The 115,343-nt window shown below is 51.8% G+C and carries 94 protein-coding genes, 9 tRNA genes, 1 other RNA gene, 3 pseudogenes and 1 riboswitch (1 of these 108 running past the window's edge); of the genes and pseudogenes, 20 read left to right on the top strand and 87 right to left on the bottom strand.

The window, feature by feature from the left end; genetic code table 11:
* Window positions 1–794, top strand: partial view of a hypothetical protein gene (locus C173_RS16025; RefSeq protein ID WP_235191911.1) — the 3' portion only. 229 nt of this gene lie to the left of the window's left edge; only the last 794 of its 1,023 coding nucleotides appear in the window; its start codon lies beyond the left edge, outside the window; the stop codon is at window positions 792–794.
* Window positions 795–912: 118 nt separating this feature from the next.
* On the opposite strand, the gene C173_RS16020 is transcribed toward C173_RS16025, so the two are convergent.
* Window positions 913–1,818 carry an AraC family transcriptional regulator gene (locus C173_RS16020; protein WP_036726336.1) on the bottom strand — a complete coding sequence of 302 codons (906 nt, stop codon included), beginning with the start codon at window positions 1,816–1,818 and terminating at the stop codon, window positions 913–915.
* A 135-nt stretch (window positions 1,819–1,953) separates the two neighbouring features.
* Window positions 1,954–4,923, bottom strand: coding sequence for an S-layer homology domain-containing protein (locus tag C173_RS32905; protein ID WP_051478091.1), 2,970 nt, complete (start codon window positions 4,921–4,923; stop codon window positions 1,954–1,956).
* Between the two features lie 384 nt (window positions 4,924–5,307).
* Here C173_RS32905 and C173_RS16010 point away from each other — a divergent pair, with 384 nt between their 5' ends.
* The gene (locus tag C173_RS16010; RefSeq protein ID WP_036726335.1) at window positions 5,308–5,703 is read left to right on the top strand and encodes a hypothetical protein; all 396 of its coding nucleotides are present in this window, start codon (window positions 5,308–5,310) and stop codon (window positions 5,701–5,703) included.
* 102 nt (window positions 5,704–5,805) lie between these two features.
* On the opposite strand, the gene C173_RS16005 is transcribed toward C173_RS16010, so the two are convergent.
* From C173_RS16005 to C173_RS15995, 3 genes are all read right to left on the bottom strand, one after another.
* Complete coding sequence (locus C173_RS16005) at window positions 5,806–7,092, bottom strand: glycoside hydrolase family 18 protein (protein WP_036726365.1); 1,287 nt, start codon at window positions 7,090–7,092, stop codon at window positions 5,806–5,808.
* Between the two features lie 157 nt (window positions 7,093–7,249).
* Window positions 7,250–10,066: a glycoside hydrolase family 3 C-terminal domain-containing protein gene (locus C173_RS16000; protein WP_442792643.1), complete on the bottom strand. Its 2,817-nt coding sequence runs from the start codon at window positions 10,064–10,066 to the stop codon at window positions 7,250–7,252.
* Between the two features lie 281 nt (window positions 10,067–10,347).
* A complete protein-coding gene (locus tag C173_RS15995; protein WP_036726332.1) occupies window positions 10,348–10,539 on the bottom strand; it encodes a hypothetical protein in 192 nt (63 codons plus the stop codon).
* A 193-nt stretch (window positions 10,540–10,732) separates the two neighbouring features.
* Between C173_RS15995 and C173_RS15990 the strand changes: the two genes are divergently transcribed.
* Both C173_RS15990 and C173_RS15985 read left to right on the top strand, forming a co-directional pair.
* Complete coding sequence (locus C173_RS15990) at window positions 10,733–12,043, top strand: putative DNA modification/repair radical SAM protein (RefSeq protein WP_235191910.1); 1,311 nt, start codon at window positions 10,733–10,735, stop codon at window positions 12,041–12,043.
* Complete coding sequence (locus tag C173_RS15985; RefSeq protein ID WP_081751196.1) at window positions 12,043–12,912, top strand: TIGR03915 family putative DNA repair protein; 870 nt, start codon at window positions 12,043–12,045, stop codon at window positions 12,910–12,912. Before C173_RS15990 ends, C173_RS15985 begins: the two co-directional genes overlap by 1 nt.
* A gap of 65 nt (window positions 12,913–12,977) precedes the next feature.
* Here the strand turns inward: C173_RS15985 and C173_RS15980 are convergent, their stop codons facing one another.
* The 5 genes from C173_RS15980 to C173_RS15960 all read right to left on the bottom strand — a co-directional run bounded on the left by C173_RS15980 (window position 12,978) and on the right by C173_RS15960 (window position 23,538).
* Window positions 12,978–15,362: a phosphoketolase family protein gene (locus C173_RS15980; protein WP_036726330.1), complete on the bottom strand. Its 2,385-nt coding sequence runs from the start codon at window positions 15,360–15,362 to the stop codon at window positions 12,978–12,980.
* Between the two features lie 276 nt (window positions 15,363–15,638).
* Window positions 15,639–16,361, bottom strand: coding sequence for a GntR family transcriptional regulator (locus C173_RS15975; protein WP_036726328.1), 723 nt, complete (start codon window positions 16,359–16,361; stop codon window positions 15,639–15,641).
* 92 nt (window positions 16,362–16,453) lie between these two features.
* On the bottom strand, window positions 16,454–17,596 hold the full coding sequence (locus C173_RS15970) for a response regulator (protein WP_036726327.1): 1,143 nt from the start codon (window positions 17,594–17,596) through the stop codon (window positions 16,454–16,456).
* Window positions 17,597–17,706: 110 nt separating this feature from the next.
* The gene (locus C173_RS32900; RefSeq protein ID WP_051478090.1) at window positions 17,707–22,266 is read right to left on the bottom strand and encodes an S-layer homology domain-containing protein; all 4,560 of its coding nucleotides are present in this window, start codon (window positions 22,264–22,266) and stop codon (window positions 17,707–17,709) included.
* A 339-nt stretch (window positions 22,267–22,605) separates the two neighbouring features.
* On the bottom strand, window positions 22,606–23,538 hold the full coding sequence (locus C173_RS15960; protein WP_036726325.1) for a GNAT family N-acetyltransferase: 933 nt from the start codon (window positions 23,536–23,538) through the stop codon (window positions 22,606–22,608).
* Between the two features lie 253 nt (window positions 23,539–23,791).
* Between C173_RS15960 and C173_RS15955 the strand changes: the two genes are divergently transcribed.
* The gene (locus C173_RS15955) at window positions 23,792–26,173 is read left to right on the top strand and encodes a GH36-type glycosyl hydrolase domain-containing protein (protein ID WP_036726324.1); all 2,382 of its coding nucleotides are present in this window, start codon (window positions 23,792–23,794) and stop codon (window positions 26,171–26,173) included.
* Window positions 26,174–26,259: 86 nt separating this feature from the next.
* Here C173_RS15955 and C173_RS15950 read toward each other — a convergent pair whose 3' ends face one another.
* The 5 genes from C173_RS15950 to C173_RS15930 all read right to left on the bottom strand — a co-directional run bounded on the left by C173_RS15950 (window position 26,260) and on the right by C173_RS15930 (window position 31,973).
* Window positions 26,260–26,670: a hypothetical protein gene (locus tag C173_RS15950; RefSeq protein ID WP_036726322.1), complete on the bottom strand. Its 411-nt coding sequence runs from the start codon at window positions 26,668–26,670 to the stop codon at window positions 26,260–26,262.
* The gene (locus C173_RS32895) at window positions 26,663–27,112 is read right to left on the bottom strand and encodes a LytTR family DNA-binding domain-containing protein (RefSeq protein ID WP_051478089.1); all 450 of its coding nucleotides are present in this window, start codon (window positions 27,110–27,112) and stop codon (window positions 26,663–26,665) included. Before C173_RS32895 ends, C173_RS15950 begins: the two co-directional genes overlap by 8 nt.
* 172 nt (window positions 27,113–27,284) lie before the next feature.
* The gene (locus C173_RS15940; protein WP_036726321.1) at window positions 27,285–29,894 is read right to left on the bottom strand and encodes a metallophosphoesterase; all 2,610 of its coding nucleotides are present in this window, start codon (window positions 29,892–29,894) and stop codon (window positions 27,285–27,287) included.
* Between the two features lie 3 nt (window positions 29,895–29,897).
* Complete coding sequence (locus C173_RS15935) at window positions 29,898–31,163, bottom strand: class I SAM-dependent methyltransferase (RefSeq protein WP_036726319.1); 1,266 nt, start codon at window positions 31,161–31,163, stop codon at window positions 29,898–29,900.
* Between the two features lie 15 nt (window positions 31,164–31,178).
* On the bottom strand, window positions 31,179–31,973 hold the full coding sequence (locus tag C173_RS15930; RefSeq protein WP_036726318.1) for a nucleotidyltransferase domain-containing protein: 795 nt from the start codon (window positions 31,971–31,973) through the stop codon (window positions 31,179–31,181).
* A gap of 176 nt (window positions 31,974–32,149) precedes the next feature.
* On the opposite strand from C173_RS15930, the gene C173_RS15925 reads away from it, so the two are divergent.
* Window positions 32,150–33,463: a helix-turn-helix transcriptional regulator gene (locus C173_RS15925; protein WP_036726316.1), complete on the top strand. Its 1,314-nt coding sequence runs from the start codon at window positions 32,150–32,152 to the stop codon at window positions 33,461–33,463.
* Complete coding sequence (locus C173_RS15920; RefSeq protein WP_036726314.1) at window positions 33,450–34,256, top strand: WYL domain-containing protein; 807 nt, start codon at window positions 33,450–33,452, stop codon at window positions 34,254–34,256. The genes C173_RS15925 and C173_RS15920 overlap by 14 nt, the downstream gene beginning before the upstream one ends.
* A gap of 24 nt (window positions 34,257–34,280) precedes the next feature.
* Here C173_RS15920 and C173_RS15915 read toward each other — a convergent pair whose 3' ends face one another.
* Window positions 34,281–34,559 carry a DUF6809 family protein gene (locus C173_RS15915; RefSeq protein ID WP_036726312.1) on the bottom strand — a complete coding sequence of 93 codons (279 nt, stop codon included), beginning with the start codon at window positions 34,557–34,559 and terminating at the stop codon, window positions 34,281–34,283.
* 140 nt (window positions 34,560–34,699) lie between these two features.
* On the opposite strand from C173_RS15915, the gene C173_RS15910 reads away from it, so the two are divergent.
* The 3 genes from C173_RS15910 (at window position 34,700) to C173_RS15900 (ending at window position 36,553) form a co-directional block, all read left to right on the top strand.
* A complete protein-coding gene (locus C173_RS15910; protein WP_036726310.1) occupies window positions 34,700–34,927 on the top strand; it encodes a helix-turn-helix domain-containing protein in 228 nt (75 codons plus the stop codon).
* 121 nt (window positions 34,928–35,048) lie between these two features.
* Entirely contained in the window at window positions 35,049–35,369 is a 321-nt protein-coding gene (locus C173_RS15905; protein ID WP_036691332.1) for an ArsR/SmtB family transcription factor, read from the top strand.
* 98 nt (window positions 35,370–35,467) lie between these two features.
* Window positions 35,468–36,553 (top strand): saccharopine dehydrogenase, encoded by a 1,086-nt coding sequence (locus C173_RS15900; protein ID WP_036726308.1) that lies wholly within the window; start codon window positions 35,468–35,470, stop codon window positions 36,551–36,553.
* On the opposite strand, the pseudogene C173_RS33700 reads toward C173_RS15900, so the two are convergent.
* From C173_RS33700 to C173_RS15885, 4 genes and pseudogenes are all read right to left on the bottom strand, one after another.
* A pseudogene (locus tag C173_RS33700) lies at window positions 36,544–36,678 on the bottom strand (M48 metallopeptidase family protein); the annotation flags it as partial. The gene C173_RS15900 and the pseudogene C173_RS33700 overlap by 10 nt on opposite strands.
* A 15-nt stretch (window positions 36,679–36,693) precedes the next feature.
* Window positions 36,694–38,871 carry a pectate lyase family protein gene (locus tag C173_RS15895; protein WP_036726306.1) on the bottom strand — a complete coding sequence of 726 codons (2,178 nt, stop codon included), beginning with the start codon at window positions 38,869–38,871 and terminating at the stop codon, window positions 36,694–36,696.
* Window positions 38,872–39,182: 311 nt separating this feature from the next.
* Window positions 39,183–39,572, bottom strand: a complete 390-nt coding sequence (locus C173_RS15890) for a DUF948 domain-containing protein (protein ID WP_051478088.1) — start codon at window positions 39,570–39,572, stop codon at window positions 39,183–39,185.
* A 63-nt stretch (window positions 39,573–39,635) separates the two neighbouring features.
* Window positions 39,636–40,280 carry a TVP38/TMEM64 family protein gene (locus C173_RS15885; RefSeq protein WP_235191909.1) on the bottom strand — a complete coding sequence of 215 codons (645 nt, stop codon included), beginning with the start codon at window positions 40,278–40,280 and terminating at the stop codon, window positions 39,636–39,638.
* Window positions 40,281–40,517: 237 nt separating this feature from the next.
* Between C173_RS15885 and C173_RS15880 the strand changes: the two genes are divergently transcribed.
* Genes C173_RS15880 through C173_RS15870 form a run of 3 tightly spaced genes read left to right on the top strand, consistent with a single transcriptional unit; the run spans window position 40,518 to window position 43,096 of the window.
* Complete coding sequence (locus C173_RS15880) at window positions 40,518–41,222, top strand: response regulator transcription factor (protein WP_281068278.1); 705 nt, start codon at window positions 40,518–40,520, stop codon at window positions 41,220–41,222.
* Window positions 41,215–42,543, top strand: coding sequence for a HAMP domain-containing sensor histidine kinase (locus C173_RS15875; protein WP_063830917.1), 1,329 nt, complete (start codon window positions 41,215–41,217; stop codon window positions 42,541–42,543). Before C173_RS15880 ends, C173_RS15875 begins: the two co-directional genes overlap by 8 nt.
* 16 nt (window positions 42,544–42,559) lie before the next feature.
* Window positions 42,560–43,096 (top strand): GNAT family N-acetyltransferase, encoded by a 537-nt coding sequence (locus C173_RS15870; RefSeq protein WP_036726302.1) that lies wholly within the window; start codon window positions 42,560–42,562, stop codon window positions 43,094–43,096.
* A 298-nt stretch (window positions 43,097–43,394) separates the two neighbouring features.
* On the opposite strand, the gene C173_RS15860 is transcribed toward C173_RS15870, so the two are convergent.
* The 12 genes from C173_RS15860 to C173_RS15805 form a co-directional block, all read right to left on the bottom strand.
* Window positions 43,395–43,787 carry a type II toxin-antitoxin system death-on-curing family toxin gene (locus tag C173_RS15860; protein WP_036726299.1) on the bottom strand — a complete coding sequence of 131 codons (393 nt, stop codon included), beginning with the start codon at window positions 43,785–43,787 and terminating at the stop codon, window positions 43,395–43,397.
* Between the two features lies 1 nt (window position 43,788).
* A complete protein-coding gene (locus tag C173_RS15855; protein ID WP_036726298.1) occupies window positions 43,789–44,082 on the bottom strand; it encodes an AbrB/MazE/SpoVT family DNA-binding domain-containing protein in 294 nt (97 codons plus the stop codon).
* 153 nt (window positions 44,083–44,235) lie between these two features.
* Window positions 44,236–44,589 carry a nitrous oxide-stimulated promoter family protein gene (locus tag C173_RS15850; RefSeq protein WP_051478087.1) on the bottom strand — a complete coding sequence of 118 codons (354 nt, stop codon included), beginning with the start codon at window positions 44,587–44,589 and terminating at the stop codon, window positions 44,236–44,238.
* A gap of 29 nt (window positions 44,590–44,618) precedes the next feature.
* On the bottom strand, window positions 44,619–44,792 hold the full coding sequence (locus C173_RS15845; protein WP_155991484.1) for a hypothetical protein: 174 nt from the start codon (window positions 44,790–44,792) through the stop codon (window positions 44,619–44,621).
* A gap of 521 nt (window positions 44,793–45,313) precedes the next feature.
* Window positions 45,314–46,261: an adenosine deaminase gene (locus C173_RS15840; RefSeq protein ID WP_155991481.1), complete on the bottom strand. Its 948-nt coding sequence runs from the start codon at window positions 46,259–46,261 to the stop codon at window positions 45,314–45,316.
* A gap of 143 nt (window positions 46,262–46,404) precedes the next feature.
* Entirely contained in the window at window positions 46,405–47,721 is a 1,317-nt protein-coding gene (locus C173_RS15835) for an NAD(P)/FAD-dependent oxidoreductase (RefSeq protein ID WP_036726295.1), read from the bottom strand.
* Window positions 47,722–47,752: 31 nt separating this feature from the next.
* Window positions 47,753–49,060, bottom strand: a complete 1,308-nt coding sequence (locus tag C173_RS15830; RefSeq protein ID WP_051478085.1) for an aminoacetone oxidase family FAD-binding enzyme — start codon at window positions 49,058–49,060, stop codon at window positions 47,753–47,755.
* A 204-nt stretch (window positions 49,061–49,264) separates the two neighbouring features.
* Complete coding sequence (locus tag C173_RS32890; RefSeq protein ID WP_081751194.1) at window positions 49,265–53,800, bottom strand: polysaccharide lyase family 8 super-sandwich domain-containing protein; 4,536 nt, start codon at window positions 53,798–53,800, stop codon at window positions 49,265–49,267.
* 89 nt (window positions 53,801–53,889) lie between these two features.
* Window positions 53,890–54,936 (bottom strand): glycoside hydrolase family 130 protein, encoded by a 1,047-nt coding sequence (locus tag C173_RS15820; protein WP_036726293.1) that lies wholly within the window; start codon window positions 54,934–54,936, stop codon window positions 53,890–53,892.
* Between the two features lie 32 nt (window positions 54,937–54,968).
* Entirely contained in the window at window positions 54,969–56,510 is a 1,542-nt protein-coding gene (locus tag C173_RS15815) for a DUF3502 domain-containing protein (protein WP_036726291.1), read from the bottom strand.
* 38 nt (window positions 56,511–56,548) lie between these two features.
* The gene (locus tag C173_RS15810) at window positions 56,549–57,433 is read right to left on the bottom strand and encodes a carbohydrate ABC transporter permease (RefSeq protein WP_036726289.1); all 885 of its coding nucleotides are present in this window, start codon (window positions 57,431–57,433) and stop codon (window positions 56,549–56,551) included.
* A gap of 10 nt (window positions 57,434–57,443) precedes the next feature.
* Window positions 57,444–58,382 (bottom strand): ABC transporter permease, encoded by a 939-nt coding sequence (locus tag C173_RS15805; protein ID WP_036726287.1) that lies wholly within the window; start codon window positions 58,380–58,382, stop codon window positions 57,444–57,446.
* Between the two features lie 254 nt (window positions 58,383–58,636).
* Here C173_RS15805 and C173_RS15800 point away from each other — a divergent pair, with 254 nt between their 5' ends.
* Window positions 58,637–60,967, top strand: coding sequence for a helix-turn-helix domain-containing protein (locus tag C173_RS15800; protein ID WP_036726286.1), 2,331 nt, complete (start codon window positions 58,637–58,639; stop codon window positions 60,965–60,967).
* A 97-nt stretch (window positions 60,968–61,064) separates the two neighbouring features.
* Here the strand turns inward: C173_RS15800 and C173_RS15795 are convergent, their stop codons facing one another.
* Both C173_RS15795 and C173_RS15790 read right to left on the bottom strand, forming a co-directional pair.
* Window positions 61,065–61,982: a VOC family protein gene (locus tag C173_RS15795; protein ID WP_036726285.1), complete on the bottom strand. Its 918-nt coding sequence runs from the start codon at window positions 61,980–61,982 to the stop codon at window positions 61,065–61,067.
* 136 nt (window positions 61,983–62,118) lie between these two features.
* Window positions 62,119–62,460: a DUF6155 family protein gene (locus tag C173_RS15790; RefSeq protein WP_268748451.1), complete on the bottom strand. Its 342-nt coding sequence runs from the start codon at window positions 62,458–62,460 to the stop codon at window positions 62,119–62,121.
* A gap of 82 nt (window positions 62,461–62,542) precedes the next feature.
* Here C173_RS15790 and C173_RS15785 point away from each other — a divergent pair, with 82 nt between their 5' ends.
* Window positions 62,543–62,863, top strand: a complete 321-nt coding sequence (locus C173_RS15785; protein ID WP_235191907.1) for a helicase — start codon at window positions 62,543–62,545, stop codon at window positions 62,861–62,863.
* Window positions 62,864–62,925: 62 nt separating this feature from the next.
* Here C173_RS15785 and C173_RS15780 read toward each other — a convergent pair.
* Window positions 62,926–63,583 (bottom strand): annotated as a pseudogene (locus tag C173_RS15780) (Rpn family recombination-promoting nuclease/putative transposase).
* Between the two features lie 29 nt (window positions 63,584–63,612).
* Complete coding sequence (locus C173_RS15775; protein WP_036726282.1) at window positions 63,613–64,869, bottom strand: mechanosensitive ion channel family protein; 1,257 nt, start codon at window positions 64,867–64,869, stop codon at window positions 63,613–63,615.
* A 129-nt stretch (window positions 64,870–64,998) separates the two neighbouring features.
* Here C173_RS15775 and C173_RS15770 point away from each other — a divergent pair, with 129 nt between their 5' ends.
* Window positions 64,999–65,565, top strand: a complete 567-nt coding sequence (locus tag C173_RS15770) for a TetR/AcrR family transcriptional regulator (protein WP_036726280.1) — start codon at window positions 64,999–65,001, stop codon at window positions 65,563–65,565.
* A 59-nt stretch (window positions 65,566–65,624) separates the two neighbouring features.
* Complete coding sequence (locus C173_RS15765) at window positions 65,625–67,466, top strand: alpha/beta fold hydrolase (protein WP_036726278.1); 1,842 nt, start codon at window positions 65,625–65,627, stop codon at window positions 67,464–67,466.
* 68 nt (window positions 67,467–67,534) lie between these two features.
* Here C173_RS15765 and C173_RS15760 read toward each other — a convergent pair whose 3' ends face one another.
* The 12 genes and pseudogenes from C173_RS15760 to C173_RS15710 form a co-directional block, all read right to left on the bottom strand.
* Complete coding sequence (locus C173_RS15760) at window positions 67,535–68,320, bottom strand: nucleotidyltransferase domain-containing protein (RefSeq protein WP_036726276.1); 786 nt, start codon at window positions 68,318–68,320, stop codon at window positions 67,535–67,537.
* Window positions 68,321–68,510: 190 nt separating this feature from the next.
* Window positions 68,511–68,930: pseudogene (locus C173_RS33695) on the bottom strand (Rpn family recombination-promoting nuclease/putative transposase); the annotation flags it as partial.
* Window positions 68,931–69,033: 103 nt separating this feature from the next.
* Window positions 69,034–69,398: a transfer-messenger RNA gene (ssrA, locus tag C173_RS33375) on the bottom strand.
* A gap of 203 nt (window positions 69,399–69,601) precedes the next feature.
* Window positions 69,602–70,081, bottom strand: a complete 480-nt coding sequence (gene smpB / locus C173_RS15750; RefSeq protein WP_036690100.1) for an SsrA-binding protein SmpB — start codon at window positions 70,079–70,081, stop codon at window positions 69,602–69,604.
* A gap of 177 nt (window positions 70,082–70,258) precedes the next feature.
* Entirely contained in the window at window positions 70,259–73,228 is a 2,970-nt protein-coding gene (rnr, locus tag C173_RS15745) for a ribonuclease R (protein WP_036726272.1), read from the bottom strand.
* Between the two features lie 231 nt (window positions 73,229–73,459).
* Window positions 73,460–73,693, bottom strand: coding sequence for a preprotein translocase subunit SecG (secG, locus tag C173_RS15740; RefSeq protein WP_036690096.1), 234 nt, complete (start codon window positions 73,691–73,693; stop codon window positions 73,460–73,462).
* A 231-nt stretch (window positions 73,694–73,924) separates the two neighbouring features.
* Window positions 73,925–75,211, bottom strand: coding sequence for a phosphopyruvate hydratase (gene eno, locus C173_RS15735; RefSeq protein WP_036726271.1), 1,287 nt, complete (start codon window positions 75,209–75,211; stop codon window positions 73,925–73,927).
* 57 nt (window positions 75,212–75,268) lie between these two features.
* Window positions 75,269–76,813 carry a 2,3-bisphosphoglycerate-independent phosphoglycerate mutase gene (gpmI, locus tag C173_RS15730; protein ID WP_036726269.1) on the bottom strand — a complete coding sequence of 515 codons (1,545 nt, stop codon included), beginning with the start codon at window positions 76,811–76,813 and terminating at the stop codon, window positions 75,269–75,271.
* A 2-nt stretch (window positions 76,814–76,815) separates the two neighbouring features.
* Window positions 76,816–77,571 carry a triose-phosphate isomerase gene (gene tpiA, locus C173_RS15725; RefSeq protein WP_036726267.1) on the bottom strand — a complete coding sequence of 252 codons (756 nt, stop codon included), beginning with the start codon at window positions 77,569–77,571 and terminating at the stop codon, window positions 76,816–76,818.
* Window positions 77,572–77,598: 27 nt separating this feature from the next.
* Window positions 77,599–78,780 (bottom strand): phosphoglycerate kinase, encoded by a 1,182-nt coding sequence (locus C173_RS15720; protein WP_036726266.1) that lies wholly within the window; start codon window positions 78,778–78,780, stop codon window positions 77,599–77,601.
* Window positions 78,781–78,912: 132 nt separating this feature from the next.
* Window positions 78,913–79,923 (bottom strand): type I glyceraldehyde-3-phosphate dehydrogenase, encoded by a 1,011-nt coding sequence (gene gap, locus C173_RS15715; RefSeq protein WP_036690087.1) that lies wholly within the window; start codon window positions 79,921–79,923, stop codon window positions 78,913–78,915.
* Between the two features lie 116 nt (window positions 79,924–80,039).
* Entirely contained in the window at window positions 80,040–81,092 is a 1,053-nt protein-coding gene (locus C173_RS15710) for a sugar-binding transcriptional regulator (protein ID WP_036726264.1), read from the bottom strand.
* A 292-nt stretch (window positions 81,093–81,384) separates the two neighbouring features.
* On the opposite strand from C173_RS15710, the gene C173_RS15705 reads away from it, so the two are divergent.
* A tRNA-Arg gene (locus C173_RS15705) sits at window positions 81,385–81,459 on the top strand.
* Window positions 81,460–81,652: 193 nt separating this feature from the next.
* The gene (gene clpP, locus C173_RS15700) at window positions 81,653–82,249 is read left to right on the top strand and encodes an ATP-dependent Clp endopeptidase proteolytic subunit ClpP (RefSeq protein WP_036690083.1); all 597 of its coding nucleotides are present in this window, start codon (window positions 81,653–81,655) and stop codon (window positions 82,247–82,249) included.
* A gap of 87 nt (window positions 82,250–82,336) precedes the next feature.
* On the opposite strand, the gene C173_RS15695 is transcribed toward clpP, so the two are convergent.
* From C173_RS15695 to C173_RS15580, 24 genes are all read right to left on the bottom strand, one after another.
* Window positions 82,337–82,975 (bottom strand): GDSL-type esterase/lipase family protein, encoded by a 639-nt coding sequence (locus C173_RS15695; protein ID WP_036726263.1) that lies wholly within the window; start codon window positions 82,973–82,975, stop codon window positions 82,337–82,339.
* A 164-nt stretch (window positions 82,976–83,139) separates the two neighbouring features.
* The gene (locus C173_RS15690) at window positions 83,140–84,237 is read right to left on the bottom strand and encodes a PdaC/SigV domain-containing protein (RefSeq protein ID WP_051478082.1); all 1,098 of its coding nucleotides are present in this window, start codon (window positions 84,235–84,237) and stop codon (window positions 83,140–83,142) included.
* Between the two features lie 372 nt (window positions 84,238–84,609).
* A complete protein-coding gene (locus C173_RS15685; protein WP_036726261.1) occupies window positions 84,610–85,365 on the bottom strand; it encodes an SIMPL domain-containing protein in 756 nt (251 codons plus the stop codon).
* A 94-nt stretch (window positions 85,366–85,459) separates the two neighbouring features.
* Entirely contained in the window at window positions 85,460–86,002 is a 543-nt protein-coding gene (locus C173_RS15680; RefSeq protein WP_036726260.1) for a GNAT family N-acetyltransferase, read from the bottom strand.
* A 76-nt stretch (window positions 86,003–86,078) separates the two neighbouring features.
* A complete protein-coding gene (locus C173_RS15675; RefSeq protein ID WP_036690075.1) occupies window positions 86,079–86,348 on the bottom strand; it encodes an HPr family phosphocarrier protein in 270 nt (89 codons plus the stop codon).
* A gap of 97 nt (window positions 86,349–86,445) precedes the next feature.
* Window positions 86,446–87,375, bottom strand: a complete 930-nt coding sequence (gene whiA / locus C173_RS15670) for a DNA-binding protein WhiA (protein WP_036726258.1) — start codon at window positions 87,373–87,375, stop codon at window positions 86,446–86,448.
* An 18-nt stretch (window positions 87,376–87,393) separates the two neighbouring features.
* Complete coding sequence (locus C173_RS15665; RefSeq protein ID WP_200869550.1) at window positions 87,394–88,335, bottom strand: gluconeogenesis factor YvcK family protein; 942 nt, start codon at window positions 88,333–88,335, stop codon at window positions 87,394–87,396.
* A gap of 57 nt (window positions 88,336–88,392) precedes the next feature.
* The gene (rapZ, locus tag C173_RS15660) at window positions 88,393–89,292 is read right to left on the bottom strand and encodes an RNase adapter RapZ (RefSeq protein WP_036690069.1); all 900 of its coding nucleotides are present in this window, start codon (window positions 89,290–89,292) and stop codon (window positions 88,393–88,395) included.
* Window positions 89,293–89,337: 45 nt separating this feature from the next.
* Window positions 89,338–90,288, bottom strand: a complete 951-nt coding sequence (locus C173_RS15655; protein WP_036690067.1) for an ROK family glucokinase — start codon at window positions 90,286–90,288, stop codon at window positions 89,338–89,340.
* A 201-nt stretch (window positions 90,289–90,489) separates the two neighbouring features.
* Window positions 90,490–91,752: a DUF438 domain-containing protein gene (locus C173_RS15650; RefSeq protein WP_036726256.1), complete on the bottom strand. Its 1,263-nt coding sequence runs from the start codon at window positions 91,750–91,752 to the stop codon at window positions 90,490–90,492.
* Window positions 91,753–91,766: 14 nt separating this feature from the next.
* The gene (locus C173_RS15645) at window positions 91,767–91,994 is read right to left on the bottom strand and encodes a DUF1858 domain-containing protein (protein ID WP_036726255.1); all 228 of its coding nucleotides are present in this window, start codon (window positions 91,992–91,994) and stop codon (window positions 91,767–91,769) included.
* Between the two features lie 215 nt (window positions 91,995–92,209).
* Window positions 92,210–93,901, bottom strand: a complete 1,692-nt coding sequence (gene thiC / locus C173_RS15640; protein ID WP_036726254.1) for a phosphomethylpyrimidine synthase ThiC — start codon at window positions 93,899–93,901, stop codon at window positions 92,210–92,212.
* A gap of 151 nt (window positions 93,902–94,052) precedes the next feature.
* Window positions 94,053–94,159, bottom strand: a riboswitch (TPP riboswitch).
* 49 nt (window positions 94,160–94,208) lie between these two features.
* A complete protein-coding gene (trxB, locus tag C173_RS15635; RefSeq protein WP_036726252.1) occupies window positions 94,209–95,162 on the bottom strand; it encodes a thioredoxin-disulfide reductase in 954 nt (317 codons plus the stop codon).
* 46 nt (window positions 95,163–95,208) lie between these two features.
* Window positions 95,209–96,657 (bottom strand): tetratricopeptide repeat protein, encoded by a 1,449-nt coding sequence (locus C173_RS15630; protein WP_235191906.1) that lies wholly within the window; start codon window positions 96,655–96,657, stop codon window positions 95,209–95,211.
* A gap of 166 nt (window positions 96,658–96,823) precedes the next feature.
* A complete protein-coding gene (locus tag C173_RS15625; RefSeq protein WP_036726251.1) occupies window positions 96,824–97,771 on the bottom strand; it encodes a ribose-phosphate diphosphokinase in 948 nt (315 codons plus the stop codon).
* Between the two features lie 23 nt (window positions 97,772–97,794).
* Window positions 97,795–98,622, bottom strand: coding sequence for a histidinol-phosphatase HisJ (hisJ, locus tag C173_RS15620; RefSeq protein ID WP_036726250.1), 828 nt, complete (start codon window positions 98,620–98,622; stop codon window positions 97,795–97,797).
* A 14-nt stretch (window positions 98,623–98,636) separates the two neighbouring features.
* Entirely contained in the window at window positions 98,637–99,356 is a 720-nt protein-coding gene (hisIE, locus tag C173_RS15615) for a bifunctional phosphoribosyl-AMP cyclohydrolase/phosphoribosyl-ATP diphosphatase HisIE (RefSeq protein WP_036726248.1), read from the bottom strand.
* Window positions 99,353–100,111 carry an imidazole glycerol phosphate synthase subunit HisF gene (gene hisF / locus C173_RS15610; RefSeq protein WP_036726247.1) on the bottom strand — a complete coding sequence of 253 codons (759 nt, stop codon included), beginning with the start codon at window positions 100,109–100,111 and terminating at the stop codon, window positions 99,353–99,355. The genes hisIE and hisF overlap by 4 nt, the downstream gene beginning before the upstream one ends.
* Before the next feature lie 25 nt (window positions 100,112–100,136).
* Window positions 100,137–100,886 carry a 1-(5-phosphoribosyl)-5-[(5-phosphoribosylamino)methylideneamino]imidazole-4-carboxamide isomerase gene (hisA, locus tag C173_RS15605; protein WP_036726245.1) on the bottom strand — a complete coding sequence of 250 codons (750 nt, stop codon included), beginning with the start codon at window positions 100,884–100,886 and terminating at the stop codon, window positions 100,137–100,139.
* A gap of 42 nt (window positions 100,887–100,928) precedes the next feature.
* Complete coding sequence (gene hisH, locus C173_RS15600) at window positions 100,929–101,549, bottom strand: imidazole glycerol phosphate synthase subunit HisH (RefSeq protein ID WP_036726244.1); 621 nt, start codon at window positions 101,547–101,549, stop codon at window positions 100,929–100,931.
* Window position 101,550: 1 nt separating this feature from the next.
* Window positions 101,551–102,162, bottom strand: coding sequence for an imidazoleglycerol-phosphate dehydratase HisB (gene hisB / locus C173_RS15595; protein WP_036726243.1), 612 nt, complete (start codon window positions 102,160–102,162; stop codon window positions 101,551–101,553).
* The gene (gene hisD, locus C173_RS15590; protein ID WP_036726241.1) at window positions 102,149–103,459 is read right to left on the bottom strand and encodes a histidinol dehydrogenase; all 1,311 of its coding nucleotides are present in this window, start codon (window positions 103,457–103,459) and stop codon (window positions 102,149–102,151) included. The genes hisB and hisD overlap by 14 nt, the downstream gene beginning before the upstream one ends.
* A gap of 36 nt (window positions 103,460–103,495) precedes the next feature.
* Window positions 103,496–104,140 (bottom strand): ATP phosphoribosyltransferase, encoded by a 645-nt coding sequence (gene hisG, locus C173_RS15585; RefSeq protein ID WP_036726240.1) that lies wholly within the window; start codon window positions 104,138–104,140, stop codon window positions 103,496–103,498.
* 60 nt (window positions 104,141–104,200) lie between these two features.
* Entirely contained in the window at window positions 104,201–105,418 is a 1,218-nt protein-coding gene (locus C173_RS15580; protein ID WP_036726347.1) for an ATP phosphoribosyltransferase regulatory subunit, read from the bottom strand.
* 269 nt (window positions 105,419–105,687) lie between these two features.
* Here C173_RS15580 and gntK point away from each other — a divergent pair, with 269 nt between their 5' ends.
* Window positions 105,688–107,226 carry a gluconokinase gene (gene gntK / locus C173_RS15575; RefSeq protein ID WP_036726346.1) on the top strand — a complete coding sequence of 513 codons (1,539 nt, stop codon included), beginning with the start codon at window positions 105,688–105,690 and terminating at the stop codon, window positions 107,224–107,226.
* Between the two features lie 92 nt (window positions 107,227–107,318).
* Here gntK and C173_RS15570 read toward each other — a convergent pair whose 3' ends face one another.
* The 15 genes from C173_RS15570 to C173_RS15500 form a co-directional block, all read right to left on the bottom strand.
* A complete protein-coding gene (locus C173_RS15570; RefSeq protein WP_036726238.1) occupies window positions 107,319–108,476 on the bottom strand; it encodes an acyltransferase in 1,158 nt (385 codons plus the stop codon).
* Window positions 108,476–108,967: an acyltransferase gene (locus C173_RS15565; RefSeq protein WP_036726237.1), complete on the bottom strand. Its 492-nt coding sequence runs from the start codon at window positions 108,965–108,967 to the stop codon at window positions 108,476–108,478. Before C173_RS15565 ends, C173_RS15570 begins: the two co-directional genes overlap by 1 nt.
* The gene (gene ppaX / locus C173_RS15560) at window positions 108,964–109,617 is read right to left on the bottom strand and encodes a pyrophosphatase PpaX (RefSeq protein ID WP_036726235.1); all 654 of its coding nucleotides are present in this window, start codon (window positions 109,615–109,617) and stop codon (window positions 108,964–108,966) included. The genes C173_RS15565 and ppaX overlap by 4 nt, the downstream gene beginning before the upstream one ends.
* A gap of 8 nt (window positions 109,618–109,625) precedes the next feature.
* Entirely contained in the window at window positions 109,626–110,657 is a 1,032-nt protein-coding gene (lgt, locus tag C173_RS15555) for a prolipoprotein diacylglyceryl transferase (protein ID WP_036726233.1), read from the bottom strand.
* Between the two features lie 12 nt (window positions 110,658–110,669).
* Window positions 110,670–111,608 (bottom strand): HPr(Ser) kinase/phosphatase, encoded by a 939-nt coding sequence (hprK, locus tag C173_RS15550; RefSeq protein ID WP_036726232.1) that lies wholly within the window; start codon window positions 111,606–111,608, stop codon window positions 110,670–110,672.
* Window positions 111,609–111,839: 231 nt separating this feature from the next.
* Window positions 111,840–112,961: an ABC transporter ATP-binding protein gene (locus C173_RS15545; protein WP_036726231.1), complete on the bottom strand. Its 1,122-nt coding sequence runs from the start codon at window positions 112,959–112,961 to the stop codon at window positions 111,840–111,842.
* Between the two features lie 109 nt (window positions 112,962–113,070).
* Entirely contained in the window at window positions 113,071–114,153 is a 1,083-nt protein-coding gene (locus tag C173_RS15540; RefSeq protein WP_235191905.1) for a PucR family transcriptional regulator, read from the bottom strand.
* 165 nt (window positions 114,154–114,318) lie between these two features.
* A tRNA-Lys gene (locus C173_RS15535) sits at window positions 114,319–114,391 on the bottom strand.
* 11 nt (window positions 114,392–114,402) lie between these two features.
* Window positions 114,403–114,485 (bottom strand) — tRNA-Tyr (locus C173_RS15530).
* Window positions 114,486–114,489: 4 nt separating this feature from the next.
* A tRNA-Phe gene (locus tag C173_RS15525) sits at window positions 114,490–114,565 on the bottom strand.
* A 137-nt stretch (window positions 114,566–114,702) separates the two neighbouring features.
* A tRNA-Asp gene (locus C173_RS15520) sits at window positions 114,703–114,780 on the bottom strand.
* An 18-nt stretch (window positions 114,781–114,798) separates the two neighbouring features.
* Window positions 114,799–114,874 (bottom strand) — tRNA-Thr (locus C173_RS15515).
* A gap of 33 nt (window positions 114,875–114,907) precedes the next feature.
* Window positions 114,908–114,983: transfer RNA gene (locus C173_RS15510), tRNA-Val, on the bottom strand.
* A 9-nt stretch (window positions 114,984–114,992) separates the two neighbouring features.
* Window positions 114,993–115,069 (bottom strand) — tRNA-Met (locus C173_RS15505).
* Window positions 115,070–115,093: 24 nt separating this feature from the next.
* Window positions 115,094–115,185, bottom strand: a tRNA-Ser gene (locus C173_RS15500).
* Window positions 115,186–115,343: the final 158 nt, after the last annotated feature.

Raw genomic sequence — 115,343 nt, 5'->3', positions numbered from 1 at the left:
AGCCGCAGCAGCGCACAGCCGAGAAGCTGGCGATTCTGGAGGATATCCGCCAAGGCAGACTGCCACTTGCGATTAACCTCAGGGTAGCGCCGGAGTGGGGAGTCATTACAGGATATCTGGCCGAGGGGGATGTGCTGCTGTGCCGCAGTTATTTTGACGATGAGACCTTCAGTGAGCTTGAAGCTGATCCTGAGTTCCAGGCTCATACGAGGATAAGCCAAGGGTATCTCCATGTGGATCAATGGCCTTACCGGATTATCAGGCTGGGAGATCAGATGGAGGCCCCGTCTGCACTTGAGAATCTATATGCATCGCTGCGCGTTAAGCTGGAGTCTATGCAGGCTGAGAGCCTGTCCAACAGCAGCTCTTATGCTATAGGATACAAGGCGCTGGAGCTATGGAGAGAGGGACTGCAGGATCACCCTTGGTATGCCGCAGCGGACGAAGAAGCCTTCAGCCGCAGGTTATCCGTCAATCACTTCTGCATGATGGCCCTGGCAGATGCCCGCCGCTGCGCCGCCGCCTACTTACGCGACTCTCTGCCGCTGGTGCATGACCCGCAACAACAGGCTGCCTTGGCGGCGATGACGGAAATCTATGGGGAATTGGCTGCCCTGCTGGATAAATACTATAAGGAGATGTCCGACCCGGCCATACTTCGAACAGCCGGCGCTGCCCCCAGAGCCAGTTGGACGGGCCGGCAGCGTGAGCAGCAGGCAGAGCTGCTGGCGAAGGTTGCTTCGCTGGAGCATCAGGGAGATACTCTGGCTGAAGTGGTGCTGGGCCTAACTTAATAGTGTATTGATGTATAACGGCTCTAGTGCCAGGTTTGGCCTGACGTAGAATTTTTGTGCAACAGACAGCAGCTTAAGCAGAAGCGCCGGATGCTTTTGCTTAAGCTGCTGTCTGAAGTTAGTCTAATTTACGGACCGGCCGCAGCACCGCATACCCGTAACCCTCGGGGAAATGCCGCTGATAATCCTGTTTTTCCTCTTCGTCCCACACATAGCCCATAACCGCAGGATCATAGTTCCAAGCAACTTCCTCAACAATACGCATCACCTGCCCATTATCCTGCAAGTAATCAAATGGCGGATGAAAAAAGACCAGGTACTCCGATTCCGGGATATCCCGGCATTCCATGCCCTCCGGAACCGCCCCGTCGTAGTCAGCCGCGACAAGGATACCATACAGATAGCCTTTGCGCCCCTCCTGATAGAACCAGCCTGCCGTCTGGCCGAGCTGCCCGGGCAGCGTATGGTGCGACATACTCTCCAGGGTTCCAGAGACCTCATCGCAGTCATGCCCATTCTTCCAGAATCCTCCGTAATTGTTAGATCCGATATCGCGGATGCCGATAAACTTATGCGCCGGTAAGAACTCAAGCTTAATCTCCGCTTCCTGTAAATGCACCTGTCTCATTCTATCCCGCTCCCTGATCAGATAATGATAAGGAGAGAACACCTCGGCACGAATGGCCAGCGGAATCGGCTGTGGAGCCTTGCGGTAAGCATGGGGAGTGAGCTTGAAGGCTCTGAGAAAGGCCCGCGTGAACGCCTCCTGAGAGGAAAAGCCGAACTTCACGGCAATATCCAGAATGCGTGCATCCGTGTCCCTAAGCTCCAGTGCCGCCCGGCCAATCCGGCGTTGCCAGACATAATCCCGCAGCGTTATTCCAGTCAGCGCATGAAATTGCCGGGTGCAGTAATACGGCGAATAGCCTAAATGTCTCGACATCTCCAGCAGCGTAGGCGAAACCGCCAGATCCTCCTCCACCCAGTCAATCATGCGCTGGACCATCTCATTCCATTCGTACATTGATGTCCTCCTCCTTTCACTGCTGATTTTAGCAGAGGCCTAGTGTGTAGATATGACTTGAGTTGCACAGTATTAAAGGTCGATCAAAAAGGACACCCGCAGGTGTCCTTTTGATATTTTACTATATTCGCTTCATTATTCGGTCTCTTTGGCTCGGTCTATCACTGTGAAGAAGAAAGGTTCACTCTCTTTCATTAATGGGCCGACTGCTGTCACTTGATATTGTGTATTTGGAGCAAGCTTGACATTCAAGAAGTGACCTTGCTCACCGAGCGTAAAAGCTTCTTCAATTACAACACCATCCTTAGTCTTAAGATAGAAACCTGAGATGCCGGAAATACGAGGAACATAGGCTACTATCACCGCACTATCACTATAAACCACACCAACCACCGTAGGTGTCGGAGTAACTGGTTTGCTGGCTACTACAACCTCAACAGGCTTGCTAGGGAGTTTTTCGTATCCCTTGGCGGTTACATATAGAGTCTCCCCTACAATAGGACGCGGATTTAATGGAACCGAATATTTCCCGCCGTATTCCTGACCGCTGCTCTTTTCCTCTCCAACGATGGTTCCGTCCGCACGTTTGACAACAACGATAGATTCTCCCTCAGCCGTGCCGAAGATTGCCCAATCGTCCTCGTATACTGTTTCCGTTACAACCGGTCGTGCCGTTACAGCAGTAGCAGCTACGACAGTGATAATGGTAGGCTCACTTTTTCTTTTTCCTAAAGTTTGCGCATAGACCATTAGCTTCTCACCAACAGTAAATGGCGTGTCGCCCCATAGGTATAATTGATAAACGCCTCCATAACTGCTGGAATTATGAACAAGTTTGCCATCTTCGCGGGTTATCGTAATTTCACTCGACGAATCTTCCGTTGTACCTCTGATGATTCTGGTATCATTATATACCACGCTAGTCACAACAGGCATCTTCGTCAGTGGCCGCTCAACTGCAGTAACCTCAAAACGCTCAGAGGTCCATCCGTTGTCATCATAAAGAGTCACAAATAATTTGTCTTTGTCCTTCAAAAGCAGGTTAGGATTATAGTCATATAGCCTGAAGCTGAAGAAAGAGTAAAATTCTCCAGAGTGAATATTCAGTTCTTTCCCATCCTCAAGCTCAACCTTAACTTTAAAAGGCTGCGCTAGATACATAATGCTACCGCTCAGATAAGAAACATCTGTGTACACGACTGGTTCAACCTTTGGTTCAGGTGTTTTCTGAACGATGATGATATCAGGCAGAACTAAGTCCTTCCCTGCTTCCACTGTAAATTCCTCTGAATAATAGTTGTATGGAGAGAAAGGGATATATACAAAGTAAGTTCCCGGTACCACGTTGTCAAAAGAAAACTCTCCGTCCTTTACAGTGGTAGCCGAATAAGTTCCCTTTGTATCCTTAGCTCCCCTTAAGTAGAAATGTTTGTTGAAGGCAGGAAACGGCTTGGTCCCTGTATAAGGCTGAATAAATACGCGCCCTGTTACACTTACATTAGCCTTAGGCACAGTAATCGCTCCAGATAGTACAGGGCTTCCACCCTTATATGACAAGGAGTATACCGCCAATTGCTCAGCCTCGCTAATTGCTATCGAAGGGATTGTAAGTTGTACTGTTGCTTTATTATCAAGCAGCGTAACCAGAGTAACCTCTACCTTATGAAACTCGCCATGATTGACCTGTTCGAGAACTGCGAAATCAGCAGCATCTGGTATGCTGTCCAGGTTCCGGTTGAATTGAACTTCAACCATACCATTGGCCGCGGTAATTCCGGTTACAGATAGCGCCGGTACAGGAGTTGACCCGTTCCCACCACCAGTACCCGGATCAGGAGAACCACCGCCACTACCGCCGCCTGGGCCAGGGTTAGAGGAGCCTCCACCCCCGCTGCCAGTTACAGGTGCAGCAGGTTGTTGTTCTTTTGGCAGCTTAGGGTCCGGTACACCTTCCGACAATACAACACTTTTGACTTGGCCTTCGCCGGAAATCTTCAGCTTACTCTTCATTTCCAGCTGATCAATGACAACATTCTTGCTGAAATTCAGAGTAGGGATTACCAGGTTTTCTTGGATAAGCAAATTAGCTATGCTGCCTGAGCGAACATTGAACTCTTTGAGGCTGCCGCCTACAGAAACCTTCTTAAAGACTCCGGCAAGCACCACTGTGCGCTCTGATGAAGATGTCTGGGCAGGAGGAAGCACGGTTACATTCACAAAACCATCGCCGGTAAGATCCTTCTCTTCAATAACCGCGCTGGATAGAATCTGTACGTCCTGCACAACACTTGTACCCTCGGCTACAACTCTCACCGCATGATTCAGCCTATTCACAGATACTGTGTTTAGTTTGCTGTTCCGGATATGAATACTGTTGCTGCCTCCGCCTTCAATACGTGTTACACCGTCTACTTGAACCTGTTCAAGGTAAGCATCCCCATCTGCCACCTCTTTAGCAATGACGAGGTCACCCCGGATATGCATATTGCGGAGCGTGACATTGGAAGCTATAATTCTTACATTATGCTGTACTGTGCTAACTGCAGCCTCGCCAAAAGTACCCGCCTTATCATAGACCACTGTGCTCAGCGCCAGCGCCTTCTTAATGACCACTACAGTCTCGGCACGGGTCATATTGCGCTGCGGTTGGAAGGCTCCAGCCGCATTCTTGCTCATGATCCCCTGATCCAGAAGATACTGAGCGGCGGGTCTGCTCCAGGCAGGGATAAGATTCGCGTCCTGTGCAGAGATGGAGGCCGTTGCTCCTTTACTATCAAAGCCTAATATTCTGGATAGGATAACTGCAGTTTCCTGTCTTGTGATTGGCTTGTCAGGACGGAAGGTATTGTCGCTGAATCCGCTGATATATCCTTGAGCGGTCGCTTTCTGCACTTCTATGTACGCAAAATTCTCCGGCTTCAGATCCTTGAAGCTGATAGCCTTCGTATCCGAATACTTATACGCTCTGTTCACTAGCGCTACAAACTCACCTCTGGATACTTCAGCCCCCGGCCGGAAGGTATGATCGGGATAGCCGGTAATAAGTCCTTGATCCAGCCACTGCTGAATATCGGATTCCGCCCAGTGTCCTTTGATGTCTGCCATTTGTCCGGCATCGGCGTAACTCCGTGCAAATGGTAGAAGAATAAATAATAAGACGATGAAGCAAGTATTTCTGAATGAACGATGGATAGCCAAGAGATTAGGTCACTCCCCAATAGAATTAGAACCGGGACTAAAGTCATGCTTTCTCACTCCAAACCCAGTACTTCTGGGTAATTCTACAAGCATATCCGTTTCCCTTTTTTTCACTGTAAAATATTTCACTACAATTAACCTGAATTCACAATTTGTATATTTTTAGATCATCCCGCCCCCAAAGACAGCCCCGGGTTGTTCAAAAATAATCCGCAGAACTCCATACCCGCACAAGCCGCCCCTCAGGTTCTGAGTAAAATAGAGTAAATAGAACAGTGAGGTGAATGACGAATGGCAAATTCAACAAAGCTCCGCAAGCGGGCACAGCAGCTGAAGGGCCAGCCGGTCTGCATCACTTTGCATAATGGGCGTTCCTATGTAGGGTGGATTACAGACCTGAACCAGGAGGCGGTGATTCTGTCCAGACCCGGCACACGTAAGGGGTCATCCCCGAAACGGAAATCCTCTTCAGCTGCGCGGAAAGCAGAGGTATCCGGTTTCATGCCTCTACTCGGCTCGCTGATGGGCGGGGGAGGCGGGGCAGCCGGTATCGTCGGCGGGGGTCTCGGACGGTTCATGGGCATGTTCGGAATGGTGCAGAAGGCCATGCCGGTGATGAAGATGGGCTACAATATGATCAAGTCAATCCGGCCTTTTCTGGGCGGGCTCAAGGGCTTAATGGGCTAACACTAATATTTTCAAAAAAAACGGATGTGCCGCCATTTCCCAGGGGCACATCCGTTTTGGTGTGGAGCTTCTTACGCCGCCGCTGGCAGCACGGTCTCCGGTCTATTTTTTGACCACCTTGAAGTTATCCGTAAGCAGCAGCCAATTCTGCGGAAAAGGCAGGCCCAGCTTCCAGTAGCTGATGCCCCGCAGCCTGAGCTCCTTGATCAAATCGAACTTGGCCTGAATCGAGCGGGCATCCTCAAACCATACCTTATGCTGCCGCCCCTCGTCATCGGTGTAATTGAAATGCGGCGCCTGGGCTCTATAGTCATATTGAATGGCTGCATTCCTGTTCCTTGCCAGATCAATAGCCGCCTGCGGACTGAGCGCTTTGGCATATTGTCCGCCCGCTACGTAAGGTAACGTCCAATCATAACCGTACAGATTCTGGCCCATCATGATTTTACCGGCAGGCATCTCGCTTGCTGCATAGGTCAGCACCTGACGGACAGGCCCGATGGGCGAGACAGGCATCGCCGGCCCCCCGCTATAGCCCCATTCATACGTCATAATAATGACGAAGTCAGCCACCTCTCCGTGGACCTTATAGTCATGCGCCGTATACCAGGCCCCAACCTGTGACGCGCTGGTCTTGGGGGCAAGGGCGGTGGACAGCAGGAAGCCCTCCTTATGAATGACCTCTGCCGCTTTCCGCAGAAAAGTATTGTACGCTTCACGGTCCTCCGGCCGGAGAAACTCCAGATCAAAGTGGATATCCCGGAAGTTCAGCCGCTTCGCTTCCGCGATGATGTTCTCAAGCAGCCGGTCCTGAACCTCCTGATCATTCAGAATAATGCGCCCGAGCTCCGAGCTGAACTGGGCATCCTCCAGATTCGTCACGACCATCATCAGCGTCACCTGTTGCTCTGCGGCAATGGAGGCGAGGCCGTCCAGGGGCGGCGGGACCAGCGTTCCGTCCCGCTTGATCCGGAAGCTGAACGGTGCGAGATAAGTCAGCTCAGGAGCAGCCTCACGCGCAGCATTCTGCAGCGGCTGGGAGACACTCTCTCCCCGGGGCTCCACATACGCGTTCACTTCCGCCTGCCGCCTCGGTCCAGGGGGAAGGTATAGACGGAGCCCGACTTGTAGCGGCTGATTCAGTGTCAGCCCGTTCACCTCCGCCAGCTCGCTTGCCTTCAGGCCGAACCGCTTAGCGATGCTGTAGAAGCTGTCGCCCGGCTGCACCCAATAATACTGCCCGGCAATCGGGATTACCAGCGCCTGCCCGGCCACCAGGCTTCCCGGCGCAGAGAGCTGATTCGCCTCAGTTATCGTATCAGTGCTTACTCCGTAGGCCTGCGCAATGCCATACAGCGTCTGGCCCGGCTGCACTACATGTATTTGCATACGTTCCTGCCATCCCTTCATAGTAGCCTTTTTATCTCTATTTTATTCGGCGGCCCTGCGGGTATGCGGAATCAGGCGGAACATGTAAATTCTTACATATGCAAAAAAAGACACCCCGGAGGGTGCCTTGCTGCTCATGCTATAAATGATCCTGATGCTATACCTGTTTGAATTCAATCCATTCAACCTGCAGGCCGGGCTTGACGAAGTCCAGCTTCAGCTCATACCGTCCGGCTTCCAGCTCAACCTTGACCAGCTTCTGCCGGATCCACCGGCCCTCCGTTCCGTTCGTCTGAATGGTGGTTACCGCTTGTCCATTCAGGGTCAGGTTACAGGCGCTCTGCGCAAGCTCAGGCTCAGGAGACATGATGCTGACAATAATGCGGTACTGGCCCGCCTCGTCAGCCTGAATGTAGGTCGGCCCGGACACAGCAGGGGTTACCTGAGCGTTCTCACTCAGCACCTGCACCTGCTCAGCCCCGATAGCCGGATCAGCCTTGAACGTATCTACTGCTTCGATAATCTCATGCTTTCTGGAGAATACCGGCGCCTTCATGATGAACTCACAGATATTGATCGCGCAGCGTTGAAGCTCCCCGCGGGTAAGCGTGCCGTTCTCCAGAGATGCAATTGTATTGTCATCGTAAGCATTAACCTCTGCCCCATAATTACTAACGACCATGTACAGATCGTTCTGGGCGCGGACCATCCAGTTCATATTCTTACGGTCTGCCGGCCCTCCGTTCACCACATCGTTCATGATCGCCCACCAGTCGGTCATGACGATCCCCTGGAAGCCCCATTCGCCGCGGAGCAGCGTGGTGTTGAGGTCATAGTTGGAAGCCGCCCAATGCCCGTTCACCGGGTTGTAGGAGGTCATGATCGAATTGGCTCCGCCCTGCTTAACTGCGATTTCGAAGCCCTTCAGGTAGATCTCACGCAGCGCGCGTTCCGATACGACAGCATCGACCTTACTGCGGTGCTTCTCCTGGTTGTTGCAGGCAAAATGCTTCAGCGTCGCATTAGAGCCGCCCTTCATAATTCCGCGTGTACATGCGGCAGCGAAGATTCCTGAGATCAGCGGATCTTCGGAGAAATATTCGAAGTTACGCCCGTTAAGCGGGCTGCGCCGGATATTCAGCCCCGGTCCCAGCAGCGCATCCACCTGGTTGCGCAATAATTCCTGGCCTTCCATAACATACAGTTCTTCCACCAGCTCCGCATTCCATGTAGCGGCCAGCAGGGTTCCAATTGATACCTGTGTTGCCTTAGCTCCACTGTCCATACGGATGCCGGAAGGGCCGTCCGCTGTAGCTGCAACCGGAATGCCGTAGCTGAACAGACTGTCGCTCACGCCCCCGAACGCCGATGCCGTACCCGGAGTTACCAGCGGGCTGCTCATTCCTTCGCCCCGGACAATCGCCGCCAAATCTTGGTCGCTTAGCTGGGCAATGAAGGTGCTCATGCTAACTTTTCCGTCATGGACATCTCTCAGGGTATATCCCTGATTGCCAGTCTGCGGAAGCTGCTGCGGCAGATTGCGTTCAATCCGCTCCGCCAGATCCACCTTGCGCGTTGGCACCTCGGAGGAGACAAGCTCATACGAACCGTCTGCCTTGCGGGCACCCGGCTTCATCCGCATGAAGCTCTCGGTAGGCGCCATGGCCTCTTGCAGCTGTTCCACGACCTTAAGCTCATCCAACACATAGCCTTCTTGTCCATCCAGAAGCACTGCTGATACCGCTTTGACGCTGGTTCCTGCATAGAAGCGGTAGGTTCCGGCTTCCAGCACATAAGCGGAAGCGTGCCCGGTCACTCCGGCGTCATCATAGGAAGCCATGGAATGGAGCGGGAAGCTTACAGTAAGACGCTGAGACTCGCCAGGCTCCAGCAGCTTAGTCTTAGCGAAGGCTGCCAGCGCTTTGGCCGGTTGACCCAGCTGTCCTTGCGGCGCTTCAACATACACCTGCACTACTTCTTTACCGGCATATACTGCTCCCGTATTCGTTACGGTGACGCCGATTTCAATCTGCGGCTCGCCCGCCTGGTTCACCAGCTTCGCTTCCTCCGGCTCCAGCTTGAAGGTCGTGTAAGAGATCCCGTAGCCGAATTCATACTGAACCTTATCGGGACAGAAGGTCTCGAAATAACGGTAGCCCACATAGATATCTTCCTCGTACAGGTTCTTGAACTCATTGCCGTAGTTGCGGGTCGACGGGTAATCCTCAATGGAATAAGCGATGGTGTCCGTCAGCTTGCCGCTTGGCGTAACCTCGCCGGCCAGAACATCGGCGATCGCGTGGCCGCCCTCCATGCCGCCATGCCAGGAATAGATCACTGCAGAGATAGGGTTCACATAAGCGGCGTCATTTACCCAGCTCATATCGATAATGTTGGATACGTTGAGCACCACAATCGTCTGTTCAAAATGAGCCGTAACCGAGACAAGCATCGCCTTCTCATCTTCCGTCAGCCGGTAGCTGCCTGCGGTATCGGCATTATCCTGATCCTCGCCCGCCGTACGTCCAATGACAACAACCGCTTTGGCTGACTGGCTTCTTGCCTGTTTCACCAGCTCGTCCGTAAGCGGCATTTCCTTCTGGTTCCACGGCTCCGCAGCCCATACCTTGCCGCCGTCATCGAACGGATTAAGCCCGATCCAAGCCTCGTAGGCTGCAGCCAGCTCTTCATTCACGCTAATGTTCTTCTTGCTGCGCAGTCCATCCAGCAGATTCGTCGTATATGCAACGTGAACGCTACCGCCCGATCCTGTACCGCTGCGGTAATAGTTCACCTGTATTCTGCCAAAAACAGCGACGCTCTCACCGTTACCCAGCGGAAGCACCTGTCCCTCATTCTTAAGCAGTACCGCACCCTCTGCGGCTACCGTCCGGCTAAATTCTGCAAAACCCTCTAACGGCACTCCAATGTTCTGTGTACTCAATTGGTTTCCTCCTGTATGTTCATTTCCCATGCTGTGGGTTGATTCTATAGATAACGCCCTCCCTGCAGGGAATATACGTTGCCTTGAATCTGTATGGTCCATCATATAGCATATCCTTCTAAGAATATAAGCTCCAGCCAGATTATTCAAGCACCGCTTGCCGGATCGCCGGGATGCACATCTGTCTGCATAAATTTTTCCAGCTAAAAAGACACCTCTAATAAAAAAGACACCTGTGCGGGCGTCTCTCAAGCCTGTTCCTATGCAATCCGCTCCGCCTGAAAGAGATACGGCCGGATCTTCTATTGATTTTATCTGCGGCGGCGGCCCTTCATCATGCGGTTGTACATAATAAGAGCGGCAACGATCATGCCCAGCATGGCTACACTGCCTGCCGATTCCTGCGACATGCCGAACATAAGGCAAATACTTGTCACTAACTGTCTTGTCAGCAGCGCAACCGCAATCAGCATGATGGGCCGCCATATGTTATATCCTCTCACTTCAGCAACACTCCTAACCGGGATTTCAATAACCGTATGATTCCTCATTCCATGAACCATCAGTTTCTATTATAGCACAAGAAGGAATGCGCATACATTTTACAGGCGGCCAAGAAGGGGGGTATACCTTTGACAAGAACGTATGTTCGATATATAATGCTCACATATGAGGGGGATTGAGACCGTGGATGTAATGGAGAAACTAGAGATTCTGACCGCTTCCGCCAAATACGATGTAGCGTGCACTTCAAGCGGTTCCGACCGCAAGGGCCAGGCCGGGGCGCTCGGCAACACCTCCGCGATGGGCATCTGCCACAGCTTCGCGGCGGACGGCCGCTGTATCTCGCTGCTGAAGGTGCTTATGACCAACGGCTGTGTATATGATTGTGCCTATTGCATTAACCGCAAATCTAACCCCATTCGCCGGGCAGCCTTCACCCCTGAAGAGATCGCAGATATCACCATGCAATTCTACCGCCGTAATTATATAGAGGGACTATTTCTTAGCTCAGGCATTATGCGCAATCCGGACTACACCACCGAGCAGCTGATCTCAGCGCTTGAGCTGCTGCGCAATGTCTATCATTTCAACGGTTATATTCATGTAAAAGCCATCCCCGGAGCAGACGAAGCCCTGCTGTCCAGACTTGGCCTGCTCGCCGACCGCATGAGCGTCAACATCGAGCTGCCCTCGCAGGAGAGTCTCGGACGGCTCGCCCCCGATAAGAGCAAGGTATCCATCCTGAAGCCGATGGGGCTAATTACCAGCCGGATCAAGGAGAACCGCTCCGATATCGTCCGGTATAATCATGCGCCCCGCTTCGCTCCGGCCGGACAGAGCACCCAGATGATCGTGGGGGCAACGCCGGATACCGATTACCAGATCCTTAATCTGACGGAAGGCTTATACCGCAAATACGCACTCAAGCGTGTATTTTTCTCGGCCTATACCCCTGTAGTAGAGGATTCCCTCCTGCCCGCTCTAGACACCAAGCCGCCTCTGCTGCGGGAACACCGGCTCTATCAAGCCGATTGGCTCCTGCGCTTCTACGGCTTCAAGGCGAATGAATTATTGGATGAGGCTGTGCCGAACTTCAACCCGCTGCTGGACCCCAAATGCAGCTGGGCCGTTAACCACCGGGAGCAGTTCCCCGTTGAGATCAACCGCGCCCCGTACGAAATGCTGCTGCGTGTACCCGGCATCGGCGTAAGAAGCGCACAGCGGATCGTGAAGGCCAGACGGGCCGGATCGCTCGATTTCCATGCGCTGAAGAAGCTGGGCGTGGTCATCAAGCGTGCCCAGTTCTTCATCACCTGTAAGGATAAGCCGCTGGAGGGGCTGAAGGTAAGCGAGCATACGCTGCTTCGCTCACTCATGTCCGGGGAGCAGCTCGCTCTCCAGCAGCCGCAGGTGGAGCAGCTCACGCTGTTCGACGACTTTAACCTCTCCACCTTGCCCGCCGCCGGGGACTGGAACAGCTTCAACAAGGGAGCGAAGGCCTGATGTTCAAGCCGTCCGCACTGGCGTACACCTATGACGGAAGCTTCGAGGGTCTGCTGTGCTGTGTATTTGAGAGCTATGCCTGGAAGGAGATACCGCTGGCGATTCATGCTGAAGGCGGGGAAATAGGCCTGCTGCTGGAAGCGAAATGGATTGAGACCGACAAAGACAAGGCCGCACGGGTACTGAAGTCCCTGCCGCTGCGGATCAGCCGCGAAGCCGAGGAGTTGGTGCGTCTGGGCTTCTGGAGCTGCGCTCCCGAGAAGGAAATGCTGCTGCTGAACTTCCTGTATCTCGGCTTCAAGCATGGCCGCAAGGTGATGAATATGCTGGCGGATGACACCGTTAACACGCTGATGAAGGCTGTCCAGCAGCTCCGGCATGAAGCGCATCTGTATACGGGCTTCGTCCGCTTCTCCGTATACGGCCCGGTCATGGCCGCAGTGATTGAGCCTCAGGGTTATGTGCTGCCTGTGATCCAGGAGCATTTCTGCGACCGGTTCCAGGGGGAGAGCTTCATGATCTACGATCAGACCCATAGGGCTGCGCTGATTCATGAGCCCGGGCGTGAGGCCATCGTGCCCTTAAGCGGGTGGACCCCGCCCGAACCCGATGAGACAGAGGAAGCGTACCGCCGCTTATGGACTGGCTTCTATCATGCCATCGGCATCAAGGAGCGCCGCAATGACCGGCTGCGTTCCTCGAAGATGCCGAAGCGCTATTGGAAGCACATGGTGGAGATGAACGGCAGTAATGGTGTGCCTGTACTCACCGCGGCGCAGCGGAAGAAGGCATTGCAGCCGGAGGTCCCGGAGACCATAATCCAGCTCCAATCATTGGACAAAAAGAGCGCTCCGCAGCCATCAACATGACTACCTGAGCGCTCCTTAATTGAAGCCTACTATATTATTAATGAAATAACACGATCATCTAGAGCTTAGTTCAAAGCCTTCCATACCCAGCTCTCAACCTCTGGAAGGTCGATGCCTTCTTCACGGATGTACGCGTGATGCTTCTGCACCATGGCGTCCATCTCGTCAGCGATGGCCTGGTATTTGCTTGCTTCCGGCAGGCTCAGGACAGCTTCCTTCGTAAGATCGAAGCGGTCCATCTGGTTCAGTACACGCATATCGAACGGTGTAGTGATATCGCCATTCTCGCGGTAGCCGTGCACATGCAGGTTGTGGTTGTGGCGGTCGAAGAACAGGTCTTTGATCAGGCCTTCATAGCCGTGGAAGGCGAAGATGACCGGTTTATCCTTTGTGAAAAATTGATCAAACTCTTCGTCAGACAAGCCGCGCGGATCGAGCTTCTGGCTTCTCAGCTTCAGCAGATCGACTACGTTAATGTAACGGATCTTCAACTCAGGCAGCTTCTCATGCAGGATCGAGATGGCAGCCAAGGCTTCCATAGTTGGTTCGGTACCCGAAGAAGCGATAACAAGATCCGGCTCTCCGCCTTTGTCGGTGCTGGCCCAGTCAATGATCTTAAGGCCTTTGTCCACCAGCTCCTGAGCTTCGTCAGCCGAGAACCACTGCGGACGCGGATGCTTGGAGGATACGATCAGGTTGATCTTCTGGCGGTCATTCAGGATCTTGTCGAACACAGCCAGCAAGCTGTTCGCATCGGACGGCAGATACTCACGGATAAATTCAGGCTTCTTGTCAGCCAGATGGCCGAGCAGACCCGGATCTTGGTGGGTATAACCGTTATGGTCCTGCTGGAACACTGTCGATGTAGCGATCACGTTCAGGGAAGGAATGTCTTCTCTCCAGGTCTGATCTGTAGCCTTGCGCAGCCACTTGAAGTGCTGGGTGATCATCGAATCGACCACGCGCAGGAAGGCTTCATAGCTGGCGAAGAATCCGTGGCGGCCAGTCAGTACATACCCTTCCAGAATCCCCTCTGCCTGATGCTCCGACAGCTGGGAGTCAATGACACGGCCATAGGGAGCGAGGAATTCATCCTGCGGTTCCTGAATGGCATCCATCCATTGACGCTTGGTCACTTCGAATACTGGTCCCAGACGGTTAGACATAGTCTCATCCGGTCCGAAGATTCTGAAGTTGCGGTTCTCTTCGTTGAGGGTTACAACCTCTTTCAGGTATTTGCCCAGTACGGCCATATCCTGTGCAATTACTTGGCCTGGGGCGGAATTATCGAGAGTATAGTTGCGGAAATTCGGCTTGTGCAGGTCTTTGATCAGTTTGCCGGCATTGGTTACCGGGTTCATGCCCATACGTCTGTCGCCGGTTGGCAGAATTTCCGCCAGATCTGCGTTCAAACGGCCATTCTCATCGAACAGTTCCTCAGGTCTGTAGCTGTTCAGCCATTCAAGCAAGGCTGGTGCATGCTTCATGTTCTTCTGATCGACCGGAATCGGCACCTGGTGGGCACGGAAGGAGCCTTCGTTCGGCACGCCATCCCACGATTTCGGACCGGTCCAGCCTTTAGGGGAGCGGAAGACCAGCATCGGCCATACAGGGCGTGTAGTATCGTTATTTTCACGGGCATTCTTCTGAATGGCGGCAATTCTCTCTACGATTGTATCCAGGACCTTCGCCATTTCCGGGTGCATCAGATCCGGGTTCTCGCCTTCTACGAAGAATGCCTCCCAGCCGTTTCCGGCAAAATATGCGGTTAATTCTTCTCTGCTCATCCGTGACAGAATCGTCGGGTTGCTGATCTTGAAGCCGTTCAAATGCAGAATCGGTAATACAGCACCGTCTGTAATCGGGTTGATGAACCGGTTGGACAGCCAGGAAGCGGCCAGAGGACCGGTCTCTGCTTCGCCGTCACCTACAACGACTGCTGAGATCAGGTCAGGGTTATCCAGAATCGAACCCACGCTGTGCGACAGGGAGTAACCAAGCTCGCCGCCTTCATGAATCGATCCGGGTGTTTCAGGAGCTGCATGGGAGGCAACACCGCCAGGGAAGGAGAACTGCTTGAACAGCTTTTTCAGACCAGGGATGTCCTGAGTGATCTGCGGGTAGATTTCGGTGTAGGTTCCGTCAAGATAAGAGTTCGATACCATCACCTGGCCGCCATGGCCCGGGCCTTCAATATAGAACATGTTGAGATCATATTTAGTGATAACGCGGTTCAGGTGCGCATAGATAAAGTTCTGCCCAGGGATCGTGCCCCAGTGTCCGATCGGCTTCACTTTGACGTCTGCATCCTTCAGCGGTTCTCTTAACAACGGGTTATCCTTCAAATAAAGCTGGCCTACGGAGATGTAGTTCGTTGCACGCCAGTAAGCGTCAAGCTTTGCCAGATACGTTTTGGAGGAATAATCCACCTGTTCGATTGTTAATCCCATGTCTTTCCACTCCCTAAATTTTTCTTTGTAAATTGAATGTATCACTTCTACATTTACATCATACATCGGCATTTCAGAAATTCAATCTTTTTAGAAATTAATACGGTCCAATATTGTGAAATTTTGAACATAGTATGAATTCCTCTGCAAATCACGCACAAAAAAATCTTTATTTTTATAATTATGGATTAATTTGTTATACTAAAAAACGCTAAAAAGACCGGGATTCCGCCCGGCCTGCTATACCTCAGTTATGCTATTTACACCGTCCATCCGTTAATGCACAGATACGAAAGTGTTAAACTTCAGATACTCATAATGGAAGCGCATATGCGAGAATTCGAACGGCGTGCCGTTATCCAGGAAGAAGATCCCCTCCATAATCCCTACGGGTTCATTCTCCTTAAGATGGAGCAGCTCCTGATCATTCAGCAGCGAAGGCCCGGCAAAAATAGACAAAAAAGATTTGGTCACCGCCAGATTGCGCGACTCCTCCAGATAATGAAAAATCGACCCCTCAATAATCGTCTGGTCGAGATTTTGCACAATTTTGATCGGAATATATCCCGTCTCAATCATGAAAGGCGCACCTTCAAACAGGCGCAGACGCACGATCTTATACACGAAATCATGGGGCATCAGGAACAAATCCCGCTGAATCTCCTCCGTGGGCCGGATGACCTCGAAGCTCAGCACCTTGATCTCCGGCTTCTTGCCGTGCATCTGGAAGTTATCCGACACCCCCAGATTAGAGCCTTCGTAATTGAAGATCGAATCGTTCTTTATGTATAACGGATTGATGAAGGTGCCGGAGCCGCGTTTCTTGAAAATAATGCCCGAGCTCTCCATCTTCATCAGCGCACGCTTAATGGTACTGCGGCTAACCTGATACGCCTCGCTGAGACTGCGCTCATCCGGCAGCTTCATATCGGCGTACTGCCCGGCAAAGATCTTCGTTTTGAGGTCAGCAATAATCTGCTTGTAGACAAATTGGGTCATGGGGTTCTCCTTCGCCGGAACTTTGCAGAACGAAATATTCAAGATTAAATATATCATAATTTAGATAGGGCAAAAAGGATGAATCCACGGATTCACCCTTTTTGACGCTTGTTGTCCCAATCCCTATACCATTTGACAATCTCCCGGCTCGGTTTCTCCGCAACCTCTGCTTCCATGACCGTTTCCAGCAATACATACTGTCTTTGCACCAGAAAATGAAAGCCCATTCTATCCGATATTTGCATGTACAATAATTGCGCCTGCTCCTCTAACGGATAGCGGGTGCAGACCTGTTCAATGTGCTTGAAGGCCTGTTCATATTCTGCATTCCCCATATACCAGCGGACCAGATTCAGCTTCAGCCGAATCCACTGCAGCTGGAATCTCTGCCGCTCAAGCTCCGCCCACACATAATCGTACCCCTCCAGATATTCGCTCTTGAACAGCTTCAGGATTCGTTCGTATTCGGGCAGTGTGTCATTCGAGAGCTCTAACCCCGCTTGGATAAAGCGGTCAAACTCATCAACGTCCAGGCAGATTCCATTCAGCTTGAGCAGATAGCCGTCCGCCGTATTTTGCAGGAGAATCCGTTCTCTGCTGAAGGGCTCCAGCATTTTGCGGATATGATACACAGCCGTATATAACTGCGGATAGGCCCTGTTCGGATCAAAATCAGCCCACAGCAATTCAATCAGAGTGGCTTTACTGACCACTTTGCCGCGATGATGCAGCAGGTAAAAGAAGATTTCCTGCGCCTTCGCCGTTCTCCATTGCAGTGACGGAAGCTCCTGACTCCCTTCGTAGATCCGGAAGGCATCGAGCATCAGCATTCTCCAGCTTGTCTGCGCTGACGCTGCCCGGCCTGCCAGGCCAGGCTTCTGCTGAGCATTCAATCTCCGAACTGTAAGCTTCAGACGGTCCGTATGAATCGGCTTAAGCAAATAATCCAGGGCATTCAGCTCAAAAGCCTTGATCGCATACTTATCATATGCCGTTACGAATACAACCTGCAGATCGGGTCTCCGTTCCAGCAGCCTTTCCGCCAGCTCAATCCCGCTCAGCTCCGGTAAATGAATATCGAGAAACACAATATCGGTCTCGGTCTCCTCTACCTTTTGCTGCCCTTGCAGCGGATCGGTATATTTGCCGATAATCTCGAAACAACCAAGCGCATGCAATTGGCGTTCCAAAGCCTTTAGTGCCAATTCTTCATCGTCAATCAGGATTGCTCTCATTCGGATCTCCTTCGCAACTGGAAATCGGTACGGTTTTATAACCATTATACTTCAAATTTAATGATTTAGGGGCTGGAGGAGAAATGATCTCTCCTCCAACCCCTATCCATTTATTCTGTAACCCGTTGTTCCTTCTGTTCACTGTCGATCCGGTACTGATGGTCGATGACAGCCTCCTGGATGTCCAGGTAGGCCCAATGATTCTTGGAGACATCCGGGAATTTCACAGCATCTGCTCCATGGAGCGGGCCGCGGTCAAACATCTGATTAACAATGACTACAGCTTCCGCCCGGGTCAGGTAAGCATTCGGCTTGAAGCTTCCGTCCGGGTAGCCCTTGAGCAGGCCTGCCGACACATTGGCTTCAATTACCGCCTGGGCCCAATGTCCAGTGGTATCGCTGAAGCCCGATTTTCCGTCTGCCGGTACGGCAAGCTTCAGGTAGTTGGCTGCAGCAGCAGCCATCTCTGCTCTCGTAATCGGTGCATTGCCCCGGAATTTCCCGGCCGGATCACCCTTCATCACGCCCTGTGCATTCACAAAGGCAATGGCTGCTGCCGCATAATGGCGGACAGCCACATCCGGGAAGGGAGGAGTGCCTACAGCCGCACTAGCATCATAGCCCAGATTCCGGGCAATCATGAGTGCCATCTGCGAGCGCGTTACCCGTTCGTCCGGCTTGAATTGACCATCCGGGAAGCCAACGATATAGGATACATGTGTAGCAGGCGACTGATTATTGAAGTTGATAATCGTAAAGGTACTGAATTTGCTTACCGAGAATTCCAGTCCAAGCAGTCCCTCTTTATAGGTAACCGCTTTGCCTTTGACAACCTCTTTCGTGCCGTCGGTATGTTCAATGAAAATACCGAGCTGTGCCAGGAATGCATTACGCGCCGCTTCATTCTCAGGCAGCTTCACATCTCTTAACGGCAGGATCAGGGTTACCGCCCTGCTGGACAGGTTCGTCTCAATGGTCATCGGTCTGGCGACCACTTCGATTTTGTTGTCCTTCGCCACTTCGCGGACCACAGCTTCAAGCGTGGCTCTCTTCTCGATTTCACTCCGCTCTGCTGCACTTCTCACCGGCACCAGCCGGAAATAGAAGTCTTGTCCGATGCCTTCCAGCGATTCATTCGGAACACGCACAATTGCATTCTCCGTATAGATTTCCAGTACAATGCCGTTCTCTTTCAGCAATTTGGCGGTTTCCGCCGGAATCTGGACATTCACTTCGCTGACATTGTCCGCCGCATCCGGGATGACTACACGGGCAATGCTTTGTCCCGTCTCTTTCGCCATCTTCACCGCTTCTTCAGCCTTATCCTTGGTGAAGCGGACCAGATCAGTGATCATGCCATTGCTCTGAGTGGTACGCTGTACAGGCACTTTCGTGATGCCAGCTGCATTGGCTCCGCCGATGGCCACATCCACCTGAATCACTTCGGTCTTGGATGTTTCAGGAGCTGCTGGAGCCGGAGCGGAACCTCCGCCTCCGCCTGAAGATACAGGCTCTTGTCTGGTAATGATCATTGTATACGTATTCGTTCCGCCTGCGGAATCCTTGACGGTAACCAGAACTTCATTCTTGCCTACTTTTAGAGGGAGCGCTTTGCTCCATTGACCGTTTGTAACCTCTACCGGAGCTTCACCGGCAATACTGAGTGTTACCACAGCACCAGGATCAAGTGTAACCGGCTTAAATGACATTTCATATACACTGTTCGCTACGGATACATCATAGCTTGCAGTTTCAGGCTTGAACTCAGGCTGCAGTGTGCCGCTCGAAGGATCAAGCGATACGAGCTTCCCGCTTGCGCGGATAACCTGAATTTGGTATTGCCCCAGCTTAACGCCCGGACGCTTCGCATCCACAATATCTACCTGGATGATGTTCAGCCCTTCCTGAAGCGGCAGCTTGCTCCAGTCTCCGTCAGGAACCTCTACACCGTTCAAGCTAACCTTGCGCAGCGTATCGTTATCTCCTGCCGGGGCAAGATTCAGCGCAATAGTCCCCGTCTCATTAGGCACGGTCGCCTGATAGCCGCTTGGTACATCCGGCTGGAAGGCTGGACTCAGCGATACCGGCTTATCCCCTGCCGTTAATCCCAGACCGTTCTCCGGCAGCTTGCCGCCGTCGGCGATATATTTGCCATCCCCGCCTAGGTCAATGCCCGGCTGCAATCCCGTAAGCGGGTTATTCTTGTTGCCGTTCTCCGTAACATTGCCAAGCTCTGGATCGTAGCTCAACATGCCACCGTTATGATCAGCGGGAATTGAAACGATCAGTTCATTGCCGTTAATCTCAAAAGGTGCCTGAAGCGGCACGCCGCCGTAAGTGAATCCGGCCAGATCGGTCAGATCGTTGATCGGCTTATTGAACACCAGCTTGAGCTGCCCCGCTTCGGGATAAGCAGCAACGAGCTGAAGCGGAATCACATTGTTATTCTTCGTGATGCCTGACTGCTCGCCGGCCTGGATCGGCTTCAATTCGTTCAGAACGTTGCCTTCAGCCGTAACATTACCGGCAGCGGGATCGTACCCTACGATCAGCGCATCATCAGGACCAAGCGCTTCCTCCAGAACGACTTCCACTTTGTCGCCCTGTACGGACTTCACAGCAATAACCTTCCGGCCATCAATGGTCAGTCCGGTGAGATCAGCATCAGTCAACGCAGAGCCTACAGGCTGGTTGAACGTCAATACCGCGTGATCCGGCTGGCCTTCGTTTACCGCCACATGGGTCAATTCCAGCTGCGGTACCGTGAACGGCACCAGCTTCGTTTCTGTTCTTACTTCATCGCCGAATGTCTTGGTCGAAGTCACCGCCACATGGTAGGAGCCCGGTGCCAGCGGACCCGGCAGCTTGGTGTCCCACTTATAGACATCATCGGTTACGGTAATCCCTACCTCAAGGTCGAACAGATGCGCATTCGGGTGGACATCCACTTTATACACAGCAGCCGTAACCACCGAATCGAGTGCAGCTTGTCCGGTTACCGGGAGCGGGAAGTCTGCTCCATATACCTCTGTTCCCTTAGCAGGCGTCTGAATTTCCAAGGAATCACCGAACGGTCCGTTAGCAATGAGCGTAAAGTCGGACACTGGCTCTTTCCCGGGTGTCTGAGCCTGGATTGCCGACTCTGCGGCATCATATTCGATTCGAACCACAGGATCATTGGACAGCGGACTGGCCAGGGTCAGAATAATGACACTAGGATCTTGATCAGACACTACAGCATGCGTAACATCGACCAGTCTTCCGTCCAATGTCACTCTGAAGTCATCCGTAGTATCGGTATCATCCGCATTGAACTTGATAGGCTTGTCAAACTTAATAGATACCTGGTTGTTGCTGCCCTCGGTATAGCTTGCGCTATCAGCCACTGGCGGCTGCTTCACCAGTCCGGCAATGGCATCCTCCAGACCCTTACGGGCGGCCTCAACTTCTTCAGGAGACGCATGCTCATCTTCAAGGACAGCGTTGGCAGCATCCGTTGCAGTCTTGAGAACCGCCAGAGAGGCCTTTGTATATTCCTGCGGCTCAAGACCAAGATAGCCCTCTGCTGTCTCGTTGTCCTGCTTCAGCGGGGTTTTGTCCACCAGTGTTATGGTAGTACTGATGCTGGAGTTGGCATCGCCTTCCATACCGCCGTATTCAACGAGGTAAGCATTCACGATGTTATCAATCGGATAATCGTTCCATTTTCCACTTGCAAAAATATGCACTACATGTTCGTAGGTAGAGTCATTCGGCTCTCCTGCATCCCAGTTGTTATGCATGATATGGTTAGTACCAATCCCATAAGTAAGATCCGTCACTGTGGCAGAATCATTCCTCCCACCACTAGCATTGTAACCCTTATAGAAAGGAAGTCCGGATTTGCCTTCGTACTGCAGCTTTCCTTCAGGTCCGGTTACCCAGCGCCAATCACCATAACCGTTATATTTATTGTTCTGCAAGGTGAAGACACGTGTATTGGCCCGTCCGTTGGTTTCTGTACGGGCTACGTCCTTCCCGCCGATCCAGCCAATCCCTTGAGCCTTTTCCGCAATAAAAGCGTTCTCAGCCGGGTCAGTAATTGTCGCTAGATACCCTTTGCGTCCATAGTAGGTCCGCTCCTCGGCCTTCACTCGGGCATCCGTCCATTTGATGCTGTTTTGTGTCACATACTCATAGAAATGTCCATTTTTATTAAAAGCGAGCACAGGCCCCAGACCGAAGGTCAGGCTGCGTTCACCCGGCGAGGTCATCGTAAACTGGGCATTCTCCAGTATCTGCTGGTAGATTTCAACCGGCGCATTGCCTTTTAAGATGTAGGCTCCGTTGCCCCCGCTGGTGGCAACTGTAATTCCAGTGCCGGATGTGGCGAATGTAATCTTGTCACCTGACTTATAACCATTGATTACAACCGTAGCCCCGTCCATCATTTCACCGGAATCTGCAGTGATAAATAGCTCCGGGAAGGTTAGGTTAACAGCTCCGCTATCCGGATTGGTGAAACTCCGGTACTTCTCCGAAGTAAAAATTTGTTCCGTACCGTCATTCTCCGCGACTGCCGCATGAGCCACTGGCCCAAGCACCGCAAAGTTGGCGGTGACCAGCGCAATCGACAAAGAGGCGGCCAGACTTCGGGACCATCCTTTGTTCCATTTCTTCGATATTGTCATCTTTTTGTGTACTCCTCATCTAATGGGACTTTTATGGGATCAGCCGACACTTCCTATTGTTCATAGACCGCTTGCCTGTTACCTGTAAATTCCTCCCTTCCTATGCAGGCGTTCACCAAATCGTACTAACGGGATACCGACAGGTTGTGTATAATAATCTCTTAGTTTCTAATACTATCCGACAGTCCTCTACATTAACTCTACAAATCCCCTTTTTTGTGACAAATATCATTGCATAATTGCGAATCTTCTCCCAATCTTATGTTGCGGTTCATTTGAAAAGTTAAAAAAAGACACCCTAAGGGTGCCCTGGTTGATCCTGCGGATCGCTTATTTCCGTTAATTCACCGGGATATACATCTTCTGAACCTCCTGCACCCCGGGCTTAAACCCGAGATTATAGTACACAGATTCCGCATCATTTCCCTCCATTACATACAATCTCAGCAGCGGATAAGTCCCCTTCAGAGTGGTAAGGGCTCTTTGCAGCATACGTGTAGCCAGTCTTCTCCCACGATAGGCCGGATTAACGCCAATGCTATAGACTGCGGCCACATCATCCTGGAGACACAGCCGGCAATTGGCAATGAGCTGTCCCGTCGCCTTATCGAATACCAGCGTGGAGGCCTGTGTTAATTTCTCATTAGAGTAACTAGGATCAGTAGGCAGGAAATCTTTCATAACCGTTTGCTTCCGCCGGGTTGCATCCAAGCCCTCTCTAAAGCTCTCGAAGTCACAACGGGCAATCTCTTCTGTGAGAATAAACCGCTTGTCCCCGGCCTCATTCTCCTCTACTTCGGGACTTTCAATCCGCAGATCATCCTCCCAGTCCACTTGGAATAGTTCTGTAGGCCGCTGCATCCAGCGGCATCTGAATTCATCCGGCCAGAAGCCTGCCCGCGCGTATAGGTGAACCTGATCCGGCAGAACCTCATAGGTCCGTATCGGTTCCTTCCGGTCAGACCACTGAATCAACAACTTTTTAAGCTGCTTCAATATTCCGAATGAATCGTTAAACGGAGGGATTACAAAGAGATGGTAGATCACATTCGGTGACATCCGAACTCCGCCGATTCTACTCTCCCCCTTGTATATCCAAAAGGCATTCCTGCGCGGATTCGCATAGCTTTCCTCTCTAAAAAAACCGTTATACTCCATGTTATAATAGACGGAGCAATATACTCCCCACTCCTCGGGCTCTGCTCTCCGGATAGTCCATTCACCATTTAAATCGTAGGATATCGTATCTTCAGACCATTGCTTTACACTCATCGTGCACTCCTCCTTATACCTCCAGCCATCCGGCTGCACTCACATAGACCTTCCTTTTGATCTTAACAAGGCCACGTGCCCATTCAAATATAGGAAACTGCTATAAAAAGACTTTACTGTTTGTTTTTTTCTCAAATATAGGGTATATTGTCAGACCGCAACTGTCTTATAATGGAATTGGGCGGGATTCTTCGGTCATTTATGAACGCGCGTTCATAGCCCTGCCTGTCATCTATTATGAGGAGGAATGGTTATGCAATACGGTCATTTTGACGACAAGAACAAAGAGTACCTGATTACGAAGCCGAATACGCCTGCTCCTTGGGCCAACTATCTCGGTTCGCCGGAATACGGTGCGATTATCTCAGGTAACGCCGGGGGCTACAGCTTCGTGAAATCCGGGGCCAACGGACGGCATATCCGCTATCACTTCAACTCCAAGGACGAGCCTGGGCGCTACATTTATGTCAAAGACCTGGAGAACGGGGATTATTGGTCCGGCTCCTGGCAGCCGGTAGGCAAGGATCTGGAGCAATACAAGTCCGTCTGCCATCATGGAACCGGTTACACGAACATCGTCTCAGATTATGACAACATTCATACCGAGTCCTTATACTACGTACCGCTGAACAAGACCTATGAAGTATGGCGCATGAAGATCCGCAATGACGGCACTGCGGCTCGCAAGCTGGCCCTCTTCGGCTTCGCCGAATTCACCAATGACAACAACTATGAGCAAGATACCGTGAACCTGCAATACACGTTGTTTATTTCCCGGACCTACTTCAAGCACGATAAAATTCTTCAAGTCATCAATGAAAACATCGCGGGAGAGCAAACCTGGAGATTCTTCGGTGCGGCCGGAGCAGAGGTGGCCGGTTATGACGGGGACCGCGATACGTTCCTTGGAGATTACCGCAGCTACGGGAATCCGCTCTCCGTGGAGAACGGTCAATGCTCCAATTCGCTGAACTATAATACCAATGCCTGCGGTGCCCTGCAGCTCAATGTGGAGCTGCAGCCGGGAGAAGAGAAGGAAGTCGCCTTCCTGCTGGGACAATATGATGAAGAGGGAGCCTCCGGCATTCTTAGCCACTACCAGGATTTGTCCGTGGTAGACCGGGAGCTTGAAGAGCTGAAGACCTTCTGGCACAGCAAGCTTAACCGCTTCCAGGTGCAGACCCCAAGCAGCAATCTGAACCATATGATCAACACGTGGAATGCTTACCAGTGCTTCATTACCTTCATCTGGTCGCGTGCTGCCTCCTTCCAGTACTCCGGCCTGCGCAACGGGCTCGGCTACCGGGATACGGTGCAGGACATCCAGGGCATTATCCATCTGGACCATGAGATGGCTCTTGAACGCCTGCGGCTGATGATCTCTGCCCAGGTATCCAACGGCGGCGGGCTGCCGTTGGTGAAATTCGACCATAATCCGGGTCATGAAGGAACACCGGACGACCCTGAATATGTACGGGAGACGGGACATCCCCACTACCGGGCCGACGATGCCCTGTGGCTGTTCCCGACGGTTATCAAGTACCTGAATGAGAGCGGGAACTGGGACTTCACGGATGAGGTCATTCCTTATTCAGATCAAGGCGAAGCAACGGTGTATGAGCATCTGCGGCAGGCGCTTCAATTCAGTCTCGACCGGATGGGTGCCCACGGCATGCCGGTTGGACTTCATGCCGACTGGAACGATTGCCTGCGGCTCGGCGCCAAGGGTGAATCACTGTTCGTGGCCTTCCAGCTGTACATGGGCTTCAAGGTTTTCATGGGCATCGCGGAGAACAAGAACAAGCCGGAGGATGCCGCATGGGCGCAAGGTCTGCTGGAGGAGCTGGACGGTAATATCCAGAAGTATGCCTGGGAGAACGACCAGTTCGTCCGCGGCTTCACCGAGGACAACTATACCATCGGCTCGTGGGAGAACGATGAGGGCCGGATCTGGCTCAATCCGCAGAGCTGGTCGGTGCTCAGCGGCGCGGCCCGCCCGGAACAGGCCAAACTCGCCATGGACAAGGTCTATGACAATCTGCGGACCGATTACGGCACGATGCTGTTCTACCCGCCATTCCGCAAATACGGCTTGCCGGTAGCACTCATGGCGCTGTTCAACGCTTCGACCAAGGAGAACGGCGGCATCTTCAGTCAACCGCAGGGCTGGCTCATTCTGGCAGAGACGATGATCGGCAATGGTGAACGCGCGTTCGAGTACTTCCTGAACTGCAGTCCGGCCACCATGAACGACAATGCGGAGGTCCGCAAGCTGGAGCCTTACGTCCACGGCCAATTCGTGGAGTCCAAGGACAGCCCGTATCAGGGCCGGGCCCATGTCCACTGGCTGACCGGCACGGCCTCCACCGTCATGGTCTCACTGGCAGAGGGCATTATGGGCGTTCAGCCGCAGAAGGACGGCCTCCGTCTGGACCCGTGTGTCCCTTCGGACTGGACCGACTTCTCCATGGTGCGCGAATTCCGCGGGAAGAAGCTGAACATCCAGGTAGAGAACAAGCACGGCGTCCAGAAGGGCGTCTCCCGCATCGTCATCAACGGCGAGGAGATCGAAGGCAATCTGATTCCTGTGTCCCGGATGGCGGCAGAGAACGATGTACTGGTTGTGATGGGCTAGCTTCAAGCAGGTCCAAGGAACGGCATAGTGTATATACGAAGAAGGAGAGCTGACCCGGCGGGTGCTCTCCTTCTTTTCATATCATGCTACTTCAAAATCTTATTCAATTCCTCCGCCGACTTCCTGCTGTTCGCTCTGGCATAGAAGTAGAACGCCACCGTATGCAGAATCACGGATAACAGCAGCATTCCTGGCCACCAGGCGCTGATAATCCCGAACATTTCGACAGAGAACAGCCATACCATGCCCATTCCGCCGGCAATACTGAGAAGCGAACCGATCAGAATATTCCACAGCGGCTTCAGCGTAAAGTGATTCCACAGCACATTATACATCACCCCGAAGACTACGGCAGCGATAGCGGCGATACCCGCCAGACGCCACAGATACAACATCTCCACCGGCTGATCCCTGAAGAACACCGTTAACAGCAGCGTGACCCAGAGCGACGTAAGGGTAAATACCTGAAAGAATCCTTGCTTGATCTGATTAGCCATGATAATTCCTCCTAAAATCATTGATATAGTAACGGCTAACAGTGTAGGAATTATTATCTGTCAGCAGGACTTCCACCCGTGCATTGGCGGTTGCCGAGAATTCTTTGATGTAACGGGTATTGATAATAGTCTGGTTATTGATCTTGATGAACCCGGGCGTATCCAGCGCTTCCATCGCGAACTTCAGCCTCGTGTTCAGCAGGTACATCTCTCCGGTAATGAGCCGCACACTGCACATCCGGCCCTCCGCCTCTATGACTGCAACCTTGCCCGCTTCCAGAGTGACCTGGCGGTTATTGCTGGCATTGATGACTGTGATCCGCTTCTCTGCCGCCTGAATCGCTGTCTCAAGATTCTTCCATTGCACCTGTTCCGCCGGATGCGTAACGACCTTGGCCGATCCCCGATCCATACCTGGGTCTGCTTCAAATCTAATCTCCAACTGTCACTGCCTCCTCTCAACACCCATATTATTATCCTAAAAGCATCTTGACTATCAATCTGCGTTTTCTTGCAGAAATCCGGCGTTTTGTTTCATCAGAGCGCTGCCGACAGCCAGCCGGACGCACGAACAAGACTGCCGGGAGCTTCCCGGCAGCCTGCCTGACTATCTTTTATAACCTCGGATCGATCTCCTTCTCCTTCGTCACCTCGAACAACAGGTTCGCGGCAATCTGCTTGTAGGTGCTGTTGTCAGCCGAAATCTCCTCCAGCTTAATCTCCAGCAGCTGCTTACCCAACCGGTACTCGGCAAGAGACGTCCGCAGCTTGGGCACGATGTTCTTCTGCTTCATCAGCTTGGAATACTTGTGCGGGAATCTGTAGTCGTAGCCGTAAATAATGGACAGGTACCCCGGATTGCGGACCTTCAGGTAAGGGACCACTCCCGGTTGCTCTTGCTCCGGCTTGATGACGATGCCTTCCATCTGCTGCTCTACGGTAATTGTGGCGAAGAACGCCTCTGCGCTGCGGTACGCTTCCGGGTCCTTCAGATCCAGCACCAGAATCTCATCATCATTCAGGAAGCGGTATTGCTCCGAGGTCGCCCCTTCAGGCACCCGTTCCTCCCCACTCTCCAGCACTTCCTTCAAGATGGCAAACGGCTTATAGTCCAGCTCCGCATCCCCGGCATACAGCTCCAGCTGCTGCTTATACACCCGGTAAGCTTCATCCCGCTGGTCAAGCCCCACGTAAGAGTCCCGGATGCTGCGGACATGCTTATACGTCTGGTATACATGAGCTCCGTAGCTGGTGTTAAGCGCTTCTTTGGTCAGATGATGCTGGTCCTGCTCGAACCCGCTGGCTTCATATTCCCGGATCAGCTCACCGAGCGATTCCTCGAACCCGTGCTCCCTCAGGAACGCAAGCTCGCTCTCCAGTGCCCGCCCAATCGGCTGGAACTGGCGTTCAATCAGCCCTTCCCCTAGCGCCTTCCAAGGCAAAAGCTCCCCGTCCAGCAGCAGCACACGGATGCCTTGCTCCGCCATATACGTTCCGAACCGCTCCAGCAGCCCTTCGTAAACCGGCGTCAGATCGACAGCTTTGACCTTATAACCGTTGCGGCTAACCGCATAGCAATGCTCTACGTCCCGGTACAGATACACCGTGCAGCGCGATCCCATGTACTTGGGCTGAAGGACCACCTCGTACACCCCGCGTCCGGCAAAATAATCCAATCCCTTGCGCAGCGACTCCAGCTCGCCCGTTGCTTCGTCTTTATCCGCCGGCGACATCGTCCCGGAGATGAAGTTGACCTTATTCTGCGAGGAATAGTGCAGTCTTCGCATGGACTCCGTATCCAGCTCCTGCAGGGAGACCTTGTGCTCCTCGCGGAAGAGAACCGGCAACTCCTCCTGTAATAGAGGCTGCTGGGATTTATGGCTTTTGTAGAACGGCTTGAACGTAATATGGACAGAAGTCAGCCCGTTCCCATGCACCGCTCCTGTGTCGAGATGAAGCTTGTTCTTAATGCGGAACGTCTGTTTGGCAGCAATATGTCCGAACAGATGGAACGGATGGTTCCCCTCCGCCTCCTCCTTCAGGAAGCCGAGCTGCTGCTCGTACGCAGACTCACGGTCCAGCCGGAAGTTGCGCTGATGGCGCAGCGAATTCGTATCCAGCTTCCCGACATACTTATTGCGGCAAGGGGCATGAGTCACATAGAAGGAAGGCCCCCGATTCCCGATATAGCGGTAAAACGGCTTCGCACTCTCCACCAGCACGGAGAATTGACGGAACAGCTCCTCATCTTCCTGTAATACCTGAGTGGAATCGAAATAGGTTCTCAGCAGCTCCGGCTCAGTCCCCTTGATCTCCCCCCGCAGGTACTTGTAAACGAAATTCTCATGGTTACCCATTACGAACAAGAAATGCTCCTGATTGCTATACAAGAACCGGGTGATCTCCCGGGTCTGCTTGCCCTTATCGATCCAGTCGCCCGCCAGGATGATCCGTGTATTCTTCAGCTTATCCGTAGCGCTTAGCTTCCCTTCTTCAATCCGGTAGCCGTAGCTGCGCAGCAGCCCTTGCAGCTCTTGAACACACTCGTGTACGTCCCCGACCACAATGTATTCCTGCTCCTGTGGAAGCACCGCAGCGGCATACGCCTCCCAGTCCTGAATGTACACCCGGTACTCCGGGTTCGGCCGCTTTTCCCCCGTACCTTCTGTACCTTCAACACCTTCCAGCAGAAAATCCTTCGCCCGCACCTTATGAATGCTATGGTAGCCCTCGCGGGACAGCACCGGCAGCACTTCCCGGCGCAGCCGGTTCAGGTGACCCGATATCAGCTTCTTCGAGCGCTCCGAGGCATAATAATCCTCCCGTTTGCGGTAATCGAACAGAATGACCTCCAGATTATACTGGTTCTCCTGAGCAATCGCCCGCACCTTACTGCGGTAATCCTCCGCGAGACCAATCGTATCCATAATGACAAACTCTGCATTAATCGGCCAGGAGGTGACCCGCTTCAGCCGCTCGAACAACAGCGCGAACGTATGCGAGCTGGCCTCCAGCATAACCTGGTCGTATTTATCGTAGTCATAGCCCAAGAGCTCCTGACGGATCAGGTCCGAGGAGAGGTACTGCACATTCGTGCGCAGACCTGTAGTGCTGTCCTCAAGCCTGAGCTGCGGGATCAGAACTTTTTTGGCAAAAGTAGACTTCCCGCACTCCGTCGCTCCCACCAGCATGAATATCGTGTGTACCTTCGTCTGAATGTCCATGGTCTAACCCTCCTGTCTGCGCACAATCGCGCTCTGTGTGGTACGAATGTCGCCTACCCGGTCACCCACGAGCGAGAACTCGGCTTCTACGCCCAGCCCTTGAAGTGTGGCAGTCAGCCACTCTTCGAACGCCGCCTGACCCTTTTCCCACTTGTGATCCTCATGCCGGAAGCCCTCCAGCTGATAGTAAGGATTGAAATCCGCATTCGGCGTAGTCACAATCAGCTGCCCGAAATCAACATGGCGGATGATCTGCCGGATCAGCGCAGCCGCTTCCGTCTCGCTCATATGCTCCACAACCTCAGTCAGTATGATATCCACCTGCTCTCCGTTGTACAGCTCCAGGAAATGCTCCAGCGAGCGGAAGGTGACGATGTTATCGAGCTCCTTGGCCTTTGCCTTCCGGTTCACGACCTCCAGCAGCTCCTCGTTGATGTCCACCGCATAATAAGCGCCTTCAATCTTCCCGGCATACGGAATGGCGTAGAAGCCTTCCCCGCAGCCGATATCCAGAATAGGCTTATCGAACGGAAGCACACCTGAGATGAACGTCCGCCGCTGCATCGCCGTACTGCCATATTCCAGACCGATCGGATACAGCTCCGTTTGCTCGACCGCCGCCTTGTACCGCTTGAACTGCTCCCGGGTCTTCAGGAGATTCCGGGCGAACAGGCTGCGGATATAGAAAGGGGCGTCCATCACGTTCAGACTGCGGATATATTTGTCCAGAATCCGTTCTGAAATATCGATATATTCATCTCCGAAGATCGATAAGAATAAGGACAGCACACTGACCACATGCAGGAGGTGGTATAAGCTTTTATGCGTAGTAATGGTCAGGGAATAGCTCTTATGCGCCTGATGCTCCAGGGTGAACGAATAATCCTTCAGATGCTGCTTGAAGAACCGGATGTAATGCAACCGCTCGACATGAATCATCTGAACGGTAAAAGAGTGCTCATACCCCTCCGCATCCCGCTCATCCCGCGCCTTGAACGGGGTAGAGAAGAACTCATTCACCGCATTCAGCGGGAATAACGGGGTGTTGTAACGGGAGACATTGAGGTACTCGAAGCTCTCACCCTCGTTCTTTTTATAGGAGACCTCATTGTCAGCATCCTTGAAATACACATTATAAGTAGCCTCATCCGAATACCAGCCGTAGGCGATACCCTGGCGGACCGGGCGCAGCTGCATGCCGCTCTGCGGATTCTTGCGGATGATGAAGCTCATCTGCGGGTTCGTTGATCTCAGTTGTACAATAGCCATGATTGTGTTCCTCCTCTACAAATTCAACCCCCATACTTCCTGCAAGGCCTCCCGGAACAGAGCATCAAGCTCCCGGTCCCGATTGTCCGTCTTGGCACTGAGGTATGCCGCCGCTGTCTTCTCCAGCCCTTGCAGCTGCTCCTCCAGATACTCGTTAATCACACTCAGCCGCGGCTCCAGGTCCAGCTCCTCACCCGACTTTTTCCGGGCCAGCAAATGCTGCACGACCTGCCATAGCTCCCCATCCTGCGGGATCAGCCGGTCTACCAGCACATCGAATGCCATCGGCGGCATCTCTCCGTACCGGTGAATCCACTCACAGGCCAGCACCGGGCGCAGCACATAGAAGTACTTCTTGATCTTCACCTGCTCACCCTGGAGGTAATCCCGGTAGTTGCCTTTGGCCATATTCAGGTAATGGTACATACAGGCTTTCGGCGAAAAGGTATACGGTGAAATCCCCCTAAGCTGCTCCGCCACACTGAACTTCTCAGCATACTGGATCGGGGATTGCAGCCACTCCAGCAGCGGCGGGTTGGATTTGTGGAACAGCTTCAGCGCTTTGCGCAGATCCCAGCCGCTAAAATCCAGCATATTGTTAATAGGACGCTCTATGACATCTCGTGCATCCCATATGGATAAATACCACTCCGGCCGATGCACATAGATGAACCGCACATCGTAATCACTGTCCTGTGAGGGGAACCCCCACGCCCGGCTGCCCGATTCACAGGCATAGAGGATCGTCACTTGCTCCTCTTGTTCAATCTGCTTCAATTGCTCATGGATGAGCGTATTGATAGAATTCATGCCATCCCTCCGTTCCAAGTCGGTTTCGCTGGCCTTATCTTCCCTCATTTTGCCAAGGAGGAACAGGGTGAAAGTATGGCGGCAGACAAAAATCTTCCATTTCATGCAACTCTGGTGCTTAATAGAGGTATTAACTATTACAACTCATGAATGCGCTACAGGCTGGAGGTATACATATGGCCAAGGAAAGCTTCGATAAAGAAATACAGTTTCTCCGTATGCTGTCACTAGCCGGGGGAGCTTACAGCAGGCAGCAATTCGCCGAGCGGCTCGGCATTTCCGTACATACCTATGACAAAACGCTGCGCAATCTCAAGGAGATGGTGACCGTCCTGCAGCAGGATCTGACCGCAGAACAAGGCACCGAGCTATCTGAATGGCTCCGCTACAATTACTATGAATCGGCCGATCCGCTGCTCCTGTTCCTGTTCCGGGCGAAATCGCTGAAGGAGACGGAGAGTATCCGGCTGACGCTGCTGTTAACCGCACTTCAGAGCGAGGAACTGACGGCCAAGGAACTGCATGACGGCTGTTGTGACCAGATGCCCGCCGATTCGCCGCTGCCGGACGAGAAGACCATCCGGGGAGACCTGAAATACCTGGAGGAGGTCGGCGTGATTGTAAGAGTGAATGAGAAGCGTCCCTACCGGTACAAGGCAGCCAACGAACTGCTGGACCAGCTTACGGATGACGAGCTGCTCGACCTGTTCGATTATGTAGATGTCATTGCCAATACGCAGATTCCGTCTGTCCAGGGTTACCTCCTGCGTGACACCTTGAAGAAGGCACTGCGGATAAGGGACATTCTCCCCGAAGCCACGGAGACCCACCGGTACAAATACCATTACCATTCACGGATTCTGGATGAGGCTCATCTCTATACGATCCACGGGGCGATCCAGCAGCGGCGGAGAATCAAATTCCTCTATCTGTCGCCCAAAAAAGGCATGAACTACACCTCCCAGAACACCAATCCCCTCTTCGAGCGGGAATCGGCAGGGATTACGGACAGTCTGCTTCCGCTGCGTGTCGTCTACGATCATCAGTATGGGCGCTGGTATCTGATCGGCTATCACAGCCGGACCGGGATTAAGAAATTACGGATGGACGGCCTGACCCAGATTGAAGAGGGCGAGTCTGTAGAAGAAGAGGAGTTTGCGCAGAGACTTCAGCAATTAGAGGCTCTGTTGGAGTATAGCTGGGTAACAGATACCAACCGTGCGGTGAAGGTCGCCGTCAGATTCTATAACCCCAGCCGGTCCGGCGCCAACTTCATCCGGGAGCGGGTCGAGGCGCAGGGGCAGTGGGGAACCATTACGGAGGAGTCCGATACGACCTTCCTGTACGAGATTACTGTGAACGAGATCTTTGAGATCAAGCCGTGGCTGCGGAGCTTCGGCTCTAGCTGCGAGATTCTGGAGCCCCGCTGGCTGCGCAAGCAGTTCATAGAGGAATGGAAGGAGATTAAGAGCTACTATGAATCCCTTTGAGAAAATATTCAACTTCCAGATCATCTCCCGCCTGGAAGAGGCCGGCTCCCTGGCGCTAACCTCACAGGAGCGTTCCTGGCTGAAGACGATGCTGGGGCATCCGGCGGCGGCTGAAGCTTTTTCAACAGAAACCTTACGTAAACTGAACTCCCTGCTGGAGCCTGAAGCTTCTATTGAAGTAGGAGAGATCATCATCGAGAAGGCCCGCAGCAAGGAGCGCCAGGTCTATCATCCGCTGCTCCGCCCCCTGCGCCGCATCATCATGCAGAATCAGGGAATTCAGCTCACGTATGCGATCAAGCATGGCGGGGAACGGACCGACCCATCCGGCTTCCCCCACAAGCTGGAGTACAATATGTATAAGCGGGAGTGGTACTTACAGTGGTACAGCAACCGGCAGCGCTCACTCATGTCCACGAAGCTGCGGAACATTGTGTCTGCCGATCCCGCCCCCATCCCCGCCCACCGTATAGAAGGCCTCAAGGCCCGGATCTCACGTCTTCTAGACGGTCTGAGAGAATCCACCTGTATTCAGGTCATCCCTGTCTACAATGCCGAGCTGTCGCGGATCTTGTCCACGTTCTCCTGCTTCGATAAGTCCGTGGCCTTCGATGAAGCAACCGGGATCTACCGCATCACCGTCCACTACATGAGAGACGACAGCGAGTTCCTGCTCTCCCGCATCCGCTTCCTGGGTCTGCGCGTGAAGATCACTGAGGGCGAGCAGCTGAAGCAGCGTATGCTGAAGTCAGCGGAGATGGCGGTGGGAAGGTATGGGGAGATGGAAGAGTGAGGTCTTTCGATAGGTCGTTATCATTTAAACATGGTGCTCATCAGCCAGCACTTCAATCATCATCATCGTTCCGGCCTTGAACCCGGACACAAATGCAGCCGTCATATCCATTCCCTGCACTTGGGAATACAGTTCCAATAAAGACTCCAGTTCCTCGAACTCGCCCGAGGACAGTTTCTGCCTCCAAGCCTCAAGAGATTCAGTAATCTGCTTGTTAAGCGGGCGGTAATGAGGGTCTTTGGAGATCATATCTTCACCGGGGAATAAACTGCCATGATATAGCGATTCAAGAATATTCGGCATTGGGGCCTCCTTTCTAATATACAAAAAAAATTCGAACTGAAAATGCTCGTCTTACGCATAAGCGTACCGAATAAAAGGCAGTTATGCGATACGCTTATACGTAAAGTCAATAAAATATTCAGGATGAGTGAGGGATTACTATGGGAAAAAGAATAGTGGTAAACATAGCTGATTTAGCTAAAAAGCATAAGATTTCGATGCGGGAGTTGTCTAGACTATCGCATGTCCGCCATGCTGCATTAAGCGAACTGGCCAATGGAAAACGAGAAAGTATTAATTTTAGCCATATCATTAGAATTGCAGAGGCTTTAAATATTCAGGATATACGGGAGATTATTGATTTGGTTGATAGTAAAGAGAACGATTGATATGAAGATTATTGTACAAGCGGAACAGCTATTTTCATATGGCATGAATATTAAATTTGATTTTGGTGGCATGTAAGGCTATAATACGTTTAAACAATTAAACATTATAACGGAGTGAGCCATGAGCGAGTCGATAGGTAATCAACAAGTCATTGATATTTTCGAGAATCTAAGCCCTTATCTTCAAGGTCTGGGAGATCCCGTTCGCCAGCGAATCATATCGCTGCTCATTGACCGAGACAGCATGAACGTATCACAGATTGCAGAGCATGTTCCCATGTCACGCCCTACAGTCTCTCATCACCTGAAAATATTGCGCCAATCCGGGCTGCTGTCGGTTCAGAAAAAAGGGACTGAGATGTATTACAAACTGGAGTTCAACGATGCTATCGAATTGCTCAAACAGCTCGTTCATCTCGTAGAAGTGGAATGTCAGAGCTAGCGCACGCCGCGCTGGTGAACCGCATTCCTTTTCTTCACAGTATTATGTTCAATAGTTTAAACATATAAGTACATAAACCTATAAACGGAGGTTAACAAATGAATAGAAAAAAGGTTCTCATCGCTGGAGGCTATGGTGCTGTAGGGGTACAGATTGCCCGCATTTTGCATGACAGGCACCCTGATCTGGAGTTAGTGCTTGGCGGTCGTTCTGCTGGCAAAGCAGCCCCTTTCCCATCGGACCGGGTGCACACGGTTGTTGTTGATACCCAGGCAGTCGATCCGCTGATTCACGCAGGAGAAAATATAACTTTAATCATTAATGCGGTGAACGATCTGGATGACCGACTACTGGTTGCAGCAGTACGAAGAAAAATTCCACTCATTGATGTCACACGCTGGACAGAAGTGTTTCAGCAAGCGATCCGCACAATAGATCAGGAAGAGCTTCATGCCCCCGTGATTCTCTCTTCCGGATGGATGGCGGGAACGGCCTCCCTGTTTGCAATGATGCTCTCGAAATCGCTTCAGAACGTTGAAGTTAACATCCATGCCTTGTACTCCCTGCGGGATAAGGCCGGCCCGGATTCAGCAGCCTTCATGGACCGGATGAGCATTCCTTTTCATATCACTCAATCCAATACGAGCCGGCTTGTCTATCCCATGACTGACCCGGTTAAAATACAGTTTCCAAATGGATACGCGACGCACTGTTACAGACTGGATACTCCTGATCATGTCACCTTGCCTCGTACCCATCATATCGATTCTGCCAGCTTTCGCATCTCCTTCGATCATAAGGTTTCCACTTATGCACTCGCAGGACTGGTCAAAACCGGAATATGGAAGATGATTAGTGGGGATCGATTCAAGCCTTTCAGACGGAAATTATTGTACAATCCGGGAACCGGGAGTGCTCATCACCTGGTGATTCTGTTGAAAGGCATGGATGCGAAGGGTAACGTAGTGGAACGCAGGATGACTGTCTCCGATCCACTCGGTCAGACCCATATGACTGCGCTTGGCGCTGCGGTGCAGGCCGAAAATTTACTGCTGATGATGTCTACGGATGAGCCGATGGCTCCAGGCATTTATTATCCTGAGCACTTGTTCGATCACCGCATGGACATGGATGCAGTCACTCACTTTTTCACACAATACGGTGTTCAAGTATCTTATTCCTGATCCAGCACTATATTACCAATACGCCGCCAGAAAGAACGGTCATGATTCATGTGGTTAATATGGTACATTTCATGAATCATGACACAATCCATCACTTCCAATGATGCCATCGCCAAGCGATAATGGGGTTGGTAGTTATATTATTCCACCACCAAATAATACAAATTAGCCGTACTATCCTTCGTAATCGTATGCGCACCCGCTGCAAGGGAGACGGTGGCCACACCGTTCGTTATGGGATAGCTTGTCCCATCGACTTTAATCTTCGACCCCTCTGAGTTGAATATCAGTGTTAGCGTTGAGGCCTTGGCTGCGGTGAACTGGATGCGGGTGGCGCTCTCGATCTTCAGACATTGCGTTAAGGTCAGTCCGTTATAGGAGACCGTTCCCTTGCTGGTGGAGAGATTGCCTTGAATGGTAAAGAAGCTGCTCGAAGTTCCTGACACTGTAAAATTGTGAACCGCCGCTCCCTGAGCAGGCGTTGACGTTGGTGCTGCTGTCGGCGCGGGAGTTGTTGTCGGCACCGGAGTCGCTGTTGGCACTGGAGTCGCTGTCGGCACTGGAGTCGCTGTCGGCACCGGAGTTACCGTTGGCACAGGCGTTGCTGCCGGAGTTGGCGATGGACCTCCCGGGTTAGCATTGCCTCCCACAGACACCAAGCCTGAGGTGTAGCTGCGGATCGCTGCCATTAACGGAGCATTGATCGCGTAGGAGGTATCGTCCACGGCGTTATTGAAGCTCCAGCTAAAGTCACCGCCGCCCTGGCGTCCCGCTCCAGCTGTAACTTTCTGATCTACTGCGCTTACGTTATCGACAGCTGCTGCGCTGACACCTGTATCAACCAGCGTATCGAAGTTGTTATATGCTGTTCCGCCGACAAGTGCTTTGTACGAGCCGGGAACGGCTTCGCTTCTCGATGAGGCCAGGTAAGCATCGTGGGAGGCTGCATTGGCTGGAGCCGTTCCGCTGTTGGAGTTCGCATAGATCAGACTCGCCGCACCCGTGATACTGTTGTTGTAGGCTTTGATCATCCCGCCATTCTCCCCGGAGAATGTGCCTTCGCCCTGAGCATCCGTCCCTTGCAGGGAGCTCAGCATCGGATATCTGGCATTACGGAACACATTTCCTTCCACGAAGGCCGAAGCGCCGGTAGTTACGCCCACACCATATTTGGATACGCCGTCATAGAAATTATTATACACATGGACCGAAGCTACTCTGATCCGCGGGTGACGCGAGTCGGAATGATCGAACCAGTTATGATGGAAGGTCACGAAGAATTCTGCAGACTCGCTAAGTCCGACCAGTGATGCTTTTCCGGAATCAAAATAGTGGTTGTACGAGATAGTGATATACGTTGATCCCTTCTTGAGGTCCGTAGAACCGTCCCCCTTGACCTGGTCGGCATCACTTCCCGCTGATCCATAGAAAATATCGTTATTATGCACCCATACATTCGCGTTGCCTGTATCCATCGAAATCCCGTCATCCGGGAACAACATCACGCCCAGGTTCCTTACCTCTACATTTCCGGTATACCTGAGCAGCATTCCCCAGCCGTAGGCAGTCGCATCTTTCCCTATTCCTTCGAGGGTAATGTTCATTTCCGTATAATTGGTTTTGCCTTTGAGCTCAAGATACCCGCTGCTGTTCAACTGTCCGCTCAGATCAGCAGCCTTCACTTGTCCGATGAACCGGATGGCAAGCGGTGTAGTATCATAGCCTTTTTGCCGAAGAGTAAGAATGCCGCCAAGACCAACTCCCGTCTGCACTGTACCCGAACTGCTGACAACAACGGGAAGTGTTACGGTCTGCGCATTCTGAGAGGTGACATACAGCACCTGTGCCCCGCTCTTCAGCGTTCCATTGTCATTATAAGCACCGGAGCCTGTACCATAAGGTGAAGCTGTGGAAAAAGCAAACCCGGACCGGTCATACGGCGCGGCGGCCAGCGTACCTGTCACTGCACTTGCCGTTCCCCCGCCTGACAGTGCGGCTTCCACCTTCATAACATAGCTTCCGGCCGCAAGGCCTACAGCATCTGCTCTCCAGTAGGGGGCATATTTGCGGATCAGCTCATTCGGAAGCTGCTGATACTGGGAATCTGCAGCGCTTGCCGCTTTGACGAATACCTTATAGCCGGATGCATTACTGACAGGTGACCACTCCACGTAGGCAGCTTCATTTCCGCCTCCACTGCCTGTTACCGTAAGTCCTGCAGCGTGTACCACCGCCGTTCCCCACCCGCTGAATAACAGAGTGAGTCCAAGAGAAAACAACAATACTATACTGGTTACCTTCGCAACGATTCTATTCATTGATTTGCCTCCCGATTTAAATTTGTTGCAGAATACATTTGTAACCGCTTGCAATAACCTGTGGAATTTCGGTGTCTGCCCTCCTCTTGTACCGGGTGATCCGAACCCTTGAAGTAGACGGAAATGAACCTGTCGGATACCCCGAGCATAGCAGAAGCCGAATTAGTGCTGAAACAATCATTTGCTCATATCACCTCTAATTATGCACTATTATGAGAAAATGATTATTTTGCAGCGAAATGATACCTGCATACAAAAAGACACCCGCCCGGGGTGCCTTGAACTGACGCTTCTTATCAATGACACAAAGGTCACTGAAACTTCGTATTAACGCGGATCTGGCCGCTTTTACTTTTGACCGCAGCCTTCTCCGGCTCTGGGTTCAAGCTCTGGCCGATGTCGGTAGCATTCTTCTTGAAGGTCTCGGTCACCGTCTGAATAACTTCCCCTACATTGTGAGCAGATTCAAAGATCGGATCAATGGTCTTGATCTTCCCCTTCACATCCCGGGTGACCTGATTCGCCGTGTGAATGAGCTGAGTCGCCTCTCCCGTCAATCCATGTATGGCATTTCTCACCTCGCCCAGCGTCTTGTTGGTCTCCCCGAGCGTGGTCATTCCCTTGCGCAGCGTAAGAATCAAGAACACCGCCAGAGCAATAAAAGCGGCCGCAGCAAAAGCAACACTAAGCTGAATTAACATATGCAACGCCTCCTGTAGTTCCACTCTATGTCCAAGGTACAGACAACATTCCAACAGTTGCGGCTACAGCCCGCTTTTACCACCTTTGAAGGAAGATAATTTGTCAATCAGTTTGTCTTTATAGATTAATCCCAAAATAAAGGCCAGGACGGAGATAGCGGAGATGACGATGGTGGGACCATAATTCTTATCGTAGATATTAGCCCCAATGCTTACGGAGGCCAGCAGCCACGGAAATCTGGCCATGAGCAGGATCGTAAAGAATCTTAAGGGCTTCATCGTCGTCAATCCCGCTGCATAGATGAACATATCCTTGGGAAGTCCGGGAATAATGAAGATAATGAACAGGAACACCGAGAACTTGTTATTATCCATCATTCCTCTCATCCACTTGAACTTGTCCCTCTGAAGCAAACTATCAATGAAAGAACCGCCCAGGAATCTGGTAAAGTAGAAGGCAATCATTGCCCCCAGCAGCATCCCCCCAGTCACGAAGACCGCCCCTAGAGTTGTCCCATAGATGTATCCCCCGGCAATTTGAACGACCTCCCCCGGTATCGGGGCGATTACCGTCTGGAGAATCTGGAAGAGCACCAGCATAACCGGGCCTAATTTCCCCGTTGAGAGGATATAATCGCGGAAGCCGTCCAGCGACATCGTCAGCCGCAGAAGCTCCGGCAGGTATCTGATGAATACTATAATTGTCACAAGGCCCACGCAAGCGAGGAGAACCTTGCTGACCCGCTTTTTGTGTAATAACCAATCCATTTACGAATCCCTCTCTTCACTGGCTTATAATATCTCCAGCTTAGGTGAATATTCTTAAGATCCGGGCATGAACTTCCTTAAGAATTCTTAAGTCGCCTGTCATCCGGTGGTTTACGCGCTATAGACAATCTATAATGGTAGCACAATGAGTGCTCAGGAAGGGAGGGGGATGGAGAAATGATGAATCCTGCCAAGACCATACTTATAGCCGACGACAACCACGAGATTCGTGAGATTGTCCGGGTGCTGCTGGAGAGTGAGCAATACCATGTCGTTGAGGCTGTTGACGGGGAAGATGCCGTGAATAAAGTAGACGATACCATTGACCTGATCATTCTGGACATGATGATGCCCCGGAAGTCGGGAATTAAGGCCTGCGTGGAGATACGTGAGATGACCAGCGCGCCTATCCTATTTCTTACAGCTAAGACTCAAGATTCTGATAAAACCTTGGCCTTCTCGGCCGGAAGTGACGACTACCTGTCCAAGCCCTTCTCCTACACCGAATTGGTGTCCCGGGTGAAGGCCTTGCTTAGGCGGTATTATGTATACAAAGGCAAGGAGGATACCTCCGCCCCCTCAGATGTGATTACCTTCAACGGGCTAAGCGTGAATACTACCGTCAACGAGGTAAGAATGAATGAGAAGGAGCTGACCCTGACCGAAATTGAGTACAAGCTGCTGGCGCTGATGGCCGGCAACCGCAATAAGATTTTCTCGGCACAGAATCTGTATGAGAGTGTGTGGGGCGAGCCTTATTTCTACAGCTGTAATAATACGGTGATGGTTCATATCCGCAATCTGCGGATGAAGCTGGAGAAGGACCCGCAGAATCCTAAATTCATCAAAACCGTCTGGGGAAAGGGGTACCGGATTGAATAACAAGCTGCGGTGGAGCAGGCTGAAACTCAAATTAATCCTGTGCCTGATCGGTTCGTTCCTGGCTTCAGCGGCACTGTTCTTGCTGCTGCAGTCCACAGGCGAAGATCTGCTGGAGCATTACCGGACTAGAAGCTCGTTCATTGACAAGCAAGAACAACAAGCTCTTCCGGCACTTGAGGAATATATCTCCGGGCAGCATCTGTCGCTTAAGGATGACGCAAAAATAGCTGAATGGGTCAGGAAAACCAAATACGTAAATCTCTATCTCTATAAGGACAACCAATTTCTCTACTCTACAGACGGGTACACGATCAAGACCGAGAATACGAGGTTTCTGCCCGACCCTAACATTTTCAGCAAATCCCAATATTCCACGGTTACCTTTGCGGATACGACTGCTCAGGTCTATATGGAGTATTTTTTTGAATACAAGTATTACAACCTCATTACGATTCTGGGTGTGATTCTGTCGTTCTTATTCTTCATCGTCCTGGTCCTGTTCTTCATCAACAAGAAGACCTCTTATATTGGCGTGCTGGAGAAAGAGATTAAGATTCTGGAGGGCGGGAATCTGGATTATCCGATTACGCTGAAGGGGAAGGATGAGCTATCGTCTCTGGCCCAGAGCATCAATGAGATGAGGAAATCGTTCATCGAGCGCCTGGAGAGCGAGGAGCAGGCCAGAGTCGCCAACAGCGAGCTGGTCACCGCCATGTCCCACGATCTGCGGACACCGCTGACCGCATTGGTCGGCTACCTGGACATCATCGAATACAAGAAATATCAGGATCAGGCCGCGTTAGCGAAATACATTCACAGCAGCAGAGAAAAAGCCTATCAGATCAAACATCTGTCCGACAAGCTATTCGAGTACTTCACCGTGTATAACACAGAGGAGAATGATCTCGAGTTCGAGTCCTACGATGGGATTCAGCTCATGGATCAGTTAATCGATGAGCAGTCGATGTTGCTGGAGAATCACGGCTTCCGGGTAGCATGGGAGCCGTCCCCTGTCCCTTTCCGCGTGGAGCTTCACCTGATCTCCTTCAGGCGGGTATTCGACAACCTTTTCTCCAACATTACGAAGTATGCCGATACGTCTGCGGCCGTAACGATTGCGTATAGAATCGAAGACCGCTGGCTGTTGATAGATATCACGAATGTTATAAAAAAGGAGGCCCATGAGGTGCATAGCACCGGAATCGGCCTCAAGACCTGCCACAAAATCATCAGCCAGCATAAGGGCGAAATCACATTCACAAGCAATGGCGGCAGGTATTCCGTTCACATCCGCTTGCCGGTAAATAACACGCTCACTTAATTTAGGGAGGATCATCATGCAAAAATTCACTACCGACCGCTTAATCATCAGAAACTTCCGGGAGACGGATGCACCGGGTATGCTGGAGTATCTGGCAAATCCGCGGGTGAACTGTTTCCTGAGCGAACGCCTCTCCACGTTAGAGGAAGCCATCGCCACCGCCAGCGAACGGAGTCAGGACGACTCCCATCTCGCCGTCTGCCTGAAGGATACCGGCTCAATCATTGGCGAATTATTCTGCATGAAAGAAGAGCCCGATACCTACAGCGTAGGCTGGCACTTCAACCCGGCCTACGAAGGCGTCGGCTATGCCAGCGAAAGCGCCCGCGCGCTGCTGCGCTATCTTTTCCTGGAGCAGGAAGCCAGACGCATCTACGCCTACGTCGAGGACGACAACTCCAGATCGCAGAAGCTCTGCGAGAAGCTGGGTATGCGCAGAGAAGGCTGCTTCATGGAATTCATCTCCTTCACCAAGAACGAAGACGGAACCCCGAAGTACGAGAATACCCAGCAATTTGCGATTTTGAAGCGGGAGTGGCTGGGGTTGGTGTAATCCTTATAGCTAATAAAAAGCTTAAAAAACCCAACTCTGCTAACGAAGCGGAGAAGGGTTTTTTAGGGTATAGTCAGCTCTACTAATGAAGCGGTGAAGGCTATACCCATTCGTATTCTGCATAATGATGCTATTATGTAGGTAGATGAAAGTGGGATCCTTATAAAAATCAATCACGGACAATTCCTCAATAAAACGCTGGCCTTCCTTAGAGTAGGCCTTAGTTGCCTCAAGAACAACCCATTCATTTGGAACACGCCCCTGAACTTGATCCCATCGCATCTTGGACACCTTGCCTTTACTGTTCCACAGAATATTTTGTTAAAAGATCAGTAATCATTTCTAATGAATACACACCCTTGGCAATGTCTACAACAAACTCAACTGCAAACTCCCGTTGCATTCTTAGATGATACCCGTTTAGAATCAAAAATGATTTCGTAACCAGGTAAGCTGTACGTTTATTGCCATTATGGAAGCAATGATTTTTGACCAGCGATTCCAGCAATGCAGCTGCCTTATCGAATATAGAGGGATAAGCATCCTCTCCAAAAACACTTTGTTGTGGTCTATGTACCGCAGACTCCAGCAGGCCGTGATCCTTCACACCTGCCTGATCTGCGTCATTCATTCTTTTCATCATGAAATGGTGTGCTGTAATAACTTCTTCCTTAGTAAGAAAGATGGCCATATCAACGATCCCTTAGGTCTTCAAGAATGCCCTGATCCTCTTCAAACACATCGAAGAACGCCTCCAACACCTCAGGACGAACCTGTTCAGGCAACAGAGCTGCCCGGCTTTTTCTCAACACCACTTCTCCGTGTTCATTTTCAATAAACTCAATTTCATCTCCCTGAGAGATATTCATTTTATCCGCAAGAGCTTTTGGCAAGCTCACACCCAAGCTATTCCCCATCCGTCCAATCTTTCGGGAATAACGCTTCACCTTCGATTGATCCTTCGTCACTTTGACCACACCATTCATTTTTTTCCCCCTCCTATAGTATGCTCTGCTCGCTTCAAGTTATAACTTATAACGGTAATAAAAGTTATAATATATGTACATTTTATCAAAAGGATATTAAAAAGACCAACTCACAGATGGTCCTTCTGATAGCAGATAGATTGATTGAAGCGGCTATCGTGACAAAGGCTTCCTTAACTTCTCCGGTATGGGAATATGCCTTATGGATTCTAACGGATGATACAGCAGCATCCACGGTCCCGAGAAACGCATAACCCCCTTAATTTTATGGCGGTAGACGGGTGTATAACAGTGAATCGGACACTTGGCACACGCTGTCTTCTCATCACCAAATTTGCAGCGGGAGAGTCTTGTCATAACATACTCATTTAAAACCCGGCATTCCTCACAGAGCTCCTGCCCATAATGTTTTTTCTTGCAATAGATACGAATCATCTTTGAAGCAATCATTTTTTCTTTGCGGATCTTAGGGCCATCGTTCAGCTGCTGCTTTGCTGCTCTGCTCATATAATAAGGCCTCCTGGACTTAGTTGAACTTATTCATCTAAATCTTTGAAGTGAAAATGCTCATGATGGATCGCATCCATTCCAACCAGCTCTCCGCTCTTCTTATGGTAATACGGAAACATCCGGTTAATCGGCAGCCTTAGAAGCTGATAATTCTTATCCTTAGGCAGCTTGTCTATTTCTTCGACAGCCCTGTCGTGCACTGTAAATACTCCTATAGGATAAAAGTCCGGAAATCCGCTCGTCTGCTCAGCAACAAAAATAACCCAGATATATTCATCAGTCATTTGGACACCTTGCCTTTATCTAGTACCACATCAGATTTAAACAAGTGACTTCATTCCAAAAATGTGGTAAGGGATGAAGCTGCATTCGTAGCGAAAAAAAGGGGTAAGTGTATTCTGTGCAACTAAAAACAGTGAAACGGGTGGAATTCCTCTTCTAATTGTATTCTGTACAACTAAATTTGCCCGGATGGGCGAAAATCCAGATATTGAGGCATTTTAATTGCAGGAAATACAACTAAACATTGATTTAGCGGGACATAGGGCGATTTAGTTGTACAAATTGCAATTAAGCCTCCCCTTGCACTCTAAACGGGGCGCGGTAAACCCTCAGCAAGCCATGAGTTAAAGTAATTTTCTCACGTTTAGTTCTGATGAGCTACTAGTCCTATCAACGATCCCTTAAATCTTCAAGAATAGCCAGATCCTCTTCAAACTCATCAAAGAACGCCTCCAAGTCCTATCAGGCGGATCTCGTTCAGCTCTTCTGCTGTCATTAATCCAGCTTGATACAGATTCATGTACTCCTGAGAAATGCTTTGATTAAAGATCAGCAAATCATCGGTGTTAATCGTCACAGGTACTCCACAATCATAAAGCTTCCGAATAGGATGGCTGCCGTAGTTCTCCGCTACACCAAGCATAATATTACTAGTAGGACAGACATTCAGTTGAATATGGTGAGCAGAAAGCCAGTTCATAATTTGAGGCGAACGGACGGCTGCAATTCCATGGTGAACCTCATGAAGCCCGAGCTCCTCAACAGCTTCCATAACATCATCCGCGGTTCCGAACTCCCCCACATGAGCCTTGAGCGCCAGCCCCGCCGTATTCGCAGCTTGGTAAATGGACTTAAAAGATGTGATCGGCTGGGCAAATTCATCGCAACAAATATCGATGGAGCGAAACCAGCGGTAAGCCAATATTTCATCTAACCGGTTATACACTTCATCTACATTGCAGGCACGGTCCAAAGCCAGCTCCGGGAGAAACTGTGTTGCAGGAGCAAACCGGCGATGATATTCATTCATGATCCGCATAAATGGCTCCATTCCTCCCAAGGTATCCACCTCATCCACTCCAAAGCTTAATGCCAATCTCTCAATATGGTCGTCAGCCGCTTGCGCAAAGGAAGCTTCAATCCGTTTCAAATAACCTTGAATACCAGGGCAATGCCGTTTCACAGATTCAACAAACCATTGCTGCATGTCTTGCAACGATCGGAACGGTTCCGCCGCCGGCTCTATGTCAACATGCGCCCACTCGCTAATATATCGAATGTTCCCTCCGCGTCCGGCGTGGTTATGCAAATCGCTTTTCGGGATGGACTGCAGCTCCACAAGTGATTCATTCATAAGCGCTTCTACAAACCTTTGTTTAGTGGACAAGTTCTTAGATCCTGTCGGCAATTGGTGACACCCCTTTCAAGATAATGAAATAGCAGGTTCGATGACACTTTTATCTTAGCATATCTTATAAAAAAGACACCCCTAAGGGGTGTCTTCATTAGCACTGTATCAATCCTCTACCCTTACGTGGTGCCTGCACGCCGGTCAGCAAGCGCCATCGCAGCGACGTATCCGGAGCTCCAGGCCCATTGCAGGTTATAGCCGCCGCAATCTCCGTCTACATCCATCACCTCACCGGCCAAATAGAGCCCAGGTACCAGCTTAGATTCCAGCGTTCCTTCAACTAGCTCCGTTGTATCGATGCCACCGGCTGTGGTTTGGGCGTTCGTGAAGCTATTGGTATCGGTGATTTTAAATTCCCAACGCTTCAATAGTTTATAGAATACTTTCTTGGTTTTCCAGGTTAGATCCTGACACAGCAGATGCAGCTGTTGATCAATCCCAGCCTCCTTCAGCAGCACGGGAATCAGCTTCTTGCTGACGATGCCCACAAAAGAATCGGCAACCGTCCGGTGTCCGAAGATTCCCCAGTGGATCTCCAGAAAATCAATTAACTCTTCCTCCGTGCGCTCCGGCATCAAATCAACCGAAAGGGTCACGGATTCTCCTATGCCGAGATTATATGCAGCCTTTCTGCTTAGCTGAAGTATAGGCGGGCCCGAGATACCATAGTCCGTAAAAAGAATCTCGCCAGACTCCGTGCGGATGACTTCATTGTTTACGATAACATGGGCCTCTCCCTCAAATTTGATACCCGACAGTTCCTTCAAATACGGATAATCCAGTTTCAATTGTACAATGCCTGGCACCGGGTGAATCATGGTGTGCCCCAGACGTTGGACAAGCGTATAACCGGAGCCGTCTGTTCCTGTTTTTGGAGCGGTAAGGCCGCCAGTACATAGAAAAAGATAGTCGCTGGTATACACAACCTGTTCCTCTGTCTCTGTCTGGCAGGTTATCGCGAACCGCGGATGTCCTGCCGAAACGGTCACATCCAACACTTTATGTTTATAATATACGGGAACATTCCGATCCTCCAGCGCAAGCTTAAACACACCCGGCACCGAAGCCGCCTGCAGCGACATCGGATACATCCGGCCATTCTCCAAGCTTGTAAAAGGAAGCCCGAGCGAGGAGAAAAATTCGATCGTCTGGCGGACACCGAATTGCCGCAGTACATGTATTGGGAATCCTGCCTGATTGCTGTGATACTTAATGGATAAAGCGGCTGCTTCATCCGTACCGGTGGCGGTGGATTGGTTCGTAATGTTGCAACGCCCGTTACCCGTCGTGATTATTTTCTTCCCGAGCCGGTCATTGCTTTCAATAATGGCTGTATCAATACCTTGATCCCTCGCTGTAACTGCAGCCATTAGACCTGCAGCACCCCCACCGATAATGAACAGCTCGTGGTGCCTAGAAGTCTGATCCTTATACATGTTAATTGATGCATCCCTTTTCCTAATAAATTTATTGAATGGACTTAGCTATCGCCATAGCGGCCACATATCCGGAACTCCAGGCCCATTGCAGGTTATAGCCGCCGAAATCTCCGTCCACATCCATCACTTCGCCGGCTAAATACAGCCCGGGCACCAGCTTAGATTCCAGCGTTCCCTCTATGAGTTCTGACGTATCAATGCCGCCGGCTGTCACTTGCGCATTCGTAAAGCCATTGGTATCCGTCACTTTAAATTCCCAGCGCTTCAAGAGCCGATAAAAGTTCTCTTTAGTTTTGGGCGGTAGATTCTGGCAAAGAAGCTGTGGCTGTTGATCTAAGCCCGTCTCCTTAAGCAGGACCGTAACAAGCTTCTTGTTGAAGATACCCACGAGGGAATCCGCCACGGTCCGGTGCCCAAAGGTCTCCCAGAGCTTTTCTAAAAAATCAATTAACTCTTCCTCTGTGCGGCCCGGCGTCAGATCCACCGATAATTTCACCTGTTCTCCTCTTGCCAGATGATAGGCAGCCTTCCTGCTTAGCTGGAGAATGGGCGGACCGGTAATCCCATAGTCTGTGAAGGCCATCTCGCCCTGTTCACTGCCGATGACTTTACCCTTTACAATGATATGAGCTTGTCCCTGAGATTTGATACTGGACAGTGCCCTCATATTCGGATATTGCAGCTTCAACTGCACGATGGCCGGAAAAGGCTCAATCAGGGTGTGCCCCAGACGTTCGGCAAGGGTATAACCCGGAGGTTCTTTGCCTGCATTCGGACCGGTGTTGCCACCCGTAGACAGAAGCAGATAGTCGCTAGTATACACAACCTCTTCCTCTGTCTCGGTTAGGCATTTTATCGTGAAGCGAGGATGATCTGCCGAAGCAGTAACATCCACCACTTTATTCTTAAGGTATACGGGAACATTCCGATCCTCTAGCGCCAGCTGGAAAATATCAAGTACCGCCGCTGCCTGCAGCGACATCGGATACATCAAGCCCCCCTTGAGCCTTGTAAGCGGAAGCCCAAGAAAGGAGAAAAAATCAATCGTCTGGCCGACGCCATATTGCTGCACTACCGCAAGCGGAAATTCGGGTTGATTACTGTGATACTTGCGCGATAAAGCGGCTGCTTCATCCGTATCTGTCACAGTGGATTCATTCGTAATGTTGCAGCGGCCATCGCCGGTCATTAAGATCTTCTTGCCAATCCGGTCGTTACTCTCCAGAATGGCAGTATCGATCCCCATATCACTCGCAGTAACAGCGGCCATTAGTCCGGCAGCACCTGCGCCGATAATAAAGAGCTTGTGGTGCATAGAAGTCTGATTCTCATACATGGTTGGTCAATGCATCCTTTATCCAATTTTCTCTAAGCACAAAAACACTTTATTAAATTATAGCATAAGTGTACTGGTTGTCATTGATCTCCTTATGATCATAGCCGTTTACATGCCCAAAAATACAAAACAACGATTCCCTATTAACAGGAGAATCGCTGCTTTGCTGTGTTCTAACGTATAACGATAAAAGGTTGGCTATACTTACTTAGCTTCCAGCATCCGCAGCAGAACCGTAACCGTCTCTGCCCGCGTTGCGGCATCTTTCGGGAAGAAGCTGTTGTTGCCTTTGCCTTGCATCAGTCCTGACTTCTTCATCTCGGCTGCTGCTCCAACCGCCCAGGCGGGGATGTCGCGGTCATCCGTGAATCCTGCTGAGCGGGCAACAGGAGCGAGATGCAACGCTCTAGCCAGCATAACGGCCATTTCCGCTCTGGTCATAGGCGCATCCGGGCGGAAGTTGCTGTTGTTATCGCCCTGAATGATTCCCAGGGCTACTGCCTGAGCTACGGCTGTCTTGGCCCACGAACCGATCCGGTCACTGTCCTTGAAGGACAACGCTGCTTCTGTGTTCTGAAGCTTCAGCGCCTTCGCCAGCATCACCGTGAATTCAGCACGGGTCACATTACGGTTAGGCTGGAACGAGCCATTCGGATAACCTATAATGATGCCCTGCTTAACAGCTTCAAGGATACTGGCTTCGGCCCAATGCCCGGCAATATCGGTGAGAGATGGGCCAGCCACCGGAGGAGTAACCGGGGCTTGCGGGCCCTCGTCCGGCTTAATCGGTGTTCCAACAATAACCGGCGGTACTGGTACTGACGGAGTCACTGGCGCTTCGCCTCCGGGATCGCCGCCGTTTCCGCCGCCCGAACGCTCATTGACCGATACGTTAATTCTTCCCGTAATGGACGGATAAGCGCTCAAGAATGCCGTAATCGTCACTTCTCCAGGTGTAGATGGTGCCGTAAAGACCGCGCTGAACCGGCCGTTTGCGTCCGTTACAGCATGAGCAGGCTCCAGGCTGCCCGAGGAAGCAGCGAGTTCAACCCCCAGGCCGGAAGCCGGAAGATTATCGCTACCCGAGACGGTCCCCGTGATGGATACATCATCCCCGGTATTCACGGCAGACGCTGCCGTCTGAAGTTCAATAAGAACAGGGACTGGCATGGCCTTGCTTACAGAAACGGTTACCGTATTTGTCACGGAAGGATTGTCAGTCAGTACAGCCGTAATGACTACATCTCCGGCTGCGGACGGTGCCGTATAGACCGTGCTGAACCGGCCGTTCTCATCCGTTACAGCAAGCGCAGGCTCGAAACTACCCGAGGCTGCCATGAGACTGACCGCAGCGCCCGCTAACGGAAGCTCTTCACCATCATAGACGGTTCCCGTAACGGACACTTTGCCTCCAGCGGATACGGAGGACGGCGAGGCCTCAAGTTCAATCCGGGCTGTTGTAGGCACAGCCTCTTTTTCTACAGACACGGTGATTGCCCCTGTCACGGATGGGCTTGCCGGCAGGATGGCTGAGATGGATACCTCTCCGGGAACGGACGGTGCGGTAAAGACCGTATTGAACCGGCCGTACACATCTGTAGTTACTTTTGCAGGCTCAAGGCTTCCATCGGCAGCTGTAAGTTCAACCTCCACACCGGGAACCGGAAGATTACCACCCTCATAGACGGCCCCCGTAACGGATACTTTGCCTCCAGGCACCACCGAAGATGGCGCTGCCGCAAGCTCAACCCGGGCGGGAACGCGGGCTTCAGTCTCTGGTCCGAACACTTTGAATTCCCAGAGCGAATATCCGTATTTGCTCGCTCTCTGAGTTCCATACATCCGGACGTATCTGGCATTCACCGGATCGATAGAGATCTCGTCGATATCCCCGTCCCCACTGGACGTACTGTATACCGTCTTCCAGTCCTCCATTGTATCGGAGACTTCAATCCGGTATTCCTTCCCATACGAGCTTTCCCAGTGCAGCATGACCTTAGCAATCGGCTGAATGGAGCCAAGATCGACATAAATCCACTGCGGATCGGCATAGTTGGACCCCCAGCGGGTTGTCAATGAGCCGTCTACAGCATTCCCCACTGATACATCAGCCGCTTTGGACGAACTTGCCACCGCAGTCTGGCCTTCCGCAAGGTTGGGGACAACCGCTTCATACACGTTAAACTCAGCAAGCGAGTAACCGTCTCCGGTCCCCTGCTGAACGCCCAGCATCCGGACGAACCTTGCGCTGGTCTTACCGAAGGCAATGTCATCGATGCCGCCATCCCCCATGGAGGTCGCATAAACGTCCTTCCAGGTGGCCGCATCATCGGATACTTGAATTTTATAGCTTCTGCCGTAAGCCTTCTCCCAATGCAGTCTAACCTTATTGATCATATATTGATCCTGCAGATCCACATAAATCCATTCATCGTCTGATGCATTCGAACTCCAACTGGAGGTTCTGTACAGATCCGTAGCACCCGACGCAAATTGCTTGCCCACGCTGGACGAAGCAACCGTACCTTTACTGTAAGCCAGATCATACCCTCTATCGTCGATAGAAGCTCCCTCGCTCAGCGTCGTACTCCTGCCGGTAAATGTATCTTTACCGAGTCTGTAAGTGGTTGTAGTCTGATCCCCGTTCCGGTTCAGCGTTACATTGACTGTAATTCCCGGCGTTTCGGGATTCGCCACCGAGATGCGGACAGGGTCCGCGGATTCATCTACAATTACCATCGACGGTTTATCTACGGTAACAGTCAGTCCTTCTCTTAGCGTCACCGTACCCGGCTGATAGAACAGCATTTCCGCAATACCAAGGGAACGGTGCCGGACCGCCTGCACTGATGGCGTATTCGCGAGAATACTTATCGGGCTTGCTTCCGCGTAGCTGCCAACCTCTTCAGGGCTTTTACCTGGCAATACGATATACTGATAGGAGGCATTGACCGGCTTCACGCCATGATCGAGCCACAGCGAGAACACCGGCTTAGTGATTGGCTCCGTTGAGCTGCCAGTGACCACATCGCTCCATTTCCCGGTCTTCGTCTCCTGCTTCACCTGGAAATTCGTCTTATCCGGGAACACATACCCGGTACTATCGTTATAGGCCCAGCGTCCGTTCATCTGCGATGTTCCGTCTGCCACTTTGCCATCTACCAGCACATCGCCAACAGCAAGACTCTGATTCAGCGTGGTATGGACTGGAGCAGCATTCGTTGAAGTGATGCCTGCGCCCAGCGCTACCATTTCATCATCGAAGAAAAAGTAGCCCTTTTTCCCGCTGGTACTCAGCTTGTTGAAATCAAACGCCGTGGCTCCGTACCGCTCATTGGTGACGCCGCCTACGAACGTCTTCGGGTTGTTGAAATTATTCTCCTTCGTGAATACGTTGGGAGCTGTAGTCCCCGGAACATGAGTCCAATCCATCAGCGGATACACGGTTCTGTACTCATCTCCGGTTCTCTGGATGGCCGTAGCGCCTTGCGGAGTCCAGTAGAGCAGATTGTATCCGTTTGGGTTTATAGTTCTAAATTCGCCGCCTTTGACCGTGCTGGACGACATCTTGACCGTGATTCCGTAATCCTTCCGCATATGAGAGGAGACCAGGGTCTGCCATTGCGTCATATTGTTCGCGTCCAGTCCATTGCCCGTGACCGTTCCAATACCCCGGATATTATCGAGGAAGACAGCGAACTCATCCGCCCGCTTCGGATTGGCCGCCTGCATCCACTCCAGCGGATCTTCATAGAAGGTCAGCGCAGAGCTCTCATAATCCGGCCACTCCGGCCCATTCATCCCCATCCCCAGATCGGCAACATCGCCTCTCACCAGATATCTGGTTCCATCCAGCACATAGGAGGACAAAGAGTCAATGGCCGCCTGGCTGTAGGCGAAGCTTGTGCCCGAGACCACATAGGCCCAGAAGGACATATCTCTGGCGAAGCTTCTGCCGTAGCCCGTGGTATAATTCGTCTTCCCATGCATGAAAAAGGACATGTCGGACTGAATTCCCGTCAGCGTCACCGTCACAGCCGAGAGCACGTTAAACGCCTCTACGGCGCTACGGACATTCTGGGCATCCTCAAGCAATAAGCCGCGAATCATATAATTCTGGTTGTACCAGGAGGAGTTGGCGCCATCGACCGTATTCGGGCTGCTGTCCAACGTACCGACAATGTTGGCGGCCTGCTCCGCAGTCAGGTAGCCTTCACATAACAGTGCGATTTTGCTAAGCCGCAGCTGCTTGCCGATGCCGGTCTCCCACCAGTTGGTGGAGGTCGGCTTGACCGTAAACCAGTGATCCAGCGCCTTCTGAATACCGGCTAACATAGTTTCATCGTGATAGTAAGGCCCCTTCGGGTCTGCGAATGCCTGAGCCATCGATTGCATCCGGTCCAGCGCCAGGTATGGGGACCAGGCTCTGCCGTTGGCGCTGGAGGTGGTATTGGCATAATCTACATCGCTCCAGCTTCCATTCGCTTTTTGACTCGATAAGTAGGTTCCGGCCTGTGATTTAAAAGTCCATTCCACCCGGCCGTTAGTTCCGTCGTTAATAATATCTTTGGAGATATAGAACTCAACCACCCGCTGCTTCATCAGCCTCATTTCCGCCAGCTCCTGCGACGAGCTATCCGCCGCCGATACAGGATATTGGTACCCAAGGGTCGAGATCATCAAACCAACCATCACGAGACATATCCATCTCTTGATCCTGCTTTGCACGTTACCAGTCATGTACACGCTCCTTTGTCTATCTAGCAGATTTTTGTTAGCGCTTTCTATACTAGTGATTAAGGAAGGCAGCTCACACTGCCTCCCTACCCTTACACAAGAGTATCTAATATATCCTGAAGCGGGATGTCCGCTACAGCCATCACTTCATCTGCCGCGCCGTAATACATACGGACAGTCTGGTCCAGCAGCAGCGCGCCGCAGGAGAACACGACCTTGCCGAAGAATCCGTTCACCTCATAGGAAGCTTCCGGCTCCAGCACGGGGACACGCGATCTCGCAATGACCCGGGACGGGTCCTCCAGATCCAGCAGCACCGCCCCCATACAATAGCGGTGGCTGCTGTCCGCGCCATGATACAGCGCCAGCCAGCCCTGCGGTGTGCGGATCGGAACCGCTCCGCCGCCCATGCGGGCCGAGTCCCAGCCCTGCTCGCCGAGTCCCATCAGGAAGCGGTGGTTCCCCCAGTGGTCGAGATCGGGCGATTCCGCAATCCACATCTCGGGCGCGCCGAATGACTTCGGCACTGGGCGATGCAGAGCGTAGTATTTGCCGCCAATTTTCTCGGGGAAAATCATAACATCCTTATTCTCGGGAGGCAGCATCATCCCGCGCCGCTTGAAAATCCGGAAGTCGCGGGTCTCCGCCAGCCCGACACCGACACCGCGCGCAGAGGCAGCGCTATAAGTGATGTAATAGGTGTCCCCAATCTGGGTCACACGCGGATCTTCAATCCCCCATGCTTCCAAAGGATGCTCCGGGAACAGGGCCGGCTGCGGCTCAACCTCGAAATGAACGCCATCTTGGCTTCGCGCTACCCGGAGATGGGATAACGAGGTGAGCATCACCGTCTGCCCGTCCTTGGCGACGAAGCGCGAGTCGGAGAAATCATAAGCCGGATCGTTCTTGTCGTATCGTTCTACCTGCACCTCCGTCCCTGCTTCATTCAACCGGGGAACAAGCACCTCGTCCGCCCGGTCCGGTATTGGCGCTTCAGCAACGCGCAGCAAGAGGATCGTCTCCTCCTGTAGCTGCGCCACGCCTGCATTGAACGCACCCAGTACCTGGAAATCGGGACGGGAGGGGACAACATCCACGGCTTCAATCAGCGGATTGTGCGCGCTGCGTGTTATTTTCATTGGAGTGACCTCTTTCTGTGTTTGAAGTACGGTTATTTCCCGGAAGTAACGGCATCAATCTGGGCCTGGATTTCATCGATTACTTTTTGCCCGCCGAGACTTGCCATCTTATCCTCCATCGTTTTCTTTCCTTCTGCCGCAGGGATCAGGCCTTGGCTTAGCGGCAGGAAGATCGAATCGTGTAGCGGCGTGATTTTGGCATATTCCGTCTTTACCTTCTCGGCGTTGAAGTTGAAGCCTGCGATTGGACTAAGCGTAAAATTGGACGTCTTGGTCGAGAAGTCGAACCACTTCTTGTCATCTTGCATCATGGTGTCAGGTGTACGATTCAGCGTCGGCCGCCAGGTCAGCACATAACCAGGGAAGGTATAGCCGGACAGCGCCTTATAGCTCGAATCGCCGACAGGCTCCCAGTCCTTTCCTTGAATGCCGTATTCCATCAGATCATGGTTTTCCTTAATCGACAGCCAGTTCACTACATCCATAGTGACATCGGAATGCTTGGAGGTCGTCGGGATACACAGGAAGTTCCATTGCTGATAAGCCGTATAAGGCTTAGCCTGCTCCCCGTTCGGAATGAAAATCTCCAGCTTGTCGCTGCCGTCCTTCAGCATTTCCGAATATTTCAGCCCTTCGACCCCATCGGCTGCATAGTAGGTCGCCGCATATTTACCTTGCTTGAACAGCGTCTCGGCATTTTGCTCCTGGGCAATATTTTTGGAGATAATTCCATCCTTATAGTATTTGGTAACGCGATCATAAGCATCGGCAATTGTCGGGCTCTCCCATTGGCCAATGACCTTCTTATCCTTGATCGAATACGAGAACATGTTGACCCCAATCTCCAGTACTTCATCCTGCGCCAGATTCGCAGAGTTACTCAGGATGAATGGCAGCTTATCGGCCTTAATTCCGTTAATGACAAAAGGCTTGATGTCTTTCTCATTTTCCTTGACCGCGTACAGGAATTTCTCCAGATCGTCGAGGGTTTTCAGCTCAGGAAGCCCGTATTTCTCGCGTAAATCCTTACGGATCAGTACGCCATACAGCTGGCCTTGGGTGGTGCCGAGCGGAATCCCCATAATTTTGCCGCCGAATTTGTTATACTCCCACATTTCCTCCGGAATGGACGCCTTCAGCTCAGGCCGTGCAGCCACTGCCGCATCCAGCTCCGTCAACGATTTACTCTCGATCATCTGGTTCATGGACAGCCAAGGGGCATCCAGATACATATCGAACTCTTCTCCGGCAGACATCTTCACGGATACCGCATTCCCGTAGTCGGTCCAAGGCATGAAGTTGATATTCAGCGCGGCTCCGATATTATCTTTTTTCAGCTTGTCGTTGACTGCCTGCAGCACAGCATCGAACCCCGCAGGTTTATCTCCCGGGAAATAGGCCTTCAGCGTCACTACTTCTTTGGCAGCAGGCGCTGCCCCCTCTGAACTGGACGGGGAATTCGTAGAATTCGCCGTATTGCCTTCATTCTTCGCATTTCCTCCGCAGCCTGCCAGCACCAGTGACGACACCAATACCGCTGTTGTTGCCGTGCCGAACCATTTTTTTAACCTCATCTCATTACCCTCCTGTATCTATGGACAATCTGAATGGCTTACCCTTTGACAGCACCAACCGTTAGACCTTTGACAAAATATTTCTGAAGCATCGGATACAGCAGCACAATCGGGCCGATGGTCAGCACCGTCGTCGCCATCCGCACCCCGTACGTCGGTGGGGTCACTGCAATCGCAGCACCGGAAGGAATCAGATTCCTGGCCGCTTCCATATTGGAGACCATCCGGCGCAGAATTAATTGCAGCGGGAATAACTTCTCATTATCGATGAACATGAGTCCCATGAACCAGTCATTCCAGAAGCTCAGCGCATAAAAGAGGCCGACAGAAGCCAGAATCGGCTTGGAGATCGGAATCATAATCTGGAAGAACACTCTCATCTCATTCGCTCCGTCGATTCTGGCGGCTTCCTCCAGCTCCTCAGGTATGGTGCGGAAGAAGCTGACGAGCAGGAAGACGAGGAATGGCTGGCATAACATCGTCAGTATGAGCACCCAGATCGTATTCTGCAAATGCAGCCACTGGCTGACTACAATATAGAACGGAATGATCCCTCCCGAGAAGAGCATCGGCAAGTAGCAAAAAAACAGAAAGGGCGTTTGCAGAACATTCCGTTTATTCGCCAGTGAATAGCCGAGCATGGCGGAAATGCACAGGGCGCTTAAGGCCCCGACAACCGTGATGAACAGGGTAACGCCATAGCCATTGAACAGTACATCCGATTGCAGAACCGCCTTATAAGCGGCCAGCGATAATTTTTGCGGGAATAAGGTATAGCCGTGTGCTATCAGCTCCTCCTCATCCGTAAAGGAACCGGCAATCATCAGCAGAAAAGGGAACAGACAAAATAAAGTAAACAGCAAAATGAACGTATGGGCGAATGCCGTAAAGGTGCGGTCCGCTGCGCTATGTTTCTGTATCATAGTACCTCTCCTAGAATAAAGCAGATTCTTTGGATACCCTGCGGGTTACCCAGTTGGCAGCAATGACGAAAATCAGACCCATAATGGACTGGAACAGGCCCACTGCCGAAGACATGCCAAAATCGTGCAGCTGCCGCATGGAGCGGAAGACAAAGGTATCAATGACGTCGGTAGTCGGATACAGCATCGAGTTGTCTCCAATGATGGCATAGATCATCGCAAAGTCCCCGTTGAAAATTTTGCCCACGGCCAGCAGCGTCATGATCATAATCGTCGGAACCAGCAGCGGCAGCGTAATGCGCGTCACAATCTGCAGTTTAGAAGCCCCGTCGATGCGGGCTGCCTCATATAGATCCTCCGATATGCCTGTAATGGCGGCCAGGAAAATAATCGAGAGATAACCGGCCCCTTGCCACACCCGGATCACCGTCAGAATATAAGGCCACAGACTCGACTCAAACATCCAGTTGACCGGCTCCATGCCGATATTTTGCAGCCAGACATTAATCATGGGCTCTTCCCCGCCGAATAAGGATTGGACAATCATCCCGATCACAATCCATGACATGAAATAAGGCAGGAAAATAAGCGATTGCGATATCCGTTTGAAATACTTATTGCGGATCTCATTGAACATGAGCGCAATCAGAACGGCCGCCGCTGTCGTGAACACAATAAACAGCACGTTGAGTAGCAGTGTGTTCCGCAGAATTGTCCAGAAGTCATCTGATGTAAAAAAGTAATCGAAATTTTTAAACCCTACCCAGTCACTCCCCGTGATCCCCTTGGCAAAATCATAGTCTTTGAAGGCAATCATAATCCCGTATATAGGAAAATAACTGAACACGAGGAAAAACAACAGCCCCGGTACAGCCATCACATACAGAAAAGGATTCTGCGTGATATGCCTCCATTTTGAACGTTTACCTGCGTTAAGCGGATAGTTCATTTGTACATCCCCCCTTCCTCAAGACCGGTCATCGCCCCAAGAGCGTCCGTTATCTATGCGCTCACCTTATCAAGCCCTTGCGTCCTGAGCAATTCCGAGAAACGCTAATCCTTCCCGCAAGTACAGATTTACCGCCTTCCCAAAAACAACACTCTTCCGAAAACAAACGATTCGGCAGACGAAAATATCCGGTGTGCTATAATAAATCTACTTATAATGAGCCGGACAGTTATGATTACGGAGGTTCCAGAGCCATGAAATTCAGACAACCGTTCTTCGCCTCGCTGAAGCGGCACCCTACCTACATGAAGCTTATTTTTTACTTTGTCAGTGCGAACGTTCTGGTCTTAGGCATCTCCTTCGTACTGCTCTATGGGCAATCTTCCAAGACACTGCTGGAGGAAATCGGCGATCATTCGGAATCCCTCCTCGTGAACGGGGCCCGGAATACGTCACGGCTGATGGAATGGGCGCTTGATTTCAGCTTCTCCTCCAGTAACGACAGCACGCTTAAGGTGTATGCCCTTTCGGACCATTACAGCGATTTCGAGACCTATGAGGTATGGAGCCAATTGACGGACATTAAGAACGCCAACCCCTCCATTGATTCGGTCTACCTCATTAACGGTTATACGAATACGGTCATTGACTCCAGACTTGGGTTAAATGATACCGCCGCTTTTTACGATCAGGATATTATTAAGCGCTTACGTGACCCGGAAACAGCGAACCACAGCGTGCTCATTCCGCGAACCTTGTCTCTCCCTCTTACCGGGAACACCCCCAAAGAAGTGATGACCATTGTCAGATTTTATGAAAAAGGCAGCTCTATCTCCGCGTTCGTCATGAATGTGGATACCCATAATCTCATGACTCTGCTGCAGAATAATTCAAACTTCGCCAGCCGGTCGATCACCGTGCTGAATGACCGGGACGAGACGATTTTTAGCAGCACGCCAATGAATCCGCAGCAGATTGCCGAGCTCAGAAGCCACGGAATGAAGGGAGCCAGCGGCTGGAAGCTATTTCAGCCACGGGATCAGGGGGAGAAGCTAGTGGTCTATGCCGACTCCTCCGTTAAGGGTATCCAGGATTGGACCTTCATTGAGATGATCCCGAAGTCCGCCATTCTGAATAAAATCACGGTCCTGCGCGACACCAGTCTGATCCTGTTCCTCGTCTTGTTCGCGGCCTCCCTGGCGGTGATTATTCTAATCTCCAAACGGGTGTACTCGCCCATTCAGGAGCTGATCAGCCGGGTCATGCGGCAGCATCAGGCGGAGAAGCCCGGCCTTGAGGCGAACGCCAATGAACTCGAATACTTATCGAGCGTTTTTACCTCGCAGCATAATCAGATTCACGAGCTTACCGAGCAATGGCGGCATAATAAATTTCTGGGCAGAGAGCGGTTCTTAAGGGATTTCCTCGGGGAGACGTACCATTCGGCAACGGAAATCCGCGCTCAATTCGTAGAATGGGGGATTGATCTGCCAAGCGATGAGTTGTCCGTAGCCATCTTCCGGATCGACCACTTCGCGGAATTCTCGGGAGTGTACCCGGAGAAGGACCGGCGCCTGCTCCGGTTCGCTATGTCCAATATCATTCAGGAGTCGCTGCAATCGTCCAGGCACAAGCTGCAGACGGTAGATATGGGGGACGACCACGTGGCTGTAGTCTTATCGGCTCCCTTGTCAGAGGAATTCGCGAAGGAGCTGCAAGTGGCAGGGCAGTTAATCCAGCAGTATTTGTCCGTAGGAACTACCATTGCCTGGGGCCGGACGTTGCCTGGCTTAACCGACATGCATGAGGTGTATCTGGAGACGTATGATCTGACACAGGAGCGATTCCGGTTCGGACACCGGTCGCTCATTGTGAAGGAATGGCTGCCCGCTGCACCCGGGGAATTATATCATTTGCCTGTGAGCCAGGAGCGGCAGATCGCCCAGGCCATACTCAAGGGGGACGCCGCCGTCATTCTGGAGGTCTTACGCTCAGCGGTTGTGAAGCTGCGGGAACTGCCTTATTTCGAATGTAAAATGTCTCTGATTACCTTGTTCATGGACATCCGCCGGCTCATCCAGGAGCATTCCTCCCAGCCGCTGCCCAGCTCGTGGGGACTGACGTCCATCGAGAAACAGATCATTCGGCAGGAAACAATGGATAACGTCATGCCGTGGATGGAGGCCTTGATTACCCGAACACTCGAAGACATTGCGGCCGCCCGCAGCCAATCCAAGAATATCGCCCTGATCGGACAGGTGGACCAGTTCATCGAGAGTCATCTCACCGACCCGAATCTGTCTGCCACCATGCTGGCGGATCACCTGGGCTTGTCGGTCAATTATTTCCGCAGTCTGTACAAAGCAGAGACCACCCAGTCCATCACCGACAAAATATCCGAGAAGCGGCTGACGTTCATCTGCCAGGAGCTCATTGCCTCCGACTCGCCGATCGAGCCCATCGTGCAGCATTTCGGCTTCTCGTCCCTGAACACCTTCTATTCCAGCTTCAAAAAGGTGTACGGCATGACCCCGGCCCAGTACCGCAAGAAGTACCGGGCGGGGGATGGCGGGGGGAAGGTGTGAGGCAAGTGAAACCTATACATTCTTATATTTGCGCGCAAAGAAGCGATAAGGATTAGGTCCTTATCGCTTGTGTTGGTATTCCAGCAGGTTGCCGCTCTTATTCTCCCTTATAGGCCTTACGCAGCTCCGTAAGCTCGAACTTCTTCATCTGCAGAAAAGCCTTCGTCACACGCGCCAGCTGCTCCGGCGTGCCCTTCTTCATCATCTCATTCATCTCCGCAGGAATAATCTGCCAGGAGATACCGAAGGCATCCTTCAGCCAGCCGCATTGCTCGGCTTCAGGAACTGCAGACAGCTTGTCCCAGTAGTAGTCAATCTCTTCCTGAGAATCGCAGGATACCATGAAGGAGACCGCTTCATTGAAGCTGAACTGATGATTATGCGCACTGTCCATGACCGTGAACCACAGATTCTCCAGCATGAAGTCTGCGAACATAATCGTTCCTTCCTGATCCGGCGCAGAGCCTGCGGGGTAGCGGGTAAGAAGTCCTTGACGCGAATCCTTAAATACGGATAAGTAGAAGGACATCGCCTCCTCCGCCTTCCCGCATTTATCCCCCACGAACAACAAGGAAGGAATAATCGCAGGCCGCTCCTCCCCTGCCGGATTCGTTAGAATCAGCTGCCAGGACACCCCATACTTGTCCTGAATCCAGCCGTACCGCTCACTGAACGGATACTTGCCAAGCGGCATCAATGCGGTGCCGCCTTCCGCTAACTTATCCCACACCTCATCTAATCTCTCTGCTGCATCCTGGTCGCGGGAGGGATCGAAATTAACAAAGAAGGAGACGGCCGGATTCAGCTTGAAATAAGGACCTCCGCTGATCGCCATGAACGCCTGCCCCCAGACCTCAAAAGAGACCTGACCCGCATCGCCGGAGGGCGTATCATGAATCGTGTTCACACTCGTAACCTTGGACTCCGGAAACACAGTAGCGTAAAAGCGGGCGGCTTCTGCCGCCTCCTTGTCATACCATAGATGCGGAACAATTCTCTGTCTGATGCTGGCCACAACGATTCCTCCTCAGCTTCTGTCCGTTCCGATCCAGGGACAGGGGCTTTAATTTGCTTTATTATACACTACAGGGAGGCTTCTTCATTCTTTATATTGGAAAACAATGTAGGGCCTCCGCCCTAGCTCGCACAGTCTAATCCTCTGTCTCCTCTTCTTCCTCCATGTGCCCTAAATAGTGATAATAGAATTCGACCATGGCATCTCCAAAGCTCCAGCCAATGCCCTGACTACGTTCCGCCAACCTTCTGCTACGGTCGACGAATTTTTCCTCCAAATCATTCTTCATAATGTATTCCAACGCTTGTCTATAAATACTGGACACCGTCAGATAGAACCGCTCATCGATGTCTCCGTAAGCCCGGGTGAAGTCCACCCCACACTCCACTGTGAACACCATAATTTCAGCAATCTGCTCCTTGTTGGCGGATACCTTACTGAAGTCCTTAATCGCCTTCTTAATAACAGGGTAGCGCAGAACCTCTCCTCTGTCGCCAAATTGCTATTTTGCAGAGAGGCTGCAGGCTTTTGCCAAGAACATTATTGTACTGAAAGGCCGGATGGGCAAAAAACAGCGCGTGGCGCTCCGCACTCAAATCGCCACAATTCCCGACGATCAGGAGCGGGTCGTTATCGCTACCGGCAAGCTGATTGGTGAGGGCTTCGATGACACCAGACTGGACACACTGTTCCTGGTTCATCCCATTTCCTGGTCAGGCACCTTACAGCAATATGCCGGCCGCTTGCACCGGAGTCATGTCAACAAAGAAGAAGTAAGAATTTATGATTATATCGATCTCCAGGTCCCTATGCTTATGGGGATGTTTAAGAAAAGGGTGAAGGGTTACCGGAAGATGGGGTATCGGGGGGCGGAGTTGTAGAATAGGAGAGAAAAAGCCAGCCCACACAATCAGGCTGGCTTTACTCTTATCTGAAAACTGTACTATTGCAGTGGGCTTAATGCCTTTACTTCCTGTACTGAGAGACCCGCTGCTTTTGCAATAGTTTCAACCTCTAACCCCATCGCCAGTAATTTCCCGGCAATTTCCTCGGCTTTCTTACGCTCCCCCTCCGCTCTAGCCCCCTCAATACGCGTCTCTCATCGCTCAGGGCTTTCATACGAGCTTGATACTCCATTCTGGCTACGGTATCTTGACTCAAGAATTCCAACGTATCCATTGCTTTCTTTAACATTGGTTCATTCATCGCCAACACCTCCCAGTTTGATTTGTCCACACCTTTTAGGAACAGCAGCCAATTGACCAGCCCGCCTTCCTCAAGCGACACCGAATGTTCATCTAGTTTCGTCAACTCAATGACATGGATCTCAATATCCTCCAACAAAGAAATTCCGGTATGATCTTCCCGTAGGTGAAAAACGCTATGGTAGCGGTCATTTTTGAGGCAAGAGTAGTTCAAAATATTGATGGTTACACATTTCTTCAGTGTATTATAGTTACTGCCCTTAGGAATCTGATGGTAATACATCTCACTCCAATAGAATAACGTCCGCTTCTCCATAACAATACATCCTTGTTATGTTCACTTCCAAAGATACGTTTGAAGATTAAATCCACGCGAGGGTCGAGTAAATCCTGCATCAGCATCAACTCCATTCCCCCATATTATATCATGCCAAATAATGCGAAGTAATTACCCTTTCTTTTAAATTAACAATATCCTGGCCCGTCGGGTTCTGGAAAACGCGAAGTCCAAACAGAGGGATAATCGCAAAAATGTGATCAAAGATATCCGACTGGACGGACTCATACACACCCCAGGTAGTCTCATTGCTGAACGCATAAATTTCTAAAGGCAGTCCGCTGTCTCCTGGTGCTAACTGCCTGACAATGAGCGTCATATCCTTATGAATTTTGGGATGATTACGCAGATATTCTTGGACATATTCCCGGAATACCCCGATATTCGTTAGCTGTCTTCCATTCACTTTGCTCTCCATATTGATATGATGTTCCGTATTATAGGCGTTAATTTCATCTAATCTTGTCAGGACATAATCGCTAAGATAGTGAACCTTTTGGAACTCCTCAATCATTTCTTTGGTACAAAAACATATGCTGCTTGTATCAATACACACACTTCGTTTAATTCTTCTGCCCCCGGAGGCTTCCATCCCCCGCCAATTTTTAAAAGAGTCTGAGATCAGGGCATAGCTCGGAAGCATGGTAATGGTTTTATCGAAATTCATCACCTTTACCGTATTCAGCGTAATATCAATTACATTGCCGTCGGCATTATATTTAGGCATTTCAATCCAGTCACCTACACGAACCATGTCGTTAGAAGATAATTGAATACCTGCCACGAGGCCCAATATCGAATCTTTGAACACTAGCATCAGAACAGCGGATAAAGCGCCCAGTCCACTAAGCAGAATCAGCGGATTCTGACCCATGAGGTTAGAAATCACCACAATCGCACCAATAATATACAGTATAATCTTTGCAACCTGAATGTAGCCTCTGATCGGCCTCATCTTGGACACTTCATACGTACGATAAATAGCATCGATGGCATCAAGCAGGGCATTAAACACCGTGATCGTTACAATAATCATATAAGCTAAGGCGAACTTTACAATGAAAGACTGATACAGCGGAAAAATAGGCGCCGCGTAATAAATGATAAAGGCCGGAGCGAGATGCGACAGCTTGTGAAATACTTTTTTCTCCAAAAAGATATTATCCCACGTATACCGGTTGTTATGAATGATATGGATGATGATCTTCAGTACGATTTTTTTGGCAACAAGATTAGCCACTATAGAGAGTAAAGCAATACATAAAACCATAATGATGTTCGAGAGATACACAACCATCTGCTCGCTCATTCCATATCCTGCTAGGTGCTCTTGTATAAAATTCATCATTTCCTCCTGACTGGGTGCATAGTAGCCTACAATTATAGAGGATAAATAGGTGTTATGCAAAAATAAAAATACTTGCAACGCTCAATTTAGTACTGTATAGTTCTACTCATGACAAAGGCAAAAATCATGAACCAAAAACGTGTGCTTGAAGTCGCGGCAGCCTTATTTTTAGAAAAGGGATTTGCTTATACCAGCATGGATGAATTAGTACGTGTAAGCAAAGTGTCCAAATCTAATGTATATTATCACTTCGCGGATAAGGAAGAATTGTTAGCAGGGGTCGTTGATTATTGGATTGAAACGTATGAGCGGGCAATGGATCAAATCCTTTCTCAGAACCAGTTATCCGTTGAAGATCGTGTCCAGATGTTTTTAAAGCATTTAACGGAGGGAGTTCAGGCAAGAGACTATAAGGGGAGCTGTCCGTTTATTACACTTTATATTCAAACTCCGGCACAAGCTACGCACATCAAGGAAAAAATAGGTCTCTTTTTCACAGGATTACAAATGAAAATCTCTCTATTACTACAACAAGGAGCAGAAAAAGGCGAGTTTAGAGAAACGATTCATATAGACGAGGTAGCAGCACTTTTTATAACGAATCTTGAAGGAGCGCTGTTTCTTGCAGAGACATTGAAGGATGCAACGGTGATCACGAGAACAGCCAGCCACTTTTTCAACTTGCTTCGATAAGAAGCATTTTTTTTACACAAAATTAGTACCAATCAGTACTAAAAAGGAGAGCGGATGATGTGAGAACAATATTTTTAACAGGTGGAACAGGTTTTATTGGGAGGCAACTCGTGGAGGAGCTTCTTAAAGAGGATGTTACGATTTTTCTTTTAGTAAGATCGAAAAGTAAAGCAACACGCGTTTTTCAGGAAAAAGGGTTTTTCAACGAGACAGCCATGCACTTTATTGAAGGTGATTTGACGAACCCAGATTTAGGTCTAAGTGATGAAGATAAGAAGAAGGTACTGAGCACGGATGTTATTATTCACGCAGGCGGACAAATGGATATTCAAGCGACAACGCAAGAGGCAACCTCTGTATTTTTAAACGGTGCTAAGCATATCAGTGAATTCGCTAAACGTATCCATCAATTGAAGGGTCTGCAGCAATTTATTCATGTCGTTGGATATATGAGCCCTTTTGATGATGATAATAGCAAGGTGGAAATTGATGTGTTCCAAGAAGGGCACGACTATTTGAAAATTAAAAATCCGTATGAAAGAACAAAATTCCTAGCAGATCTGTATATTCGCCAGCAGGCATCCGCAATAGGTTATCCGCTGTCTGTGATTAATCCGCCAACTGTAGTCGGCAGCAGTACAACAGGAAGTACGGAGCAGGTAGCAGGCTTAGGCTTGCTTGTGGAGAGTATGCGCAGAGTGCTGATGCCAGTTATACCTGGAGGCAAGGGGTATAAATTACCACTGATTGCAAACGATGCGCTGGCGAAGTTTATTGTTCAGGTTGTTAAGCTGGAGCCGTCGTCTATTCGAACCTATACCCTTGTTCCAGACAAACCGCTTGATCCGGATATAGATGAGTTATTAGGCGTGATGTCAGAAAGTATGAATATGGCCGCACCTAAGATTTCTGTCCCCCTTCGCTTCATGAAGGCACTTATGAACAGCGGGCTCAGTAAAATCACACGAATTCCATCGGATGGACTGAACTTTATTACAAATCGAACGTTTTCAAATGATCTGCCGAAAAAAGTCATGGGAGCCGATTGGTTTACTAAGACGAGTGTCATGAATTTTTTCCCGGCCGTAGTAGCAGATTTGGATTATCGCTTGATGTACCCAAATAACCAGCATAATCATGTATTTGAACGAACCTTAATCGGAAACACTGTGATTCATCAAATACAAGGAGAGGGTAGGCCATTTATTTTATTCCACGGTTTGTTGAGTGATGGGGAGGATTTATTTCCCTTAGGAGTGGAGCTTCATGAAAAAACGGGTCAACCTGTATGGATTCCGGATCTTCCAGGTTTAGGACGTTCCCCTTTTAAGCATGAGAAGAACCTTATAGATCTCTATTTGAATGTAGTGAAGGAGTTATCAGGAAAAGCTGCTCAGGGCGCACATTGGATTGGCCATTCCTTCGGAGCGGTTATTCTGCTGGAAGCGTTAGCGCGAGAGTACTTGGATACGAAGAATACTATTACTTTACTTCAGCCACCTGTTACGAAGAAAAATCACAAATCGTTTAATGCTCCTCCATTGTTGAACAAATGGGCATTAAAGTTAGCAACGGCTAGTTCATTGGAACGTTATTTAATTGGCAATGGTCTGTTTGAAAATATAGAGGGCATTCCGAAATATTATATTGCCAAAGTACGCAGCAGCTTTACTTCGCCTAGAATTTTAAATACAACTCTTCAGCTCAATCGTTTCCTGTCGAAAAACTATCGGGGTGATTTCACCAAAGTACCGAGTGCTAATCTTCATATTATTTGGGGCGATCAAGATCGGCGCTATTCTACTCCAGTACAGCTTGGAAAGATTGACGTTGTTCCCTATGGTCATCATTTTCCTCTTAGCCATCCGACGGAGACGGCTTCTTATGTACTAGGAAATTAATACATCCACAGTAATGAAAAAAGACACCTGATAAGGTGTCTTCTGCTTTACTCCGTTAGCGGAACAGTTTATAAATCGAGAATCGGAACCGGTCCGTCCATCCAGTTCAGCTGGCTATCCATCATGAACTGAACCGTCCAATGATGCTCTGCCTGATACCAGTTATTAAATTCCACAATACTCTCGTACAGATTCTCGACGGCTTCCGGCGTTCGTTCTTCCAGTACCCGATGGATGTCCGCCAACAAATTCTCCGGCTTCTTTTCTACCCCTTCCAGAACCTTTAAGAACCACTTATAAGAAGGGAACAGCGTTTCGTTGTGTACCAAAATCAGCCTACCTGCGAAAAAGGCATAGTGGGTCAAACAGTAGTCGATTAATAAACGATTGTTGCGTTTCAGTCCTTCGTAATAATACCATTTCCAGGTTTCGAATTGTGCATAGAACTTCTGCATATTCTCTGCCTTGTTCTCCAGCGGATATCGGGGTGCGTCTTGGACCAACTCTTCCAACCCCTCGATATTGGAATAGGTGACGAACGCATCCTGGAATGCGAACTTAGCAGGCTCGCTGCCGGATTCGGCCACTTGCTTGATGTAGGAAGCAGATACAACCTTCCCGTCCACGTAACCGCCTTCATAAGAACAGGATTCCGTTTCGAAATACCCAAGATTATGGATGGAACAAGCATTCTTGTAATCCTCTTCAGAAAGGACGATCATAATGTCGATATCAGAGGTTTCACCAGCAAAACCATGCGCCACGGAACCTCCGATGATGATCCCTTGTACGTCGGGTCTGGCTTTAAGCTTGTTGGTGATGGCATCAATGGCAGCTTGATGATGGGGATACATAATACATCCACTCCAATTAAATTAATATAAACATAAATTAGTAAGCCAATACATTAATCATAAGGTAATAATATTCCACTTTTGAAATTCCCGCAATCCCCCGAATAAATCAATCATCACCCCTAATAAAGGAAGGCATCGTTAGTAACAAAAAAAGGGAGCACCCTCACATTGGATGCTCCCACATTTTTTACTTCCTCAAAGCATTGATCTCCTGCTCTGTTAATCCAGTGGCCTTTGCAATCGTCGTTATGTCCAGATTCAAGTCAAGCATATTCTTCGCTACTTCCTTTATACCTGCCAATTTAGCACTTCCCAGCATAGATGCTTCATCATGAAGATACTTCTGTCTAGCCTCATAAAGCCGTCTAGCATCAGAATCCTGACTCAAATATTGCAGAGTATCCATTGCCTTTTCCAATCCTGGCTCATTCATCTTCAGCACCTCCCATTGTGATGTATCAGCACCTTTTAAAAACAACAGCCAATTAATTAGTCCGCCTTCAGATGGGACGCTGCGTTCATCCAACTTCGGCAACTCCAAGAAATGAACCTCAATGTCGTCAATTAAAGATATTCCTGTCCGGTCTTCCCGCAAATGAAATACGTTTCGCTATCAGCTACATTCGTTATTATTATAGCAATTTTCAAGTGAACTGAGTCTTAAAGGGAAACGAAAAAGACACCCTTCAAGGTGTCTTCTGCTTTACTCCATATGGAGCCGAGGGGAGTCGAACCCCTGTCCGAAGATAACGGCACATAAGCTTCTACGAGTGTAGTTACAGTTTTGATGTCACCCTAGAAGCCCCCCGTAACCGGGTCCCCTTCGGGTCAGCCTGATTATCTTCTTCAGCTCACCCCAGGCGGAGATGAGACAGCGTATTCCACTATTTGTTAGCCCCTAGCCCTGTCACATGGACGATGCAGAGTAGAAGCACGCACACAGTTTCTTAGGCTGCGAAAGCGTAGTTGTTTTGTTGTTTGCCGTTTAATAGGCTTTAGCGTTGATGAAGCGGACGCGTCCCCACTACTCGCTACTCATGCTCGAACTATCCCCGTCGAATCCAAGAACGGCCCCTCATTAGAAAGGGCGCTTCGGATGAACGGATCAATCACAAGCACAAATGCTGATCCGGTACACAGCGATCTGATTTACGATGGCTGTTCAGAAGCAAAAAATCTACTTACCCAGTATAGCACATTTATCAACACTTTAACACGTGGGTTAAAGGAATTGAAGGTTGAATCTGGAACCACTTCGACGCAGGTGCAGTAGTCCGTCTATCTGGCGACCTTCTGCTTGTCACGCAGTACACGCTGGATATCACGCTGTGCGTCACGCTTCGCGGCGGAATCCCGTTTGTCGTATTCCTTCTTACCTTTACCCAGACCAATCAGCAGCTTGGCATAGCCATTACGCACATAAATCTTAAGCGGCACAATGGTGAAGCCATCCCGTTTGGACGAGCCCAGCAGCTTGTGTATCTGCTCCTTATGCATAAGCAGCTTACGTGTGCGCGTAGGATCGGTAGGATTGGCGCGGTTTCCCTGTTCAAAAGGACTAATATGCATGTTGTGGATATGAATCTCGCCATTGCGGATCGTAGCGAACGCATCCCCTATGTTGGCGCGGCCATTACGCAGCGATTTGATCTCTGTTCCTGTAAGAACCAAACCAGCTTCGTAGGTGTCCTCAATAAAATAGTCATGGGAAGCTTTTTTGTTCTGGGCGAGCACTTTCCCGTCTGCTTTTTTACCCATGAGCGTCACTCCTTGAATCGAATTCCCGGCAATCCTTCACGGACACCAGGTCTATATTGTATCAAAAGCGGAGCTGCCAACGCAAGGAAGGATCGCTCTATGCCGCGGTCGTGTGAAGCTTGATTCTTATTAAAAAAGCACTGTCCCCCTAAAGGAACAGCGCTCATCTCGTTCAGCCTACGCCTTAGGTTTCTTCTTGCGCTTACGGCGCCCGCTCTTCTCGCCAGTGTCAGCACCGGCCTGGCCTGCGGACTCCCCGCTGCCTGGCGTCACGGAGGGGCTAATGAACACGCCGCCCTTCTTCTTGCGGCGGCCCTTGCCCTCCGGCGCTGCGCCGCGCCCGTCGGCCCCGAGGTCCTCGCGGCTGCGGAACCGTGTGCTCGCGTCTACGCCGCGCAGCTCACCGCCCGCCTGCTCAGACCCGCCACCGCCCGGCGCGCCGTAGCCGCCCTTGCCCGAGCCAAAGCCGAAGGCGATGCCGCGTCCCCCGGCACCGCCACCGGCCTCCGCGCCGCGGCCTCTGCCGCCCTCGCGCGGAGCGCCCGAACCGCCGGCTTCGCCCCGGCGGTCCGCCTTGCCGCCGCCCGCTGCGCCTGCGGCGGCAAGCCCACGCCGCGCTGCCGCTTCCGGCCCGCGGCCGCGCTTGCGGCCGCTGCCTGCTGCGCCGGCGATGTCCCACGCCGCCGCTCCATCTGCGCGCGGCCCGTTCCCGGCGCCTGCCGCAGCGGCGCCGAAGCCACCAGCCGCTTCACCGCCGCCAGCGGGAGAAGCGTTCTTGCTCTTACCAGCGGCACCTGTGCCGCCGCTCTTCCCCTTACCGCCAGCACCGAAGATGGCGCCGTTCTTGCCCTTGGCAACACCACTCTTGCCTCCGGCAGTAGCGCTGCCGGGCTTTCCTTTACCGCCACGGCCCTTGCCGCCTCCAGCCTTACCGGCGGGCTTGCTGAAGCCACCTGCGCCCGGACGGCCGCCTTTGCCGCCATAGCTCCGGTGGTCTCCAGCCGCCCGCGGCTTCATATCAACCAGCTCGAAGTCGATGGTGTGGTCATCCATGTTAACCTTGGCCACGCGGATCTTCACTTCATCGCCGATGCGGAAGACCTTGGAGGTACGCTCACCGATCAGCGCCATATGAGCTTCATCGAAGTGGTAGTAGTCGTCTGTCAGCGCACTGAGGCGAATGAGACCTTCGACCGTATTGTCCAGCTCAATGAACATCCCGAAGCTGGTCACACTGCTGATCATGGCGTCGAATTCCTCGCCAACCTTGTCCTGCATGAACTCTGCTTTCTTCAGCTGCTCGGTATCGCGCTCGGCTTCAACAGCCACACGCTCACGCTCCGAGGACTGCTGGGCAATATCCGGCATCCGGGAGGCCAGATATTCGTGGCGCTTCTCGCTCAGCGCTCCTCCATTCTCAAGCACCTCACGCATCACACGGTGGATGACCAGATCGGGATAACGGCGGATCGGTGAGGTGAAGTGGGAATAGAACTCCGCTGCCAGCCCGAAGTGCCCGGTGCTCTCGGCATCATACTTCGCCTGCTTCATGGAGCGCAGCATCATCGTGCTGATTACCGTCTGCTCCTTCGTTCCCTGAATCTGCTCCAGCAGATCCTGCAGCGCACGCGGGTGAACCGAATTCCCCCGGCCCTTCACGTGGTAGCCGAAGTTAGCCGCAAAAGCCATGAAGTTCTGCAGCTTCTCCGGGTCCGGGTCCTCATGAATCCGGTACAGGAAGGGAACCTTCAGCCAGTGGAAGTGCTCCGCCACCGTCTCATTAGCCACCAGCATGAATTCTTCAATAATCTGCTCCGCTACAGAGCGTTCACGTTTTACAATATCGATAGCCTTACCGGCCTCATCTACAATAATCTTGCTCTCTTCAAAATCGAAATCCACCGCCCCGCGCCGCATCCGGGCACCCCGCAGCTTCATCGCCAGCTCCTTCATCAGGCGGAAATCCCCGATCAGCGGAGCATAACGCTCCAGCAGCTCAGGATCTTCATCCTCGACAATCTTCCGTACATCAGAGTAGGTCATTCTCTCCTTCGTACGGATGACACTGGTGAAGACATCGTGGTTCACGACCTTCATCTGCTCGTCGAATTCCATTTCACAGGACATCGTCAGACGGTCAACCTGCGGATTCAAGCTGCAGATACCGTTCGACAGCCGGTGCGGAAGCATCGGAATGACACGGTCCACCAGGTACACACTGCATCCGCGGTCGTAGGCTTCCTTGTCCAGCTCAGAGCCTTCACGCACATAATAGCCTACGTCAGCAATATGAACGCCCAGCTTATAATGGCCATTCTCCAGACGCTCAACGTTTACCGCATCATCCAGATCCTTGGCATCTGCGCCGTCGATCGTTACGATATTGAGCCCGCGCAGATCACGCCGCCCCTGCTCGATAATCTCTTCATCTGTGATCGAATCCGGCGCCTGCTCCGCTTCCGTCATCACCTCAGCCGGAAAAGCCTCCGGAAGCTGATGCTTACGGATTACCGACAGAATATCCACGCCCGGATCATCCTTATGGCCAAGGATCTCAATGATCTCACCCTCAGCCGCAGCACGGCCCTCCGGATAGCTCACAATGCGGACAACCACCTTTTCCCCGTCAACCGCACCCTTGAAAGACTCCCTTGGGATGAAAATATCCCGGTTAATCCGCTTATCATCAGGCAGCACGAAGCCATAGGTCTCCAGGCTCTGGAAAACACCCACTGTCTGCGACACACCTCTGATCAGAATCCGTTCCACTTCGCCTTCCATTCGCCCGCCGGACGGGCTCTTAGAGGTAATACGAATCAAGACGATATCGCCGTTCATAGCCCCCTTCAGATCGTTCGCGTGGATATACACATCCGGGTGCTCCCGGTTATCGGGAATCAGAAAAGCAAAGCCCTTGGCATGAACCTGCAGCCGTCCGCGCAGCAAATCCATCCGCTCAGGCACACCATAACGGCTGCCCCGGGTCAATATGATCCGGCCGTCCTTTTCCAGGTCAATCAATAGAGCCTCAAAGGCTTTGAAATCGGCACTATCCTGAGTGGCGAAATGGCTTACCAGTTCTTCATAGGTTAGTGGTTTATAAGCGGTCTCCCGCATGAAATCAAGTAAGATTTCCTGTGTTATCATGTTCGTTACCTCAGCCTCCTGCTGCATTCCTATGCATTGGCATACTGTATGCCTTGTCCTATTATACAGCTAATCATTTCAAGTAAAATTTACCTTTATATACTTCATACCCTAGTATACACGAAATTAATCCCGGGCATCCCTGTTATGATGTTCACAATATTAAATCTGCATACAAAAAAGCCCCCGTCTATTCCATTCAGAACAGAGCGAAGGCTTACTGTAGACGAGTTATTCAACAACAATGGCAACAACTATTGACATGATGAAGAATCCTGCCGCCAGACCAACTGTTACACGCTGCAGCACAAGCTCCATACCGCGCGCCTTTGTTTTACCGAAGAGATGCTCAGCACCGCCGGAGATGGCACCGGAAAGACCTGCACTTTTCCCTTTTTGCAGAAGAACGACCGCAATCAGACCTACGGCAAAAATCAGAAGCACCACTTTCAAAAAGATATCCATTCACTTCCACCTCCTACGTCCAAGCATCACTATCTATGCTAAATTAGAATATCCGTTTCATAAACAGCATTTTTATTTTATCATAGCCACAGAATGAATACAACCTTCCAGACGGCATTCCCGCCCTATCACACTATGAAAATCTCATGTTGTCCCTCTATCGCAGATATCAGCATCAAAAAAGCCTGCCGGAAACCGGCAGGCTCATTGTATCTATAGATTCAAAAGAAATTATCTTTTGAGGTTGTAGAAGGATTTCAGGCCGTTGTATTGAGCCAATTCGCCCAGCTCGTCTTCGATGCGAAGCAGTTGGTTGTATTTAGCCACACGGTCTGTACGGGAAGGAGCACCAGTCTTGATCTGGCCTGCGTTGGTAGCTACAGCGATGTCAGCAATAGTGCTGTCTTCGGACTCACCGGAACGGTGGGAGATTACAGCTGTGTAGCCGGCACGTTTTGCCATTTCAATCGCATCGAAGGTTTCAGTCAGTGTACCAATCTGGTTAACCTTAACCAGGATGGAGTTACCGATACCCTTTTCGATACCTGTTGCCAGACGCTCAGTGTTCGTAACGAACAGGTCGTCACCAACCAATTGGACTTTATCGCCCAATTTTTCAGTCAGCAATTTCCAGCCATCCCAGTCATCTTCGGACATACCATCTTCGATAGTGATGATTGGGTACTTCTCAACCCATGAAGCCAGCAGGTCAACATACTCAGCGGAAGTGTAAGATTTACCTTCGCCTGCAAGTGTGTATTTACCGTCTTTGTAGAACTCAGTGGAAGCAACGTCCATACCAAGGAATACGTCAACGCCTGGTTTGTAACCGGCTTTTTCGATCGCTTCGATGATTGTAGTGATCGCTTCTTCATTGGAACCCAGGTTCGGTGCGAAGCCGCCTTCGTCGCCAACTGCTGTGTTCAGGCCTTTGGATTGCAGTACGGATTTCAGGTTGTGGAAGATTTCTGCACCAGTACGCAGTGCTTCCTTGAAGCTTGGAGCGCCTACTGGAAGAACCATGAACTCTTGAACGTCGATGTTGTTGTCGGCATGCTCACCACCGTTGATGATGTTCATCATTGGTACTGGAAGAGTCTTGGCGTTGAATCCGCCCAGGTATACATACAAAGGAATGTCCAGAGCAGTTGCAGCAGCGCGAGCTACAGCCATGGATACAGCCAGGATTGCGTTAGCGCCCAGCTTGCCTTTGTTAGGAGTTCCGTCCAGAGTGATCATCAGCTTGTCGATGCCCACTTGGTCAAGAGCGTCCATTCCGATTACTTCTGGAGCGATAATTTCGTTTACGTTCTCAACAGCTTTCAGAACGCCTTTGCCCATGTAACGGGATTTGTCGCCGTCACGAAGCTCTACAGCTTCATGAGCGCCAGTGGAAGCGCCGGAAGGAACGATCGCGCGGCCTTTTGCGCCGGACTCCAGATATACGTCAACCTCTACAGTAGGGTTACCACGGGAGTCAAGGACTTCGCGTGCATACACATCAGAAATAATAGTCATGTAAGTTTAATCTCCTTTTATACAATGGTTTTGGGTTTACACAAACAGATGTCTTGCTTATTTGCGGCTGGCAATCATGGATTGTCCGGTCATTTCCGCAGGCTGCGGAAGTCCCATCAGATCTAAGATTGTCGGTGCCACATCTGCGAGAATACCAGCTTCGCGCAGAACTACATCTTCAGTGGTGACGATGAACGGTACCGGGTTGGTGGTATGGGCTGTGAACGGACGTCCGTTCTCATCGAATACCATATCAGCATTTCCGTGGTCGGCAATGATAATAGCAACGCCGCCCTTGGCAACTACAGCATCCACAACCTTGCCTACGCATTCGTCCGTTACTTCGACTGCCTTGATTGTAGGCTCCAGCATGCCGGAGTGTCCTACCATATCAGGGTTAGCAAAGTTCAGGATAATGGCATCCTGTCTGTCCGCCTCGATCTCCGCTACGCAGGCCGCCGCCACTTCGTAAGCGCTCATCTCTGGCTTCATATCATAGGTTGCCACCTTCGGCGAGTTGATCAGGATACGGGTCTCGCCCGGAAGCTCCTCATCGCGTCCGCCGCTGAAGAAGAAGGTCACATGCGGATACTTCTCGGTCTCTGCAATACGCAGCTGCTTCTTGTTCTGCTGAACCAGCACTTCACCGAGCGTGTTGTCCAGATTCTTCGGGGAGTAAGCCACGAAGCCTTGAACTGTCTCACTGAAGGTAGTCAGGCATACGAAGTGCAGGCCTTGCGGGAACTTAGGACCACGGTCGAAACCGCGGAAATCCGAGTTCGTGAACACTTGTGACAGCTGAATCGCACGGTCAGGACGGAAGTTAAGGAAAATGACGGAATCGCCGCTCTCCACGGTCGCTACCGGGTTGTTTTGGCTGTCCACAATTACACTTGGCTCCACGAATTCATCGAACACAGAATTCTGGTAGGATGCAGTGATGGCCTGAAGGGCATCGGTATATTTAGGGCCTTCCCCATATACCATTGCACGGTAAGCCTTCTCTACACGTTCCCAGCGCTTGTCACGGTCCATCGCGAAGTAGCGTCCGGATACCGTAGCAATCGTACCTACGCCAACCTCTTCAATCTTGGCGACCAGATCCTGAATGAACTTCTGTCCACTGTCGGGTGGTACGTCACGGCCATCCATGAAGGCATGAATATAGACTTCATGCAGATCTTCTTTTTTGGCCAGATCGAGCATGGCGAACAGGTGATTGATGTGGCTGTGTACGCCACCATCGGATACCAGTGCATAGAGGTGAAGCTTTTTGCCGGTTGACTTAGCGCTTCTTACGGCAGCCACCAGCGTCTCGTTATCGAAGAATTCTCCATCACGGATCGACTTGTCGATACGGGTCAGGTCTTGATATACAATCCGGCCGGCACCAATGTTAAGGTGCCCTACTTCAGAGTTACCCATTTGGCCTTCCGGCAGACCTACAGCTTCACCGCAAGCGGTAAGCGTAGTATTAGGATATTGCTTCAGGTAACGGTCGTAGTTCGGCTTGTTGGCTTGGGCCACAGCGTTGCCTTCATCCGTGTTCCGCAGTCCGAAGCCGTCCATGATAATCAGTGCTACAGGTCTTGGAGCTGACATTCTTACTTCGCCCCCTCAACGAGTGAAACGAAGGAAGCAGGCTGCAGGCTGGCACCGCCGACGAGAGCGCCGTCGATGTCGCTTTGACTCATGTACTCCGTTACATTCTCAGGCTTCACACTGCCGCCGTATTGGATACGGACTGCATTAGCCGTTGCTTCATCGTACAGGCCTTTAACAAGGGTGCGGATATAAGCAATAACTTCGTTAGCATCCTGGGAAGTGGAGGATTTACCTGTACCAATCGCCCAGATCGGCTCATAAGCGATAACTACGCTTGCTGCCTGCTCTGCGCTAAGACCGGCAAATGCCGCTTCAGTCTGCACCTTGCATACGTCCTTAGTCTGGTCAGCTTCGCGCTCTTCCAGCTTTTCGCCTACGCAGACAATTGGAGTAATGCCGTGACGGAAGGCCGCATGCATCTTCTTGTTGACGATTTCGTCCGTTTCACCGAAATAAGCACGGCGTTCGGAGTGGCCGATAATAACGTACTCTACACCAAGATCCTTCAGCATTACGCCGCTGATCTCACCTGTATAAGCGCCGTTATCTTCGAAGTGCAGGTTCTGTGCACCAATTTTGATGGTAGTGCCTTGTACCGCTGCAACCAGTGCAGGCAGGTTCGTGAATGGCGCGCAGATTACAGTCTCTACGCCTGCCACTTCCGCCTGGCCTTTGATTTCAGCGATGAAGCCTTCGGCTTCCGGAACGGTTTTGAACATTTTCCAGTTGCCTGCAATAATAGGTGTTCTACTCATAGTGATGTATTGCCTCCCTCTTCGGTATTACTTGTCGTTCAGTGCTTCTACACCTGGAAGAGCCTTACCTTCCATGAACTCGAGCGATGCGCCGCCGCCAGTGGAGATGTGATCCATCTGGTCTGCGAGGTGGAATTTCTCAGCAGCCGCAGCGGAATCGCCGCCGCCAATAACAGTGTAGCCTTCGGTAGTAGCACAAGCCTGAGCCACAGCCTTGGTACCTTCAGCGAAGATGTCGATTTCAAATACGCCCATCGGTCCATTCCACACAACCAGCTTGGAGTTTTTGATAATATCGGCATAGATTTCACGGGTCTTAGGACCGATGTCCAGACCTTCCCAATCTGCAGGGATCTCGGTTGCATCTACAATCTTGGTGTTGGCATCTGCACCGAACTTGTCAGCGACTACAACGTCAACCGGAAGCACGAAGTTCTTGCCCAGCTTCTTGGCCTTCTCGATGAATCCAAGCGCTGCATCAATCTTGTCGTTGTCTACCAGGGATTTACCGATTTCGTAACCTTGAGCCTTGGTGAACGTGTAAGAGAGGCCGCCGCCAATCAGTACATTGTCAGCCAGATTCAGCAGGTTGTCGATAACGTCAATCTTGTCTTTCACCTTGGAACCGCCGATGATGGCAGTGAAAGGACGTTCCGGGTTAGAAAGCGCCTTGCCGAGAACGGACAATTCCTTCTCCATCAGAAGACCGGATACTGCCGGCAGGAAGTGAGCGATTCCTTCTGTCGAAGCATGGGCACGGTGAGCTGCGCCGAATGCGTCATTGACGAACAGGTCAGCCAGTTCAGCGAACTGCTTAGCCAGTTCAGGATCATTCTTCTCTTCGCCTTTGTAGAAACGGACATTCTCAAGCACAAGCACATCGCCATCGTTCAGTTCAGCGATTTTCGCTTTTACAGCTTCGCCAATGGCCTCATCAGCCTTGGCTACCGGTTTGCCGAGCAATTCAGACAAACGGACTGCAGCGGAAGTCAACCGCATGGAATCGACGAATTCGCCTTTAGGACGGCCCATATGGCTGGCCAGAATGACCTTTGCACCGTTCTCAATCAGGTATTTAATTGTTGGAAGGGTTTCGCGGATACGGGTATCATCAGTGATCTTGCCGTCTTCCACTGGCACATTGAAATCTACACGCACGAATACGCGTTTGCCTTTTACTTCTACATCACGGACACTTTTTTTGTTCATGATTAACATTTCCTCCACACCCAAAATTGGTTCCTTCACAAAGCCATTTCACGCGAATCCAGTTCATTTAGAAAGAGCGGAAACAGACTTTCCTTGTTTCCGCTCTATTGTACTTCTTATATGAAATCGGTCTTATTTAGCAAGCTTAGCGAATTTCTCCAAAGTACGAACCAGCTGTGCAGTGTAGGACATTTCATTGTCATACCAAGCAACAGTTTTAACCAGCTGTTTGTCGCCAACAGTCAGTACTTTAGTCTGAGTTGCATCGAACAGGGAACCGAAAGTCATACCCTTGATGTCGGAAGATACGATTTCGTCTTCAGTGTAGCCGTAAGTTTCTGGGTCAGAAGCTTCCTTCATGGCTGCATTGATTTCTTCAACAGTTACGCTCTTATCCAGAACAGTAACCAGCTCAGTCAGGGAACCTGTAGCTACAGGCACACGTTGTGCTGCTCCGTCAAGCTTGCCCTTCAGTTCTGGAATAACCAGGCCGATGGCTTTAGCAGCACCGGTAGTGTTAGGGATGATGTTCTCAGCAGCAGCGCGGGCGCGTCTGAAGTCGCCTTTTGCGTGTGGAGCATCAAGAGTGTTCTGGTCACCTGTGTAAGCGTGGATCGTAGTCATCAGGCCTTCGATGATACCGAACTTGTCGTTCAGGACTTTGGCCATTGGAGCCAGGCAGTTCGTTGTGCAAGATGCGCCGGAGATTACTGTTTCGGAACCGTCAAGGATGTCATCGTTAACGTTGTACACAACAGTTTTCATGTCGCCTGTAGCTGGAGCGGAAATAACTACTTTCTTAGCTCCGCCTTTAAGGTGCTTCTCAGCGGCTTCTTTAGTTGTGAAGAAACCAGTACATTCCAGAACGATATCAACGCCAAGCTCTCCCCAAGGAAGTTCTTCAGGGTTGCGGTTCGCCAGAACCTTAACATCTTTACCGTTTACTTTGAAGAATCCGTCATGAACTTCAACGTCTCCCTGGAATTTACCTTGAGTTGTATCATATTTAAGCAAATGAGCAAGCATCTTAGCGTCAGTCAAGTCATTGATTGCTACCACTTCGATACCTTCTACATTTTGAATACGGCGGAATGCAAGGCGTCCAATACGTCCAAAACCGTTAATACCAACTTTTACACTCATTGAATAGTTCCTCCTAGAGTTCGTTTTATTTATTCAAGACAGGCCGTGAGGCTCGTCAAGACAACAATGTTAAGTATAATGCATAAACCCTTTGCGCGCGCCCCATTTAATGGAATCTATAGGGCCTTTTGTAGCTGTGTGTCGATTTCCTTGCCGATTTCAACAGCCGCCGCCTCGTCGATGACGAGAATATCCTCTTGCCCGAACCGCAGCATCGCATGAATGGCCTTCGCCTTGCGTTTGCCGCCGGCAATACCGATAACGACTTCTGTACGTATAATGTCTTCCAGGCGCAGCCCCATGGTCCGCATCGTATGAACCACTTCGCCATTCTCATTGAAATAGTATCCGAAGGACTCGGCTACGGCTCCCTCGCTCTGAATCTCTGAGATCGTCCCGGAGTCCAGCTTGCGGCGGTGGGTCATTTCAATGGCGTCGCCTATTCCATGTACAATAATACGCGATCTGCGGATAATTTGTACAATCTCTCCAATATTGGAGTCCTGCGCAAGCGACTCATATGCGTCTCCGCTAAGCAGATCGGGCACATGCAGCAGACGGTAATTGGCGCCAATCCGTTTGGCCATGGTTGAAGCAATGGTGTTGGCCTGTATCTCCATGCTCTCTCCCAGTCCTCCACGCGCCGGAACAACCCAGGCGTTCTTATAGGAAAGGGATAGCGGCGGGGTCAGCTGATCGGCCATCTCGGCCAGTGTTGATCCGCCTGTGACGGCAATCGTATCGTCACTGCGCAGTACGCTGAGCAGTGCCTTGGAGCCTGCGCGCCCCAGCTCACGCTTGGTGAACGGCGATGTCTCACAATCGCCAGGTACCACAATGACTTTGGTGAGACCGTACGTTGTACGAATTTTCTCTTCCAGATCATCCAGGCCGAATAGGCTCTTGGCGACCGGCTCCAGCAGGTCAAGCAGTCTGCGACCGGCATCGCTAATGCGCATACCGACGCTCTCGATCTCAATGAGCCCCTGCGATTTCAGAAGATCCGTCTCGGCGCGCAGCACCCGCTCGGTCATATCAAGCGATGCGGCTAACGTCCTGCGCCCAATAATATCGGACAGCATGATCTGATGTAGAATCGTATACCGTCTCTTAAGGGTTTCCATGAGATCAGGCAGAAGCTGCTTTTGGATTTCCAATAGATTACGCATGCTTTCACTCCTGCAACTTCGTCTTTCTCTTATCCCTTGTTCGTGGTCTCAAAATGTCCCGGGTTAACTTTTTAAGTCCCACCCATATTCTACCCAAAACTGACGCCAAGTGCAAGTGTTCCGAGACTATAATTCTCAGCCCGCTTTCATCTTATACATGGGCTTGTCCGGAAGGCCGCTGGCAGGAGGTGCATCTCCGGCTCTATTAATGGAGGCAGAGAAAACTATTTTTGCGCAGGATGCCTAATACGCATTGCTTTTATCCGAGAAGTATATTATAATAATTTCTGTTGCGCCCGTGGTCCAATGGATATGACGTAGGCCTCCGAAGCCTGAGATCCAAGTTCGATTCTTGGCGGGCGCGCCATTTTTTTCAAGCTTGTACATAATTTAGTTCCGATTATATTATATTTAACCAATGAGCCGCTTGAGGGCTCTTTTTTTTGAAAGTAAGTTTGACTTTCTTTGACTTTTTGTTTGAATTTGTTTATCATGTGGTTAATACGGTAACAGTAAAAAATGAACACATTCGAAGCACCAATTTCAAGGAGGTTTTCCACGTGAGTTATATTCCTATGGTAGTAGAACAGAGCAACCGCGGTGAGCGCGCTTATGACATCTATTCCCGCCTGCTGAAGGACCGCATCATTTTCCTTGGAACGGAGGTTAATGACGTGGTTGCCAATTCCATCATCGCACAAATGCTCTTCCTGGCTGCCGAGGACCCGGATAAGGATATTCACCTGTATGTGAACAGCCCAGGCGGTTCCATCACAGCGGGTATGGCCATCTTCGATACAATGCAATACATTAAGCCGGATGTATCCACCATCTGTGTAGGTATGGCCGCTTCCATGGGAGCGTTCCTGCTGAATGCCGGCGCCAAGGGCAAGCGCTTCGCCCTGCCGAACAGCGAGATCATGATTCACCAGCCGCTAGGCGGTGCGCAGGGGCAGGCTTCGGATATCGAGATCCGCGCCCGCCGCATCATCAAGCTGCGTGAGAAGCTGAACCGCATCTTGTCCGAGCGTACAGGCCAGCCGCTGGAGAAGATCGAGAAGGATACTGACCGCGACTACTTCATGAGCGCTGCAGACGCTGCTGAATACGGTATCGTGGACAAGGTAATTGAGAAGACTCTGCCAACAGGCGTATAAGTACATGCTCCAATGAATACACAAAGAGGCTGTAACAGACCGGTCCGGTCCCGTTACAGCCTCTTTCTTATGCCCAGCCATTGCTGCCTACCTTAAGCTCCCGTACCCAAGGGCATCCAGCTTGCCTGCAATTACGCGGTAGCCTCTGCCGTTCGGGTGAATATGGTCCAGGAACAGCAGCCCCCGCTCGTTACCGGCAAATTCATGGTATACCGAAGCAAACCCTACGTTATTGCTGCTGTAGCCTGCTGCATAGCGGTTGAACTCCCGCACCCACTCTGTTGCTTCATTCACCTGTGGGTAGGGATTATACAGGCCTACCATCCGGATGATATAGGGGCTGCGGGAACCTGCTTTGAGCTGTGTCAGGCTACCCATGATGTCGCTGTAGTTACGCTTGCAGTCCCTAAGCGCCTGCTGCAGTAAGCCCTGGAATTCACCGGGCCGGGGCCCGGCTGCCCGGGCTGCCTTAATCAAGTCGTTGCCGCCAATGGACAGCGTAATGATCTGCGCATCCTTCACCGCCGCCCGGTAGACATTCGAGCTCCTCAGCCGTTGCTTCAGCCCCCCGGTGGTCAGACCGTTGACGCCAAGATTCGCCGGCACCACTGGTGTACCCAGCCTCCCTTCCGCCATCCGGCGGTAGACGGGGACGAAGCCGTTCCCGGGCAGCGCCCCGAAGCCGGTTGTAAGTGAATCCCCGATCGCTGTATAAGCATAGACCATAACCTTCCCCTCCCCGTTATAAGCTGCTTGCCTTCTATAGCTTATGACTATCCGGGTGAAGTGGTAACGGCAGGGCAGGCTGATTAGGCCGTGGATGAAGGGTTGTGCAAGAATGCCCCTGCATCTCCCGGAGGAGATGCAAGGGCATCTGGATAATTATTTTATTATTTCAGCGCCGCGAACGGACTGCTTCCATCCGGCAGGAGTTCCTTGAAGCTGAAGTTGAATTCCGGGAAGCCCTCGGCATATGCCGTGTATTCGTATAACTGGAAGAAGAGCACCGCTTTGCCATCTTTCAGATAGAAGTACTTCTCGGTATTCAGTCCATTGAACCCGCCCAGATATCCTCCGTTAGCTTTGATCTCGGTGGCCAGCTTGGCATTGAGCTGTTTCTTGTAATTAGGGTTGGCACCGAACAGATCGCCCAGCAACAGACGTTTCCCGTCTTTGAGCGAGAAGGTGAACGCATTGCGGTAAGTCATCCCATGGGCACCGCCGGTATACCCGTATTGATTGGTGATTAGGCTGAGCACGCCATCCTGGTTATACGTGATCACATAACCGCCTTCGAATTCATACGGCCGGTCATCCTTCGACCGCTTGGAGATTTGATCTTCAGCATCCTTCGCATAGTTCAGAACGGTCTGCTTAATCGTATCATTGATTGCCTTCTCTGCTTCTGCACTTGCCAGGCCGCTGACCTGCGGATAATCCAGCCGGATAGGCGCATCCTTATGATCCTTCACATAGCTCACTGTTTTGATGGTTACCGCATTCTGTACTTTCTTCATAACATTCAGCCGTCCTGCTGCTGCGCTCCCGTCTACTTTGTAGCCCAAGTAATCGCTAAGCAGCTCAGACGAAACATACAGCCGGTTATTCAGTTGCTTGCCTTCACCGACATAATAATTGTTCACCATAACAGAAATGCCATAATCATTGATCGTCAGCCTTGTCTGAGCAGTTCCTGTCCCGATGGTGTACGTCTTCCCCGCTTTATCATAAGAGAGCGGCATCCCCAGCGCATCGCGCAGGAAGGTTACCGGCACCCATACCTTTCCTTCCTGGAGCAGGCCCGTCTGGGCTGTACTTTTCCCGTTAACCTTCAGCACTATAGATGAGGATTTGGCTTTGACCTGAGCGGCTGCCGGAGCGGCCTCAGTGATGCCTGCATGGATTATTCCTGTTCCTCCCAGCAGGATTCCTGCGGCGAGCATTCCTGCACCCCATTTGCTGATGTATTTCTTAGAGTTCGAATTCATTGTTATTTCCCCTTCCACCTGGTGGTATGATTAGTCATGATGTGTGTTCTTCCGTATCACTGTTCCTATTATAGTAAAAGAACTAGCGGGGGATGTTACAATCCGCTTTACAGTTTCTTAAGGTTTGCCGTGATTATCTAAAGATCCTGTTACCTCAATTTAAACAAATTGAGAGCTTTCGATAGCGGCTGTGTGCATATATATACATTTATATGACAAGTGGAAACGGCTTTGCCGTCCTTTTAAAGGACGGTACCGTTTCAGCGAGAAATAGAAGGATAATTTATCATGTAAAACATATAAATTCTTATATTTTTATAAAAAGCGCCTGCCCCGCTATAACAGCAGAGCAAGCGCCTCTTACGAAACGTTTTATTTCAATTCATAAGTTACACTCAATTGGGTAATGATCTTAACCTGCCCGGGCTCAACGGAGCTGCCAGCATTGTTATCCATGGACATCTTTTGCATGGAGGCTGCTTCAGCGTAGACCACCGGATGATTCCCGTCATCGCTCTGAATGACAGTGACTACCTGACCCAGTCCGCGCTTGGCTGCTTTGGCAATAGCCGCTGCTTTGACATCTGCATTCTGCATAGCCTTCTCGATTACCTGTGCTTCAAAGGCCGATGGATCTTCAATGGCAAACCGCACATTGCCGATGTTGTTCGCTCCAGCCGCAGAGGCAGCGTCCAGCAATTGTCCAACCTTTGTCAGATCCCGGTAAGAGACCTCTAGCGTGTGCTGGGCGTTATAGCCTTTTACCTTCTGGCCGTCCTTCTCGCTGTAAGTGTAGTTAGGCTGTACGTTGAACTGGGTGCTCTGAATGTCTTTGTCTGCAATGCCCCAAGTGGTCTTGAACAAAGCGGTCAGCTTGGAGACCTTCGCGGCTGTGCCTTTCTGTGCTTCCTGCGCGGTTTCGGCAGTTGTCGTTACGCCGATGGAGAGATACGCAATATCCGGTTTGATCGACAGCTCGCCTTTGCCTACCACGTTCACCACATTCTTCTGTACTTCGTCGGCGTAAGCCTTTTCAGGACCCTTTAGCACTCCGCTCAACCCCATTCCTCCAATCATCAAGCTAGCTGCCAGCAGAACTGATCCAATCGATTTACCCCATTTTCTCATGCTTGCCATCCCCTTTCGATTCGTTTAAGTGTTATTACCCTCTAGACGGGACAGCATGGTAAAAGTTGCATGAGCGATGTACGATATTTATTTTTTATTTGTTCCCCGTCCCGATCCAGAACCGGCGGATGACATTTCCGTCCTCCTCTATATATTCGCTATCCTCGATACCGCCATTCCTGCGGATTGTCCGTTCCGATGCGGTGTTGACGGAGTCACAAACTACGAGTGCCTGCTCGATACCCAGTTCAGCGGACTTCAGGAGGGCCTGCTTCAGAAGCTCACTGGCATAGCCTTGTCTGCGTGCAGAAGGGACGATGCCGTAACCGATATGCCCGCCAGAATGGAGCAACCTTTCGGTCAGCCGGTGCCTGATGTTCACAGCCCCCACCACCCGTTTGTCCGCGGTCACCAGCCAGAAGGTTGAACTGCTCACCCAGCCGGCCGGTATATCTGTACCACGGGCATACCCGTGAAGAGTCTGAATCATAACGCCAAAGTCAGCCGGGTCCATCTCTGTTACCCAGGGCACAAACGGCTCCCCGCTGGCCTTCCACTCCTCATAAAAGGCTAAATACGGCTCTCTGAGCGCCTCAGCAGGCTCAACTAATGATACTTCACCGTCTTGAATCTGCATCCGCATACCTCTCCTTATCCTCTAAAGCTGATATGAAAAAAAGCCCCTAAGGGCTTTTGGTTAGACCATGTAGCATTTATTGATTCTCGAGCTCTTCCTTGCTTACCAGACTGGTCAAAGCGGTTACAGCCTGTTCCGCATCTGCACCGTCTGCGCTGATATGAATCTCCGTACCGGAACTGATCGCAAGGCTCATAATGCCCATGATACTCTTGGCGTTCACTTTTTTATCGTCTTTTTCCACGAAAATCTCCGACGAAAACTTATTAGCTTCTTGCACAAACAATGCTGCCGGCCGAGCATGGAGCCCCGTCTTCAACCGAACAACTACCGGGTGCTTTGTCATGAAACGCTTACCCCCTATTTGAGATCTGCCCAAAAATTTCACATTAATTTTATAATATTATATCATTATAACGCATACCGCACTAGAAAAAAAATAATCAGCCGCCGCGGACCTTGTCCGCCAGCTCATCAATTTTGCGCAAACGGTGGTTCACACCCGATTTACTGACCGTCCCGCCCAGCATATCCCCGACTTCCTTGAGGTTAATATCCGGGTGCGCCAGTCTGATCTCGGCCACCTCCCGCAGCTTATCCGGCAAGCTTTCCAGACCCACCTCGCGCTGCAGCAGCTTGATGTTCTCAATCTGGCGTACCGCCGCACTGATCGTCTTGTTCAGATTGGCCGTTTCGCAGTTCACAATCCGGTTGACCGAGTTGCGCATATCACGCATGATCCGCACATCCTCGAACTTGAACAGCGCCTGATGGGCGCCGATCAGACTCAGGAACTCGATGATCTTCTCGCCTTCCTTGATGTATAGGATGAAGCCTTTTTTGCGTTCTATGCAGCGGGCATTCAGGTGAAATTCACCAGCTAGCTCAACGAGCGCCTTGCAGTGCTCCTCATACATGGAAGCGATTTCCAAGTGGTACGAAGAGCCCTCCGGGTTATTGACCGAACCGCCGGCCATGAAGGCCCCGCGCAGATAGGCACGTTTGCAGCAGTTCTTGCCAACAATCTCCTCATCAATCCCGTCTGTGAAAATAAAGCCCTCAGAGACAATCCGCAGATCCTTCAGGATCTCCTGGACCTGGTTCGGGATTCTTACAATATAGACGTTATTCTTCTTCAAACGCATTTTTTTACGCACGAGTAGCTCGATATGGACCTGGTAATATTTCTTAAGCAAAGAATATACCCGCCTTGCAATCGCGGCGTTCTCCGTCGAAATGTCGAGAACCACCTTTTTGCTCGAAAGCTGCACCGAACCATTCATTCGGATCAGCGCTGACATTTCCGCTTTCTCGCAGCAGGGCTGGCTCTCGACCATCGTCAGCTCTTTTTTGGTAAGGGCCGCAAAAGACAAGGGGCTCACCTCTTTCATTTAACTCTTTCTGTCAATCCAATCCTTCACCAGCTGGAAAATATGGTGACTGAGCTTATCTGTATCATGCCGCAAATAGGTTTTAAATAATACCAGCTTGTCAGCAATCACCTTATACCCGTTGCCGTCCACGGCCTCACGGTCAAGCTGTACCGGACGGGCACCCTTCTCGGCGTATTTGATCTGCACCTGCTCCGGGATCTCCCCGTCATTGACGATCACATAATCGAACAGATGCAGCCCGATATGGTCATATACGGCCTGTAGATGGTCATTAACCGTGTAATTATCCGTCTCACCCGGCTGGGTCATTACATTGCATACAAAAATCTTAATGGCCTCGGAAGCTACCACGGCTTCTGCCAGCTTTGGCACCAGCAGATTCGGCAGAATACTGGTATACAGACTGCCCGGACCGAGCAGAATAGCATCTGCGTTGCGGATAGCCTCCAGCGCCTCCGGCAGCGGCTCCACATCCACCGGCTCCAGAAATACGCGCTTGATGACGCCTCCCGCCTCCGGGATTTTGGATTCACCGGTAATCAGCGTTCCATCCGCCATCTCGGCGTGCAGGATTACCGCCTCTCCGGCCGCAGGCAGCACCCGGCCGCGAACGGCGAACAGCCGGCTAAGCTCCCGGACTGCTGTAACGAAGTCCCCGGAGATGTCAGTCAGTGCAGCCAGAATCAGATTGCCCAGGCTATGCCCGGCTAAGCCTTCTCCGCTGCTGAAGCGGTACTTCATAATCTGTGCCATCAGAGGCTCAACGTCAGCCATAGCCGTAAGTACGTTGCGGATATCCCCGGGCGGCGGCATCTGCAGCTCACTGCGCAGAATCCCGGAGCTTCCCCCGTCATCTGCGACAGTTACGATCGCCGTGATATCCAGCGGCTTCTCCTTCAGCCCCCGGAGCATCACCGAGAGCCCTGTCCCGCCACCCATCACGACGATCTTCGGACGCTGTCCTTGTTCTTCAGCCACTATTCATCCCTTCTCTCATCAATGCCGGTCGCGTTCGGAGTCCCGATGGCTGACTGCCACCGCTTCCGTCTCGCTAACCCCCAGCATTTTGCCCAGGTATTCGGCGATGGCTACCGAACGGTGTTTGCCGCCCGTACAGCCGATGCCGATAATAATCTGGGATTTGCCTTCCTTGCGGTATTGCGGAATAAGGAATTGAAGCATATCCAGCAGCTTGGTCAGGAATTCTTGCGTTTCAGGCCATTTCATTACGTAGTCGTACACCTCGTTGTCTTGGCCTGTCTTGGGCCGCAGCTGATCCACATAATGCGGATTAGGCAGGAAGCGGACGTCGAACACCAGGTCAGCATCAATCGGAATCCCATACTTGAATCCAAACGAAGTAATGTTAACCGAGAGGGTGCTTTTCCCGAGGTGGGAGAAGCGTGACACTATTTTTTCTTTGAGCTGAACCGGCTTCATGCTGCTGGTATCCAGACACAGGGTAGCTGAATTCTTAAGCTCCTCCAGCATCTGGCGCTCCATGCGGATGCCGTCCAGCGGCATGCCCTTCGGAGCAAGCGGATGATGCCTCCGGCTCTCCTTGTAACGCTGTACAAGCACTGAATCTGTGGCGTCCAGGAAAAGGATCTCACACCCGATCGTTGACTCGTCCTTGATGTAGGCCAGAGACTCCGACAGGGCGGTGAAGAATTCCCGCCCCCGAAGGTCGATGACCAGCGCCACCTTGGCGATTTTACCCTTGGACTGCTCAATCAGCTCAGCGAATTTCGGGATTAGTACAGGCGGAAGATTATCCACGCAGAAGAACCCCAGATCCTCCAGGCTCTGCACGGCAATCGTCTTGCCCGCACCCGACATGCCTGTAATGATAATCAGGGTGGCATGGGCGGGCAGGGTTTGCTCGAGGTCGGTCATTACAGCATCCCTCCCTATGATTAGTATATGAATAATTCCGGTCTTTTAAGAACGCAGCAGCAGGCCTGCCGCACCAATAATACCGGCGTCATTGCCAAGCGCTGCAGGTACAATCGTAACACCGGTCTGCAGAGGGGCAGGCGCCAGCTTGGCGAATACCCGGCGGACTTCATCGAACAGAATATCGCCTGCCTTGGAGACTCCGCCGCCGACGATGAATACTTCAGGGTTCAGAACCGCTGCAACGGAGGCCATTGATTTGCCCAGGTAGAAGGCCGCCCGGTTCACAATCCGCAGCGCAGCTTCATCGCCTGCCTTCGCGGCATCGAATACTTCCTTCGCAGCGATTTTTTCAACGGTGGACAAGGAGGTCCGGTCCCCGCGTGCTACAGCATCGTTCGCCATACGGATAATGCCTGTCGCTGAGGAAACGGTTTCCAAACAGCCCATGTTCCCGCAGCCGCACTGGATCGCTTCCAGATCGGGCACCACGGAGATATGTCCAAGCTCGCCGGCCAGACCGGCAAATCCCTGATACACCTTACCATTAATGATAATACCGCCGCCGACACCCGTACCGAGCGTATAGCAGACACAATTCTCTATGCCGCGCCCTGCACCGCTCCAGGCTTCGCCTAGTGCAGCCACGTTGGCATCATTGTCTATTTTGACTGGCTTGTTCAGGCGACCCTCCAGAATGGAGCGGATCGGCACATCTCTAAATCCTATGTTGGGCGCAAGGATGATGATACCTTCACGAATATTCGTAAATCCGGCCAGTCCCGCACCGACACCAGCCAGCTGGTCCCAGGAGTACGGAGAGTCCTCCACAATCTGGCGTACATACTTCTCGATATTATCGATGACAGCATCGACGCCATCCGCAGTCCCTGTCGGACCTTCGTAAGTGTGCAGCAGGCTTCCCTCGGCATTACAGATTCCAACCTTAATCGTGGTACCACCTAAATCCACGCCAACGTAGATATGTTCAGACATGTTACAAGCCACCTTTTTCTATGCTAAAATAGTTAATCCTACGTACCCACTATAATAGAACCCTCCCCTGCGGTCAAGGAAAGGCGATACACCCGGGGCAATGGACTTCAGTTCTTATTTGTTAACAAAAAGACTTTCTCACCAGGCAGGCAAGAAAGTCCGTTCATTCTCTTCTATTGTAGGGTGCCAGATACCTTAATGCTATTCGGACAAAATCCGCTTCTGGCCCTCAAGGGCACGGATCGGTGCGATATTCTGGGTGAATTCCAGCGTCCCCATATAACGGCCTTCTGCATCCCGCACGGCGAAATAACGGATATAGATGAATTTATCCTTGATGTTAATCCAGAAATCTTCGGCATCCTTCACTCCGGCTTTGAAATCAGCCAGCAGCTTCTCAACAACATGCACACTTTGCGGCGGATGGCAGTTCTGTACGGTGCGGCCGATAACGGCCTTCGTCCGGGCGAAGATCCGTTCCTTGCCATGCGAGAAGTAGCGGACGACATCGTTCTCGTCGATAAAGGTCAGATCCACCGGCAGATGATTCATCAGCGTCTCGAGCTGGTGGAGCGACAGCAGCCCGGTCTCGAACCGGATGAAGCCCTGCGGGGACAGGCCTTCCCCTTCTTCCGCCGGAACATCAGCACCCTCAGGCTCCGCTGCACGTTCCGGTATCCATTCCTGGTCGGGCGCAGTCAGGCAGAAGCCGATTTCATCGCTTTCGCGGGCGATTTTGACCCACTCATCCTCAGTCAGCTTATCCAGCGCCATCGGGAGCAGAATATTCTCTTCCTTGAAGATCATCTCATTGACTTCCTTAATGATCTCCTCCAGTGCGGCTGTAATCTGCCCGCTGTCCCCGTTATAGGCGCTAAGCGCCTTCTTGGCTTCCTTGATCATATTGCGGATTCCGTCATCCACTCCCCACATTACCTTCGTAGGACCGTATATGCCGTACTTCTCCAGGTAAGGGAAGAGCAGATTCTCCTTGCGGCTGTAATGCTTGTCGAGATCCAGCAGCAGACTCAGGTCCTCCAGCAGCTTATAGATAATCTCATCGCTGTCGTTCTTCTTGAACTTATCCGCATGCAGCTCCAGCCGGAAGTTGACCAGACGTTCGATCTCCCGGTTCTCCAGCTTGAACGTATGCACGGGATGACCGGGCTGCTCCTCAGGCTTAGAAGAACGGTGGATCTGTTCAATCGAGCCCTTGAAGATTGCCGTATGCACGGAGCAGAGGCGTTGTACTTCCTCTACCGGAATGCCTTCCTCGGTCATCAGAGAGTGCTCCATGGCGGAGATTTCCTCCACCGTAACATCGCCTACCGCTTCTTCAAAACGCGCCTTAACCTCCTCCACGCTTTTGCCCGCATGCAGCTCCTTGATGATCTCTCTCAGCATAGCCTGGCGGCGTGTCTGTTCCGGAATATCGACCTCGCGGTTATTAATCAGTTCGCTCATCACAATCTCTCCTTCTATTCTATAATCTCGAAACCATGCTGCTGAAAGGCCAGCCGAACGGTTTCCAGCTCTATTTTCTTTAATTTCATTCCTTTGGACAGGGTCATCAATCGTCCTGCAGTCTGCAGCATTCCAGGCTTCGCAATATCACGAAAACCCAGTTCCACCATGATCTCCACCACTTCCGGGTGCCTGGTTACCAGCTCAAAGACCGATTCATCCAGCTTCAACGCTTTGCTCATCCTTTTGCACACCTCACTAATGAGAATTCTTCTCAACACCAGCTTAGCATAGGGTACAGGGGTAAATTGTGATTGTAATCACTAACTACAAAAAGACTATCCCCGCCAGCCATTCAGCTTGGGGAGATAGCCTCAGAATAATACGTTTCCGCTGTAATCACGGCCTCTCGGCCATGAACAACGTACCTACATATAGATTAGGTCATGCAGCTAAGTTACAGTGATTGGCTCCATCTATGGGAATTCCGGATATCATGCGAAATCCGCATGCTGCAGAATTTAGGGCCGCACATCGAGCAGAAATGCGCCTGCTTTGCCCCCTCCGCAGGCAGGGTCTCATCATGATACGCCTGCGCCCTTTCCGGGTCCAGGGAGAGATGAAACTGATCGCGCCAGCGGAACTCGAACCGCGCCTTGGACAGCGCGTTGTCCCGGTCCTGCGCACCCGGATGTCCCTTGGCGAGGTCTGCGGCATGTGCAGCAATTTTGTAGGTAATGACGCCTTCGCGCACATCATTCTTGTCAGGCAGGCCTAAATGCTCCTTAGGTGTAACGTAACACAGCATTGCCGTTCCAAGGCCCCCGATTATCGCTGCCCCGATGGCCGACGTGATGTGATCATAGCCGGGTGCAATATCCGTAGTTAGCGGACCGAGGGTGTAGAAAGGGGCTTCGTGGCAAATCTCAAGCTGCTTGTCCATATTCTCCTTGATCTTGTGCATTGGCACATGGCCCGGACCTTCTACCATAACCTGAACATCGTGCTTCCAGGCAAGCGCCGTCAGCTCTCCCAGCGTCTCCAGCTCGGCGAACTGAGCTTCGTCATTGGCATCAGCGATAGAGCCGGGACGCAGGCCATCCCCCAGCGAGAAGGCCACATCATACATCTTCATGATCTCACATATATCTTCGAAGTGTGTGTACAGGAAGTTCTCCTGCTGATGGGCCAGGCACCAGGCAGCCATAATCGATCCGCCCCGGGATACGATGCCGGTCATTCTCCGGGCAGTGAACGGAATATAGCGCCGCAGCACCCCGGCATGAATGGTGAAGTAATCCACCCCCTGCTCCGCCTGCTCGATCAGCGTGTCGCGATAGAGCTCCCAGGTTAAATCCTCGGCTATACCGTTCACCTTCTCCAGCGCCTGGTATATGGGCACTGTCCCGACCGGCACAGGAGAATTGCGGATAATCCACTCCCGGGTGGTATGGATCTTAGCGCCGGTGGAGAGATCCATGATGGTATCAGCCCCCCAACGGGTCGCCCACCGCATCTTCTCCACCTCCTCTTCAATAGAAGAAGTGACCGCCGAATTTCCGATGTTGGCATTGATCTTCACCAGGAAGTTACGGCCGATAATCATCGGCTCACTCTCCGGGTGATTGATATTGGCCGGAATAATAGCACGGCCCGCAGCCACCTCATCCCTTACGAACTCCGGCCGGATATTCTCCCGGATCGCAATATACTCCATTTCCGGTGTGATGATCCCTTGCCTTGCATAATGCAGCTGGGTCACATTGCCTCCTGCATAGGCCCGCCTGGGATTCCTGCGCAGTCCTGGATAAGCTTCTGCGGCAGCCCCTTCTCTGCGCATTCCGTTATCCTCCGGCCGGACGGCTCTTCCGGTGTACTCCTCCGAATCGCCACGCTCCGCGATCCAGCTTGAACGGTGCGGCGGCAGCCCCCTCCGAATGTCCGTCTCCTCCGCGGCATCCGTGTACATACCGCTTGTGTCATAGACACGCAGCGGAGCATTTTCCTCTTCCCCGGCAACGCCTTCGGTTCTGCTGAGGCTGATCTCCCGCATCGGAACCCGGATATCCGGGCGTGAGCCCTCCACATACACTTTACGGCTTGCGGGGAATCCCGAAAGATCCACCTCTTCGTTTTTACTTCCTGTCATTTCAATCTCCTCCTCTTCGCTCTGTACACTCATCAGATAAGAGGTCACGCAGCAGATTGAGCTGAAGAATCTATAGATTCCTGCAAGTCAAAAAGCCGCTCCACCTGGAGCGGCTTTATTAAAGGAACAGCCAAATAAGACTGTATTCAAAAAAGGTCCGACTCCACTTTCCTACGCTGGTATGATCCAGATCAGGTTCAAGGGTCCGGAAATTCAATTTTCCCGTCTCAGCCTATTCAGGCTCCCCTAGTGGGTATCTTATCTAATTAAATACATTTTACCTGTATGGGTAATTCTTGTAAACCCGTTATTTGTCCAGCGATTCGCTCCAGTCGTGCACCATCGTGCCTTCCAGGAACTTCTCGGCATCCATAGCGGCCATACAGCCGGTTCCCGCTGCCGATATCGCTTGACGGTAACGTGTATCCTGTACATCGCCACAGGCGAATACACCCGGGATGTTGGTCTCGGTGGTACCCGGATTCACCACGATATAGCCATTCTCATCCGTATTGATCTGCCCGCCCAAGAAGGCTGTGTTCGGTGTGTGTCCAATCGCTACGAACACGCCGTCTGCCTCCACCAATTCTGTCAGACCTGTCTCATTGTTAAGCACCGTAAGGCCCTTCACTCCGGTCTCTCCTACCGTTACTTCAACCGGTGTGCGGTTCAAGGCCCAGGTTACCTTGCTGTTGTCACGCGCCCGGTCCTGCATGATCTTCGAGGCCCGCAGCTCGGGACGGCGGTGAACCAGCGTTACACTGGACGCAAAGCGGGTCAGGAAGCTGGCTTCCTCCATAGCGGAGTCTCCGCCGCCGACGACGACAATCTTTTTATTACGGAAAAAGAAGCCGTCACAGGTCGCACAGGTGCTGACCCCGCGTCCCACATTCTCCTGCTCGCCCGGAATGCCCAGATATCTTGCAGAGGCCCCGGTTGAAATAATAACCGACTCCGCTTCCAGTACACCCATTCCGTCCACTGTTACCTTGAACGGACGCTGTGAGAAGTCCACCGACTCCACCCAGCCATTCTTGAATTCAGCGCCGAAGCGTTCCGCCTGCTTGCGCATATTGTCCATCAGGTCCGGACCCAGAATCCCTTCAGGGAAGCCTGGAAAGTTCTCCACTTCTGTCGTCGTTGTCAGTTGTCCCCCCGGCTGCAAGCCTTCAATGACCAGCGGGCTCAGGTTCGCACGCGCCAGATAAATCGCGGCAGTCAGCCCGGCCGGGCCTGTTCCGATTACAATCGTTTTGTACATTACATTGGCCTCCTTACAAGTAGGTGTTCTTACAACAGCAATTGCTTCAAATGCGGGTAGTGGACGGCGATAAGCCGCCGGTTCCGGGCAGCATCCCCTTGGGTCCGGGAGCAGCCGCAGGCTCCTGCTCTTCGCCGGGCGAGCCGCCGGCTTCATTCAGGTTCTCCCCGATCAGCCGCTGAAGGCTGAACAATGCCGCCTCCTGCAGGCGGTCCTCCTGCAGTGGCTCCTGCTCCAGAACTCCGCGCAGTACCTCGGACATCTCCTCGTCCTCAATCCAGCGGAGAGCCTCGGTCACCTGAAGCTTCGTAGCGGAATCGCCGTAGCGCAGCGCCCAGAAGAACGAGGCGCGCAGCAGCGGATTATTCCGCACTTCTTCAGTGAATCTGCCTGTATTGCCCTTCCACTGCTTCAGCTGCTCCTGGAAGGGCAGCTGATAGTTATAGCTGACAGCAGGCATAGGGTGTCCTTCTGCCCGGGCCTGCTGGAGCTGGGACAGGAAGAACGCAGGGACAGCGGAAGCAGGGTCCAGCTTGGCTGCCTGTCTCCAGCAGCGCAGTGCCTCATCATGTCTTCCGCTATTGCTTGCCGCCGCGGCACAGTAATGATACAGCCCGGCGTCTCCGGCGACCTCCTCGTCCTTCAGCAGACGGCGGAAATGGCTGTAAGCGGCAGCGTGCCGGCCCAGGATACCCATGGTTGTAGCCATTTTGAATACATGCTCCTGATGGAACGGCACCGTTGCTTCTAGCATACCGAGCAGCGTTTCAAGCTGTTCCTTATCTCCTGCATACTGCAGGAAGATGGCCATATTGCACAGAGCGTGCAGATTGCCGGGGTCTTGCTTCAGCACCTCATTCAGACATTCCTTCGCCTTGGCGAACCGGCCCATATAGAAATGAGCTAGTGCCAGATTATTATGCGCAGCCAAAAAATCCGGGGTACCCGCAGTGATCTCCTCCAGCAGCTCTACAGCCTGAGGGAACTTACCCTCCTCCAGCAGACTCCGCGCCCGGTCATGCTCTACGACTCCCTCACGGCTACGGATACGCACCAGCGGAGCAGGCCGGTTCAGCTCATATTGCAGCAGCTCCATCAGTTCTTCGGATTCGGTCATGAACTCGCCGTTAGCATCCTCTTCCAAGTAAGTGACCAGCGAACGCTCCGCCTCTTCAAAGCTTTCCATATTGGCGAAGTTATTAGCCATGTAGAAATGGCATTCCGTCATAGCGGGGTCGATTTTCTCCAGAACATGGATAAGAATCTCGTTAGATGCGGTATAATTGCCCATCTCAGATAATATACCCGCCATATTGCAATGATTCACCGGATTATCCGGCTCATATTCAACAGCTTTGCGAAAATTTCTTAATGCCTTATCATATTGAAAGCGGTCCAGCGACCGAACGGCTCTTTCAAAGAAAAAATTGGCATCCAGAGTGACCGGAATGACATTACTGTGCTCCGCGGCATTCTCTGAAGTTCTCTCTATCATGGAAGCAAGGCACCTCCCTTGTTTCAGCTTCCCTAGCCTTACCTGTTCGTTTCCATTTATGGTCTCGGCTGTCTTCTTCACACAGTATACCACATGTGGCAACGAGATTCTCAAGTCTCAGAGAGAGAGCTAACGGGAGGGAAAAGCTCAAAAAAAGACGCGGGAGTTAAATCCCCGCGTCTCTGAACAGCTTATCTATGGAACCGCCCTCGATGATAATACGCGTGGCCTCAGCCAGCATGGGAGCTACCGAGAGCACCGCGAATCTGCTGGAATGCTCGTCCGGCAGGGCAATCGAATCGGTAATGACAATCTCGTCGATATTGGGATGATCCATCCGCTCAAGCGCATCCCCGGAGAACAGTCCGTGCGTAGCACAGACGATACTGTTCCGGGCACCCCGCTCCTTCAGGCCCTCCACCACATTGACGATCGTGGTTCCGGTATCTATAAGATCCTCTATAATGATTGGCGTCCTGCCTTCCACATCACCAATGACATGCGTAATCACCGATTCATTATGCGCCGGACGCTTCTTAATCATGATGGCGAACGGCGAATCCAGCCGGCTGGCCAGCTTCTCCGCCATGGACGCTCGTCCCGCATCCGGGGAGACCACGACCAGATCGGTAAGCCCCTTCACCTTCAGATAACCGCTAATCAGATCAAGCGCCGTCAGATGATCGACCGGAATATTGAAGAATCCCTGTATGGCTGCGGCATGCAGATCAATCGTAATTACGCGCGTTGCACCGGCGGTGGTCAGCACATCGGCGACCATTTTGGCCGAGATCGGCTCACGTGGTGCGGACTTACGCTCCTGCCGGGCGTACCCGTAATAGGGAACGATAATGTTCACCGTTCTGGCCGATGCGCGCTTGGCGGCATCAATCATGACCAGCAGCTCTACAAACAGCTCGTTAATCGGATGAGCCAGGGATTGCACCAAAAATACGTCGCAGTTCCGGATGCTCTCTTCATAATGCACATAAATCTCGCCGCTTTTGAAACGGGTCAGCTTAATCTGGCCAAGCGGCGCACCAAGGCGCTCCGCAATATCAGCGGCAAGCTTCGGATTCGACGAACCGGAAAAAATCCGTAATTGATGATGCATAGTACCCTCCTGGGATTATAAATTTATACGCTGAACGGAACAGATGTACGGCGGCGTCCTTCAAAGACGGCCAGTTCGCGGAAGCCGGTGCGCCAGAGCATGTCCCGGGCCTCTGTTAAGCCGTCTCCCAGCTTCATGGGATCATGCGCATCAGAGCCAACCGTGAGTGGAATGCCCAGCTCAAGCGCCTGAACAAGCACATGCTCTGCCGGGAACATCTCGGCGCACGGCTTGGACAGCCCGGAAGCATTCAGCTCCATCGCGATGCCGCTGCGGGCAATGACCTTCAGCGTATCCAGCTCAAGCTTCTTAGCCTCCGCCAGGTCCTCCGGCGTCCGGGGTCCGTAACCGAACCTTTTGATGACGTCCATATGTCCTATAATATCATATAATCCTGATAACGCCGACTTCTGTACAGCATCATAATAGCGGCGGTATACCGCCATGACATCCTGGCCTTCCCAGCCATGGGTCTGCCGGTGGTCGGTAATATCCCATTCTCCCAGGAAATGCACCGAGCCAATCAGATAATCCCACGGATAGGGTGCCAAAAGCTCGCGGATCTGCTCCTCATATCCCTCAATATAATCCGCCTCCAGCCCGACCCGCAGCTCAATCGTGCCCCGGTAGCGCTCCTTCAGCGTAAGGCATTCCTCCACATATCGCGGAAGCTCCGCAAGAGGCATAGCCATCTCGGGATAGTAGTGGTCCGGGTCGACATGGATCAGCGGCAGATGATCCGACAGCCCAAGCTGCTCAAGCCCCAGAGCGATGCCCCGCTGCACATACTCCTCCAGCTTCCCGACCGCATGGCCGCAGCGTTCATGATGGGTATGATAATCGATGTGCATGCTGAAGTGCCCTCCTAGTCCCGCCGCGGCCGTTCATGGCGGGCGCTCAGCTCTTCAAGAATCTCATCCAGCGGAAGCTTGCGCTCCTGCAGCAGCACGAGCAGGTGATAGATCAGATCGCTGACCTCCAGGCGCAGCTCGGCATTATCTTTGTTTTTGGCGGCAATGATCGTCTCGGAGGCTTCCTCACCGACCTTCTTCAGGATCTTGTCCACGCCCTTGTCGAACAGATAGGTCGTATACGCCCCCTCAGGACGGTTCACCTCACGCTCGGCAATCACACGCTCCAGCTCCCCGAGTACCGCAAACCGGCCGCTCTCTGCTTCAGCAGCATTCACGGCAGCCCCGGCAGTATCAGTTACGGTTGCCGGTGAATCGAGCGGAATCTCGCGGAAGAAGCAGCTGTTCTCCCCGGTATGGCAGGCCGGACCCTCCGGCACTACCTTCACCAGCAGCGTATCGCTGTCACAATCGTAATGGATCGAGGTGATCGCCTGCGTATTGCCGGACGTCCCCCCCTTATGCCACAGCTCGCTGCGTGAACGGCTCCAGAACCAGGTCTGGCCGCTCGCAAGGGAGCGCTGCAGCGATTCAGGATTCATATAGGCGAACATTAATACCTCCAGGGTGCGCGCATCCTGAATGACTGCAGGCAGCAGGCCGGATTCATTCCAGCGGATGCCGGACACTGCCTCCTGCTGGCTTAGTGCGATATCCTTCTTGTCCTCGCTCATCGGATCTCTACTCCTCTTTGCTTCAGATCAGCCTTCAGATCATGAATAGCAATCTCTTTATAGTGAAAAATGGTTGCCGCAAGTCCGGCATCTGCCCGGCCTTCCGTAAATACATCATAGAAATGCTCAATTCTCCCGGCCCCGCCGGAAGCAATGACAGGAATACTCAGAAGGTCGCTGACCGCCGCCGTCAGCTTCAGGTCGAAGCCGTCCTTGGTCCCGTCCGCGTCCATACTTGTAAGCAGAATCTCGCCGGCCCCCAGCCGCTCCGCTTCCTTGGCCCAGTTCAAGGCCCGGATACCCGTGGGCGTACGTCCGCCGTGCGTATACACTTCCCATTCGCCCCAAGCCTCATTATATTTGGCATCCATCGCCACTACAATGCACTGGGAGCCGAAGTGACGGGCCCCTTCCAAAATCAGCTGAGGGTTATTTACAGCGGCCGTGTTAATGCCGATCTTGTCCGCTCCGGCACGCAGAATCCGCTTCATATCATCAGGGGTCGAGATGCCCCCGCCGACCGTGAAGGGAATGGCAATCTCACCCGCCGTCTGCCGCACCACTTCAATCATGGTCGCCCTGCCTTCCACAGAAGCGGAAATATCCAGGAATACCAGCTCATCCGCTCCCTCACGGTCGTACAGCGCCGCAAGCTCCACCGGATCTCCGGCATCGCGCAGATTCACAAAATTCACGCCTTTTACCACACGCCCGTCCTTCACATCCAGACAGGGAATAATCCGTTTCGCCAACATTCCAAGACCCCTCCTTAGTATAGACTTACCGCAATCCGGAGGATTGGCCCAGGGTCTGCAGCGCTTCACCCAGATTAATATTGCCGGTATACAGCGCCTTGCCCACAATCGCCCCGCCGATTCCGCTGCCGCTATGTACGTTCAGGCGCTGCAGATCATTAAGGCTGGTCACGCCGCCGGAAGCGATTACGCTGCGGCCGCTTGCTTTAGCCATAGAGAGAATGCCTTCCACGTTCGGCCCCTGCATCATCCCGTCACGGGAGATATCGGTATAGATGAAGGTCTCGGCACCTTTGGCGGCCAGCTCTCTGGCCAGATCTTCCGCGCGGACCTCAGATGTATTAAGCCAGCCGTGCGTAGCCACATAGCCGTTGCGGGCATCGATGCCGATGGCAACTTTGTCGCCGTATTTGGCAAGAACCGCTTCTGTAAAAGCCTGATCATTAATGGCTGCCGTTCCGATAATCACCCGGCTGACGCCGAGGCCCAGCAGCTTCTCAACATCGGCAAGTGTACGGAGACCGCCGCCTACCTGTACAGGAACATTCGCATGCTTAGCAATGGCCCCAATGATGGAATCATTCACAGGGCAGCCTGCTTTGGCTCCGTCCAGATCCACAAGATGGATATACTGCCCGCCTTGCTCTTCCCATGACTTAGCCACCTCTACCGGACTGTCGTTATAGATCGTCTCTTGGGCATAATCACCCTGCTGCAGCCGGACACACTTGCCGTCCCGGATATCAATCGCCGGATATAGGATAAAAGAAGACATGAATACTCCCCGCTTTCATTGCAAATTAGTGATTCAGGCAGGCTAAGCCTGCTGTGCCTGGAGCCTCAGGAAATTACCCAGCAGCTTGACGCCAAGCTCCCCGCTCTTCTCCGGGTGGAACTGCATACCGTAGACATTGCCGCGGCCCACAATAGCCGTTACCGGATGTCCATAGTCTGTGACGGCCAGCAGATCGCTGTCCGCCGCGAGTGCATGATAGGAGTGCACGAAGTACACATGCCCCTCCGTCAGGCCGGCCAGCAGCGGACTCTCCGGCTGGCGGAAGCTCAGCTTGTTCCAGCCCATATGCGGCACCTTGTAGCCGTCCCGGGGGGCGAAGCGCACCACTGCGCCGGGCAGAAGCCCCAGCCCCTTATGCTCGCCATGCTCCTCGCTGCTGCGCAGCAGCAGCTGCATTCCGAGGCAGATGCCCAGCACCGGCTGGCCCGCTGACGCTGCGGCCCGGACGACATCATCCATTCCGCTCTCTCGTAAGTGCTCCATCGCATCGCCAAAGGCACCGACTCCCGGCAGAATGACACTGTCTGCCGCCAGGATCTCGGCGGCATCCGAGGTTACAAGACTCGTATACCCCAGCCGCTCTACGGCCTTGCTGACACTGTGCAGGTTGCCCATGCCGTAATCGACGATTGCAACGTCCATCCTACAGCACTCCCTTCGTTGAAGGCACGCCCTTCACCCGGGGATCTACCAGGGTCGCCTCATCCAGTGCCCGTCCCAGCGCCTTGAAGACCGCTTCAATCATGTGATGGGTATTGGAGCCGTAATGAACGATGACATGCAGCGTAATTCTCGCCTCCAGTGCGAACTTCCACAGGAATTCATGTACCAGCTCTGTTGAGAAGCTACCTACCTGCTGGGAAGGATACGCTGCCCGGTATTCGAAATGCGGCCGGTTGCTGATATCGATCACTACCTGGGCAAGCGCCTCATCCATAGGGACGAAGACACTGGCGTACCGCTTGATGCCTTTTTTATCTCCAAGCGCTTCCCGCAGAGCCTGTCCGAGACAGATACCGATATCCTCGACCGTATGGTGATCGTCAATCTCGATATCTCCCCGTGCCTGCACGGAGAGGTCAAACTGTCCATGCTTCGTGAACAAATCCAGCATATGATTCAGGAACGGCACATCGGTCTCCAGTTCGGAGACCCCGCTGCCGTCCACGGCAAAGGTTAGCTTGATGTCCGTTTCATTGGTTGTACGGCTAAGTCCGGCCTTACGCAGCGCCACTTCGTTATTATTGTTCTCCATTTGTGTCTCCACCTTTCGCTTCGTTCGTAAGCCGGATTTCGATGGCGCGTGCATGGCCTTCCAGCCCTTCACGCCGGGCAAGCTCCATAATCGCCGCCCCGTCGCGCAGCAGCGCTTCCTTGCTGTAATAGATCAGACTGGACTTCTTGATGAAGTCATCCACATCTACAGGCGAGGAGAACCGCGCTGTGCCATTCGTCGGTATAATATGGTTCGGTCCGGCGAAGTAGTCGCCGACCGGCTCCGAGCTGTACGGCCCGAGGAAGATCGCCCCGGCGTTCTCTATTGCGCCGGTCAGCCCCATCGGGTCGTTCACCACAATCTCCAGATGCTCCGGCGCGAGCCGGTTCACCACGGAGATGCCCTCCTCAAGCGAGTCTACGACGATAATCGCGCCGTAGTTCTCGACCGAGGCCCGCGCGATTTGCTCGCGCGGCAATGCCTGCAGCTGCCGCTCAACCTCGGCAGCCACCGCCTCCGCGAGACGCTGCGACGGCGTCACGAGGATCGCCGACGCCATCTCGTCGTGCTCGGCCTGCGAGAGCAGGTCGGCCGCGATGTAGGCGGCCTCAGCGGTATCGTCGGCGAGCACGACGATCTCGCTCGGTCCGGCGATGCTGTCGATGTCGACAGCGCCGTAGACCTCGCGCTTGGCCAGGGCCACGTAGATGTTCCCTGGCCCGCAGATCTTGTCGACCGGCACGATCGATTCCGTGCCGAAGGCGAGGGCGGCGATGGCCTGCGCGCCGCCTACGCGGTAGATCTCGTGTACGCCCGCTTCAGCGGCGGCCACGAGAATATAAGGATCAATACCTTCAGAGCCGCCCGTCGAAGGCGGCGTCACCATCACGATCTCCGGCACCCCGGCGATCTGTGCCGGTATCACGTTCATCAGCACCGAGGACGGGTAGGCCGCCTTGCCGCCGGGAACATAGACGCCCACGCGCTTCAGCGGGCGGATGATCTGGCCGAGGATCGTACCGTCCGGCTGCAGATCCATCCAGGAATTGCGTTTCTGCCGCGCATGGAACGCACGGATATTCACGGCTGCTGCGCGAATCGCCGTCACGAAGGACTCCTCTACCCGGCCGTAGGCGGCCTCAAGCTCCTCCGGCGTTACGCGCAGCTGCGCTGGCGTCAGTACAGCGCCGTCGAAGCGCTCCGTATAACGGAGCAGCGCCGCGTCGCCTTCCCGCTTGATATCGGCCACGATTTCACGTACGGCCTTGTTCTGCTCCGGCGTGCCGTATTCCACCTCACGCTGCAGTTTAAATTCCTTACTGGACTGGATCTTCACCGCCGCTTCCCCCTTGAGCTTATAGTTTTGCTTATATTATTTTACCTGCAACCCCGGTTCTGCAATAACAGCCTGCAGCCGGTCGCACAGCTGTTGAATCTCCTCATTCTTCATCCGGTAGCTTACCCGGTTCGCCACCAGGCGGCTGGTGATCTCGAAGATGCTCGTCATCTCCACCAGACCGTTATCCTTCAGCGTCTGGCCGGTCTCTACCATATCCACAATCCGGTCAGCCAGCCCGATCAGCGGTGCCAGCTCGATGGAGCCGTTCAGCTTCACAACCTCCACCTGCTGGCCTTGCTCACGGAAATACCGCGAAGCCACGTTCGGGTACTTGGTAGCTACCCGCTGCTGAATGCCCGGCTGCCAGTTCGGAAGCCCGATAATCGACATCCGGCAGCGGGCGATCCCGAGATCCAGCAGCTCGTACACATCGCGGCTCTCCTCCAGCAGCACATCCTTGCCGACAATACCGATATCCGCCACTCCATACTCTACATAAGTGGGCACATCCACCGGCTTGGCCAGAATGAACTCCATTCCGGCCTCCGGCAAGGAAATCACCAGCTTGCGCGACTCTTCTCCGTCCGGAGGAATCGGCAGTCCCGCCTGGCGGAACAGCTCTGCCGCTTTATTGTAAATCCGGCCTTTCGGCATGGCCACCTTAAGAATCTGTGCCATCAATACCCGCCCCCGTTTCGTGTGTACTCATCATTTAAAAACCACCTGCAGCAGCTCCGCTCACCCATGCTCGCTGACAAACGACACGAACGTGTAGATCTCGCCGTACAGCTCGCCCTCTGCCTGAATAGTATCTGCATCCAGCCGCTTCACGGTCTTCAGCTCCTCCGGGCCTGTTGCCAGCCGTGTAACCACAGCATGCCCTTCCGAGCGCAGCCTCGCAGCCTCGGCCAGACCCTCCTGGCGCCGCAGTGCATCGTACTGGACCAGAATCGGCAGTTCTTCCTCTTCCAGCAGCCCGGAGACTCCATCCAGAATACGGTTGGTCTTCAGGGAGAAGCCGGTGGAGGGAATCGGACGCCCGAATTGCTGCAGCAGGTTGTCATACCGGCCGCCGCTGCATACCGGGAAGCCCAGCTCGGAAGCATATCCCTCGAAGGTCATGCCTGTATAGTAAGAGAAATCACCGATCATCGTCAGATCAATCAGCACATGCTCCGAGACACCGTAAGCAACCAGCACCTCCCAGACCTTGCACAGATGCTCGATCGACGCGCGCGCCACCGGATGATTGCTCAGCTCCAGCGCCTGACCGCAGATCTCCTTCCCGCCGCGCAGCCGCAGCAGTCCGTCCAGCTCCTGCTTCTGGGCAGCAGACAGCTCAAGACGCCGCAGCGTCTGGCGGAAGGCTACATAATCGCGGCTGAGCAGATGGCTCTTCAGCTCCTCCTGAGCCTGGGGCAGGCCGGATACCGCCTCCTGGAAGAGACCGTCGAGGAAGCCCACATGTCCAATTGCTATTTTAAAAGACTTTACGCCCGCCGCCTGCAGTGAAGCAATTGCCAGCGCGACTACCTCCGCGTCAGCCTCCGGCGAATCATCACCGACAAGCTCTACGCCGGTCTGAAAGAATTCTGCCTCCCGCCCGGCCTCTTCTTCAATGGCCCGGAAGACATTGGCATGGTAGGACAAACGCAGCGGCAGCGGCTCATCCTTCAGTAGAGAGGAGACCACACGGGCTACAGGTGCCGTCATTTCTGAACGCAGCACCAGCGCCTGCCCACGGTTGTTCAGCAATTTATACAGCTTCTGATCAGATGTAGAGCTGGCTACACCGACCGTATCGTAATATTCAAGAGTAGGCGTAATCATCTGCCGGTAGCCCCAGCGGCTCATACAGTGAAGTACATCCTTCTCGATCTTGCGCAGCTTCGTTACCGCACGCGGGAGATAATCTCTTACGCCGGCAGGCTTTTCAAATCCCTTTGGTTTGGCCATCTTCATTGTTCACCTCATCGGATATGTTAAAGGGTATTATCAAATGCTTTATCATGGTAAAGTGGTAGCAAAGTAAAGTAGTGGCAATATCGTATCACGGACCATCCTTTTGCGTCAACAATTCGCTTGAATTCCAGAGTTCCTTTTGCCACCGGGATAAGCGGCGAATATAATAAGTTAATATGATTGTACTTTATTTCCTCCATTAAGTATTCCCGGTATCTAATTCAGAAGCAGAAAGAAGGACTGACGGCTTGAGTACATCCTATATGATTGGCGTTGATATTGGAACCACCAGCACGAAGGCTGTCCTCTTTGAGGAGAACGGAACAATTGTCGCTCAGAGCAATCAGGGCTATCCGCTGCATCAGCCCTCCCCCTCTGTTGCAGAACAAAACCCGGAGCAGATTCTGGAAGCCGTGATTCATACCATAGCAGCGGTCATGCAGGAGAGCCTGTCAACACCTGAATCCATTCTGCTGGTCTCGTTCAGCTCCGCTATGCATAGCGTCATCGCTGTAGATCCTGCGGGTAAGCCGCTGACCGCCTGTATCACCTGGGCTGATAACCGGAGCAGCAGCTATGCCCGGCGGTTGAAGGATGAATTGAATGGACATGAGCTCTACCTGCGGACAGGAACGCCTATACACCCTATGTCTCCAATCACCAAGCTGATGTGGCTGGGCGAGGAGCAGCCCGAGCTGTTCCGGCAGACCTACAAGTTCATCTCCATCAAAGAATATATTTTCTTCCGGTTGTTCGGAGAATATGTGATTGACCATTCCATCGCCTCTGCCACCGGCATGTTCAATCTGGAGAAGCTCGACTGGGACGAGGAGGCGCTCCGGATTGCCGGTGTTACTCAGGAGCGGCTATCCCGTCCGGTCCCGACCACCCATATCCTGCAGGGACTGCTTCCGGAGCTTACCGGAAAGCTCGGTCTGCTCACGGACACTCCGTTTGTAGTAGGCGCCAGTGACGGCGTTCTGTCCAACCTGGGCGTAGGAGCAATGGAGCCGGGGGTAATCGCTGCAACGATAGGCACAAGCGGTGCCATCCGTACTGTAGTTGACCATCCGCTGACCGACCCCAAAGGACGGATCTTCTGCTACGCCCTGACAGACAAGCATTGGGTGATTGGCGGCCCCGTGAATAACGGTGGGATGCTCTTCCGCTGGGTGCGTGATGAGTTCGCCGCTTCTGAAGTAGAGACGGCGAAGCGCCTGGGCATTGATCCCTACGAAGTATTAACCCGGATCGCCGAGCAGGTGCCGCCCGGCAGCAACGGACTGCTCTTCCATCCGTATCTGACCGGAGAACGCGCACCGCTGTGGAATCCTGATGCCCGCGGCTCCTTCTTCGGGTTAAGCATGAATCACCGTAAGGAGCATATGATCCGTGCGGTGCTGGAAGGTGTCATCTTCAATATGTACACCGTATTGCTGGCCATGGAGGAATGTATCGGCGAGCCCGTTAGAATCCTGGCTACCGGCGGCTTCGCCCGTTCGGCGCTATGGCGGCAGATGATGGCGGATATTTTCGATCAGGAGGTAGTCGTCCCTGAGAGCTTCGAGAGCTCTTGCCTCGGCGCTGTTGTACTGGGATTATACGCCATCGGGCGGATCGATTCCTTGGATGCTGTCTTCAGCATGATTGGCTCCACTCACCGGCATGAGCCGGTTACTGCCCACGCCAAAGCCTACAAACAGCTGCTGCCCATCTTCATCTCGGTATCCCGCAGTCTGGAGGATCAGTATCAGGCTATCGCCGACTTCCAGCGCGAGCAGGCGGGGGAACAGCCCGGCTAACGTGCTTTCCAGAACCGCCTGCTTACAGCAAAGCGCCGGACAGCCGCAGATGCGGCCAGCCGGCGCTTTCAATATATGAACTAAGCCTAAGTCTACACTGTCGCCTTTGGCGCTGCTGCCGGCTTCTGCGGTGCAGAGCCGAACACCATCCAGGCCGGCTTCACATAACGGAAGGCAAGCGCAACCACTAGCCAGGAGCCCAGGAGGGCCACCAGCCAGCCGCCCGCTATTGCCGCCGTATAGGCCAGCGATCCGCCGTGGAACGGCAGCTTCCGGTACATGAACAGCAACAGCGGATGGAGCAGATAGATACCGAAGGAGCACGCCCCGGCCGAGAGCAGCAGTCTGCTCAGCAAGCTGCGTCCTGCCCCGTACAGCAGGAAGGACAGCTGGAACAGTACCAGACAAGAGAGCAAGGCATGCAGGTTCGAGAACCCTTCGTACCATAGACTGTTGATTACTGTTTTCTTCGTATAGTTGTTATACCACAAGACCACATGGTAAGCTCCGGCAGCCGCCCATAAGAGCCATAGTACCACCCAGCTTGTCCCTTTACCGGAACGCCAGCCTTCGCGGGAGGGAACCAGCCACTTTTTCAAGGAGCTGTAGTAGATCGCAATCGCCGCACCTAACAGGAAATACGAGAAATACGTAATGGCCAGACTACCCTTGGACAGCTTCCAATACCCGTGGTTCACCATATATTTGTTAAGCAGCACGAAGCCCCACTGTAACGCAAGCCCGATTACTGGTGCCCAGGCCGCGAGATGCCGGACTTTCTGCAGACACCAGAGTATCAGCGGGAACAGCAGATAGAACTGGATAATGATGATGATATAGTAGAGATGTGTATACGCCGTACCCGTCCATAGATACTTGAAGAACTTCCCGCCCATCTCCTGAAGAGGCATCCCCCAGGTATGACCGGCCGTCATTTTCAGTCCAAAATACAGCACCGTAAACACAAGATAAGGCACAATAATATAGATCAGTCTGCGGCTGTAGAATTTGGCCAGTACCTTCCCGCCCAGCGGACGGTCAATATAATTGTAGAACAGGACGAACCCGCTTAAGAATATAAAGGAAGGCACCGCAAACTGGCTGAACTTGTTAATAAACAGAAACGGAGGGAACATGGAAGTGCCCAGTGTCTCAGCCAACGTGCGTGAAGTGGCATGAATGGCGATCACCGCAAAAATAGCGATTGCCCGAAAAATATCAAGCTGTGGAATTCTTTCCTTTTGAGCCATTATGATTCCTCCTGTTTACGCAGCTCGCGGAGCGGATTCCCCCCGACGAACGAACCGGCAGCAACATCTTTGTGAACCACCGATCCCGCCGCAACCGTAGCCCCATCCCCAATCGTAACCCCAGGGAGAATAGTCGTGTTAGCCCCAATCATTACATTCTCGCCGATAATAACTTCACCCAGCCGATACTCCTTGATGAGATACTCATGAGCCAGGATCGTAGTGTTATAGCCGATAACCGTGTTCTCCCCGATAGAGATCTTCTCCGGAAAAAATACATCCACCATCGCCATAAGTCCAAACGCAGTATGCTTACCTATCTTCATCCCGAGCACCCGGCGGTAAATCCAGTTCTTGAGCGGCAAAATCGGGCAATAACGGGCAATCTGGATAAAAATAAAGTTGCGCACACCCTTCCACGGGCTGACCGTGCGATAAATATGCCAGAGCGAATTATGCCCCTCCACGGGATAACGGGTTATCTTTCTCACGGCTGCATAGTCTCCTGCTCCACAATTGAGTACAAGTCCTTCATCTCCTGGATGATGTAATCCGGTTCATAGGTGCGCAGCACAGCCTCACCCTTAAGCGACCAGGCCACTCCTGCTACACGCACACCTGCTGCCTTGGCAGACTGAATATCGACAGCACTATCCCCCACCATCAGTGTCTTGGCTGGATCAACACCCAGATTGGCCACTGCCGTGAGCACCGGCTCCGGATGCGGCTTCGGATGAGTCACATCATTCACCGTAACAATCGTCTCCATATATTTCAGCAGATCGAATTTCTCCAGTGTTCTGAGTGTGGAAGGCCGGATCTTCGTGGTTACTACCCCCATGCGGATTCCCCGGCGCAGCAGTTCTTCCATCGTCTCGTTCACATGGGGAAAAGCATGAACCAACTCGTCATGATGTGCATTGTTGTAAGAACGGTAGGACCGTTCCAGCACGCCGATATCCTCCAGGCCCGAGAACGCGCTTAGCTGGTGATGCAGCGTAGTTCCCATATGCGGAATCATCTGTTCCCGGGTAAGCGCCGGCAGGTTATTCTCCTTCAGCGCATGCATGAACGAATTGATGATCAGCTCATTCGTATTCACAATCGTTCCGTCCAGATCAAATAACACGCATTCTATCATTGATTGTATTACTCCTTTGTTTCCTTATCTTTAGAGGGATCTTCCACCGGCTGAACTGGCTGAGAAGGCTTCTGAGGCGTATTCACAGCACTCTCTGGAACTACCGCATCCGCTGCTGCCGGTTTGGTGCTAATGATCGGGTCCAGGTAATGAGCCTTCGGCTGTCCGCTTACCCGCCGTACAATAATCAGTGCAATGGCGGCCACAATAATGAGCAGCGCGAGCAGCTGAGAGATACGGATATTCCCGTAAGCCGGGTCAAGATAGCCTTGCTCGAAACCCATCCACTTCATTGGACTCCACAGCCCGTTAATGAAGGCTGCCACACCGCTGCTGCCGTCAAAGGCAAGACTGTCCGTACGCAGAGCTTCAATGAAGAAGCGGCCGATGGAGTACCAGATGAAGTAGGACATGAAGATTTCTCCGGCACGGACGAACTTCTGGCGGCGCAGCACCATGAGGAGCAGAATGCCCAGCAGACTCCAGAGTGATTCGTACAGGAAGGTCGGATGGTGAAAAGCATCCCCTATGTACATTTGATTAACGATAAAGTCCGGCAAATGCAGCTTATCCCGCAGGAACGATTCCTCTACCACACCGCCATAGGCTTCCTGGTTGATGAAATTACCCCACCGTCCGATCATCTGGCCTGCAAGCAGTCCGGGAGCACAGATATCCACGATGCGCCAGAACGGATAGCCTTTATAGCGGAAATAAATAATCCCGCAGATAATCGCGCCGATCAGGGCGCCATAAATCGCAATACCGCCATTCCAGACCTTGAAGATATCGAGCAGGTTATCCTTATAGTCTTCCCACTTGAAGGCTACGAAGTATAGCCGCGCCCCAATAATAGCCGATGGCAAGCCCAACAGCAACATATCCATGAAGAACTCCTGAGGAATGTTGAAGCGTTTGCCTTCTTGAATACATAGGAAAAGCCCGGTAAGCGCACCAAGACCCAGAATCAGGCCATACCAGTGAACCGGCAGTGATCCAATCGAGAAGACAATCGGGTCAATCGCTAGTGAATAAAACATGCTCTCACACTCCTAATCGAGATCATCCATATCTTCTGAGATGGTGGCGGTAAGTTTATTCGTAAATTGCAGCGCGGCATTAAAGCCCATTTGCTTGAGCCGGTAATTCATCGCAGCCACCTCGATAATGACAGCGAGGTTACGTCCCGGACGGACAGGGATGGTAACCAGCGGCACATCGGTATCAATAATCCGTGTCGTCTCCTCATCCAGTCCCAGTCGGTCATACTGCTTGTCCTGCTGCCAGGCTTCCAGTCTGACCACCAGAGTAATCCGCTTGTGATTACGGATAGCGCCTGCTCCAAAGAGCGTCATAACATTAATAATCCCGACACCGCGGATCTCCAGCAAGTGACGGATTAATTCCGGTGCGGTACCATGAAGCTGATTATCCGAGGTCTGGCGGATTTCTACCGCATCATCGGCAATCAGGCGATGACCGCGTTTAACGAGTTCCAGTGCGGTTTCACTTTTACCAATGCCGCTGGTGCCTGTAATCAGCATCCCTACCCCATACACATCACAGAGAACACCGTGAATTGTTGCAGTCGGTGCCAGTCTGCCCTCAAGGAAGCTGGTCAGTCTGCTTGAGAAAATCGTGGTCGCCATGGAGCTGCGGAGCACGGGAAGTCCCTTCTCGTTACTGATGTCTACAAGCTCCTGGGGTACGTCCAGCGCACGAGTAATGACAATACAAGGGGTATTGTCGTTACAGATACCGCGTACCCGGCTTTTCCGTTCTTCCTCTGAGAGCATAGAGAAGAAAGCCAGCTCTGTTTTGCCTAATAGCTGTACACGTTCTTCTGGATAATATTCGAAATAACCGGCCATTTCCAGCCCGGGACGGTTCAAATCATCCACTGTGATCGGTCTTTTCAGACCTTCATGTCCGGATACTACCTCTAATTGAAAATGCTGCACCAATTCCGATACTTTTACCTTCTTAGCCATATATGTGTCCGTCCTTTCGTCACCCGCGGCTTATGCCGCTTCCCCGCATACCGGTTACATCTTTATCCATTCCAGCTACAGGTAATTCTCCTGCTATCTTAATGGATTATGCCAGTGAATGCAATCTTAACCCCAGCGGTTATCGTTCCATTCCACCATGATCATTACAAGAAAAAGCCGCCTAACCAGGCGGCTTTCTTCATTATAAACTATGTTCACCCTGCAGAGATCTTATCCCAGCAGAACGTTAAGTTCGGATTCTTTGTCGAAGATGTGGACTTTGTTCATGTCGATGGCCAATCTAGGCTTGCTGCCTTCACGGGTAGTGGAACGTCCATCTACACGTGCAATTACAGTGTTATTGCCAAGACCGCTCAAGTAGAGGAGCATTTCATGACCAAGGTTTTCCGTAACATCAACCATCGAAGTGAAGATTGTGTTAGGGGAAGCTTCCAGGAACACTGGCTCTTCATGAATGTCTTCTGGACGAACGCCCATGATTACATCTTTACCGATGAAGCCTTTGTTACGCAGGATTGTAGCTTTGCCGCCTGGAACTTCAACATCAAGGTTCTCTGCACGGAAACGGACAGCGCCGTTCACTTCGGAAAGAGTACCGTTGATAAAGTTCATGGTAGGGGAACCGATAAATCCGGCTACGAACAGGTTCGTAGGCTCATTGTACAGTTCTTCAGGGGAAGCTGCCTGCTGGATGATACCATCGTACATAACTACGATACGGTCACCCATCGTCATTGCTTCTGTCTGGTCATGCGTTACATAGATACAAGTAGTTTCAAGGCGTTTCACCAGCTTAGTGATCTCAGCACGCATTTGACCACGAAGTTTAGCGTCCAAGTTGGAAAGAGGCTCATCCATCAAGAAGACTTGTGGATCACGGACGATTGCGCGGCCTAGAGCGACACGTTGACGTTGACCACCGGACAGTGCCTTAGGTTTGCGTTCCAGCAAGTGCTCGATATCCAGGATTTTTGCTGCTTCGCGCACTTTCTTGTCGATTTCTTCTTTCTTTACTTTGCGCAATTTCAGACCGAAAGCCATGTTCTGATATACACTCATGTGCGGGTACAAGGCGTAGGATTGGAATACCATCGCGATATCACGGTCTTTAGGAGCAACGTCATTCACTACACGGTCACCAATGTACATTTTACCTTCAGAGATTTCTTCCAGACCAGCGATCATACGCAGGGTTGTGGATTTACCGCAACCGGAAGGACCAACCAGTACGAGGAATTCCTTATCTTTAATATCAAGATTGATATCGATTACTGTTGCTTTATCGGAACCCGGGTATTTTTTGAAAATATGCTCTAAACGTACGCCTGCCATTGTATTTCCCCCTCGAGTCTAGTATTGGATTAGAAAATCAAACGCTTTCTTGTACACTTATCTTACCCCAGAGCCGGCCTCATGGCTATTTGCAAGGTTCACAAAAAACCTATTTTCTTTTCGTCACTTTATACAATAACATGGCAAGCTTCACAATAGCGGCATCCCCAAAGCTACGGACATCGGCCCCCGTCTCCTGTTTGATCTTGTCCAGCCTGTAGAGCAGCGTATTGCGGTGAATGTACAGCTTCTTGGCGGTTTCACTGACATTGCAGTCCATTTCAAAAAAACTCTCCAGCGTCAGCAGCATTTCCTTATCCGCCAGTACCGCCGTGTAATCACCGATCTGGCCCAGCAGCTGTCTCCGCCGGTCATCCGGAATACTGTTAACCAGCCGCTCCATGTGCAGCTCCCACGGCAGATGAATATAATCGCCAACCTGGAAGATACGGCCAAGAATAATGGTCTCCCGCAGCAAGGCGACTGCTCCTGTCAGACCTTTAACCGGGATAATGGCTGGAGAGACCGCCAGATGGAAGACGCCAACCCACTCGCTGGCAATCAGTTCATGCAGCCCCATAGAAGTCTGTGACAGCAAATCCTCAGCACTCTCTTCCTCATCCTCTTTATCATCTCCGCCTGTGAGGAGTTCCTTACGGGCTAAAATTAACCATTCCTTATCCTGCAGGGGAACCAGCAATACATCATTCTCAAAATAACTGCGCAGCAGCTTCATTAAGGAGCGATACGTCATCTGCGGATTATGAACATTCTCGCTTACCAGCATGAACGGAATCATATCTCCGAACAGCCGGCCCTTCAGCGAGATTTCATCCGGGATCTCCGCATCGTCCTTCTCCTGCTCCAGTTGGGCATTCAGCCAGCCGCTAAGCTGCCGCGCCTCCATCTCCCCTTCTTCCTTGAACCCGGTTGCCTTCAGCGCTACCGCAAAATTGCGTCCGGCATAATTCACCAGCTCCAACTCCAGCGGCGACAGCCCCTCTGTCTCCACCCACACTGCTGTAACACGGCCATCATTCTCATAGAGGGGAATCCAGAGATAACCCTCATGAATGACCGGCAGTTCCTGATCCTTATCCGTACCTATGCCAAAAAGTGAAGCGGAATGCTGTCTCCCCAGCTGCTTGATTCCGGTCCTCTTTCCGGTGAGTTGCTCCAATTTTTGACGCAAACCCTCACTATCCATCATCACCATTCTCCACCACTTTTGCTTTTTTCGCTTATTTTATCATATTTTGCTGTAAAATGCGGAATTTGCGCTTACGAGCATACTTGTATCATGAATCAAAATACAAAAAAGGCCACCACCCTAAAGTGATGACCGTTTGACTTAAGATGAGCCATGAAGGACTCGAACCTTCGACACCCTGATTAAAAGTCAGGTGCTCTACCAACTGAGCTAATGGCTCCTAAAAAGGGATGGAGGCTGATGGATTCGAACCACCGAACACGTACGTGAGCAGATTTACAGTCTGATGCGTTTGGCCACTTCGCTAAGCCTCCATGATGGTGGCGCGGGAGGGAATCGAACCCCCGACACAAGGATTTTCAGTCCTTTGCTCTACCGACTGAGCTACCGAGCCATAAACAAACCTAAAAACAAAAAAATGGCGGAACAGGGCGGGATACTCTTCACTCCGTTACGAGATTGCGAAGTATTCCTTACGATGCCTATGCTTCAACAAACCCAGGGAATTCTCATCCCTTATGCCATTGAAAATGGCGGAACCGACGGGATTCGAACCCGCGATCTCCTGCGTGACAGGCAGGCATGTTAGGCCAACTACACCACGGTTCCACAATTTGCTCTTAAAAATGGTGCCGGCGAGAGGACTTGAACCCCCAACCTACTGATTACAAGTCAGTTGCTCTACCAGTTGAGCTACACCGGCACGGTGTAAGGCAATACAATTCGAACATAAAAATGGTGGAGGCTGAGGGGTTCGAACCCCCGACCCTCTGCTTGTAAGGCAGATGCTCTCCCAGCTGAGCTAAGCCTCCGGGTATGTATGGTAGCGGCAGAGGGGATCGAACCCCCGACCTCACGGGTATGAACCGTACGCTCTAGCCAGCTGAGCTACGCCGCCACACTACAAGTATTGGATTTATAATGGCGGAGAGAGAGGGATTCGAACCCTCGCACCGCTTACGCAGTCTAACCCCTTAGCAGAGGGTCCCCTTATAGCCACTTGGGTATCTCTCCAAATTAATGGTAGCCATGTAAATCCGCACAGGAAATTGATTCCTGAAAACTGAATCCGAAACGAATCTGCGTGTTAGAAATTTTGGATAAGCCCTCGACCGATTAGTATTGGTCAGCTCCATGCATTGCTGCACTTCCACCTCCAACCTATCTACCTC

This window comes from Paenibacillus sp. FSL R7-277 (assembly GCF_000517965.1).
GTDB classification, from domain to species: domain Bacteria; phylum Bacillota; class Bacilli; order Paenibacillales; family Paenibacillaceae; genus Paenibacillus_AQ; species Paenibacillus_AQ silagei.
The sequence above is the reverse complement of the archived record's forward strand: the minus strand, read 5'-3'. Positions and strand labels throughout refer to the sequence as shown.

Bases quoted from the DNA above. Each gene is read 5' to 3' on its own strand.
- C173_RS15955 (WP_036726324.1), top strand. From the start codon at position 23,792: ATGCAATACGGTCATTTTGACGACAAGAACAAAGAGTACCTGATTACG.
- C173_RS15975 (WP_036726328.1), bottom strand. From the start codon at position 16,361: ATGACCCAATTTGTCTACAAGCAGATTATTGCTGACCTCAAAACGAAG.
- C173_RS15580 (WP_036726347.1), bottom strand. From the start codon at position 105,418: ATGGCCAAACCAAAGGGATTTGAAAAGCCTGCCGGCGTAAGAGATTAT.
- C173_RS15895 (WP_036726306.1), bottom strand. From the start codon at position 38,871: ATGAATAGAATCGTTGCGAAGGTAACCAGTATAGTATTGTTGTTTTCT.
- C173_RS15910 (WP_036726310.1), top strand. From the start codon at position 34,700: ATGGGAAAAAGAATAGTGGTAAACATAGCTGATTTAGCTAAAAAGCAT.
- C173_RS15915 (WP_036726312.1), bottom strand. From the start codon at position 34,559: ATGCCGAATATTCTTGAATCGCTATATCATGGCAGTTTATTCCCCGGT.
- C173_RS15935 (WP_036726319.1), bottom strand. From the start codon at position 31,163: ATGGCTATTGTACAACTGAGATCAACGAACCCGCAGATGAGCTTCATC.
- tpiA (WP_036726267.1), bottom strand. From the start codon at position 77,571: ATGAGTAGAACACCTATTATTGCAGGCAACTGGAAAATGTTCAAAACC.
- C173_RS32905 (WP_051478091.1), bottom strand. From the start codon at position 4,923: ATGGCAGACATCAAAGGACACTGGGCGGAATCCGATATTCAGCAGTGG.
- C173_RS15835 (WP_036726295.1), bottom strand. From the start codon at position 47,721: ATGTATAAGGATCAGACTTCTAGGCACCACGAGCTGTTCATTATCGGT.
- C173_RS15655 (WP_036690067.1), bottom strand. From the start codon at position 90,288: ATGTCTGAACATATCTACGTTGGCGTGGATTTAGGTGGTACCACGATT.
- C173_RS15985 (WP_081751196.1), top strand. From the start codon at position 12,043: ATGTTCAAGCCGTCCGCACTGGCGTACACCTATGACGGAAGCTTCGAG.
- C173_RS15855 (WP_036726298.1), bottom strand. From the start codon at position 44,082: ATGAATGGTGTGGTCAAAGTGACGAAGGATCAATCGAAGGTGAAGCGT.
- C173_RS15690 (WP_051478082.1), bottom strand. From the start codon at position 84,237: ATGAATTCGAACTCTAAGAAATACATCAGCAAATGGGGTGCAGGAATG.
- C173_RS15650 (WP_036726256.1), bottom strand. From the start codon at position 91,752: ATGAGCGAACTGATTAATAACCGCGAGGTCGATATTCCGGAACAGACA.
- C173_RS32890 (WP_081751194.1), bottom strand. From the start codon at position 53,800: ATGACTGGTAACGTGCAAAGCAGGATCAAGAGATGGATATGTCTCGTG.
- C173_RS15820 (WP_036726293.1), bottom strand. From the start codon at position 54,936: ATGAAAATAACACGCAGCGCGCACAATCCGCTGATTGAAGCCGTGGAT.
- ppaX (WP_036726235.1), bottom strand. From the start codon at position 109,617: ATGATAGAATGCGTGTTATTTGATCTGGACGGAACGATTGTGAATACG.
- trxB (WP_036726252.1), bottom strand. From the start codon at position 95,162: ATGTACAAAACGATTGTAATCGGAACAGGCCCGGCCGGGCTGACTGCC.
- lgt (WP_036726233.1), bottom strand. From the start codon at position 110,657: ATGTTTTATTCACTAGCGATTGACCCGATTGTCTTCTCGATTGGATCA.
- C173_RS15785 (WP_235191907.1), top strand. From the start codon at position 62,543: ATGGGCAAAAAACAGCGCGTGGCGCTCCGCACTCAAATCGCCACAATT.
- C173_RS15830 (WP_051478085.1), bottom strand. From the start codon at position 49,060: ATGTATGAGAATCAGACTTCTATGCACCACAAGCTCTTTATTATCGGC.
- C173_RS32900 (WP_051478090.1), bottom strand. From the start codon at position 22,266: ATGACAATATCGAAGAAATGGAACAAAGGATGGTCCCGAAGTCTGGCC.
- C173_RS15720 (WP_036726266.1), bottom strand. From the start codon at position 78,780: ATGAACAAAAAAAGTGTCCGTGATGTAGAAGTAAAAGGCAAACGCGTA.
- C173_RS15545 (WP_036726231.1), bottom strand. From the start codon at position 112,961: ATGGCAGGCGTACGTTTAGAGCATATTTTCAAAAAATACCCGGGTTCC.
- C173_RS15710 (WP_036726264.1), bottom strand. From the start codon at position 81,092: ATGCGTAATCTATTGGAAATCCAAAAGCAGCTTCTGCCTGATCTCATG.
- rnr (WP_036726272.1), bottom strand. From the start codon at position 73,228: ATGATAACACAGGAAATCTTACTTGATTTCATGCGGGAGACCGCTTAT.
- rapZ (WP_036690069.1), bottom strand. From the start codon at position 89,292: ATGACCGACCTCGAGCAAACCCTGCCCGCCCATGCCACCCTGATTATC.
- C173_RS15940 (WP_036726321.1), bottom strand. From the start codon at position 29,894: ATGGACATTCAGACGAAGGTACACACGATATTCATGCTGGTGGGAGCG.
- hisF (WP_036726247.1), bottom strand. From the start codon at position 100,111: ATGTTGGCGAAACGGATTATTCCCTGTCTGGATGTGAAGGACGGGCGT.
- C173_RS15980 (WP_036726330.1), bottom strand. From the start codon at position 15,362: ATGGGATTAACAATCGAACAGGTGGATTATTCCTCCAAAACGTATCTG.
- gap (WP_036690087.1), bottom strand. From the start codon at position 79,923: ATGAGTGTAAAAGTTGGTATTAACGGTTTTGGACGTATTGGACGCCTT.
- C173_RS15625 (WP_036726251.1), bottom strand. From the start codon at position 97,771: ATGCATCATCAATTACGGATTTTTTCCGGTTCGTCGAATCCGAAGCTT.
- C173_RS15880 (WP_281068278.1), top strand. From the start codon at position 40,518: ATGATGAATCCTGCCAAGACCATACTTATAGCCGACGACAACCACGAG.
- C173_RS15695 (WP_036726263.1), bottom strand. From the start codon at position 82,975: ATGGTCTATGCTTATACAGCGATCGGGGATTCACTTACAACCGGCTTC.
- C173_RS15930 (WP_036726318.1), bottom strand. From the start codon at position 31,973: ATGAATTCTATCAATACGCTCATCCATGAGCAATTGAAGCAGATTGAA.
- C173_RS15805 (WP_036726287.1), bottom strand. From the start codon at position 58,382: ATGAACTATCCGCTTAACGCAGGTAAACGTTCAAAATGGAGGCATATC.
- C173_RS15950 (WP_036726322.1), bottom strand. From the start codon at position 26,670: ATGGCTAATCAGATCAAGCAAGGATTCTTTCAGGTATTTACCCTTACG.
- hisJ (WP_036726250.1), bottom strand. From the start codon at position 98,622: ATGCACATCGATTATCATACCCATCATGAACGCTGCGGCCATGCGGTC.
- C173_RS16010 (WP_036726335.1), top strand. From the start codon at position 5,308: ATGGCAAATTCAACAAAGCTCCGCAAGCGGGCACAGCAGCTGAAGGGC.
- C173_RS15925 (WP_036726316.1), top strand. From the start codon at position 32,150: ATGGCCAAGGAAAGCTTCGATAAAGAAATACAGTTTCTCCGTATGCTG.
- C173_RS15760 (WP_036726276.1), bottom strand. From the start codon at position 68,320: ATGTATCCCCATCATCAAGCTGCCATTGATGCCATCACCAACAAGCTT.
- C173_RS15990 (WP_235191910.1), top strand. From the start codon at position 10,733: ATGGAGAAACTAGAGATTCTGACCGCTTCCGCCAAATACGATGTAGCG.
- C173_RS15905 (WP_036691332.1), top strand. From the start codon at position 35,049: ATGAGCGAGTCGATAGGTAATCAACAAGTCATTGATATTTTCGAGAAT.
- C173_RS16005 (WP_036726365.1), bottom strand. From the start codon at position 7,092: ATGCAAATACATGTAGTGCAGCCGGGCCAGACGCTGTATGGCATTGCG.
- C173_RS15960 (WP_036726325.1), bottom strand. From the start codon at position 23,538: ATGAGTGTAAAGCAATGGTCTGAAGATACGATATCCTACGATTTAAAT.
- C173_RS15900 (WP_036726308.1), top strand. From the start codon at position 35,468: ATGAATAGAAAAAAGGTTCTCATCGCTGGAGGCTATGGTGCTGTAGGG.
- C173_RS15890 (WP_051478088.1), bottom strand. From the start codon at position 39,572: ATGTTAATTCAGCTTAGTGTTGCTTTTGCTGCGGCCGCTTTTATTGCT.
- C173_RS15680 (WP_036726260.1), bottom strand. From the start codon at position 86,002: ATGCAGATTCAAGACGGTGAAGTATCATTAGTTGAGCCTGCTGAGGCG.
- hisIE (WP_036726248.1), bottom strand. From the start codon at position 99,356: ATGAGCGAGGACAAGAAGGATATCGCACTAAGCCAGCAGGAGGCAGTG.
- C173_RS16000 (WP_442792643.1), bottom strand. From the start codon at position 10,066: ATGGGAAATGAACATACAGGAGGAAACCAATTGAGTACACAGAACATT.
- C173_RS15630 (WP_235191906.1), bottom strand. From the start codon at position 96,657: ATGATAGAGAGAACTTCAGAGAATGCCGCGGAGCACAGTAATGTCATT.
- C173_RS15970 (WP_036726327.1), bottom strand. From the start codon at position 17,596: ATGAGAGCAATCCTGATTGACGATGAAGAATTGGCACTAAAGGCTTTG.
- C173_RS15810 (WP_036726289.1), bottom strand. From the start codon at position 57,433: ATGATACAGAAACATAGCGCAGCGGACCGCACCTTTACGGCATTCGCC.
- C173_RS15645 (WP_036726255.1), bottom strand. From the start codon at position 91,994: ATGAGCAAAGCGTTGAAGCTGGATGAATCGGTCTTTGAGCTGGTAACC.
- hprK (WP_036726232.1), bottom strand. From the start codon at position 111,608: ATGGCTAAGAAGGTAAAAGTATCGGAATTGGTGCAGCATTTTCAATTA.
- C173_RS15860 (WP_036726299.1), bottom strand. From the start codon at position 43,787: ATGGCCATCTTTCTTACTAAGGAAGAAGTTATTACAGCACACCATTTC.
- C173_RS15815 (WP_036726291.1), bottom strand. From the start codon at position 56,510: ATGAGGTTAAAAAAATGGTTCGGCACGGCAACAACAGCGGTATTGGTG.
- secG (WP_036690096.1), bottom strand. From the start codon at position 73,693: ATGGATATCTTTTTGAAAGTGGTGCTTCTGATTTTTGCCGTAGGTCTG.
- thiC (WP_036726254.1), bottom strand. From the start codon at position 93,901: ATGACAGGAAGTAAAAACGAAGAGGTGGATCTTTCGGGATTCCCCGCA.
- hisH (WP_036726244.1), bottom strand. From the start codon at position 101,549: ATGGACGTTGCAATCGTCGATTACGGCATGGGCAACCTGCACAGTGTC.
- C173_RS15850 (WP_051478087.1), bottom strand. From the start codon at position 44,589: ATGAGCAGAGCAGCAAAGCAGCAGCTGAACGATGGCCCTAAGATCCGC.
- smpB (WP_036690100.1), bottom strand. From the start codon at position 70,081: ATGGGTAAAAAAGCAGACGGGAAAGTGCTCGCCCAGAACAAAAAAGCT.
- gntK (WP_036726346.1), top strand. From the start codon at position 105,688: ATGATTGGCGTTGATATTGGAACCACCAGCACGAAGGCTGTCCTCTTT.
- C173_RS15870 (WP_036726302.1), top strand. From the start codon at position 42,560: ATGCAAAAATTCACTACCGACCGCTTAATCATCAGAAACTTCCGGGAG.
- C173_RS15800 (WP_036726286.1), top strand. From the start codon at position 58,637: ATGAAATTCAGACAACCGTTCTTCGCCTCGCTGAAGCGGCACCCTACC.
- hisG (WP_036726240.1), bottom strand. From the start codon at position 104,140: ATGGCACAGATTCTTAAGGTGGCCATGCCGAAAGGCCGGATTTACAAT.
- C173_RS15685 (WP_036726261.1), bottom strand. From the start codon at position 85,365: ATGAGAAAATGGGGTAAATCGATTGGATCAGTTCTGCTGGCAGCTAGC.
- C173_RS15570 (WP_036726238.1), bottom strand. From the start codon at position 108,476: ATGGCTCAAAAGGAAAGAATTCCACAGCTTGATATTTTTCGGGCAATC.
- C173_RS15675 (WP_036690075.1), bottom strand. From the start codon at position 86,348: ATGACAAAGCACCCGGTAGTTGTTCGGTTGAAGACGGGGCTCCATGCT.
- gpmI (WP_036726269.1), bottom strand. From the start codon at position 76,813: ATGTCAGCTCCAAGACCTGTAGCACTGATTATCATGGACGGCTTCGGA.
- hisB (WP_036726243.1), bottom strand. From the start codon at position 102,162: ATGGAGAACAATAATAACGAAGTGGCGCTGCGTAAGGCCGGACTTAGC.
- C173_RS15665 (WP_200869550.1), bottom strand. From the start codon at position 88,335: ATGGGTGGCGGGACAGGGCTCTCGGTGATGCTCCGGGGGCTGAAGGAG.
- C173_RS16020 (WP_036726336.1), bottom strand. From the start codon at position 1,818: ATGTACGAATGGAATGAGATGGTCCAGCGCATGATTGACTGGGTGGAG.
- C173_RS15770 (WP_036726280.1), top strand. From the start codon at position 64,999: ATGAACCAAAAACGTGTGCTTGAAGTCGCGGCAGCCTTATTTTTAGAA.
- eno (WP_036726271.1), bottom strand. From the start codon at position 75,211: ATGACTATTATTTCTGATGTGTATGCACGCGAAGTCCTTGACTCCCGT.
- C173_RS15775 (WP_036726282.1), bottom strand. From the start codon at position 64,869: ATGAATTTTATACAAGAGCACCTAGCAGGATATGGAATGAGCGAGCAG.
- C173_RS15920 (WP_036726314.1), top strand. From the start codon at position 33,450: ATGAATCCCTTTGAGAAAATATTCAACTTCCAGATCATCTCCCGCCTG.
- hisA (WP_036726245.1), bottom strand. From the start codon at position 100,886: ATGTCTTCTTTTATCCTATATCCGGCGATTGATATCCGGGACGGCAAG.